Here is a 111998-nt window from a genome sequence, read left to right on the forward strand (position 1 = left end):
ATGAACATGCAGTTCGGCGGCGCCGGCGGCGACGCAGGTCGCACCGTCGCGCGCCATGGCTTCGGGATCAAGCGGCAGTCGCGGGTGGAAGTCGGCGCTGCGCGCGCCATTGATGCAGGTCTGGACGATCATGGAGGTGGCCCGGTTAAGGTTGCTGCCAGTCTAGCGCGGGGCGGCGGAGACTGGAATCGGCAGTGGCGAAGGCTCATGACGGATGCCCGGCCTGGATCAGTCGGGCAGGGTGCGTCTCTATCGCCTTGTTCGCCAACGATCTTCTCGGCAAAAGAGACGGTCGTTTGCAGAGTTATGGCGGCACGCCCAGATCGTGCAGCGCACTCATGGCGGCTCGGTATTCGACAAAATCCCTGGGACAATCGCTAGCGGCGAGCCGGTAAAGCCGTAAGGCTTCCTCGCTATGCCCCTGGAGCCGGCTAAGCTCGGCCGTGTAGAAATTCGTTTCGCAGACTTGTCCGGTTCTCTGGGCCAGGCCCACAGCACCAGCATCCGAAAGCGCTTCGGCGGGCGTCTTTTCACCCAGCAGCATGCTGACCAGCGGTGCCGGCCACTTCGTCATGTCGAGCTTGCTTTTCGCTTCCTTCAAATGGCTCGCCGCACCGTTGCGCCGCGCGGCAATATCAAGCCAGATGGCAAAATAGGCATTGTCGGGCGTGAGAGCGGCCGCCTGTTCGAAATCCGCCTGCGCGTCCGCCATCGCGCCGGAATAGAGATACAGGATGCCCCGGCCGGCATAGGTAGGGGCGTCTTTCGGATCGAGGTTGATTGCTTTGCCATAGTCGGCGATAGCGCGGTCGTATTGGTCCTTTGCCGTCCAGGCGATGCCTCGGTTTTGGTAGCTCTTGACAAGTCTCGGATCGAGGCTGACGGCGCGGTCGTAGTCGGCGATGGCAAGGTCGTATTCGCCTTTCCTGCTCCAGGCGAAACCTCGGTCGTTGTAGGCGATCGCCTTTGTCGGGTCGAGAGCGATGGTCTGGCTGTAATCGGCGATGGCACGATCGTCCTTGCCCTTTCGAAGCCAGGCGGTGCCCCGATCGTAGTAGGCGCTCGTCAGTTTTGGATCGAGGCTGATGGCTCGGCTCGAATCCTCAATGGCGTGATCGTCCTCCCCCTTCGTGTACCAGGCCTCGCTACGGTTGACGTAGATTTTCGGATTTGTCGGATCGAGCCTGATCGCCTGGGTGTAATCGGCAATGGCACTGTCCGCATCGCCCCTTGCAAGCGAGGCGATGCCTCTGTTGAAATAGGCATTGCCAAGGTTCGGGTCGAAGGTGATCGCCTGGCTGTAATCGGCGATGGCACGATCGATGTCGCCCTTGTTTGCTCGGGCCAGACCCCGGTTTGAATAAGAAATGGCGTGTTTCGGATCGAGGCTGATCGCTTAGTCGTAGTCGGCGATGGCACGGTCGAAATCGCCTTTCGCCGCCCATGCTATCCCCCGGTTGTTGTAGGCGTCGACATATTTCGGATCCAGCGCGATGGCCTGACCATAGTCAGCGATGCCGCCATCGGCGTCACCTGCGTCGGATCGGGCCGCACCTCGCGCGAAGTATGCGACGGCGAGTTTTGGATCGATGCCGATCGCCTTGCCATAGTCGGCGATGGCGCGGTCATGATCCCTCAGGTTGACCCAAGTGACGCCTCTGCTGTAATAGGCCGGTGCAAATGTCGGATCGAGGCTGATGGACATGTCGAAGTCCGCCAGCGCCCGGTGATGGTCGCCCTTGTTCGACCAGGCGAGGCCTCTGTTGTAGTAGACGCTAGCATCCTTCGGATCGATCGCGACGACCTGATTGTAGTCGGCGATAGCGCCGTCAAAATCGCCGCCCGTCAGCCGGGCATTGCCGCGCCGGTAGTAGGCATGCGCGTTTTTCGGATCGAGGCTGATCACCTTGTCATAGTCGGCCAGCGCGCGCTCCTCTTCGCCCTTGCTGGTCAACGCATCGGCGCGGCCATTCAGGGAACCGGCGTCGTTCGGATTGAGCCTGATGGCCTGATCGAAGTCGGCTATCGCGCGGTCGTGGTCGCCTTTGCTTGCCCAGATCAGCCCGCGATTGTGATAACTTCTGCCGTCTTCGGGATCGAGGCTGATTGCCTTGTCATAGTCGGCGATAGCGCGGTCGTATTGGTCCTTTGCCGTCCAGGCGATGCCTCGGTTGTAGTAGGCATCGCCATATTTCGGGTCCAGGCTGATCGCCTTGTCCAGATCGGCGATTCCCTTGTCGTAGTCCTCCTTGAAGACCCAGCTGATGCCCCGGTTGTAGTAGCCGCTGGCGACGGTCGGGGCGATGTCGATGAACGCGCTGTAGTCGGCGATGGCGCGGTCGTAGTCGCCTCGTTCCGTGAGGGCATTGCCGCGCCTGAAATAGGCAATGCCACGGTTTTCAACGGGCTCTGTCGCATCCTCGATCATGCGCGTGCAGGCGGCGATCCGCGTGCTTGCCTCGACCTCGTCGTCGCTGACGCAGTCGCTGCTGGCGGACAAGGCCGGGAGCGCCGAGACCAGCATGACGACGAGGCAAACGAGGAATTGCCGGACTGCCCCGTCCCGTTGTCGAACCCGTCCGATCAATTCGCCCCCCATCGCGGCAAGCCCCGCTGCATTGTATTCAACGAAATCCCCGAGACAATCGCTAACGAGCTCACCCGGCGAGAAACGGGTGGTCCGCGCGCGCCGTTTCACCCATCTCAATGACAGAGAAGCCACAGGAGGCGAAGCCATGACCATCCATTCGATAGGCGCGAAAGCGGCGGTGAAATCGGCGGAGGTGCGCGTTTCCGGATATGACTGGCGGAAGCTGGCCGAAGAGCTGAGCGGCTATGGCTGCGCGGTGATGGAAAAGCTGCTGACGCCGCAGGAGTGCCGGCAGATTGCCGGACTTTATTCGGACGAGAGCCAATTCCGCAGCCATGTGCACATGGCGCGGCACGGCTTCGGCAAGGGCGAGTACCGCTATTTCCGCTATCCCTTGCCCGATCTGATCGGCGGCTTGCGCACCGCGCTCTATCCGTGCCTCGCCGCGGTCGCCAACGATTGGAACGAACGCATGGGTATCGCGCAGCGCTATCCCGACGAACACGCCGCGTTCCTCAAACAATGCCACGAGCAGGGCCAGACGCGGCCGACGCCGCTCCTGCTGCAATACGTCCCTGGCGACTTCAACTGCCTGCACCAGGATCTCTACGGCGATCTGGCGTTCCCGCTGCAAGTGGCGATCCTGCTGTCCGAACCCGGCAAGGATTTCACCGGCGGCGAGTTCGTGTTGACCGAGCAGCGTCCGCGCATGCAAAGCCGCGCCGAGGTGGTGCCGCTGCGCCAGGGCGATGCGGTCGCCTTCGCGGTCCACAATCGTCCGGTCCAGGGCACACGAGGCAATTACCGGGTCAATCTCAGGCACGGCGTCAGCCGGCTTCGCTCCGGCATGCGCCACACCGTCGGCATCATCTTCCACGACGCCAAGTAACCGAGCCGCCCGGTCGAGGCCCGGCGGCGGTTACCTGGAAAAATCGCTGCGCACGATGCCGTGGCGCTGGAGCTTGTCGTAGAAAGTCTTGCGCGGAATCCCCAGCGCTTCGATCGTGCGCCTGACGTCGCCCTCGTTGCGGCCAAGCGTCTCGCGGATGATGTCGGCCTCGTAACGCTCCAGCCGCTCCGGCAGCTTCATGGCGGCGTTCGATTCGGTCGGGGCAGGGGGTTGTGCTTCGGCGCCTTCCTCCAATCCAAGCACGAACCGCTCGGCGAAATGCGCCAGCTCGCGCACATTGCCCGGCCAGTCATGGTCGCTCAGATGGCGATGCACCGTCGCCGGCACTGCCGGCACAGGGCGGTGGAAACGGGCGGCGGCGCGCTCGGCGAAATAGAAGAACAGCAGGGCGACATCTTCGCGGCGCTCGCGCAGCGGCGGGATCGAGATCGTCACCACGTTGAGCCGGTAGTAAAGGTCCTCACGGAAAGCGCCGCGCTGGCGCGGATCGCCGAGGTCGACCTTGGCGGCGGCGACGACGCGCAGATCCACCGGCCGCACCTCATTGGTGCCGAGCGGGGTGACCTCGCGCATCTCCAGCACACGCAGCATCTGCACCTGTGTCGAGACCGGCATGCTTTCGATCTCGTCGAGGAACAGCGTGCCGCCGCTGGCGTGCTCGATGCGGCCGATCCGTTTCTTCTGCGCGCCGGTGAAGGCGCCGGCCTCATGGCCGAACAACTCGCTCTCGATGACGGTCTCCGGCAGCGTGCCGCAATTCAGCGCGACGAAGTTGCCCTTGGCGCGGCGGCTCCAGCGATGCAGAAGACTTGCCACCACCTCCTTGCCGGAGCCGGTCTCGCCGGTCACCAGGACATCGACATCGGTGTCGGCGATCTGGCGTAGCGTGCGGCGCAGCCTGTCCATCGCCGGTGTCTGGCCGATCAGCGGCAGGCCGTCCTGCGCCTCTCCGGCCGCCTCGCGCAGGGCCCGGTTCTCCATCACCAGGCGGCGCTTTTCCGCCGCGCGACGCACGCTCTGTACCAGCCGGTCGGCGGCGAAGGGCTTTGTGATGAAGTCGTAGGCGCCGTCCTTGATCGCGTTGACGGCCATGGCGATGTCGCCGTGGCCGGTGACGAGGATGACGGGAATGTCCGCATCCAGCCGCAGGACACGGTTGAAAAGCTGCAAGCCGTCGATCTGAGGCATGCGGATATCGGACACCACGACGCCGGCAAAACCGGCGTCGAGCCCGGCCAGCGCCTCGGCGGCCACCGCAAAGGCGGAGACCGAGAAACCGGCAAGCTCCAGCGTCTGCGCAGTGGCCTTGAGGAGATCGCGGTCGTCGTCGATCAGGATCACCGGCGCGGCATTGTCGTTCGTCATGATGGCTTACGCTGCTGTCTGGAGATGAATAGTGAAGCGGGTGCCGCTGTCGTCGCTTGAAACCTCGATGCGGCCGCCATAATCGGCGACGATGTCCTTCGAGATGACGAGGCCAAGGCCAAGGCCTTTTTCCTTGGACGTGTTGAACGGCGTGAACAGTGATTTGAGGATCCCTGGCGGAATGCCCGGTCCGTTATCGGACACGGCGACCGTCACGCCGTCGGCGGTCTCTTCGACCGATACCTGCACATGAGCGTCGTCGCGGCCGTCGAGCGCCTCCAGCGCGTTCTGAAATAGATTGATCAGCACCTGTTCGAGCCGCACCCGATTGCCCATGACCTTGAGGCTCGGCGGCGGCAGGTCGATGGCCAATGCGTCGAGCCGACCGGCAAAGCGGCTTCTCAACAGCATGACGGCGCCCTCGATGACACCACGTAATTCGACAGGCTCGGCGGCGGTGCGGCCCTTGCGGGCAAATGCCTTCAACTCCTCGGTGATTGAGCCGATGCGTTCGGTCAAAGCGGCGATGGCGCCGAGGTTTTCCTCGGCCGGCCCGGTCTGCTTGCGGTCGAGGAAGGTGCGGGCATTGTCGGCATAGGCGCGTATGGTGGCGACCGGCTGGTTGATCTCATGGGCGACGCCGGCAGCGACCTGGCCGAGGATGGCGAGGCGGTTGGCCTGGACCAGATCCTGCTGCACGATTTGGAGCTTGGCTTCCGTGCTGCGGTGGCCTGATATCTCGGCCTGCAGCCGGTCGCGGGCACGGCTCAAATCCTCGGTCCGTTCGACGACGCGGCGTTCGAGTTCGGTGCGGGCCGCCTGTTCGGCGGCAATCCGCATCTGCGCCGACTGCCGGCGCCACAAGAGATAGGCTGCCAGGCCGAGCAGCGGGACGACGACGCCGAGCACAAGAAGCCGCATTTCGCGGACGGCAGCGGCGATCGGCGCTTCGACCGGGACAAGATAGTCGAGCCGCCAGGGGGTCGAAGGAACCGGCGTGGAAAGGCTGAGATACTCCGCGTCGCTGCCGCCGGGCGTCACCGCGTGGACGATCGACACATCCGGGCTGAGCGCCCGCGGGTGCATGATCGGCAACGGCACAAGCGGCGCGTCGCCGAACTGTTGGCTGTCGCGAATTGCGGCCTGCTTGGGTGCGGCCAGCGGTGCGGTTGTCATGAAGCGCCAGGACGGCACGCTGGTGATCAGGACGACGCCATTCTCGTCGCTGACATAGGCCGGGCGGTTCGCCTCGCGCCAGTCGGCTTCGAGCTGGTCGAACTCCATCTTGACGACGACGACGCCGAGCGGTGCGGCTGCATCGCCGACGCGGCGCGAAATGTAGAGGCCAGGACGCTTGCTGACATTGCCGAGCGCAAAATACTCGGCGGTTCCGGCCTGCATCGCGCCGGAGAAATAATCGCGAAAACGGTAGTCATTGCCGACGAAGCTGATCGGCTCGCGCCAGTTGCTGGAGGCGATCGCCAGTCCATCGGTGCCGATGACATAGAGTACCGACGCCTTGGTGCCGGAGACCAGCCCCTCGAGCTTGCGGTTCAGCACATCGATTGCTGCGGCATTTTTTTGGGACAGCGCATCACGCACTTGCTGGTCTGCGGACAAAAGCAGGGGCAGGGCGCGCGGGCTTTCGAGCACGGCGCGCAGCAGCGCGACCTTCAGATTGGCGTCGGTACGCCCCTGCGCCGCCAAGGTCCCGACCTCGGCGGTGCGGCCGTAGACGCCGGCGCCGTAGAGCGTTGCGGTTAGGATCAGCAGGGCGACGGCCGTGAACAGCACCCAGGCACGGCGCGCTCGCCTGGCGAGTTGCTCGGGCGTCGAAGACAAGGCACCGGCGGGGCGTTGCAGCATCGCCCATTTGTGCATGAATTCGCACAAAGCACAATTCGACCTATGCGGAGATTCGCACCGATCCATGCGTCCAGCAGTGCGGACGTTTGCGAATGCTCAACAAAATCAATGACGAACGACTCTTCTGCCTATCTGGCACGGCTGTTGCAAACACGAATTCAGCAGTCGCGAGGCTGCTGGTCAAAACAACTGCCCCGGGGAGTCGAGCTTTCGATCGGGGCGCATGGAGGACGTCATGCAGACAGCAATCGCTGCCGCCGAGCCGCGCGGCAAACTTCCCTTATACCGGCATCTTTATGTGCAGGTGCTAGCGGCGATCGCCGCCGGTGTGCTGCTCGGCCATTTCTATCCGGAAACCGGCGAGGCGATGAAGCCGTTCGGCGATGCCTTCATCAAGCTGGTGAAGATGGTGATCGCGCCGGTGATCTTCCTGACGGTGGCGACCGGCATCGCCGGCGTTTCCGACCTGCAGAAGGTCGGCCGCGTCGCCGGCAAGGCGATGATCTATTTCCTGGTGTTCTCGACGCTGGCGCTGGTCGTCGGCCTGGTCGTCTCCAATGTCGTCCAGCCCGGCGCCGGCATGCACATCAATCCGGCCACGCTCGATACCACCAAGGTGACGGCCTATGCCGAGAAGGCGCACGACACAACCATCGTCGGCTTCCTGATGAACATCATCCCCGACACCATCACCGGCGCCTTCGCGCAGGGCGACATCCTGCAGGTGCTGTTCTTTTCGGTGCTGTTCGGTGTCGCGCTGGCGCTGGTCGGCGATCGCGGCCGTCCGGTCGTCGATTTCCTGCAGGCGCTGACCACGCCGATCTTCCGCCTCGTCGCCATCCTGATGAAGGCCGCGCCGATCGGCGCGTTTGGCGCCATGGCCTTCACCATCGGCAAATACGGCATCGGCTCGATCGCCAATCTCGCCATGCTGATCGGCACGTTCTACCTGACCGCGCTGCTGTTCGTGCTGGTGGTGCTCGGCGCCGTCGCCCGCTACAACGGCTTCTCGATCCTGGCGCTGATCCGCTACATCAAGGAAGAGCTGCTGCTGGTGCTCGGCACCTCGTCCTCGGAAGCGGCACTGCCGGGCCTGATGGCCAAGATGGAGCGCGCCGGCTGCAACCGCTCGGTGGTCGGCCTGGTCATCCCGACCGGCTATTCCTTCAACCTCGACGGCACCAACATCTACATGACGCTGGCGGCGCTGTTCATCGCGCAGGCGACCGACACGCCACTCACCTACGGCGACCAGATCCTGCTGCTCGCCGTCGCTATGCTGAGCTCCAAGGGTGCCGCGGGCATCACCGGCGCCGGCTTCATCACCCTGGCGGCGACGCTCTCGGTCGTGCCTACCGTGCCGGTCGCCGGCATGGCGCTGATCCTCGGCGTCGACCGCTTCATGTCGGAATGCCGGGCGCTGACCAACTTCATCGGCAATGCGGTGGCGACGGTCGTGGTAGCGCGCTGGGAGGGAGAACTCGACCAGACGAAGTTTGCCGCTGCCATGGCCGGCGACTTGCCGGAGGAAGTCGACCTGTCGCTGCCGGGTTTGCAGGCCGCCTGACTGTTTAGACCACGTGACTATAGGCCCCGGAGGCGGTTCGCCGGCTCCGGGACAAGAGCACCGGCCGTCGCGGCATGCCGCCTGAAACGCAACCTGAAGTGGCCCTGTTTTCGACGCGGGGCTTGTTCCAGCCGCATTTGAAGGCCAGTATCCGCCGTGTCTTCAAGGCACCCGTCCGCTTCGCTCCCGACCTGATCGCGAGGCGAGACATTTCCGTCGGGCTCGGTTGCGACTCATCCTTGCCGAAATCGTCGGAGCTTTTGCTGCCGCCGACCCTGACCATGGCAGCAGTCTCGAAGGCAATGGCGGCCTCAACACGAAGTCGCAAAGCGAAGCGTGACTCGTCTCCTGTTGGAAAGCGCAAGCTTTTTCCCAGGGAACTCGTCGCGCGCCAAGAGGGGCGCTTGAAGAGGGATGGGCCCATGAGGGCTTTTGCCGAACCAAAGCAAGATGCGAGGTCAAACGCGATGCAGTCTGTCCAAAACAGGATTCCGGTATCCATCATCATCCCGAACTACAACTATGCGCGGTTCCTCAAACGCAGCATCGACAGCGCACTCGAGCAGGACTACGCGGATGTTGAAGTCATCGTCGTCGACGATGCATCGCAGGACAATTCCACGACAATCATGGAATCCTATCGCGACGAGATCCTCGCATGCCCGCGAGCGCAAAATGGCGGACACGCGGCGGCGTTCAACACCGGCTTTGCGGCGAGCTCGGGCAAGATCGTCCTGTTCCTCGACGCCGACGATTATCTCTATCCGACCGCCGTCTCAACCATTGTCGACACCTGGGACGAGGCAACCGCTCAGGTCCAGTCCAGACTGCATATTGTCGACGAGGGGCAACGTATCAAAGATGTCTTTCCGCCGCCCGAACTGCCTTTCGACAGCGGCGACGTGATGCCGAAATTGCTGCACAAAGGCCGCTATCAGACGACCGTGACCAGCGGGTTGGCCTTCGACCGCGCAACGCTGGAATCGATCATGCCCATCCCGGAGCCGGAGTTCCGCCAGGGCGCCGACGGCTATCTTGCAACGCTGGCGCCTATGTACGGGCACGTCCAATCGATCGACGAATGCCTCGGCGCCTACCGGATCCATGGCGCCAACCATTCGGTCTTCGGTGAAAAACTCGCCGAGCGGGCACGCTGGCGGGTAACCCACGATTTCCGCCGCATGCAGGCGCTGTCGGACCAGGCCTCCGGGATCGGCCTGACCATCGTGCCGTCGGATGCTGTCCGCCACGATCCGGTCCACCTGGAGGAGCGGCTGGCGTCGCTCTGCGCCGACAGAGACCGACATCCGGTGGCCGACGATTCCCGGCTGGCGCTCGGGGCGGCCGGCGCGGTCGCCAGCCTCGAAATGACCGCATCCCTGCGGCGGCGCGCCATCCTTGCCGCCTGGTTCCTGTCGGTCGGGGTGTTGCCGCGGAAAATGGCCACGGCCGTGCTGTCGTGGAAGCTTGACGCATCGTCGAGGCCGGCATTTTTGAGCCGCCTGTCCAAGAGAATCCGCCACGCGATGGGGTAGGTTACGAAGCGACTCCGCCAGGTATTCTGCCAGGTCTGCAACCCGGCTGGATTGCGAACAATGCCATTGTGGAACATGGTGATCCAAACCAAAGGACAACCAGCCCATGACCTCTTACGAGCCGATGCGTCCGATGGAGCGCTGCCCATCCCACCCTGGGGCGCTGCTCGACGACATTATCCCGGCAACCGGCAAGACCAAGGTGGAAATCGCCAATCTGCTCGGAATCTCGCGCCAGCAGCTTTACGACATCATCCGCGAAAAGAAGCCGGTGTCGCCGGCTGTCGCGGCGCGCCTTGGAAAGATGTTCGGCGACGGCGCCGCGATCTGGCTCAGGATGCAGGCCGCTTACGATGCGTGGCACGCGGAGCGCGAGGTCGACGTCAGCGCCATTCCAAGGCTCCATGCTGCCTGAGATGCGATAGATCGGCCGAACCACCGAGGCTCTCACAAATCGATCACGGCCCCTGCTGCCGGGATCGGCCCTCCGGTTCGACGGCTCGCTCGACCAGGACATGCGCCTCTCGCGCGGCCTCGACGAACGCATCCCTGGCGGCTTCGGTCCAGCGGTCGTCACTCATGGCGCGGCGGCATGTGCGCAGTGCCAAGCCGTGTTTGGCGCTGCCAGCGTCACGCCAGTGGGCTTCCAGCAATTCGACAGCCTGCCGTGCGTTGGAAATGTTGCGGATATCTCCCACGATGCCGACCGCAACCGCAACCGGCTTGGAAAACCATCCTTGATTCATGGCGGAGCCTTCGACGTGTTGAACTACCTATAACGAAAATCGTAGCGCAAGGTTTCATTTGCGCCAGTCACCGCGGCGTGAGGCGGCCCTCACTGCGCCGCGCGCAGCCTGACCACGACGCTGCGCGCCACAAGCACCAGCACGGTGATGACGATCAGGATCACCGAGAGTGCGGCGATCGCCGGGTCGATGTTGTCGCGCAGGCCCATCCACATCAAGCGCGGCAGCGTGATGGCGTTAACCGAGGTGATGAACAGGGTGACGCCGATCTCTTCCCAGGACAGCACGAAGGACAACAACGCCGCGGTGACGATGCCGAACTTGATGTTGGGCATGATGATGCGGGTGGCGCGCTCCCACACGGTCGCACCGAGGCCGCGTGCGGCAAGATCGATGCGGCGATCGAGCTGGCTAAGCGACACCAGGATCAGCACCGTGGCGAAGGGCACCGTCATCACCGCATGCGCCATGGCGACACCCAGCCAGGTGTCATAGCCGAAGAACGACGAGAAACCCGAGATCGAGGTCAGCAGGAAATAGAGCGTGATTGCCGAGACCACCGGCGGCACCACCATCGGCAGCAGCACGAAGCCGACCAATGCTGCCGTGAAGCGCGGCTGGAACATCCAGACGCCGAGGCTGAAGCACAGTGCCAGCACCGTGGAAAAGGCGCTGCTGACTATGCCGATCCTGATGGAGAGCAGGATCGAATTGATCCAGCGCGGATCCTCGATCAGCGCCCGGTAATGGCGCAGCGACAATTCGCCGGACGGCATCGCCAGCATGCGGCTCGGCGTCAGCGATACCGGGATGACGGCGAGCAACGGCAACAGCAGAAACAGCGCGACCAGGGCGGCGAGGACCAGCGAGACGGGACCGGGGCGATAGGTCGGCATAGCGCTACACCAATTGCTTTGGTCTGATATAGCGGAACAGAAGCGCCATCAGCGCGCCGACGAACAGCACCAGCACAACGCTGATCGCGGCGCCCAGGCCCCAGTCCGGGCTCTGGAAGATGCGGAGATAGATCAGCTCGGCGATCATCACGCTGCGGCCGCCGCCGAGGATCGCCGGCGTGACGAAGAAGCCGAGGGAAAAGACGAAGACGATCAGCGCCGAGCCGATGATGCCGGAGCGGGTCATCGGCACGAACACCGACCAGAAGGTGCGCATGCGGCTGGAGCCGAGGCCGCGCGCGGCAAGCAGCACGCGGTCGTCGAGGCTGCGCATCGAAGAGGCCAGCGGAAACACGGCGAAGGGGATGAGGAAATGCGTCATGCCGACGATAACGCCGAACTCGTTGCGCACCAGCGCCAGCGGCTCCGAGATGAAGCCGACCGCCTGCAGCCAGGTGTTGATCAGGCCGCGATTGGACAAAAGCGCCACCCAGCCGAAGGCGCGCGTCAGCACCGAGATCCAGAACGGCACCAGGATGCAGAACTCGGCCACGACGCGCTGCACCGGCGTGCCGCGCACCCAGACAACGGTGATGGCGTAGGCGGCGGCAACCGAAACGATCGTCACGATCGCGGCGATGCGCAGCGTGCGGATGAAGACCGACTGCACCAACTGATCCGTGAGCAGCGCATTGTACTGCCCCAGCCCCGGCGTGGGCAGCGTAAAACTCCATTTGACCACGCCGAGGAATGGCCAGGCGTAGGCCAGCACAAGAAAGAGGAGCAGCGGCGCCATCAACAGCGCCGCGCCCATCCTGTCGGAGAGGTATGCTCTCATCCGGTTATCCCGGCTTGTCAGGCGGAGATGATCTTCGTGTATTCGTCGAGTGCCGCCCCGTAGTTCTTGGCGTACCAATCCATGTCGAGCGGGATCTGCTTTTTCATGTTCTCGGGATCGACGGGGTTGATGCGCTTCTTGTCGGCGGGGATCAGCGCGTCGGCGGCCGGGTTGGCCGGACCCTGGCCGAGCTTTTCGAACATGATGAGTTCCTTCTCCGGGTCCTGGGTGCTGGCGATGAACTTCATCGCCGCGTCCTTGCCGCCGGGATTGCCCTTAAGCACGGCGAGCGCGCCGGGCGAGATCAGGCCCTGGTCCCAGATGAACTTGATCTTGCCGCCGGAATCCTGCTCGATCAGCGAAGCCCGAGTCGACCAGACGATCGCCATCGAGGCCTCGCCATTGAGCAGCACGCTCTGGCTTTCGGCGCCGCCACCCCAATAGGCGACGACGTTCTCCTTGAAGGCGGCGATCTTGTCATGCGCGCGCTTGAGGTCGAGCGGGTAGAGCGAGGCCGGCGCGATGCCGTCGGCAAGCAGTGCCGCTTCCCAGCTCGACACGCCCCATTTGTAGAGCGAGCGCTTGCCGGGGAATTTTGCCACGTCGAAGAAATCGGCCATGCCGGTCGGTGCCTGGCTGCCGTATTTCTCGGCATCGTAGGCGATGACGTAGGAGAAGAAATAGGTCGAGGCGGCGTATTCCCAGCCGAAGCCCTCGCGCATCTTCTTCTTGTCGACGATCGCATAATCGATCGGCTCGAGCATGCCTTGGGCGCCGAGCGTGATGGCCGAGAACGGATCGACGTCGACCAGGTCCCAGGTCGGCGCGCCGCTCTTGAACTGCGCTGCGATCGCACCTTCGGTCGGGCCGGAGCCGTCCATCTTGACGACAATGCCGGTCTCCTTGGTGAAGGCCTGGCCGTAAGCCGCATCATAGGCGGTGATGGCGTCGCCGCCCCAGTTGACCAGCACCAGTTCCTTTGCCGCGGCAAAGGCGCCGGTCGAGCGCAGCAGCATCGGCGTGCCGGCCAGCACCAGTGCGGCCAGCTGCGTGAACTGCCGGCGCGAAATCTCGCCGCGCACTGCCCTGGCGGACAGCGCCTCGATGGAATTTTTCTTGGTTTGGTTTGTCATGTCAGTTCCCCTTTTTTGTCGTTGGTATTTCCTGAAAGTCAGCTTGGCGAATTCGCCTCGCCGATCGTCATTGTCCTCCGTCCGGAAGGAGGAAACCCTTTTCCGCCGGCCAGGTCAGCCAGACGGAATTGCCCTTGCTGAGCGCAGAGGCGGCGACCTCGTTCGGCACCGACACCGTCACCTTGGCGCCTTGGCGCGTCGTCAGATCGAGCCGCGTCGCAGCACCGAGATAAGTCGAGGCGACGGCAGTTGCGGCAATGCCGTTCTCGCCTACTGCCGCTTCCGGCGCGATCGACATGTATTCGGGCCGGATAGCCAGGATGGCGTCGCCCCGGACCTTCTCGGCCTTGCAGCGCATGCTGATCGCGCGGTCTTCGCAGACCCCCGTCGAGCCATTGTCGGCCGGGCGCACGCCCTTCAGCGGCAGCATGTTGATCTCGCCCAGGAACTCGGCGACGAAGCGGTTGTCCGGCCGGTCGTAGACCTCGTCCGGCGCGCCGACCTGCAGCAATTTTCCATGATTGAAGATGGCGACGCGAGACGACAACGCCAGCGCCTCGCTCTGGTCATGGGTGACGAAGACGAAGGTGGTGCCGGTTTCCTGGTGCAGCCGCTTCATCTCGGCCTGCATCTGGCCGCGCAGGCCCTTGTCGAGTGCCGAAAACGGCTCGTCGAGCAAAAGCACGCCCGGCTCGAACACCAGCGCCCGCGCCAACGCCACGCGTTGCTGCTGGCCGCCGGACAATTGCGACGGCAGTTTCTTCTCGTGGCCCTTGAGCCCGACGCGCTCGATCATTTCGCCGACGCGGCGCTTGATCTCGGCCGACGATTTCTTGCGCACCTTGAGCGGGAAGGCGATGTTGGCCTCGACGCTCATATGCGGGAACAGCGCATAGCCCTGGAAAACCATGCCGGCGGCGCGCTGCTCGGCCGGCCGCTCGGTGATGTCGACGCCGTCGCTGTAAAGGCGACCGTCGGTCGGCTGAATGAAGCCGGCAAGGATCATCAGGAAGGTGGTCTTGCCGGAACCGGAGGGGCCGAGCAGGGTGAGGAACTCGCCACGGCCGATATCGAGCGTCAGATCGTCCAGCGCACGGAACGAGCCGAAGCTCTTGCCGATCCCGATTGCCTTGATCTCTGCGGCCCGGCCGGGTTGCTGCATCCTGCCCTTTCCTTAGCGTAGGCGAAATCGTAGGCAGGGCGGCGGCTCACCGCAACCGAATAGTTTTCGCCTGATCGGCAAATTTGATTCATCTGTTGTGGATGTTGGAGAGGTGAGCGGGACGCTTGAGCTGCCAATCTCCCCCCTCGTGGGGGAGATGCCCGGCAGGGCAGAGGGGGGCGCTGTCCCGCCAGCCTATCAACTATCTGGAGCTGCCCATCGCTGGTTTCAGAGTTGCTGCAAAAGTTAGCGTTCCTTCGCGCCCCCCTCTGCCCTGCCGGGCATCTCCCCCACGAGGGGGGAGATTGGCGGTTTTGGCGCCTCGCTCAATACGGCCCAACCCTGTTCTCCGACAGCTTCGACCTCAGCCACCGCCCAAACGCCTCCAGCACCGGATGCGCCGCCTTGGCGTGCTCGGAAACCAGAAAATACGAGCGCGGCGAATTGATCGCTATGTCGAAGGGGCGGACCAGCCGGCCTTCGCTCAGTGCCCGGCCGCTGGTCAGCTCGTCGCCCATGGCGATGCCCTGGCCGGCGATCGCCGCCGAAAAGACCAGGTTCATGTCGGAAAAGAAGATGCCGCCTTCCGGGTCGGGGTTCTCGACCTTGGACAGGGCCAGCCAGCGCGCCCAGTCCTCGGTGTCACCGAGATGCAGGAGATTGGCGCGCAGCACGTCTGCCGGCTTGGAGAAGCCGCCGATCTTGTTGAGCAGGGTGGGGCTGCACAGCGGCGTGAACGAGATTTCGCACAACAGCTCGACCGCGCGGTTCGGCCAATTGCCGACACCGAAGGCGATGAAGGCGTCGGCCTCGGCGTTGCTGACGTCATCGAGACGGCGCGGCGTCAGGATGCGGAGCGCGACATCGGGATACATCTGCCGGAATTCGCCAATGTGCGTGCACAGGAAAAGCGAGGCGAAGCCAGGGGTGCAACTGACACTAAACGAGCCGCCGACGCCGGTGCCGGCATGGCGCGTCACCGCGTCACCCAACACCGTCAGCGCCTTGCGCACATCGCTGGCATAGCGCTGGCCGCGCGGGGTGAGCGCTACGCCCTTGCCGATGCGCTCGAGCAGGTCGAAGCCGAGATCGCGTTCGAGCAGGCGAAGCTGATGGCTGACTGCGCTGCGGGTCAGATGCAGTTCGTCGGCGGCGCGCCAGACGCTGCCGTGGCGGGCAAAACTGTCGAGGGCGCGCAGCGCCTGCGTCGAGGGAATTCTCAAAAGGTGAACCGAATTTGCATGAGCCGGGAAAACATATCACTTTTTGGTGGGGCGCTTCACTGCTTTCTTTCCGCCATGGAGAAACCGGTGACCTCGGCGCAAGCGACCGCGCTTGCCTATCTGGACGACATCCAGCCGTCGCTGTCGGCGTGGACGCGGACCATCTTCGACTTCGGCGAGACCGCCTGGCGCGAATACCAGTCGGCGGCCTGGTATGTGGAGCAGTTGAAGCACGAAGGCTTTTCGGTCGAGGAAGGCTCGGGCGGCATGCCGACCGCCTTCTGCGCCCACTGGACCAATGGGACCGGCCCGACGATCGGCATGTATGCCGAGTACGACGCGGTGCCAGGCAATTGCCAGGATGCGGCGACGGTGAAGCGACCGCGTCCGGGCCTCGGCGAACAGGCCGGCGGCCACACCGATCCGCATTCCGGCCTCGGCATTGCCAGCCTCGGCGGGCTGCTGGCGACCAAGGCGGCAATGCAGCGCCACGGCATATCAGGCACGCTGCGCTTCACCGGCGAGCCGGCGGAGAAGGTGAGGGGATCGAAGCCGATCCATGCCGCGAAGGGCTATTACGATGGGCAGGCGGGCATGATCTCCTTCCATCCCTTCTACATGCTGCCGCTGTGCAACACGGCGCGCTGGGACACGCATTGCGGGGCGGCCTATGCGATGATCTACCGCTTCATCTGCGACGAGCCGGAACACTGGGCGAGGGCGGCAGGCAACGCAGCGCCCATCCCGCAGGCGCATTCGGCGGTCAGGGCGCCCGGCGCCAATGACGCGCTCATGATGATGTACATGGCGTCCAAGGCGCTGCGCGATTCCATGCTGCCGCATCAGGGCGGCTGGTCGATCAGCGAGGCGATCCTGACCGCCGGGCAGGCGACCGCCGACAATCTGCCGGCCGGGCTGGCCGAGATCCAGTATATGATCCGCGTGCCGACGGTTGCGATGGCCGAGCAGGTGACCGCCATGCTCGACCGCAATGCGGAGGCCGCCGCCAGGATGAGCGGCTGCCGCCATGAGCGGCACTGGGTGTCGAAGTCGCGGCCGGGGCTGGCCAATCATGTCATGGCCGGCATTGCCTTCGACGCGCTGGCGGCTGTCGGGCCGCCGCGCTGGGACGAGACGGCCAAGGCGATCGCCCGAGAAATCCAGGTCAATGCCGGCGGCGAGGCGACCGAGGAACCATTCATCGATGAACTGGAGCGGCTGATTGCGCCGCAGGCGGCCGAGGCGCTGCTGCGTCGCGACCTGCCGCCATCGCAGCTCAATTCGACTTCAGACGACTACACCGACATTTCGTGGCATACGCCGACGGCAAGGGTCTACGTCGCCCGGCCGGCGCTGCGCTCGGAGAATGGTCACGCCTATCCGGCCTGGGCGATGAACGCGCTGGGCGGCATTCCCGCGACCATCGACCCGATGGTCATCTGCGCCGCAAAGACGGTCGCGCTGGCAACACTTCGCCTGTTGGAAGACGAGGCTGCGCGCGAGGCGGCGATGGACGAATTCGTCGCCCGCACCGGCGGGGGGATCGGCGGCACGAGCTGGATTGCGCCGCTCTGCGACTACGAGCCGCCGATTGGATTTCGCTGGCCGGAATATGTCACCACCCCGCGCGGACGGGATTGGTGGATACCAAGCAACCAAGCCGCATGATCAACCAAGGCCGCCCCCTTCACGAGGAGAACCCCATGACCGTCCACGACCGCATCGTCGCCGAGCCGTTTTCGCTGCAGCGCCGCAACCCGGCCGGCGGCACTAAGCCGCTGACCTCCTGGGGCTTTGCCAACGAGACCGATGTGCTGACCGACGTGCTGCTCGGCTCGCCGAATTTCCTACGCCATCTTTCGACCAGCTCGCTGTCGCGAAAACATCTGCGCGAGGCGCCTTGCAACGTCCAGATCGCGCAGGCACAGCACAAGGACCTGGTTGCCGCCTATGAGCATTTCGGCGTCAACATCCACTGGCACGAGCCGACGCCGGAGCTGCCGATGCAGGTCTATTCGCGCGATTCCAGCGTCATGACGCCGTACGGCGCCATCATCACCGCCATGGCCCAGTGGTGGCGGCGCGGCGAGAACTACGCGGCGATCCGCACCTATGAGAAGCTCGGCATTCCGATCTACGACATGGTCACCGCCGGCACGTTCGAGGGCGGCGACTTCAATGTTATCGAGGACGGCGTGGTGCTGATCGGCTGCGGCGGCGCCCGCACGCAGGAGGAGGGCGCGCGCCAGGTGCAGGCCTGGTTCGACAAGGAGGGCTGGGAGACCCGCGTCGCCTTCATCGACGAGTATTACGTGCATATCGACCTGATGGTGGTGCCAATCGCTGAAAAACTGACCGCCGTCTGCCTTGCCTGCACGGAGCCGGGCATCGTCGACTGGCTGAAGGGCAAGGGCCATGAGATCATCGACGTGCCTTTCCAGGACACGATGGCACTGGGCTGCAACTTCATGTCGCTGGGCAAGGACAGGGTGATCGCGCCGACGTCCAGCCAGACGCTGATCGGTCAGCTCAAAGCGCGCGGCTTCGAGGTGGCGGCCATCGACATGAGCGAAATCTCGAAGACCGGGGGCGGCATCCACTGCATGGCGCAGGCATTGAAACGCGAGCCGGCCTGAGAGGCCGCCTTTAGCCCGGCCGCTTCCGCGAAGGGGCCATGTCAGGAAGGTCGATCCCGCCTGGCTCGCGGCACGCGCCTACAGCACGATGAGCTTTCCCTTGCGCAGGCGCTTGGCGCAACGATAGGCGAGATCGGCGGCGACCATATCTTCCATCGCAATGCCCATCGCCTTGTAGGTGGTGATTTGTTGATTGGAAACGCGACCCGGCGCGCGGTCGAGCAGCATGGCGCCAAGCTCGGTGCCGAAATCCGGGTCGAAGCCGGCAAGCTCGCAAGAACCGACCGGGGTCGGTTTGAACGCATCCTTGGTTTCGACAAAAAGACTGGATTTGCCGATGAGCTCGATCGGCATTTCTCCGCCGGGCGGCGCCACCCCGACCGACGAGACATGCGTGCCCGGCTGGACCCAGCCTGCGTCGATCACCGGCTGGTAGGAGTGGGTCGCCAGGCACACCACGTCGGAACTGCGCACCGCCGCCTCGAGGTCGGCGACCGCCACCACCGACGGATGCAGCCGGGCAAGTGCTGCCGCATCGTCGAAGCTCTTCGAAGCGACCCGGATTTCGGCAAAGTCGCGCACCAGCGGCAACAGATGCAGGTGTTGGTCGGCCTGCACGCCGGCGCCGATCACTGTCGCTATCCTGGCATCCCGGCGGGCAAGCGCGCGCACCGACAGCACGGCGGAGCCGGAGGTTCGCACCGCGGTTATGAAGGTGCCGTCCATGATGCAGACCGGCAGGCCGGACAGCGGATCGAACAGGCTGATGGTGGCGAGATGGCTGGGCAGGTTCTTGGCCAGGTTGCCTTCGAAGACATTGACGATCTTGACGGTCAGGTTCATGCCTTCCATCCAGGCCGGCATGGCGAGGCTGTAGCCGGCTCCGGGGATGTCGAGCTGTGGTCGGGGTGGATTGACGACCTTACCTTGTGACAGCGCCTTGAAGCCGTCTTCCAGCACATCGAGAAGCTGGCTGAGGTCGATGCACGCCATCACGTCGGCTTCGCTCAGCACCAGGATCTCGGTCGCTCCCTTGCTGATTTCCGCCGCACTCTTGCCGGCTGGGCTGAACGCTTCCTTGGTCATCCTGCACTCCTGTGTTCGTCGAAATCGGCTCACCACATCTGCTTTGAGTGGGTGCCGGAAACGCAGGCTATTGCGAGGTTTTATATGATGAAATACGTTAATTTTGGCATCTCTGCGTGAAATCAGCACATAAATCCCTGAGATAGAGTGGATTGTGAAATGGACGACCTCGACCAGATAGACCGCAGCCTGCTCCGGCTGCTGCAGGAGGATGGGCGCCGGACGACGCTTGATCTTGCCGGGCGTGTCGGGCTGTCGCCGACCGGAACCAGCCAGCGGGTGAAGCGCCTGTTCCGCGACGGGTTCATCACAGCGGTCAGGGCTATGCTCGATCCGCGCAAGGTCGGCAGGGGAACGCTGGTGTTCATCGAGGTCCGGCTTGACCACACGGCGCCGCATGTCTTTGACCGCTTCGCCGAAGCCGTGGCGAAAGCCCCGGAGGTTCTGGAGTGCCATATGGTGGTTGGCGGTTTCGATTATCTGGTCAAGGCGCGGATCGCTGAAATGGCGGTGTTCCAGGATTTCCTGCAGCGGGTTATTCTGCCTCTGCCCGGCGTGCGCGAAACACACACTTTCGCCTCCATCGCCGATGTCAAGCCGAATGCCCTCTTGCCGGTGTGATCAGATGGAGGAGGGGAATGCTGTTCAGGGCGACCTTGAACGCATCTTCGCCACTTTATCGCTCCCCTGGCGCGCCTTCCGGTGCAGAGATGCCGGAGACCGGCTCTAGCCTTGCGCAGTCAGCAGGTTCGCATCGCGGGCCAGCCGCCACTCACCGTCTGCCTCCTTGCGCAGGAGCGTCAGCGCATGTCCCGATCGATGGACCGGCTCGCCATTCGGCGGGGTCGCGGTCATGTCGATGCGGCTGCGGATAAAGGCCCAATTGCCGAGAAGCTGTAGTTCCACGATATCGCTCGTGCCGTCGATATGAACGCCGGCCGTCTCCTGCGCGGCTGCCGCGAAGATCTCCTTGTCGAAGGGTTCCCTGCCGGGAACCATGAAGATCGCGTCGTCCGTCATCAAGCTGAGGACGGTCGCAATGTCTCCACGCTTGCTCGCATCCATCCACGTCCCGACCAGCTTTCGGATTGCTTTTTCGTCGTCCGTCATCCGTTACCTCCCTGGCATTGTGCCGTCATCGATAGCGCACGGCGCTCCTCCCCCGCCGAAACATAGGGCTTGGATCGCTCTTGTCATCGATTGCAGTGCGTCGCGCGGCGTGGGGCATGCTCCGCGAGCCGGCAGGTCCGCGGCCTCCATGCCTATCGCCAGCCGCCCGAGGCAGTGATGCGCTCGCCGGTCAGCCATGACGCCTCGTCGGAAGCGAGGAACACCGCGACGCGGGCGACGTCGTCGGGCAGGCCGAAGCGGCCGAGCGGGGTCATGGCGACGATCTGCTTCTCGAATTCGCTACCGACGATGCCGATGCGCGCGAGACCTTCGGTATCGACGCCGCCGGGCGCGATGGCGTTGACGCGGATGTTGCGGGCGCCGAGCTCCCGCGACATCGACAGCGTGAGCGTGTCCACCGCACCCTTGGTGGCGGCATAGACGAGCGAGTTCGGCTGCGGATTGCGGCTGGCGACCGAGCTTATGTTGATGATGCTGCCGCCGCCCGGGCCAAAATGCTTCACTGCTTCTTGCGTGGTCAGAATGATGCCCAACACATTGGTGTCGAACTCACGGTGAAACTCGGCCTCGGTCACCGCTTCCAGCGGCTCGAACGCGAAGACGCCGGCATTGTTGACCAGTATGTCGAGCCCGCCGAACTCTGACTTCGCCGCCTCGAACATGCGGCGCACGTCGGCCGATTGCGACACGTCGCCCTGGGCGGCGACGGCGCGGCCGCCACGGTCCTCGATCTCGGCGACGACGCGGTCGGCGCCTTCCCGTGACGAGGCGTAGTTGACGATCACCGCGGCGCCGGCCGTGGCAAGACCCTTGGCGATGGCGGCGCCGATACCCTTGGATGCGCCGGTGACGATGGCGACCTTGCCGTTCAGCTTGCTCATCAATCTCTCCTTTGTCGACGATGAGCGGTATTTAATGATGATCAAAAAGCGTATTAGGATCATCATGATCCATTCTTTCGTGCCTGGAATTCCGGAATGACGACCATCCTCGAAAAGACTGCCGGTCTCGTCGCCTTTGTCCGAACCGTGGATGCCGGCTCATTCCATGCCGCCAGCCGGCTGATCGGCTCCAGCCCGTCGGCGGTGTCGAAAAGCGTGGCGCGGCTCGAGCGCCGGCTCGGCGTCAGGCTGATCCAGCGCTCCACGCGTCGGCTCGGGCTGACCAGCGAAGGCCTCGCCTATTACGAGCGGGTGGCGCCGCTGCTCAGGGCGCTGGACGATGCCGAAGACATCGTGCAGATGGCCGATACGGCGCGTGGGCTGCTGCGTGTCACAGCCCCGGTCGAACTCGGTCGCGGCCTGATCGCGGCATGGGCCCAAGCGTTCCTTGCGCAGCATGGCGAAGTGAAAGTCGAGCTCAGCGTCACCGATCGCCACGCCGATCTGATCCGCGAAGGCTATGACGTTGCTGTGCGCATGGGGCCGCTCTCAGACACCGGGCTCGTCGCGCGCAAAATCGCCAATCTGCCGATCGTGCTGGTGGCCTCGCCGGCCTATGTCGAGCGGCGCGGCCGTCCGGCATCGGTCGAGGGTCTGGCGAACCATGACTTCATCCGTTACCAGATGGCTGGCCGGCCCTATCCCATCGCCTTTGCCGACGGTACGGTGATCGTGCCGGTTGGGCGGTTAGATACCGACGACGGCGGTGCCATCCGCAATGCGGCACTTGCCGGCGCCGGCATCGCGCATCTGATGCGGTTTGCCGTGCAGGACGATCTCGACACGGGCCGCCTGGTCCGCATCCTGCCCGAGGTGGCGATGCCAACCATGCCGGTGCACATCGTCCATGCGTACGGGCTACAGCTACCGGTCCGCGCGCGGCTGTTCGTCGACTTCCTGGTGGGCCAAATGGCGGCACTGACGCGATAGGGCGGGGCGGAATGACCTCCGCAGCCGATCCGACGCCGTCGCAAGCAAGATTCTTGCCCCCATCGCCCGATCATCAGAACGTGATCTTCACTGACTCGGCGCTGCGGTTGGCCGGGCCGTGATGGACGGCCTCGATATTGTTGCCGTCGGGATCGAGCAGGAAGGCGGCATAGTAACCGGGGTGATAGTGCTGCCGCTCGCCCGGCGCACCATTGTCGGTGCCGCCGGCCTCAAGCCCGGCCCTGTAGAAGGTATCGACCATCGCACGGTCCTTTGCCTGGAAGGCAAGGTGATGGCGGCCGGTCAGCTTTCCCTGGGCTGCCGGGCTGTCGGGGCTGGAGATGAACAGCTCGTCGGCCCAGAAATAATCAGTGCCGGCGCCACCGATCGGTACGCCGAGCACGTTGAGAACCGCCTCGTAAAAGCGCCGGCTGGCCGCAAGATCCCTGACCACCAACTGGATGTGGTCGATGAGACGGCCGCGATGAAGTTCCATGCCCGATAGCTCCTGATCGCCAGGCTGGAAATCTAGCTCAGGACGATGCACGGTCAATGGAATGGACCAATTGAGCGGCGCAATTTCCTGACTGGATAAAAAATGCAACCGGATTGTCGGATTCAAAAGTTGTCCAACGTCCTTCGGACGCAAGCGGCTCGGCGAAGCTCGAAAAAGTCGTGCCGTATCAACGCTTCCGGCATGGGAGAAAATTGAAATGAGCCTTCCCTATCGTTGGGTTATCGTCGCGGCTGGCGCGCTGATGACCTGTGTCGCCCTCGGGGCGATGTTCTCGCTGGCGATCTTCCTCGAACCGATGGCGCTCGACACACAATGGTCGCGCGCCGGCATATCGAGTGCCATGACGCTGAACTTCCTTGTAATGGGTCTCGGCGGCTTCGCCTGGGGCGCCATTTACGACCGCTTCGGCGCCCGCATCGTCGTCATGACCGGCGCCGTGCTGCTCGGCCTGGCGCTGGTCCTGGCCAGTCGCACCGGTTCGCTGCTCGTTTTCCAGTTGGCCTACGGCGTGCTCGTCGGCCTCGCGGCAAGCGCCTTCTTCGCGCCAATGATCGCGCTGACCTCCGCCTGGTTCGACACGAACCGCAGCCTTGCGGTCTCGCTGGTCTCGGCCGGCATGGGCGTGGCGCCAATGACCATCTCGCCCTTCGCCCGCTGGCTGATTTCGGCCTATGACTGGCGCACCGCGATGTTCGACATCGGCATCACGGCGTGGGTGCTGCTTCTGCCGGCCGCGCTTCTGGTGCGCCAACCGCCCAAGCCCGCGGGCGACGGCGCTGCCCCAAGCGTTGCCGCCGAGGGTGCCGGCATGACGGTTCCGCAGGCGTTGCGCTCGCCTCAATTCATCGTGTTGGGACTGACCTTCTTTGCCTGCTGCGCGGCGCATTCGGGGCCGATCTTCCATATGGTGAGCTATGCCATGCTGTGCGGCATAGCGCCGATGGCGGCGGTCAGCATCTACAGCATAGAGGGCCTGGCAGGGCTGGGTGGCCGGCTGCTTTACGGCGTGCTTGCCGATCGGTTAGGCGTCAAACCGGTGCTGATCACCGGGCTGGCTATACAGGCCGTGGTCATCGCCGCCTATCTGGCGGTTAGCGAGCTTGGTCAATTCTACACGCTCGCTGTCATCTTCGGCGCCACCTATGGCGGCGTCATGCCGCTCTATGCGGTGCTGGCGCGCGAATATTTCGGCCAGCGCATCCTCGGCACGGTGTTCGGTGCCGTAACCATGCTGTCCAGCCTCGGCATGGCTTTCGGCCCGCTCGCCGGCGGCATGGTGTTCGATGCCTATGCCAGCTATTCTTGGCTGTTCATCGGCTCGGCTCTTGTCGGGCTTGGCGCGATGGCGATTGCGATCGCCTTCCCGCCGCTGCCGCGCCGGGAGTTGCAACCGGCTTAAAGCAGGATCGGTGGAAAAGGGCGGCCGCTTGAATGGCAAGCGGCCGCAATCCAAAATAGCTGGTGCGTCTCCAAGGAAGCGGGCTGGCCCGTGCTCGGTTCGATATTCTGAGAGAGAATTGCTATGCCCTCAGAGGCACCACTTCGGCGCCATCAAGCGTGTAGCGCGCATAGCGGAAATCGCGGATTCTCGCCAATCTGTCGTCCGCCCATTCCAGCAAGATAAAGTATCTTGGCCCTCCGGCTGAGTCGTCCGGATCGATCACCAGAATGGCTGGGTGCCGATCGACCAGGCCTGGAAGCAGCCGCCAATCGTGGATACTCGCGTAATTGTGGAAGTACCGGCCCACTTTCGTGCGACCACTCACCCGGAGCCGGTTGACAAGGTCAAGCCGCACGTCCTCGGCCAGCATGTCGCGGATCGCATCGAAGTCGCGGGCGTTGAACCGCTCTACATAGGCTGCCAGACGCGCCCGCTCGGGCTCGGCCAACAACGGCACGGGCCTATCGTCAGGCTCGCCGGCGACTTCGCGCAGGCGCAGACGGCCGCGATGAAGCGCGGCCTTCACCGCCGGAACGCTGCTGTCGATAATGTTGCCGATTTCTTCGAGCGTATAGCCGAGCACATCCATGAGGATGACGCTGCTACGCTGCGCGGCGGGCAGGCGCATGAAGGTCTGCAGGCTTGCGGCTGCAGTGTGCCGACCCTCGGCCGACATGCCGGGGTCAGGTATCGTGTCGATATCCTCGACGGCATGCGCGGCATCCACCCTGGCGCGACGGCGTAGGTGGTCGAGCGCTGCATTGTGCGCGATGCGGAACAGCCAGCCCTCGACATTGGCTATCGGCCCGGTCCCGGGGAACGCCTCGAGCGCCTTGACCGTAGCTTCCTGGACGACATCCTCGGCATCGATCACCGAACCGGTCATTCGGGCGCAATAACGGTGCAGTTTCGGCCGCAATTCGCCGAGCAGCCGGTCAAATGGCTCCCGTCCTTCTGGCGTGCCGGGTGTGGATCCGGTCATCGCACAAGGGTCAATTTCATGCGTATCTCCCAGGCAGAGGCGCCCGCCATCGGGCGCAGCGTCCTATAGACGCTCGACGATGGCAAAAGGATTCGGTCGAAAAAACTTTCCTTAGCTGGAATCCTTTGGGGGTGCCTCCCCGTCTCTGCATCGTGGGCCCTGCGAACCTGGCGGGCCCTCTGTTCAAGCCGGAGGCATCCATAGTCATGAGCAAGCAAAGTGCGGCATCAACGAAGGTCTGGGTTCTCGCCCTCACGTCGATAGGATCCTTAATGGTCGTTCTCGATGCGATGGTCGTGGCGACCGCATTGAGTACGATGAGGGTCGAACTCGATGCCTCGCTGGAGACGCTGCAATGGACGATGAACGCCTATAATTTGAGTTTTGCCGTCCTGCTCATGACCGGGGCTGCGCTCGGTGACCGATTCGGCCGACGCCGTATGCTCGTTGCCGGATTGGCGTTGTTCGTCGCAGCGTCGGTTGCCTGCGCGCTCGCCGGAAATGCCGGATTGCTGATTGCGGCCCGTGCGGTTCAGGGCGCGGGTGCTGCAATGGTCATGCCGCTGGCCATGGCGCTGCTGAGCGTCGCTTTCCCCCCGGAGGAACGAGGCAAGGCGCTGGGTATCTTCAGCAGCATCACTGGCCTAGCCCTGATCATCGGCCCGATGGCGGGCGGTGCGATCTCCGAAGGCCTCTCCTGGCACTGGATCTTCTGGCTCAATGTTCCGGTCGGCATCGTTCTCATCCCGCTGGTGATGCGTCGGATTCCGGAGAGTCACGGGCCGGGCACGTCAATCGATGTTCTCGGCGTCGTGCTGGTAACTGCGGCAGCATTTGGAGTGGTCTGGGGTCTGATGCGCGGCAACATCGTGGGCTGGAGCAACTCTGAAGTGCTGTCGGCGCTGACGGCCGGGCTGCTTCTCGCCATCGCATTCGTCCTTTGGCAGTTGCGTACCCGTGAGCCCATGCTGCCTTTGCGGTTCTTTCAGGCGCGCGCATTCTCCTCGGGCGTAGGAGCGAACTTCCTGCTCTGCGCCGCCATGTACGGGCTCGTATTCCTGTTGCCGCAGTTTCTGCAGTTTTCCCAGAGCCGTGGGCCGCTCGGCGCGGGCATGGGATTGCTGCCCTGGACCGCCACGCTTTTTGTTGTTGCACCGATCGCCGGCAGCCTGATCAACCGCGTCGGCGAGCGCTGGCTTGTCGTGGCCGGATTGATCCTGCAGGCAGCCGGAATGGCTTGGCTGGCGCAGATCGCAGCACCTGATCTGCCCTATATCCAGCTAGTCGCCCCGCTGATCATTACCGGTGCCGGCGTATCGATGGCCATGCCTGCCGCGCAGAATGCGGTTCTCAATGCGGTCGCGCGGCCGGAAGTCGGTAAGGCTGCCGGCACATTCAACACATTCCGCTTTCTGGGCGGTGTGTCGGGGATCGCGATCGCCGGTGCGGTGTTCGCCGGGACCGGAAGCTTCGCGTCTACACATGCCTTCAGCGATGGCTTCACCTCGGCAATCGACGTCTCCGCCCTGCTCTCGCTCGCCGGTGCACTCGTCGGAGTGGGGATCCCGGAGCGTCGCACAGTGGGGCTCGCGAATGCCAGCAAGGAGGCGTAACTCGGAGCGGGGCTGGAGGCTCGCGCGCTTGCTCCCGCTGTTGTCGCGCTAACAGCTGCTGCGCCAGCGCAGCAGAAAGGTCGCCGAGCATCGGTCGCCAGCCAGTCCTTGGGGGCAGTCTCTGCCCAACCCAAGATCGGTCCGTACGGGGGGCGAACATGCTGCATCGCAGCACCCTGCCGCCGATATCGGCGGGCAAGGCAGCGCGTGAAAATCGTCAAAAATGGACAATTCGGGCTGGTTTCCGCTGTTTTTTGTGCTCTATTAGCCGCGCCTCACGTTCCTGTTTCAAATGTGTCAACTTTTTGTGTTGCGTTGCACAATGGTGGCCCTATTCTGCGTGAGGGGGGCGCTTCCGATTGGAAATGCGCCGTGAACGACGCCGCCATGTTGACCGATTGGCAGTTTCGCCGTCCCGCCGGCGTACGCCGCTAATGGGAAATGCGCGCGACACCCAATTGGACGCGCTGAGGGCCATCGCCGTGACGATGGTGCTGTACGCCCACTTCTTCGCGGCCGGCGGGTCCTCGTTCTGGGGCCATATCGGCGTGCGGCTATTCTTCGTGCTGAGCGGCTTTCTGATCACGCGACTGCTGCTGGAAGCCAGAGCGGCCGCCGAATTCGAAGCCGGACCGGCGCTGAAATCCTTCTATATCAGGCGAGCGCTGCGGATATTCCCGCCCTATTTCGCCGTGCTGGGTTTTGTCTGGCTGGTGGACCTGGAGCAGTCCAGAGGATCGCTGGTTTGGCATGCGCTCTATCTGTCGAATTTCTGGTACGCAGCGCAGAATGAATGGACGCCTTGGCTGCTCTGCCATTTCTGGAGCCTGAGCATCGAGGAGCAGTTCTATATCGTCTGGCCGCTGATCGTCCTGCTGGCGCCGCGCCGGCGCCTGGAATCGATCTGCATCGGCGTCATCGTGCTGTCGCTGGCCTATCGCTTTTATTGGCCGATCGCTGGAACGCCCGGTTTGGCGCGCGACCTGCTGCCGCCGGCGTCGATGGACGCATTGGCGTCAGGCGCGCTGCTTGCCGCCTACCGGTCAAGAACAACTGGCTTGCCGCAATGGATTCGAGGTGGCTGGCCGGGGCTCGCGGTGGCGTTTTTCGTTCTGCAGTGGTTTGCGCCGGCGCCGGCAAATCCGGTGCAGGAATGGGGCCTCTGGTTGCTGTTGCAGATCCTGCCTCTCGTGCCGCTGGTGGTCATCGTTGCAAGCTGTTCGACAGGAGGTGGCGGCTATATCGGAAAAGGTCTCGAACTGCCGCCGCTGCTTGGCCTTGGCCGCATCAGCTACGGCGTCTATCTGTACCACCCGATAGTGCTGGCGTTGGTCGTCAAGTCGCAGCCCTGGATCCCGCTCAACGTCTCGGAACAAGGGCCGGGACGGTTCCTGGTCACGGGAACGGCGACGCTCATGCTGGCCTCGGTCTCGTGGCTGCTTTTCGAGAAGCCGCTCAACAGCCTCAAGCGCCACTTCCCCTATGTTGCTCGAAAGGGCCGCGGCGCCATCCCGGCAGGCATCGACGCCGGCAATGCCGGATGGGTCGCGGCGGGAGCATATCTGGGCAGGCCGCTCGGTGGCGCATCGCGCTTGCCTCGCAAGCTGCACCGAACCGATCGGAGCTGATCATGGCTGCTCCGTTAGTGTCCGTCGTGCTGCCGATCTACAATGCGGGACCTTACCTCGCCGCTGCGCTGGGCAGCATCCTGCACCAGGATTACGAGCGTGTGGAGGTCGTCGCCATCAATGACGGCTCGACGGACAACTCGCTGCAGATCCTGCAGAAATATCGCCAGGCCGACAGCCGCATCTCGATCATCTCACGCGAAAACCGTGGCCTGATCGCAACGCTCAATGAAGGCTTGGCCGTGGCCCGCGGCGATCTGGTTGCCAGGATGGATGCCGACGACATCGCCTATCCCCGACGCCTGTCGCGTCAGATCGCGCTGTTCAGCCAGCAGCCTGATCTTGCGCTGTGCGGTGCAGGCTTCGACACCTTGCTCGGCAACCGCGTCGTCAGGGGCTCGCCCGATCCGATATTCCAGGACAATAGCCTGCGGATATTGTCGATGTTCTTCACGATCTTCATGCATTCCACGGTGGTATACAACAGGAATGTCATAGAAGAAGACGTTCTATATTACGACACGAGCTACAAGCATGCCGAGGATTTCGACCTGTTCAGGCGGCTGACCGCCCGCTACCCGGCAGCCATGATCCCCGAAAGCCTGATCGCCTATCGTATCCATGACGACAGTGTGACCAACAGGCACAAGCGCGAAATGCGCGGGACGCATTTGAAGATCGTCGCCGAGAACCTCGAGCGCGAAGGGCTCGCACAAGAGACGCAAGACCTCCGCGACATCGGTGACGTCCTGTCGATGGACACGGTTCGCCGTGCCGCCGAATGGATCCTTGCGCTGGAAGAAAGGATTGCCGCGCTGCCGGCCGAGACGCGGCCGAGCTACCAGGCCGGCACGCTGAACCTGTTCTATTTCCTCTATCAGCTGATATCGGGAGAAAGACAGCCGCTGCTGATGCACGAATTCCTGACACGGACCGCGAAATGGAAGCTCATTCGGCGCCGCGAGCAATACGTGTTTCGCACCGGTGCCTTCGCGCCGCGCTTCAGTCTCGTCTCGATGTCGGTCACCCGGCAGGTGGATGCCCTGTCGCGTTATCTGCAATCCGTGCCGGCCGCGGCGGTTTTGCCTTCCCCTGAGTTGAGCTAGCAACGCATGTTCGTCAAATCGCACCAGCTCCAGCAGCGCGGCCGCTCGATGATGCCGGCGGCCATGTCGCCGCGGCCGCAGCAAGGACCGGCGCCGGCGGTCAGCTTCATCGTCTGCACACGCGACCGTGTCGCCGTACTCGAGCCCTGTATCAGCTCGATCCAGGCCGCGTGCCGCGCCCATGCCGACTTTGCCGCCGAGCTGGTGGTTGTCGACAACGGCTCGACCGACAGCACGGCCAAGCGGCTGGCCAGCATAGCCGAACTGTCGGACATCCCGTTCACCGCCATTTGCGAGCCGCGACCCGGATTGGCGGCCGCGCGCAACGCCGGGCTGGAGCGCGCGCGGGGCCGCGTGCTGGTCTTCGTCGATGATGATTGCGCGGTCCACAAGGATTATCTGCGCGATCTGCAGCGGCACTATGCGGCCGGCGAACGGGTCATCCGCGGCGGCCGCGTCGAGATCGGCGATCCCCGCGACCTGCCGTTCACGATCAAGCGGTCGCCGGTGCGCGCGCGGCTTACCCCTGATGTCCATCCCGGCGGCTTCGTGCTTGGCTGCAACATGACGATGCACCGCGATGTTGCCGCCCGCATCGGCCGTTTCGACGAACGGTTCGGCGCTGGCGGCCCGCTGCGCTCCGCCGAGGATACGGACTATCTCGTGCGGGCGGTGCTGCTTGGCATTCCGGTCGAATATGTGCCTGACATGACGATTTACCACCATCACGGCCGACGCGACCGCAAAGCCATCGAAAAGCTGCATCGCGACTACAGCATGGGCAATGGCGGGCTTTGCCTGAAACATATCCGCCACGCGCCGTGGCTGCTTCGCCATTTCTACTGGTCTATGAGGGCGGCCTTACGCGAACTGAGGAAAGGCCCGCTGTTCGACCGTGAACTCAAGCTGTCGCACTGGCCGATCATCGGCATGAATCTGCTCGGCGCGGCCAAGTTCGCGGTGCTTTTGCTGGCGAAATCGCCCAAGACAACGGAAATGCGACAGGAGCAACAGGCAAATGCCGAGGCGAGGTGATCCGCCATTATGCGACTGATGCCGCCCAGCCTGCCGATGCTGCGCCGCGCGCTCGGGCAAAAGCAGTTGCGCCTGCTTCCGGCCGTGGTGGTGCTCGGGCTGCTCAGCGCCGCGCTCGAAGGTTTTGGTATCGGCCTGATCATCCCGTTGCTGAACATAATCATGGGGCAGGGGCAGACCGGCATGGCTGGTTTTTCCGCCGTCTTCCAGCATGTCGGATCGAGCCTGAGCGAGCGCGACCGGCTGATCGTCATATCGGTCGCCATCCTCGGCTCGATCGTTCTGAAGAATCTGTTCGCCTACGCCAACACGCTGCTGACCACCTTCATCTATGGCAAGGCCAGCCATTCGATCCGCAGCGCGCTGTCGGAGCAGTTGCTTAGGGTAGGCTACCCGTTCTTCCTGCAGCAAAGCCCCGGACGGCTGCTCAACATCATCTCCAACGAATCCTGGCGGGCCTCGGATGCCATCCAGATCACGCTGGGGGCAATCGTCAACGCATCGGCCGCGATCATCCTGTTGGCTTTCCTGCTGCTTTTATCGTGGCAGATGACGTTGCTGGTCACGCTGGGGCTGGCGCTGGTGCAGGTCGCGCACGCCGTGCTGTCGGCCAATCTGAAGGCGCCGAGCCGCAGCGTCGCCTCCCGCAACAGCCAGCTCGCATCGCAGATGTTGCATCTGGTGCATGCCGGACGGCTGATCCGCATCTTCGGCCAGGAGCAACGCGAGAAGGCGGCATTCGACCAGGCGTCGGATGCGGTGCGCCGGGCGGCGTTCGTGCTTTTGACGCGCCAGGGAGCGTTGCCGCCGCTGACCGAGGTTCTGCACGCCATGCTCTTCCTGGCGGTGGTGATCGGCGCCTGGTTCGCCAATGTCTCCTTCCCGCTGATCGTCGCCTTCGTCATCCTGCTCTACCGGCTGCAGCCCTATATGCGGTCGCTGCAAATGGCCTGGAGCCAACTGCAGGGCCTGAGCGGATCGCTTGAAGAGGTGACGTGGATGCTGGATCCATCCGGCAAGCCCGAGCCGCCGCAAGGCGACGCGGCGTTCCCCGGGCTCAGCCAAGGCATCAAGTTCGAGGACGTCACCTTTACCTATTCTGGTTCGGAACAGCGCGCGGTGGTGCTGCATGCGGCGAGTTTCGACCTCCACAGCGGCCGCTCGACCGCGCTGATCGGCCGCTCGGGCGCCGGCAAGACGACGATCGTCAATCTCCTGTGCCGCTTCGTCGAACCGGATAGCGGCAGGATCCTCGTCGATGGATCGCCTCTGGACCGCATCGACCCCAGCCAATGGCGAAAGCATATCGCGCTCGCCAGCCAGGAGCTGGAACTGGTGGACGGCAGCATTTTCGACAACATCATCTACGGCCAGGACTCGGCTTCCGCCGACGACGCCGAGCGCGCGGCAAAACTGGCCGAAGCGCATGGCTTCATCGAGCAACTGCCGCAGGGCTACAGGACGGTCGTCGGCTACCGCGGCGTCAATCTCTCGGCGGGACAGCGGCAGCGGATCGCGCTGGCCAGGGCCCTGGTGCGCGATCCCGATATCCTCATCCTCGACGAAGCCACCAATGCAGTGGACGGGCTGTCGGAAGCGGCGATCGTCGAGACGCTCAAGTCGCGCGCCGGCCGTCGCACCACCATCGTCATCAGCCATCACCGCAGCACCATCTCGTTCTGCGACGACGTCGTGATCCTGAGCCACGGCCGCGTGAAAAAGCAGGCGCCCTTCGCCGCGCTTGCGACGCTCAGCATGGACGAGCTTTACCAGCACGAGGCGCTGGAAGGCTGAGGCTCCGAACCCGCTGCGTGCGCCCGCTGGACGGTCGTCTCGGATGTCAAGCCAGGTCAAGCATCGCAGGGGCGAGGAAGGCCCCGCCATGCTTCTCTGCAGGATTTCTGGGATGGTGAGTGATCCCGAGCTTACCCGCTTTCGATCTGGAGCGTACAGAACCAAGGGTCCGCCTGCCAAATCCAGCAATGGCAGGTGGACCCTAATCAGCGCATGAAGGGCCTGATTCTGCGCCGATGTCTCCTCAAGGAGGTGACGCCATCAACTGAAGACGGCCGCAGTTGTTCCCGACGCCGGCCGTACACAAGACCATTGCGCAGGCAGGTCAGACTTAGGTCCCTGTAAACGGGCATCGCTGGCTGGAGTGAACAGCGGATCGGCTCGGTGGTAGCGGAACTTCGGCCGGAGGTCGACGCAGTTATTGGTTCCGGCATGACCGGCTCGGCGCTGATCAGGGGCGGCGATCGATCCCCGCACGGCTGATGCGGAGGGGCGCTTGCATTCCTGCGGAGTGCCCCTCCAATCCGGCGCCAAGTGAAGTTGTCCAAGCCGGTCCGTGGCCCAGTGGTTGTCAAGGTGTTGCTAATATACAGCACAGACAGCGCTCTATGAACGGCGTCGCTTGGAACCGCTACCTCCGACCAACCGTTAGTGTCACAATGACGAAACCAAAAAGTGAGGCTGACGATGGACCCGCTGCAAAACAACACGTTGGAGATCTGGTGTCTTGCGGCCGTTCCGCTGTCACTGCTCCTTACGGTGTTATTAGCCGGATTTATTCTTTAGCTGAACCCAACGAGGCCGGCTTGGCGGACCAGGCCTGGAAGACGAAAACGACGGCCATTAGGCACGCTAGGCGTCGCGGATACCCCGTGGCGCCAGGCCGTGGCAGCCTTTTCCAACGTTGCCACAATAATCGGCTCTTTCGAGCGGTCCGGTCGCGGTGATTGCTCGCGGCCCGTTGCAAGGGCGAGCATCCGAGCTCGTACGTTTTTTACACAATCTCTGATTGGTGGACTCGCCCGCCGCCCTGGACGTTAATTTTGCGTTAGCGACAGGAGGGGGGAGATCGCTAAAGGGAGGAAGAAAATGAAAGAAAACTACGATCTGACGATCGATTTCGACTACGACGACGAACCTTACGACAGCAAGCCTTACGATCTAGCCACATTCGCAAGGAAGCACGGGCTCAACATTCGAGCCGCCGAGCTTCTTCTTTTCGCCAAAGGCCCGTCTCGAGCGGCCTGCGATGCCGCGGCGAGGGCTTTTCTGGCGGCAGTCGCCGCACAAGCCATGAGACAATCGGCGCGGTAGGTCTCACAACCATTGCTGACACGGCCTGCCGTGTCAGCAACCCAACGGACAGCGCTGGAAATTCCGGGCCGTTTCCAACAAGATGCCTGAGCATCCGGGAACGGCCTGAAATGTGCAATCTTTACAATATCACGACCAGCCAGCAGGCCATTCGCCAGTGGACACGCGCCTTGCGTGACATCCTCGGCAATCTCGAACCCTCCATCGACATCTATCCCAATCAGCCCGGCCCGGTGGTGCGCAACGCGCCGGATGGCGAACGCGAACTGGCCAATCTGCTGTGGGGCATGCCGACGCCACTGGAGCGGGTGAAGGGCAAGGCCGACTATGGCACCACCAACATCCGCAATCCGCAATACGGCCATTGGCAGCAATATCTCGGCATCGAGAACCGCTGCGTGGTGCCAGTCACCAGCTTCGCCGAGCCCAGTCCGACGCCCGGCAACAAGGACCCCGAGACCGGCATCCAGCGCAACTACTGGTTTGCACTCGGCGAGGACCGCCCGCTGTTCTTCTTTGCCGGCCTGTGGACGCATTGGCAGGGCATTCGCAAGGTCAAGGACGGCCCCGGCGATCACCAGGTCTATGGCTTCATGACGACCCAGCCCAACGCGCTGATCGCGCCGATCCACGACAAGGCGATGCCGGTGATCCTGACCACGCCGGAAGAAACCGAGGCCTGGCTGACGGCGCCATGGTCGGAGGCAAGGCACCTGCAGCGCACGGCGCCCGATGATGCGCTGGTGATCGTCGAAAAACCGGCGACGCAGATCAAGTTTCCGCCGCAGGCACCACCGGCGCAAGGCTCATTGTTTTAGCGCTTGAATTTCTGCAGCACCCAGATGTAGCCCTTGGGCGGATGATCCTGGTCGATGAACTGCGTCTTCACCGTCGTGTCCTTGCGGCTGCATCGCTTGCACCTGAACCTGATGGCTTCCAGCGGCTTGTTCCAGCCCACCACCTGGGCCACGTCATTCGCCCTGAAGCGCCCGACGTGGTAGCAGTGGCCGCATTCCACGATAAGCAGCATGTTGGCCTTGGCGGCACGCCCAACGCTGTCCATCGGCCCGGCCATGGCTCATTTCCGGGTCGAGTAATCCTCGGGGAGGGGAAGCAGGCCAAGCTCCGCCATCCGATAATCGGGCTCCTTCTCCGCGACGCTGGCCAGCACCTCGTGCAATTTCTCGACAAGCCCGCAAAGCTGCCAGAACAGCTCGCCATGCGCCTTCAGATGCAGCTGCGACGACAGCACCGTCCGGCGCAGGCTCAAAGCGTCCCTGATGATCGCCTCCGCATCCCTCGCCGACAGCCGGTCGAACCGGCTTTTTCGTCTGCCCATCGCGGCTCTCCTCGATTTGTGAGCAACCGCCCCGCCTACTGACAAATAGGAAGGCATTCCTCGCAGAGTCAATTCGCTCTTGACATTTTTGTTCCCGTTTTGTTCAATTTCAACAGGAACGCTGGAGGCATCATCATGGACCACATCGTGACACCGGACAGCCGCCAGGAGGCCGCCCTTCAGGCCGTCGCCGACCAGTTCATTGCCCAGCACAAGGGCGATGCGGTGAAGGCGCTGAAGGAGATGATCGTGCTGAATGGGCATCTGCAGGATCGGTTGGATGCGGTGGAGGGAGCGCGCAGGGCGAGAGGCTCATCCACCATCTCTAGCTCAACTTGCGAGGTCGTTGAATTTCCTTAAGAGCGCCTCTTGCAGAGTCTGATCGGTGGTCAACGCCAGACCGTAATCTTTCAAGTATATCACGATGACATCTGGAATGTGTTACGGAATACCTTCCTTTGCGTGAAGTCGACCGCAGGACTTCCTTTCGCCTACAGGAGCGGAACGGGCAGCCTTGGTCCATATGTGGAAGACGGCGCGCAGCCGGTATATACGAAGACGTGCTGGTGATTCGGCCTAGTAGAACTAGCCGAGCGATAGCATAGACCCGCAGCGATGAGCGTATGGTACAACAATGTCTGACGAAGCGAAAAAACACGCTGCTGAATCCGCTAGTCGCCTTTTTAGAGCTTACGAGCGCCACTGCTTTCAACCAGACCTGGATACGCTCTTTGCTACATTGACTGCGATACACAGCCTCAACGACCGTTTGAAAAAAGCTGTCGGCTATGATTTTCACAAGTTTGAGGAGTTTCTTGCCCTCAAAGCCCTGCGCAACCTAACGCATCATGCGGAGGAGGTGCGCGCAAATGTGCGTGTTGTCCCAGCGCCAGGGTTCAGCGACCTCATGCTCTGCATTGTTCGCCGAGATCAGGTGGAACGGGCGATCGCGGGGGTCGACGAGAGGTGGCGCGCCGGCACGAAGGCTGCCTGTGAGAGGACTTTCCACTGGTACGGGCCGGCTGTGAATATTAATCCCTGCATCTTTAATTTCATGGTTCATGCCTACGAGATGCTGGAAGACGCAGAGATGACGTCTGCGGACGAAGCTACTGAAACGTTTAGGGCGGCTTATCAATTCGAGGCTGATAACGGTCATTCGCACTTTGTCGACGGCCGAATCTCAGGGCGTGCCGGAGATATTGAATCTATCCTTTCGGCTGTCGCGGCAGAGTTGCCGAAGCCTTAATCACCCGAATACGCAAGGCAATCGGACGATTGCTCCCGCCCCCCTCGACTGGTTGATACAAGCGACAGTTATCACGAGTGCATCGCGACGCGCGCTAGACGCGACGTAGCGGCGCAGAGTGCTCGGCGGCCCGATGGGTTCAGAAGAATTCTCATTAACACCCGCCACGTCGATTGATATCACCCGCAGACGCGCTACTGTTCCTCCGATTTTGTGATCATACATCAAATGGGAGGGGCGAATGAATCCGGTAGTAAAGGCACAATTGAAGGCGTTCGAGAAGGCAAACCCTGGTGCTGGCTTATCTGAAAACGCATTATTTGAAGTCTTTTCAATATTTTCCACAGCAAACGGAATACTAACTGAGAATATTGACCCCTTCTCGGCTCATCTAGGCGGGGAAGAGTTCGGATTAGACGGCATTGCCATAATGGTGCAAGGTGAGTTGTGCGAAACCTCAGACGAGGTAAACGGAGCACTCAGCACGGGTAAAAACCATTCCGTTGAATTTAATCTTTTTCAATCCAAAACCAGCGAAAAACTTGATTACGGCGATCTGTCGAAGTTTTTTGATGGATCACACTCGTTCTTTGCAAACACGTTTGTGAACCCCACCGACAGAATAGCCGACCTTATGGCTGCTAAAGATGCGGTTTATAGTGCGGCTCTCAAGCGAAATCCGATACTCCGCTTATTCTTTATCACGACCGGGCCAGGTGAAGTTAGCAAACAAATAAGACAACTTATTGACACCAACAAGACTCGTCTACTCGATTTAAATCTTTTTGACGATGTTGAGATTGATGTACTTGGCGCCAAGGACATTCAAGCAGGATATCGCTCTGCAACGAATTCAATATCGGAAAAGATAGATATAATTAAGCCAATTACCTTGCCCGATCACCCCTCTGTCGAGCAAGCATTTCTTGGACTTGTGTCCGCCGAGCAGCTTGTGCAGCTGGCAACAATTTCCCCAAGCGACGAGAACGATCGTCGGATTAATCGGGCCGTTTTTTTCGACAATATCAGGGACTTCAATCCAAACTCCTCGATTAACAAGGGCATCCTTCAAGAGCTTAGGGATGGAAAGCAGGAGTCGTTTATTTTCAAAAATAACGGCGTTACCGTCGTCGCGAAGGAGATAAATAGAAAGGGCGACACATTTGAACTTGACGATTATCAAATAGTCAACGGGTGCCAAACGAGCAATATTTTGTTTCAGGCTGGCAGCGACGCACAGGGTGTGTTTGTCCCATTTAGGCTGATTGGAAGCAAGGATTCCAACTTCGTATCGAGCATAATAGTTGGAACAAATAAACAGAATGAGGTGAAAGACGATCAGTTTTGGGCCCTTACGCCATTTATGAAGGACCTAGAGGAATATTGCCGAGAACAACTTGGTGATATGCGCCTATTTATCGAGCGTCGCGAGAACCAATACAGGAGTGAAGCGATAGAGAGAACCCGGATTTGTCGGCCGAGCGATCTCGTTAAATCAATTTCAGCAATGTTTTTGTTTCAGCCTCATCGTTCAGCACGCGACTACAGGGGAATTAGGCGGGAGTTCTCAAGCAAAATTTTCCAAGATTCACACTCAGTCATCCCGTACCATGCGGCTGCATTTTCTGCCTATCGAACAGACTTTGCAATTAGAAATAAGAGGGTACCCAGCTCCTGGGGGATATATAAATACTATGTTCTTTCATCTTTGGGCAAAAAACTGACAGGAGGTCAGGAGATTTTTTCCATGAAAAGAGCAAAACAGGAATTGATATGCAGTGAAACAGTCCAGATTTTCTCTGACGAACAGAAAAATGATCGACCAATATGGGAAGGTTGCCGGCATATTGGATATAATGATCAATAATAGTTCCGCTAGTACGAGAGAAAAGATACGCGATTTTATTAGGACTGAATCCGTCTCTATTCAGTTTGATAATGAGTTTGGCAATATTCCAGCATAATCTTTTCCTCCGCTGTTTTCCCTGAGACCCGGTCCAGCTTGCAATCACAGCCTGGCGACCTCATCCTGGCAGGGGCAGCCCTTTCGCTACCCTGCCACCACCACGTTCCCTTCCCGCGCGGCCGCCCTGCCGTTGCGATAATCGTGCGGCCCTTCTGCACGGAGTGCACAGACACAGGTTGCGCATGGTCGCGAGAGCGCCAGGTCTGCCTGTCCCGCCTCGACATAAGACATAGAGCGGCACCTTGCCCGCGCCCTGGGGAAGATCCAGCACGTAGTTTGCAGATGCCCGACCGGCGCGCGCAAGGCGCTGAACCAGCGCCGGCCTACTCGCACTGCGGCGCGGGCCGACGGAATAGGGCTGAAGCAGTATTGCACGTGGTGGGACGGAAGCTGGGCGGCGCCGGTTTCATACGGCGGAACGTTGCCATCCATTGGCCACGTGTCGCTCGCTTCGACATAGCTGGCGCCACCGTCGGCAGGCTGAGCGGCGCAGTCGGCAGCGCCGGCATCGGAATAGGAATTCAGGTTCCGCCAGGCATCCGGCGCGGCTGCCTGGCAAGCGACGGCACGCCCCTCAATGCCTCTTGAAATACTGCACCTCGCGTTCGTGCTTCTCCGCAGCCTCGCGGGTGTCGAACGTCCCGAGATTGCGGCGCTTGCCGGTCTTTTCGTCCTTCTTGCGCGAATAGAGGCGGTACTTTCCGTCTTTGAGTTTTCTGATCATCTGTCACTCCTTGGCTAGGGCCGCTGCTTCCCCTTGAGGTTGCGCGCGGCTTGTTCGATCGCCGCCCGGTCGTTTCCCAGCCTGTCGATCAGCTCCTGCGCCTGTTCGCCCGATATGCCGGTGCGCACCGCCAGGGCCTCCACCGTCAAGATGTCCGAGCTCGCGACCTCGCGGGTTTCCGGCAGGGCATCGCCTGCCGTCAGCGGCAGGGCTGCCTCCCTGTCGATCTCGGCCTCGGCCCGGTGCCAGTGCCGCTCGGGATCGCCATGGATCCCACCTTCACGTTCCCAGATCTGGTATGCGCGCTCACGAATCTTGTCTTCCCGGTCGTCGCCCATGTTGATTTCTCCTTTGGGTATCGGATGAACGCCGCGCCAACCCGAACGATCCAAGAAATCTGCGTGATCGTGGGTGGGGTCGCACAAGGCGCCATGCACTGCGGTCGCCAGCCCACCCCCGCCCCCAACTACTCGCACTGCCGACGCGGTTCGCCGGAATATGGCTGATAGCTGTTGTCCTCCGGCCGATATGAGCGGTAGCGGCTGAAGCAGTATTGCACGTGGTCGGATGAGAGCTCGGCGGCCCCGGGTTCATCCGATGGCGCGTAGCCCTCCACCGACGACGTATCGCTCGCCTCGACGTAGCTGCCGTCATCAGTGATGTCGAGATAGGGCGAGATGCAGGGGCGCTGTTGGCCGCTGAGGTGTAGCGGTTGTCGTCCGGCCGGTAGGAGCGGTAGCGGCTTGCGCACCATTCTACGTGCGCGGCGGGCAGCGCTTGCTGCTCTTGCGCTGCCGGCTTGACGGAGCCGGTGACGGCAGTGTCGGGGGCCGGAACTGCGGCCGTGTCGGCGGGTTTCGCGGTGCGATCAACTTCCGAGGTGCGAACGGGGACCGGGCGGGCCGGGAGGCGCTCAAGGCGCTGGGAGGCCGGGTTTACCGGGCGCGGATCCTTGGCCCACAGTTCGGCGACGCTGGAGACCGGGGCGGCCGGCCGCACCGGCTTGGCTATCAGAAGCCAGGTGGCGAATGCGAGGCCGCTGCCGAATACGGCAAGCGTCAGGGCGAAGCCGCCAAAGATTGCGAACAAAGCTTTCATGCCGCGCTCCTTCGCCCCCGGTTAAGGAAAATGCAGGGCGGGGAATCCGGTTCCAGGAAAGAGCGCGGGGCAGGGGCTTTCAAAAAGGAAGACCCCTCTCCGTCTCGCTTCGCCGAGCCTCCCCGCTTTGCGGGCGAGGAACCCAAAAGCCATTTGGCAGCTTTCAGTGCAGGCCGAACTCGCGCAGCAATTCTTCGCGGTAGCGCACGAAGCGGCTTTCGCTGCGTTCGCGCGGGCGGGGCAGGTCGATGTCGATCAGCCGCGCCGTGCCGCCTTTCTCCTTGGGCAGGATCAGCACCCTGTCGGCGAGGTAGATCGCTTCTTCGAGGTCGTGCGTCACCATCGCCATGGTGACGTTCTCCTCGCTCCAGATGCGCGCCAGTTCCTCCTGCATGCCGATCTTGGTCATCGCGTCGAGCGCGCCCAGCGGCTCGTCGAGCAGCAGGATTTCGGGCTGCACGGTCAGCGCGCGGGCGATGCCGACGCGCTGCGCCATGCCGCCCGACAGCTGCCTCGGGAACGCATCGCCGAATTCGGCGAGGCCGACGAGCGCGATGTAGAAGCGCGCCCGTTCCTCGGCCTCGGCCTTCGGCACGCCGCGCACTTCGAGGCCGAAGGCGACATTGCCGAGCACCGTCAGCCAGGGCAGCAGGCGCGGTTCCTGGAAAATCACCGCGCGCTCGGCGCCGACGCCGTGCACCGGCTTGCCGTCGATGGCGACGCCGCCGCTGTCGGCGGCCTCCAGCCCGGCCAGGATGCGCAGCAGCGTGGTCTTGCCCGATCCGCTGGCGCCGACGATGACAAGGCATTCGCCCGAGCGGATGTCGAGGTTGAGGGTCCTCAGCACGGCGAGCGAGCGCCCGCCGATGCTGAACGATTTGGACAGGTCGCGAATGCTGACCTCACCGCCGCTTGTGCTGCTCATCGGGCTCGTCTCCCAGCTGCCGGTTGGCCCTGTCAGTTGGTCTTGGTTTCGCCGGGCCGGTAGAGGATATCCGCTGCCTTCAGCTTACCCTTTGGCAGGCGGCCGTCGCGCTCGAGCACGCTGACCCAGAAGTCGATGTCGCGATCCGTCGCCTTGGCCCCCTGGCGCAGCCCGAAGCCGGTCCAGTAGCGCGCCAGCTCGCCGTTTTCGCCGCGCTTGTCGAGGATTGTCGCGAGCACTTTGCGCGCTTCGTCGGGGTTCTGCAGCGACCAGTCGGAGGCACGCGCCGATTGTTCGACGAAATTGCGGGCGGCGTCCGGATGCGCGGCGATGAAGTCGCGCCTGAGCACGACGAAGCCGCCGGCCAGCTCGCCCAGCACGTCAGTATCGTTGAACACGCCGCGCACGCCGCCATTGTCGACCAGCGCGCCGGCAAACGTCGCCTGCCAGTAGCCCAGCGCCGCGATGTCGACCTGGCGGGAGCGCAAGGTCTGCTCGAGCTGCGGTCCGGGCACGACGACGAGATTGGCGGCGTCCGGCGACAGGCCGACGCTGTGCAGCGCCTCGCGCACGGTATAGTCGAGATGGGCGCCGAGCGTGTTGACGGCGATGGTCTTGCCGGCGATGTCGGCGATCGATTTGATCGGGCTGTCATCCAGCACGTAGAAGACGCTGCGCACCTTGCTGTTGATGCCGTTGCTCGGATAGACGGCGACGAAGTCGTTGCCGCCGGAGATCGAGTTGATCACGGCGGCGGTCGCGGCCGAGCCGATATCGACGCTGCCGGAGGCGAGCGCGAACAGCGATTCCGGGCCGCCGCCGGAATAGCCGACATTCTCGACCTCGATACCGAGGCCTTTGAAATAGCCGAGCTCGCCGGCCAGCTCATGCGGAGAGATGCTGCCGCGGCTGGCGAGGGAGCGGAACTTCACTGGTGCGGCTTCGGCAAAGGCGATGCGCGGCAGGCCGGCGGCGAGAAGGCCGGCGGCGAAGGGCGCGCCGGCAAGCAGGGAACGGCGGGTGATTTTCATGGTCCGGGTCTTTCCTGATTTGAGTTCTGGCCTGGTTGAGATTGGTAAGGGCGGGTGGTCAGTCGACGGCATTGCTCCAGCGGCAGAGCCGCCGCTGCAGGCTGACCAGTGCCTGGTTGGCGATCAGGCCGAGGCCGGCGAGGATGACGATTGCCGCAAACATCAGCGGGATCTGGAAGTTGTACTGCGCGTTCATCACCTGGAAGCCGATGCCCTTGTTGGCGCCGATCATTTCGGACGCGATCAACAGCAGCAGCGCTGTGGTGGCGCTGAGCCTCAGTCCCACGAAGATCGAGGGCACGGCGCCGGGCAGCACGACGCGGCGGAAGACGGTGAGCTGCCTGGCGCCATAGACGCGCGCCATTTCGAGCAGTTTCGGATCGACTTGCTTGACGCCGCCGATGGTGTTGAGCAGCAGCGGAAACAGCGTCGCCCAGAAGATGACGAACACCTTGGATGCCTCGCCGAGCCCAAGCAGCAGGATGAACACCGGGTAGAGCGCCAGCGCCGAGGTCTGGCGGAAAACCTGCAGGATCGGATCGAGGGCGGTTTCGACGGCGCGCACCTGGCCCATGAACAGACCAAGCGGGATGGCGACCAGCACGGCGGCCGCGAAGGCGAGACCGGCGCGCTGCAGGCTGATGGCGATGTCGCCGAGCAGAGTGCCGCCGGCCACCCCCTTCCAAAGTGCCGCGACAATCATGTCGATCGGCGGCAGCACGGCCGTGTTGACCCACCCTGCGCTGCTCGACACTTGCCAGATTGCGAGGAAAGCAATGAGGACGCCGTAGCGCGACAGGAAGCGAATGCCCGCCCGGCCGCCGAGGCGCAGGAAATCCGTGCCGAGGCTTGTCGTGCTGTCACGCGTGCCGAGGCTGGCGGTGTGCTGCAAGGTCATCGTCTTGCCTCCTGCTTGGAAGGTATTGGGCTTCTCGGGATTATTCGGCGGCCAGCACGGCCGAGCGGGCGGCGGTCCACGGGTTTTCCGGCCGCCTCAGGCCGAGGTTCTCGCGCAGTGTCCTGCCTTCATAGGCGGTGCGGAACAGGCCGCGGCGCTGCAGTTCGGGGATCACCAGTTCGACGAAGTCGTCGAGCCCGCCGGGCAGCCAGGGCGGCAGGATGTTGAAGCCGTCGGCGGCTTCGTTGCCGAACCACTCCTCCAACTGGTCGGCGACCTGCGTGGCGCTGCCGATGACGGTGTAATGGCCGCGGGCCGTTGCCACCCATTGATAGAGCTGGCGGATGGTGAAGTTGTGCTCGTCGGCAATCTGGCGGATCAGCGCCTGGCGGCTCTTCATGCCTTCGGTTTCCTTGCTCGGCGGTAGCGGTCCATCGAGCGGATAGCCCCTGATGTCGAGCGTCTGGCCGGCCAGCCCGTTGAGCAGGGCGACGCCGTCTTCGGGCAGGATGAGATCGTTCAGCTGCCGGTATTTGGCGCGCGCTTCTTCTTCGGTGCGCCCGACGAAGGGTGCTACGCCCGGCATGATCAGCACCTGTTCGGGATCGCGGCCGACGGCCGTCACGCGCGCCTTGATATCGCGATAGAATTCCTGCGCCGACGCCAGGTTCTGATGGGCGGTGAAGATGACTTCCGCCGAGTGGGCGGCGAGCTTGCGGCCGTCCTCCGATTGACCCGCCTGCACCACGACCGGGTGCCCCTGCACCGGGCGCGGCACGTTGAGCGGCCCTTTGACGCTGAAATGCGGGCCCTTGTGGTCGATGTCGTGGAGCTTGTCCTTGTCGTAGAAGCGCCCCGATTTCTTGTCGCGGATGAAGGCATCGTCCTCCCAGCTGTCCCACAGTGCCTTGACCGTCTCGACATGCTCATGCGCGCGGGCATAGCGCTCGGCGTGGGCAGGCTGCGTCTCTCGATTGAAATTGCGCGCGGTTTCGTCGCCGGCCGAGGTGACGACGTTCCAGCCGGCGCGGCCATTCGACAGAAGGTCGAGCGAGGCGAATTTGCGGGCGAGCGTGTAGGGCTCCTCATAGGTGGTCGAGGCGGTGGCGATGAAGCCGAGATGCGTAGTGAGCGGCGCCAGCGCGGCAAACAGCGTCACCGGCTCGAAACCGGCGATCTTGGCGTTGCCGCCCTCGCGGGCGCCGAGCCCGACCGTCAGATTGTCGGCGAGGAAATAGGCATCGAACAGGCCGCGCTCGGCGGTCAGGGCAAGCTGCTTGTGGAACTCGAAATTGGTGGCGCCGTCGGCCGGCGCCTCGGGGTGGCGCCAGGCGGCGATATGCTGTCCGCCGCCGGGCAGGAAGGCCCCAAGTTTGATTTGCCTGGATTTCTTGGATCTGGTCATCGCGGTGTGCTCCTGGATTTGGCCGGGGAGGGGATCTCGGGTCAGTGGTGCGTTCAGGCGGCAAGGCCGACGCGATAGGGCACTCCGGTTACCCGGCATGCCTCGCCGACCGCCTGCCGGGCGCGGGCGTGGATGGCTTCCGACACCAGCACGCCATTGGCAAAATCCTTGTCGGAGGCGTAGATCGCGGTCGGCACAGTCAGCGCCTCAAAGAAGCCGAACAACGGCCGCAACTGGTGCTCGACGATCAGCGAATGGCGCTCGCCGCCGCCGGTCGCGGCGAGGATGACCGGCTTGCCCCTCAGCGATGACGGATCGAGCAGGTCGAAGAAGTGCTTGAAAAGCCCGGTATAGCTGCCTTTGAAGGTCGGCGAGCCGGCCACCAGGATGTCGGCGCCCAGCAGCCGTTCGACGATGTTGCGCGCCGCCGGGTCGAGGTCGCCGAGGCGCCTTGCCTGCGGCAGGGACGCGCCAAGATCCTCGATGTCGAAGACGGCCGAGGCCGCGCCGATGCTTTCGGCGGCCTGCCCGACAATGTGGCTGACGAACGCCTTGGTCTTCGATGGCCGGGTCAAGTTGCCCGACAGCCCCACAACGAGCTTCTTCGACATTCCTGGCTCCCTCTCGCTCAATTTTTTAAGATCTTGGGTCTAGCGATCTATTTTAAGTCTAGAGAGTTTGTAGAATTAAAAGAGCGAGAATATTTCAAAAGCAGGGCGATGAGCGAACTGAGTTTGCGGCACATCGCCCGCAATTGGTTCATTCAACGCGGCGTGGCGCACCGGCGCGGCGCATCGACCAGCGATGCAAAGGCCTGCCAGCACCTTGTCCCGCGGGCTGCGGTGAGTCAGGTCAATTTGATTCAAATCCGGCTGTGGATATTTGCTTTTGGGTAAATCGAGGCGGTCATCTTGCCGGCCGGCGGGCAACAGGGAGAAGCCTATGACAAGCGACTTTGCCGCCGCACACCTCCACCTCGAACGAGCCTGCCATTATTTGAGCGGTGAGGATGAGACGAGCCGCACGGCTCGTGCGGCTCTGGATCTCCTGATCGATGCAATTGTCGCGGCGCAATACAAGCGGCCCACGGGCGACGTTGTGGAATTTCCAAGACCGGCAAAGCTGGGACAATCCGCAAGCGGGAACGGGTAATCCAACCGGCGGCGTCCCTTTGCTTCCGCCTGATCACATGAACCAGGTTGCCACCAGGCCGATCGTCGCCGAGAAGATGGCGGCGGTCGTTGCCCAACCGAGTATGTTGGTGCTTCGGCTGTTCACCTGGTCGCCCATGATCCTGCGGCTGTTGGTCATCAGCATGATGAGCAGCAGCAAGGGCGGCGTCGAGAAGCCCTGAACGATGCCGGACCACACCAGCGCCTTCATTGGATTGAAGCCGAGAAAGTTCAGGCCAGCGGCGATCGCCGTAAAAAATCCGATGGCGAGATAAAATTTGGGCGCCTCTCGAGCCCGGGCGTGCAGGCTGTTTTTCCAGCCGATGGCTTGTGCCACATCATAGGCAGCGCCGGTGGTCATGACAGGAACCGCGAGGAAACCGACGCCGATCACGCCTGCTGCGAACAGGACGCTTGCGGCCTGGCCGGCGAGCGGGCGCAGCGCCTCCGCGGCTTGCGCGGCCGTGTCGATATCGTGATGGCCCGCCTTGTAGAGCGTAGCACCCGTCGACAGGATGATGAAATACATGATGAGATTTGAAAACATCATGCCGATGAGGATGTCCCGGCGAGAGCGACGGAGTTCGCTGTCGGTGGCGCCCTTCCTTTCGCTGAGCGTCGTTCGCCCCTGGGCAATCTCCTCCTCGACCTCCTCATTGGACTGCCACGTGTAGAGATAGGCGGACAGCGTCGTGCCGATGATGGCGACCAGGATCGACAGGAACTCGCGATTGAATTCGATCCTGGGGAGCAGCGTCCCGCGCAGCACCGCCGCGGCGTCCGGCTTGGCCAGAATGGCGGCACCGACATAGGCGAGCAGCGCCAGCGCCAGCCAGCGAAAGATGTTGCGGATCAAAGTGTAGGAGCCGAAGACCTGGAGGGCGAAGATGAGTGCGGCGACGAACAGCACGATCAGCGGAATGGGAAGCGGTACGAACATGTTGATCGCGGCCGCCATTCCACCAAGATCCGCCGCTGCCTCGATGGTGTTTCCAATGAGCACCCCCAAAAGCACGCACCAAAGCAGCCACCGCGGATAGAAGTCCTTGATGACGTGGAACAATCCGCGCCCGGATACCTGGCCGAGCTTCGACGACAGGTAGACGACCACATACATCATCGGCAACGTCACCGGAGCCGTCCAAAGCAGGTCGGGTCCGAAGCGGGCGCCGGCGCTGGCGTAGGTGCCTATCGCGGAGCAATCGTCGTCGGCCGCCCCTGTTATCAGGCCGAGGCCGAGCGCTCGGCCTATGCCGCCTTTGCCCTCCTTCGGTGGGATGGAACGATCGGAACCGGCCTGCCTCATTGCGACCGGACCGGGTTGCGAACGAAAGGCGCGGCCCGCCATGCAACAATGCCAAGGATCGGTCGGGGCGCTTGTCTCATTTTGCTTCCTTCAACAACTTGCCAAACCCGGCGTGCCACGACTTGTTCCGCGACGACGGGGAAGGGGTTTGCCTCAGGCAAAAAAGTTCGGGTTGACCGCTTCCGAACGCGAAGCGACTATCCAGGCGAGACGAAGATCGCAGGAGGAAATGCAATGGACGAGCCCGGTCAGTGGCGCCACATGTCGAGCGCGCCAAGGGACGGCAGCAGAATTCTTGTCACGGTTCGGCCGTCCGAACAGGGGCCGGCCGAGGTCGACATGGCTTACTGGGCCCGCGCCGATCAGTTCGGCAGTGAAGGCTGGCGCGCTTCCGATTCGTCTCCAGGACGCATCGTCGAATATGCCGAACCCGAACTGAAGTGCTGGATGCCGCTGCCGTCGGCCAATCTCAGCAAGGGATCGATGCCGAGCCCCTGGGAAGGGGAAGATGTGCCGCTGGTGGATGGCTCGGGGATATGAAAGGACCGAATGCCCAGGACCTCCAAGAGCCGATATCCACAGCTACCCGTATTCGCCAAAAGTGCGCGCAAGCTGGCGGCGGCGGCCCGGAAATCGAACCCCTGGATCATTGACGCCCGGCAGGTCCGCTGGTTCTCAAGATAGCGCGCGAGCGCAATGTCGTGGCGCAGTGGCCCGCCGCGCGGCTGCGGGTCCTGCCTGGGATCATCATGCCAGATGGGCCATTCCGTCGGGGATAGCACAGCGTCCTCCTGAGATACTGGTCTACCGACACTTGTCGTCCTTGCGCCGTGAGAAACGCGGTGAGCCAGCGTGAAGGATTCGTGAAAAACACCAGGCCGGGCGAAATGACGGTTGAAATAGAGGCAAGTACAGGAAAGGATCGCAAAGAAGCTGTGGCTGTGGCGGATCCGATGGCGCACCCTCATCTCTGTCTGTTAGGCGGCTTTGACTTTGCCGGAGGAGCGGTGGCCCCGGTTTTCAGCCGCAAGGCGCGCGCCATGCTGGCTTATCTCGCCCTGCAATCCGGACACTCCCAATCGCGCGAGAAGCTCGCCGCGCTTTTGTGGGGCGGCAACAGCGAGACGCAGGCCCGGATGAACCTTCGACAGGCCCTATCCGCCATAAGGAAAGGAATGGGCGCATCCGATGGCGAAAGGTTTCTGAGCGACGGCGACAGCATTACGCTCAATCTCGACGATCTTGACTTCGACGTCGCGCGGTTCGAGTCGCTTGCCGCCGGCTCCGAACCGGAGCAACTCGAGCAGGCGCTCGTCGTCTATCGTGGCGACCTCCTCGACGGGTTCGGCCTGAAGGAGGAGCCGTTCGAAGATTGGCTCAGAGTGGAGCGCGAGCGATTGAGGGCAATCGCAACCATCGTGTTGGAGAAGCTCGTCGCGCACTATGCGGCAACGAATGATCTTGCATCATGCCTGCGGGCGGCGGTGCGCCTGCTGGCTTTGGAGCCCTTACGGGAGGATATCCACCGAGCCCTGATGCGGACCTATGCCGCCCAGGGCCGCTTTAACCTCGCGCTGAAACAGTATGAGCGCTGCCGTGATGTGCTGCAACTTCAGCTCCGCTTGCAGCCCGAGCCGGAGACCCGGCAACTCTTTGATGACCTGCGGACGCGCCGCGTGACGCCGCAAGCCGCTACCCGGATAGCCGCCTCGGTGTCGCCTTCCCAGACACCGCCAACGTCGGCACCCCGAACAGGTGAGCGGCCGGCGTCCCGGGCCGAGCCGATGCGCCCCGCGACCCACTATGTCAAGTCGGCCGGAATCAACATCGCCTATCAGGTAACCGGCGACGGGCCGGTCGACCTGATCTATGTGCCTGGGTGGGTCTCCAACCTCGACCTTGCCTGGTCATCGCCGCGGCTGGCGCATATGCTCCAGCGTCTCGGTTCCTTTGCCCGCCTGATCCGTATGGACAAGCGAGGCACCGGACTGTCCGATCGCAATGTTGGTTTACCAACGCTGGAAGAGCGGATGGAAGACATGCGAGCGGTGTTGGATGCGGTCGGGTCAAAGCGAACGGTTCTGTTCGGCAGCTCCGAAGGGGGGCCTATGTGCATGCTTTTCGCGGCGACCTATCCCGAACGAACAGCGGCTCTCGTGCTCAACGGAACCTATGCCAGCGGCCGATGGTCGCCGGATTATCCCTGGGCAAGGACAAGCGAGCAGGTAGAAGAAGATCTGACCGCCGTCGAGAGACAGTGGGGGGAGCCGGCGGACATGAGCAACGCCGCGCCCAGCCTGATGAACGACAGTTTCGAGAGAGAATGGTTCGCCGCGTATCTTAGGAATTCAGCCTCGCCTGCCGACGCGGTCGCGCTCTGGCGCTGGGGCACTGAAATCGATGTTCGCGCCCTTCTCCCAACCGTTCACGTCCCGACACTGATCGTGCAGACGGCGGGCGACCGCTGGGTAAAACCGGAAGAGGGGCGCTACCTGGCAACGCATATCGAAGGCGCCAGATACATTGAGCTTGCCGGCCGTGATCACGTAATCTGGGGGGAGAATTCCGATCGTTTGGTCGACGAGATCCAGGCTTTTGTCACCGGCTCGCTGCCGGCAACGTCGAGCGAGCGCGTGCTTGTGACGGTGCTGCACATGGAAATCGTCGGGTTGCCGCCGGCTCCCGTCAACGCTGGCGACCGGGCGCGGCGCGATCTGATGCAGCGACACGACGACGAGATACGCAACGAATTGCATCTTGCTAACGGTCAGGAAATCAGCCGCACCGGAAACGGGTTTCTCGCGGTATTTCTGCGACCAACGCGGGCGATCCAATGTGCAATCGCGGTCCGTCGTCGAATGAAGAGGTTAGACCTTCAGGTTCGCGCGGCAGTCCATATTGGCGAATGCGAAAGGCGCGGAGACGACTTCACCGGTGTTGCAATTCAGCTGGCATCGCATCTGCTCGACGATGCCGGACCGGGCGAGATCATCGCGTCGCGCACGGTTCGTGATCTCGTGGCCGGTTCCGGCCTGGCCTTTGAAGAGCATGGCGAGATGGAGCTTGCAGGTCTTCCCGGCAGCCTGCAGCTTTTTTCCGTCAGTGAACCGGCCGCCTGAGGTCCCGCTGGGTTGGGATATGAGCGGGAGAGTTCAATAGGCCGGCGGGACAGCGCCCCTCTCTGTCCTGCCGGACATCTCCCCCACCAGGGGGGAGATCGGCAGCTTCACTGTCGGCCCTCAGAACAGGAATGCGGCCGTAGCGGGGTTCGGGCCGGTGCGGCCGTCGGGCGAATCCATGCCCCGGATAAGCTCGAGGTCCTTCGCTTCCAACTCGAAATCGAAGACATCGAAATTGGCGGCGATGCGGTCCTGGTGGATCGACTTTGGAATGACGATCAGCCCTTCCTGAAGGTGCCACCTGACGATCGTCTGCGCCACCGACTTGCCGTGTTTCCTGGCGATGCTTTCAAGCGTCGGATCGCTCAACAGTCGGCCGCTGCCCAACGGGCTCCAGCTCTCGATTCGGATGTTGTGCCTGTCATGGAATTCGCGTTTGTCACGCTGCTGGAAGCGGGGGTGGAGCTCGATCTGGTTGACGGTCGGCGTGACGCCGGTCTCGCCGATGATCCGTTCGAGATGGTCCTGGTTGAAGTTCGAAACGCCGATCGACTTGATCCGGCCTGATTGCCTGAGCTCGACCAGCGTCTTCCAGGCCTCGACATATCTGTCCTGGCTGGGCACCGGCCAATGGATCAGGAACAGGTCGATCTGCTCGATGCCGAGCTTGCTCATCGTCTCGTCGAAGGCGCGCAAGGCGGCGTCGCGCTGATGCGCGCCGTTGCGCAGTTTCGAGGTGATGAACAACTCGCTTCTCGGCACGCCGGCCGAGCGGATTGCCTGCCCGACACCTTCTTCGTTCCGATAGCCTTCGGCGGTATCGATCAGTCTGTAGCCGGCTTCGATTCCCCAGCGCACCACCTTGGCGGTGATGGCTGGATCGACCTGCCACACGCCGAGGCCGATTTGCGGAATGGCGGAGCCGTCGTTCAATCTGATTTGTTCAGGTCTATTCAGGGTAATCTGTTCAGGCATGTTCAGGTCCTTCTGCATCGTTCCGCCCGGCGCAGGCTCTATCTAGTCTGGATGGCCGCGAAAGCCAGTCGATATCAGGAGAATGTGAGGAGACGGACGTGCAGCGCTGATCCTCCGCTTCGGGCCGACAGCTCTCTGTGACCCACGGACTCCAGGGAACTCTACACAGGACGACCCCCACTGTCGCGGATTCTGTGGTATTCTGTCGACTATCCGAGGAGGCGACTGCGTTGACCAACAGCTTGGAAGCCGAAGGGGCAAGAGACTGGTCTCCCCTGCTGGTCGCGGCAGAAAAAGGCGATGCGGAGGCGGTTCGATCGGAATTGGCGGCTGGCGCCGATATCAATCAGTCGGACGACGGCGGCTGGTCTGCACTTCACCTTTCAGCCCTCAACGACCGCACAGCTGTGGTGGAGGCGCTGATCGAAGACCCGGAAATCGACGTGAATTCCAGAAACAAGTGGAAGAGCACGCCCTTGAGCCTTGCGTCGGCCAAGGGACATTACGCGTGTATCTCAGTCCTCGTGAGACACCCCCAAATAGAGATCAACGCGCGAGCTGACTACTACGGCAGAACGGCTCTTATCGAGGCGGCGAAGAACGGGCATCTCGAAGTCGTCAAGTTGCTCGTGGAGAATGGCGCGGAAGTAAACCTGACCGACAAGACGGGGAGAAACAACGCGCTCATCGAGGCTATCAAGGGGCGGCACTACGAGATCGCGGAATACCTGCTGGATTCTGGGAAAGTGAGCTTTATCAACAAAGAGATGAGGCTAAACGCCCTGATCTGGGCTGGCAGCTGCCACAACCCTCAGCTTATCGAAAAGCTGGAAGCCGCGATCCACAGTTTCTTCGACAGCAAATAAGGGTCTCGCGTCCGGTTGCAGTTGCCATTTGTGGTTACCGGACGAAACAGATAATCCTCCAATCCGGAACGCTCGTCAGCCCTTCGCGATAGGCGCGCTGCTACTCACGAGGTCCGGGCAGGCCGCCGACCAGGCCGGCCTCATAAGCCGCAAGTGCTTTGGCGACGCCGGCAACGAGGTGTTCAACGTCGCTCGCATGTTCGAAGGCAATCCCGGTTTGCGCAAACTCCAGTGGCGAATAGTCAGGCGCTATCCGCTTGACCTCTGCCATGATGCGCTGAGCTTCCTCCAGGTCGCCGAGTTGCGCGTGGCACCCCGCCAGCCTTGTAAGTCGCCAGGGCGTCTTCGAGGGGACCTTGGACATGCTGACAATCGCGGCCTTGTAATCTCCGACTGAGTATAGCGCGATGGCGCGATCGTAGTGGTACCAGTCTGGATGGATCGGGTTGATCCGTATCGCATTGTCAACCGCCGCGAGTGCTTCAAGAGGCCTGCCTCTCATCGTCAGCAAGAACCCCATTTGCGCAATCGTATCGGCGTCATATGGATTGAGGTCGAGCGCGCGTTGAAGGTGATGTTCAGCCGCATCGAACTGACGGGCCGAGATGAAAGCCTGGGCGAGTACGCGATGGCAGCGTGGCTCTTCCGGCGCCAAGGTCGCCGCACACTCCGCGCGATGGATCACCGAACCAAGCAATGCCGGGGATGCCTCGGCATAGCCACCGATAATGAGATCGGCGAGCGCGACGTAGGAATGCGCCAGTGCATAGGCCGGGTCTTTGTCGACCGCAGCCTGGAAAAGACCGCGCGCAGCCTCGTTGTCATCATCATTATAACCGCGCAGACGGGCCAGTCCGCGCAGCAGAAGCTCGTATGCAGCCAAACTGTCGGGAGGCTTTGGGGTTGCCTGCTTGACACCTGCGTCGTCGAGCCGAGCGACCAGCCGGTTCACCACACGGCGAGCGATTTCTTCCTGCATGTCGAAGATCTGGCCGCCAGACGCAGAAAAGGTATCGCTCCACAAGACTCCACCCGTCGAGGCGGCAGTGAGACTGACAGTGACCCGCATCCCGTCTGCGCGAGTAGTCGCCCTGCCGCGGACCAGATAGGTTGCGCCAAGGCTGGCGCCAACGGCACGCCAATCGGAAGCCGAATCCGAGACGAATGCAAAGCCGGAATTGCGCGCCAGCACGACGACCGTTCCGAAGCGAGCCAACGCGTTGACGATGTCTTCGGCAAAGCCGTCCACCAGAGGGGTGTCTTCCGGCGCACCTTCATTGGTGAAACGCAGCACCGCAACGCTCGGCTGTCCAGCGCGCTCTTGCTTTGGCGCTTCGAGACGAGAGAGGATGTAGCCGCGTTTGGCGACCGTGCGGATAATTGTTTGGCTTTTGTCATTCAGCGCCTTTCGCAACTCCCTGACCGCCTGCGTCAGTGAGTCCTCGGTTACGAAGACATCGGGCCACACCGCGGACATCAGTTCCGACTTGGTCACGACACGCCCGACATTCCTGCTGAGATAGGTCAACAGATCAAACGCCTTGGAACGCAGTGCAACAGGTTTCCCGTCGCGCAGCAGCAGCCCGCGGGCAAGATCAAGCTCGCAACTGCCAAGTGCCAGTGGTACGTTCCCTGGGTTTTCTCGCGACATTGAATGCCGATCTGACCAGCTCGACCAAACGCAGCCTGATTGGGGTCTCAATCGGCGCGGACGTCAAGGGATCAGAAGAATTTGGTTCGCCTTTACTTTGGCTGGAAGTCATCCGCCTCTCCATGGCCATGATCTCCAGCATTTCGAACATTGTTCCAGGCATGGGCGCACAAGGCGACGCAGCCATGACGGTGGATGCAAATTCCAGGAGTTCTTGCCGGGCGGCTTGGCGCGTGTTCTCATTCAGTGACATGGTCGACCTCATCCGGTTCTTTCTTGAGAACAATGAAGCCAAAGAACGGGCGCGTACCGGAAGATTTCTGAAATTCTGCTGAATCTGCCATAGCAGGGTTTTCCCCCAATTATTCAACCGAACGGTTGACTATCTCAAAGCGTGCGTCTATATTCAACTAAATGGTTGAATTAGAGACACCCCAGATGGACGCGGTTTTTCACGCCCTTGGCGACGCCACCCGCCGGCACATGCTTCGCGATCTCGCCGATGGCGAGAAAACGGTAAGCCAGCTGGCGGAACCCTTCGCGATGTCGCTCGCGGCCGCCTCCAAGCACATCAAGGCGCTGGAGAACGCAGGTCTTATTCGTCGAGAGGTGAGGGGCCGCACGCATCTGTGCCGACTAGCCCCCGGACCGCTGGCCAGCGCCCATCAGTGGCTCAGCTTCTACGAGCGCTTCTGGACCGGTCGTCTCGATGTTCTCGAACGCCTCCTTCGCGAGGAGGACGCACGCAAAGCCCAGGATGAGCCCAGGAAATCGCCCAACTCAGAAGAAGGAGACGAGCAATGAACCAGATGAGAAGCATCGACGCCTATGGCGAGCTGAGCGAGCCCGCCACGTTCACCATCCAGCGCCTTTTGCCCGGACCCATCGAGCGCGTCTGGGCCTATCTCACCGAGAGTGACCTGCGCCGGCAATGGATGGCCGCGGGCCAGATGGAAATGAAGGCGGGCAGCTCGTTCGAGTTCGTCTGGCGTAACGACGAGCTGACCGACCCGCCTGGCCAACGCCCCGCGGGCTTTCCCGAAGAGCACCGGATGGAGGGCCGGATCACCGAACTCGATCCGCCGCGCACGCTTTCCATCACCTGGGGAAATACCGGCGGCGTCTCCTTCCTGCTGGAGGCGAAGGGGAGCGATGTGCTGCTCACCGTCGTCCATCGCCGCCTGCCGGAACGTGCAATCCAGCTCAACATCACTGCCGGCTGGCACATACACCTCGACCTGCTGGCCGCCCGCCTGGCGGGCAAGACGCCGACCTCGTTCTGGGACGGCTGGAGCCGCCTGCGGGAAGAATACGACCGCCGCCTGCCGGCCTGATGTAACTCGCGGCGGCCATCCCTGAGGTCGCCGCCAGCCACACGAAGCAACGATGAACCGATGAAACGTGCTTGCATCCCGCAAGCCTGATGGAGGAAGTCATGCGTAAATTGATCACTGGAATGAAAATTTCCGTCGACGGCAAGATGGAGGGCCCAGAGGGTTACGCCGATTGGGTTGACGCGTGGTCGGACGAATACGGCCTGACGCCGCAAATCGATGCCTGCCTGCTTGGCAGCGTCATGTATGCTGGCTACGAGCGCTACTGGAGCGCCATCCAGAACGAGCCCGACAAGCCGCTGCCGATGACCGGCAAATTGCCGAAGCCGGCCGAGCTCGAATGGGCCTGCTTCGCCGCGCAGACCCCACATTATGTGCTGTCGAACACAATGACTTCGGCGGCTTGGCCAAAGACGCGCTTCGTGCGGAATTTTGAGGACATCGCTGCCCTCAAGCAGCAGCCCGGCAAGGACATCTACCTTATGGGCGGCGCCCGAATTACCGCGAGCCTTATCGATGCCGGGCTGGTCGATGAACTCAGGCTGATCGTCTATCCGCTGCTCGCCGGTGAAGGAAAGCCGCTATTTGGGACGGCGGAAAATCGTCGTGGGCTCGAACTGCGCAAGGTCGAACAGCTGTCGGACGGCCGCGTCGGGCTGGTCTACGGGATCGGCTAAAGCGCGTCGCGTTCGATCGGCCTCATGCGATGCGCTTTAGGTTCTTTGTTATGCATGTCTTTATCGCAAAACCGCTGCCCACCCTCGGGTCAAGCCCGAGGGCATGCTTTTGCGCGACATGCATTAGCGCCAACGTCAGGCAACGGTACCGCGGCAGGCCCAGGCGACATTGGCAAAGGACCTCGGGCCGTCGGGCCGGCCGGCCTCATAGGCGTCGCGCATGGCGGCGTCGGTGCGCGACCGCTCTTCCGGGTCGAGCGTGGCCACATACTTGCCGAGCGGCCCTTCGCCGGCGGCAATCGGCGCCCAGTAATCGTCGAAGTTTTGATAGTCCATGCGGATCATCAGCTCGGTCTCCGTAACGTCGCGGAGACCCTGCTCGACAAAGGTCCGCTTCATTTCACCCGGCCGCATCATCGGCTGGGTGCAATAGCGGGCCCGCAGCTGGCGTCCGCCTTCGCTGAGCACCGCCACCGTGTCGATCATCATGCGCATCCCCGGCATGCCGCCGAGATGGTCCCATACCGTCGCCGCGACCACGCCGCCCGACCGCACGACGCGGCGCATCTCGGCGACTGCCTTGCCGGCTTCGGGCACGAAATGGAGCACGAGCAGCGCCAGGGCGCGGTCGAACGCGCCGTCCTCAAAAGGCAGGGCACAGGCATCCGCCTGGCGGATTTTTATCCGCGGATCGGTGTTGCGCCGGATTGCCTCCTCGACGAAAACGGCCGAAAAGTCGATCGCGGCGACCTCACTGAGGTCAGCGGCCTTGACGAGCGCGAAGGTCAGGCTGCCGGTGCCGCAACCGACGTCGAGGATCGTTTCGCCGTCCTTAAGGCCCGCGAAGCCGATGAACAGCGGCGCGAGCCTTTGGCTCCAGCGGCCCATGAGCTGCTCATAGCCGGCAGCATGGTGGACGTTGAAACTTGAAGTCATCGAAGCCTCCTCCCAAAGCCGTATGCTAGACTTCGGCGGCCGCTGGCGAAAGCCACTTTTGGCGCGTGTTGGTTCGGCAGCCCGGGGCGCGCGAAGACATCGCCGGCCGGATTTGATGGCGCCGGACAGCCAGCCTCCGTGGCCTCGACCACCTATTCGGCGGGCAACCCGCGGCGCTTCCATTCGCTGCGCGGCACCGGATTTCCAACACGAAAGGCAAACGACACGACTTTCGTCGCGTCCGGATCGACCTCGCAGCGAAAACTCAGATCGTACCACTGCCCGTTTGCAGGGAACGGCGCACTGGCGACGTTCATGACCGTGCCGGCCTTCAGTCGATACTCAAGCAAGCTGTCTGGGAAATAGGGGGGCGACGCGTGCACCAATTGCTGTGCGAGCTCCGTGTTGCAGAGCTGACCGATACGCACGGCGCGCGGCACATTTCTCATGGCGGTTGTCGCTACCGGATCACCGGTTGCTATTTGCGAGAACAATTTTTTCGCTTTTTCAAGCTTCAACGGCTTTTGCACTTTGGCGACATCCGCAGGCTTGGGCTTCGGCGGCTGGGCCGCGGCCGGCTGCGCAGCCTGGTCCTTCCCTTCGGCCGCTGTCACGGCAGTTGGCTGCGCAAGCTCCTGTTTATCCGGATCTTGCGGCGCCGCCGGTGACTGCGAACCATCCTCCGCGCTGTTGCCATCCAGAGATTTCCGGGGACCGGCGTCCTTGTCACCGAATTGGAAGACAGGTCTCTGCGCGGCGACCTCACGGCTCGCCGGCGTCTCGACCTTTGCTTCCGGCGGTTTTTCGGGCTTGGGCCCTTCCGCGGGAGGCGGAGGTTTTGCTTTCTCCGATGGCTTGGGTGGCGGCACCAGGTCCACCCCGATGGCCTGCTCCTTCTGCGGCTGCGGCGGCGACACCGGCAGTGCGGATAAAAGAAGCGCGGCGGCGAACAAATGCAGGACCACGGAGGCAGGCAAGGCCCACCTGAATACCCGGCGCTGATCCCGTATGTCGTCTCTCATCGTGACCGGTGTGTGGAATGAAATATTGGCGGCATCAAGCATCGATGCCGCCAGACGTCGAAATAACCGTTGCGAATCGAAAGTCGGCGGCTGCAATACGGCGCGTCATCCAATCGTGTGGCGTGGGAGTCCGCGCAGGGGACCCGGGCCAGCAGCAGATGCAGCAAGTCGTCATTTCAGGCGGCTAGCAGGCACACCCTGCCGGCACAGTGTCGCCGGTTGAAATCACAGGGAAACCGAAAGCCCGCCGTCAACCGCTAGCACGTGCCCGTTGACGTAAGCGGCAGCGTCGGAGGCGAGAAACACCACGGCTCCGCCGAGCTCCTCAGGCTGGGCCCAGCGGCCCGCGGGGGTTCGTGCCTCGACCCATTTGGTGAAGGCCTCGTCGCGCATAAGTGCGGTATTGAGCTCGGTGGCGAAATAGCCGGGGGCGATCGCGTTGACGGTGATGCCGTGGCGGCCCAGCTCAGCGGCAGTGGAGCGTGTCAGCCCGTGCAGGCCCGCCTTTGCCGCCACATAGGCGTGAATGGTGGGACGGCCAAGGATTGCTGCGACCGATCCGGTGTTTATTATGCGCCCGAACTTGTTCGGCAGCATCAGGCGCACCGCGTCGCGCATCATGCGGAAGCAAGCCGACAGATTGACGGCAACCACATGGTTGAAATCCTCGTCCTGCCATTCGACCAGCGGTTTACGATGCTGGATGCCGGCGTTGTTGACCAGAATATCGAGGCGGCCGTGGCGTTCGACGATTCCTTCGAGCGACGCCCTTGAGATCGCCGCGTCGGTGACATCGAACGGCAGGGCTTCTGCACCGATCCTTTCGGCGGCCGCGGAAAGGGCGGCCATGTCGCGGGCATTGACGATCACCGTCGCCCCGTTTTCCGCAAGTGCCTTGGCCATGGCAAAACCAAGACCACGCGAGGCACCCGTGACCAGTGCGACACGGCCCTTGAGCGAGAACAATTCCGGCATTGAGATCCCCTATGAAAGGGCGGGAGTTTCCTCCCGCCCAAAAGTACTATTTCGCGACGCAGGTGTCGGCTGTCTCCGGAGTGCAGACATCGAGGCCCGTGTAGGTCGGGTCGGCCGGCGGAGCCTTGCCGTCCTTCATCTCCTTCAGCGCCATCATCGTCTTGTACCCCATCTCGAACGGCCGCTGGCCGACCTGGCCAAGGGAGAAACCTTCCTTCATCTGGTCGATCTGTACCGGAAGCGTGTCGGCAACGACAAGGGCCAGGGCCTTCGAGGCGATCTTGTCCTTGTACGGTGCGACGGCGGCGCGGTTGGCATCGGGAATGAACTGCGGGAAGCCACCGGTTGGGACGAATGCGTCGAGGTTCGGGTTTTTCGCCATGATATCCTCGAACTGTTGCACCGAAAGCGGGAAATCATCGTTGGTGTAGAGCGGGCAGCCTTCGATTTCGGTCCAGCCGTTCTGGCCCGTCAGCCGATCCCCGGGCGAGGCTGCTGATTTGGTGCCCGAAAGCGTATCGCGAATGCCTTGCATGCGCTCGTTGTGGTTGGCCGCCGCGGCGCCGCCGGACTGGATGCAGATCGTGCCGCCTTTGGGCTTGATCTGCATGACAAGCTTGGCGAGGTTCTCGCCGATCTCGTAATTGTGCGTGCCGATATAGGCAACGCGCAGATCCTTGTTTTCGGGCAGGAGATCGGAGTCCCAGGTGAGGACCGGGATGCCGGCATCCTTGGCGGCCTGCAGCGCAACCGCCATCGCTGCGGCGTTCGATGGCGACACGGCGATGCCGTCCACCTTCTTGGCCACGAGATCCTGCACGATCTGCACCTGCTCGTCGCCGCCGCCATGTTCGCCGGGGCCGATATACATGCACTCCACCGCGCCTTTGGATTCGGCTTCGGCCTTCTTGCAGCCGTCGCGTGCCTGGTCGAAGAAAGGATTGTTCATGTTCTTCGGCACGAGGGCGAAGGTGTATTTCGCCTGGGCGCCGGAAACGGCGAGCACCATTGCGCCAAGCGCGACGGCGGCCGTGAGCAGATGTTTTTTCATGTGACGTTTTCCTCCTTGGTGTGATGTCCCGCGGGCCTCCCGCCGGCGGGTTTCTAGCGGCGTTTTTTGGGCATCAAGACTGCCAGCGACGCGGCGAGAATCGATTTGCCGCCGGTTTGCATGCCCAAGAGAACCGCAAGAACGATGAAGGCGCCGACGAAGGCACCCTGCCAGTTTGAATCGATGCCGGCCATCAGCAGCGCATTCCTGATCACCTCGAGAAAGGCCGAACCGATGATTGCACCGAAGGCCGTGCCGGCGCCGCCCATGAGGCTGGCGCCGCCAATGACTGTCGCAGCGATCACCCGTAGCTCATAGCCTTGGCCCATGGCATTGATGGCCGAGCCGTTATAGCCGAGCAGCAGGAGCGAGGCGAGCGCGGCGGTGAAAGCCGAGAAGACATAGGCCTGGAATTTAATCCAGTTGACCGGAACGCCGGTGAGCCGTGCCGCCTCCTCATTGCCGCCGATGGCGAAGAGATGCCGGGCCCAGGCAGTGAAATTGAACACGAAGCCGACAATCAGGGCCAAGATCACCATGGTCCAGAATTGCGACGACAGTTCTGGTATCCAATGCGGTGCCCAGTCGTTCGGACCATGCCGCGGCCATTTCCACTGACCGATTGCCTTCACGATCGGAGCATCGGGCCCGAACTGGTAGAGCATCTGGTTGGCCGAGAATACGACCGCCAGCGAGCGCGCGACGGACAGCATGCCGAGGGTGACCACAAAGGACGGCATCCCGACATAGGCGACAAAGAATCCGTTGACGGCGCCACAGGCCAGACCGGAGAAAAGGCCCATGGCGAAGGCGACGTACCAGGGATAATGCCAGGTGAGGAACAGGCCGGCGACGATGACCACGAGACCCATGACGGAGCCGACCGACAGATCGATACCGCCGGTGATGATTACGATCGTCATGCCGAGCGCCATGATACCGAAAGGTGCGAAATTGCGCGTCACATTGGCGACGTTTTCAGAGGTGCCGAAGCTCGGCTCCATCGCAGTCATCAACATGACGAGCGCGATGAGCGCGATCGTCACCCAGAAGGGCTGACTCGAAAGCACACGTTGGAGAACTGTTTTTTCCTTGGTCGCGACGAAATCCGACATGGCCGGCCGGCCATGTTCTTCGACTGAGCCCTGAACGCCAACTGACTCCTGAACACTATTCGCCACGGATGGCCCCCGTTATCAGTCCAGTGATTTCCTCGGGCGATGTTTTGTCGGCTGGCTTGTCGGCAACTTTCGAGCCCCGCCTGAGGACGATAATACGATCTGCCACGGCGAACACGTCAGGCATTCGGTGACTGATCAGCATGACGCCGACTCCTTGCGCTTTGAGGCGTCGGATCAGTTCAAGTACTTCCGCCACCTGGCGCACTGAGATGGCGGCCGTTGGTTCGTCCATCAGCACCAGCTTGGCATTTGAAAGCCGGGTCCGCGCGATGGCGACCGCCTGGCGCTGCCCACCCGACATCTTCCTGACGAGGTCGCGCGGGCGGGTTTCCGATTTGAGTTCCTTAAACAGCGCTGCCGAGCGATCGATCATTGCCTGCTTGTCAAGAATCCTGATCGGCCAGAAGCCTTTCTTGATCTCGCGCCCCAGAAAGACGTTCTGCGCGGCCGTCAAATTATCGGCGAGCGCCAGGTCCTGATAAACGACTTCGATCCCCTTGGCGCGGGCCTGCACGGGCTGGTGGAAGTGGCACACCTCGCCGTCTACTGCAATTTCGCCGTCGCTCGGAGGAAAATTCCCGGCCACGGTCTTGACTATCGTCGATTTGCCGGCGCCGTTGTCCCCCATCAGACCAACGACTTCGCCTCGCTCCACCTGGAAGCTGACGTCAGTCAGGGCCTGGATAGCCCCGAAATTCTTGGAGACGTGGCGAACCTCAAGCACCGGCATCGCGGTCCTCCCGGGACAACATTTATCGGTCTTGTCCCTGGTCAATGCACAGCAGCTAATCAGCGAAACGTATTCAACACAATCATTTATTAGGTCAGGCCTCCCGGCCGTAACGCGCCTCGTCCGAGTGTGACTTGTAGCTGCTGCAGAGCACCGAGGCGCTCGCCCGATCCTTACACAATCACCAGGCGATCCTCAGGCTTGCGCCGCTCCATATCCGTTTCGGGTGAAATGAGTGGCATTTTGCGAGCGGCGCCAACGGCTCGGGTATGGAGCGCGGCAGAACGCGTCATTCAAACACACGAGGACAGTGGCCAAGCCTGTCCCTAGCGTGCGTCGGCCAGAGCGCACGTCAGGAGATGAACCCGTATTCGGGGGAGGCGAGGGTCAAGTGTTGAAAGTCCGCTCCGTAACGGCGCTGCACGAGAGGGATATTCGGTCATGAATTTCAAAGGTTTGATCAAGCGTGCCGAGACTGTGGAGAGAGCGTTCAAGGAGCTCGAAACCGATTTGGCGGATGCGTTTAGCGAATGTCTCAACGTGGACGATCAGTCGCCGTTGAACGACGTCACTGTGCCGGATGAGACTGTGTCGGATGAGAATCTCGCGGCAACGGATGACAGCTCGCAGCTCGAGGCCAATGCGGACGCCTTCGAGACCGCACGACGGCTGACCCCCCATACGCAAACCCGGCTGGCTGCCTTAAGTGCGGTCGATGGGCTCTTTCACGACGCGCAGGAGTATCTGGGGGAAATCAACGCGAAACTGTCGGAGATCGCGACCTCGCATCATTTGACAGGCGAATTCCTAAGACTTCTCCACGGCGACATTCTTCGCGCCAACGAATTGGAGCTGGCAAATACCGGCCTGACCGCGCAACAAAGAGTGCTGTCCGAACAGCTCCACGACGCAACCAGAAAGCAGCGCGAGCGCGACAGCGCTATCGAGGCGCTGCAGCAGCACGAGGCGAGCCTGGTCGAGGACAAGGAAGCACTTCGCGGCGCGCTGGCTTCAGCAAGGCTGGAACTCGTCGTGGCAGGCAATGCGAGCGCAAAACGCGAGGCCGAGTTCGGCGAGCTTGTCAAAACGCTCTCGGCCAGAGCCGTCGAGGCCAACAGACGCTCGCGCGAGAACGAGATGCTGCGGGAGAAACATGTCAGCCTGTCAATCGACCTCGACAAGGCGCTGAAACGGGAGGCCGAGGCCCGGCACAGACTGGACGAACTCTCGACGGTCCATGCCAATGACGCCGCGCAGGTTTCGGAACTGCTGGCCGCGCTTGGCAAGAGCGAGAAAGAGGAGATGCGGCTGCAGAAATCGCTCGATATGGCGCAGGCGAAGCTATCGGAAATGACGGAAGCGGCCCGCATCAGGGACGGTGACAGGCAAGCCGAGCTTGCACGCGGTGTCGCGGAGATGACCGGCTTGCGCTCTGAAATCGAGGATCTCCGATCGCGACTGGAGGCCACCTCCAACCAGAACAGCGAAGCCGCCAGCGAAATCGCCAGGATCAAGGCTCAAGCGAGCGACGCGGTGGCGGAAAAGCAAATTGTCGAGCAAAAATTGTCTGCTCTCATGAAGGAGAGCGAAAACGACAAGATGAACCTTTCCGCGGTCAGCGCGAATTTTTCGCAGCTTTCCCTGCAGCAGGCATCCGAACAGATACAGTTCGACGTCCAGAGGCAGGAATGCGAGGATCTGCGAGCCGAAGTCGCGTCGCTTCAAGCCCGGGTCAAGGAACTGTTGCCCTATGAGCGGCTCCACAAGGTCACCAACGCCAGGCCGCGTGAAGAAGGCGTGGTCGAGATCACCGCCGCGGTGGCGGAGAAGGCCCGCGCCAGCAGGCGGCGCCTCCGCCTGCGCGCTGCGTCCTAGCTCAGGCGCGGCAGTCTGAATTTCGACTGGTGCGAAGCGGACATCCGCCAATGAATGGCGGGTCGAGCGTGAGGCTGGCCTTCCCTGCGTCGGCCTGCGATAGTGCACGCCGGTGAAGCGGAGGGGGCTGAGCATGCGGCTATTCACAAACCGGAACCACCTCCGTTGGAGGATGTTGGCCTTCATCGCAATCATGGTGCTTTTGCCGAAAGCGGCGTCGGCCGATACCATCCCGCCCGACAGGATCGCCGCGGCCCTTGCGAAGCTCGAGTTACTCGCGGAAGGCGTCGTCGCGGATGGTAGCGTGCCCGGTCTGGCCATCGGCGTCGTGCATGGCGACGAGGTGATCTTCCTCAAGGGGTTCGGGCATCGCGAAGCCGCAAAACCGGAGACCGTCGATGCGGACACGGTGTTCCAGATCGCTTCCCTCTCCAAGCCGGTCTCCGCCACCGTCGTGGCGGCGCTGGTCAGCGAAGGGATCGCTTCGTGGGATTCCAAGATCGCCGACCTCGATCCGGCTTTCCGACTCGCACAGCCCTATCCGACCAGCGAACTCTCGATCCGCGACCTGTTTGCGCACCGCAGCGGACTTCCCGGCACGGCGGGCGACGACCTCGAGGACATCGGTTATGACCGCGCGGAGATCCTGCGCCGCCTGCGGTTCGTGTCGCCGTCATCGAGCTTTCGTGCCGGCTATTCCTATAGTAATTTCGGACTGACCGAGGGTGCCGTCGCGGCCGCGAAGCCGACGGGCAAGCCGTGGGAAGAGGTCGCCGAAGAGAAGCTCTACCGCCCGCTTGGAATGGCCTCGACCAGTTCGCGTCATTCGGACTTCATCAAGCACGCCAACCGTGCCGAGCTCCACGCCAAGATCGATGGCGCCTGGGCAGCGAAGGTCCAGCGCTATCCGGATGCGCAGGCGCCAGCAGGCGGCGTCAGTTCTACGGCACGCGATCTCTCGCAATGGATGCGCCTTGTGCTTGGCAACGGGGCCTATGCCGGCAAGACGCTCATCAAGGCCGATGCGCTGGACCAGACACATATTCCCTTGATGGTTCGCGGCAAGAACCCCGTCTCCGGAGGCGAGGCCTTCTACGGCCTCGGCTGGAATGTCGAATTCGGCCGGCACGGGCCGATCTGGGGTCATGCGGGCGCCTTCAGCGCCGGCGCACGCAGCCTGGTGATGCTCTTCCCCGAGGAGAAGCTTGGCATCGTCGTCATCGCCAACGCCTTTCCGACAGGCGTGCCGGAGGGGCTGTCCGACAGCTTCGCCGATCTCGTCTTCGACGGAACGCTGGGGAAGGATAAGGTAAAGGCATGGAATGATATCTATGCAGGCATGTTCGGCCCTGTGATTGCGGCGGCCAAGGCCACCTATGCCGCGCCGCCCTCTCCGGCAAGTCCGGCGGCGCCGGCCAGCGCCTATGCGGGCCGTTACTTCAACGACTTCTTCGGCGATGCTATTGTGTCAGGCGAAGGAGACGCTCTTGTCCTCAAGGTCGGGCCCGCCGCTGCACGGTCCTATTCACTGAAGCATTTCGACCGCGATCTCTTCCTGACCTTCCCCGATGCCGAGATGCCGGACAGGCCCTCGGCCGTCAGCTTTGCCGTCGGCCCCGACGGCAAGGCGTCGGCCGTGACCATTGACTTTCTCAACGACAATCATCTCGGCACGCTGCAACGCGTGGGGGATTAGCCGCCGCGGGGCGGGCGAGCCTTTGCCGGTTCAGGATGCCGGGCCGAACTGGAGCAATTTGAAGCAATCACCGCTGCCCGATGTCGCCTGCGTCAGGAAGGGTTTCGACCGGTCGATCCATTCCTGGTGCGATCTGGCATCGGCTTCGATCTCATTGGCCGGTGCAAGCTTGACGAAACCGCGCCCCTTGCTGAAAAGCCAGCACGCGCGGCCGAGAAACCGCCTGCTGCGCTGGCGCAGGAGATCGGCATCATAAAAGACGTCGAGCACCTCCTGCCTGATCTTCCGCTCCTTTTCGGGATTGGCGATCGCAACCTCGATCGGCTCGCCGCCGATCGCATCCTGCAGGTCCTTGTAATCCAGGGCGATCTGGGTGGTGGCATATTTGATGTCGCTCTCGTCCCGGACGATGTTGAACCATAGCGTGGGGTCGAGCTCGTTGGCGACGAACGATGCTTCGAAGTCGCGTGACAGATTGAGAATATCGAATCCCTGAACATCGACGTCGCGCTCGACCAGAAGGATCTGGGAAACCTGCTTGGCGAGCGCCGTTCCGTGGGCGCTGACGGCGGCATTGTTGCCGCCGAGTTCCGGACTGACATAGGCGCCGCCATCATCCAGCAGCGCATCGAATTCGCCGAGGGCCTCCACGACAGCGCTGCCGCGGGCAATACGCGCCGCCAGTTTGGCGCGAACCTGCTGGAGCTCCGTTTCGCGTTTGCGCTGGTCCTGATAATTCTGCTGGAAAAAGAAGATGAAAAGGGACACGCCAATCCCGATCATGATCACGCCCAGCTGCGAAAAGATATTTCGATAATATTCCAGCAGCTTTTCACGATGGCGCACGTCGTCGCGCACACTGTGCGCCACACGAAGATTGACGATCAGCGAAACGATCAGGAGCCCGGCACCGACCAGGATCAGGCCGCCGATCAGCAGGTAGCCATAGCCCGAGTTCAAATCCATTCTTTTGCCGCGCTCCCCGAAACCCCAGACAGCGCAGACTAATACCATTCCGCTTCAACACATACCTTTTCATAGGAGCGCCGGCGAAGGATCCCCACCATTCGGCCACTGTTCTTACAGCCAGGTCTATGCTCGCCATCCGCCTCGTTTCGTAGCGGTCTTCTCGCAGCCGGATTCAGGCCGCGTGCTTGGAACCAATGACGGGCGAGACTGTTCAGCTATGACTTTGATCCGACGCTGGCGTGCCCGGCCGACTGGGCATGCGGCGATCTTGAGGAGTTCTCATCATGAAGATTTCGTCCAGGTTTCGTTCAGTCGTGGTTGCCGTCATCACTGCGGCGGCAGTTAGCTTTGCCGGCGTCGCACATGCCGACAGCGGTACGATCCGCTTCGCCGTCTACAAGGCGGCCTTTTTCATCGGCGGCTCCGGAGGCGAGGGCACACTGACCTTCCATGGTCGCCGATATCCCATCTCGGTCGGCGGCATCTCGGGCGGCCTCGCCTTCGGCGCCTCCAAGACCTATTTCAAAGGTACCGTGCGCCACATACGCCGCGCCCGGGATGTGACGGGGGTGTACGGTGCAGCGGGCGGTGGCGGCGCGCTCGGCAAAGGGGCCCAGGTGATCGTCATGACCAATGACAAGGGTGCCCAACTCGAACTCACGGGCAGGCAGGTAGGCCTGCAGGTCAATGCCGATCTCAGCGGTATGAGCATCTCGCTGAAATAACGACAGTCACTGCATTCCTCATTCCCTGGATGGGCCGGATTTGGCCGCTCCAAACCGCAGCCCATCCATCAAGAGCGACACCAATCGGCGCGAGCGGTCGCGCCAGTCCTTGGTGTCCGGGGCCGAATAGATGCCGCCCAGCGCATGCAGCACGTCGGAGGCATCGACGTCGCTGCGGATCGAGCCCTCGGCGACCGCCGCATCGATCAGCCGCCGCAAGGCGAGCGTCACCCTGCCCGAGACGTCGGAGAACAGGGTGGAGTTGGTCGTGAGCAGGATGCGCAGGCTTGTCGATAGCCCGCGCTTGGTGGCGATGTAGTCGACGAAGCGCTGCATCCATTGTTCGAGCGCCATGTCGGGCGGATGATCGCGAGCGAGCTCGTCGGCCGCCTGGCACAGTCCTTCCACTTCGCGCCGGTAGACCACCTCGACCAGATGTTCGCGGGTTGGGAAATGCCGGTAGAGCGTTCCGATGCCGACGCCGGCCTGGCGCGCAATCTCCTCCAGAGAGGCATCGACGCCATTCTCGGCAAAGGCTTTTGCCGCGACCTCGACCAGCGCGTCGCGGTTGCGCTGCGCGTCGGCGCGCAGCGGTTTTGCAACGGCGGCTTTGGCCTTGTCTCCAGATATGACGGGCGGCTCTGCGGCCAATTTTTCCTCCAGTGTTGATCCAAAGCATAAACCAAACAGGCAGGCCCCGTTTCAAGAACGCAGACGCTTCCACCTTCGTTACGTCTCCGACAAATATAATCGCAAGTAAATATAATCACAGGATCGAGTCTTGGCCGGCGTTCCGGCAGGCGAGGCATCTTGCCCGCCTCCGGTGCACGGCCGGTGGATGACGACGGAGGATATTTCCTCGCGGCCGGCGCTCCTCATCTGTTCGGCCGATGCCGTGGGGCAAAAATGAGCCCACCTTGAGCACGATCCCCTCAGGATCATTGGACTGTCCTGCCCCTACAGACAGTTCAGAGAGCACCACCGGCTTGGGCCGGTGGTGCTTTTTTGTCTCCAGGCATGACGGCTGGCTGCCCTGCCAATTTCTCCAATTTCGATCAATTTCGATCCGGGGCTTGAACAGGGCGGAGCAGGCCCTTAGATAATAAGCGGAGGCGCCTCCGATTGTGGAGCGCCTTTCTCATGTAATCACGGGATCGGGTATGTCACGTCTTTCGACCTCGCAAGCCGCGGCCCTCCCGGAGGTCGCACCAAGTCAAGCGGACCCCCTCTGCCCTGCCGGGCATCTCCCCCGCAAGGGGCGAGATTAGCCTTCACCTAGCCATAAGCTGACCTTGCCGCTCGCCGGCCGGGCGCCAGATCAATCCCTCCCGCGTCAAGCAACTGGAGCCAGACGCCCCATGACAAGCAAAACCCGAACTCCAATCCAACTTCAAATCAACGGACATCGACATGAGCTGGAGGTCGAACCGCGCGTTACGCTGCTCGACGCCTTGCGCGATCATCTCGGCCTGACCGGCACCAAGAAGGGCTGCGACCAGGGCCAGTGCGGCGCCTGCACGGTCCATATCGACGGCCAGCGCGTGCTGGCTTGCCTGACGCTTGCCACCCAGGCTGAAGGCAGGGACATCACCACCATCGAAGGGCTTGCCGGGGAGGATGGCACGCTGCATGCGGTGCAGGCCGCCTTCCTCGAACAGGATGCCTTCCAGTGCGGCTATTGCACGCCGGGCCAGATCATGTCGGCGGTCGCCTGCATTCGCGAAGGCCATGCCGGCTCCGACGAGGAGATCCGCGAATACATGGCCGGCAATCTCTGCCGCTGCGGCGCCTATCCGCATATCGTTGCCGCCGTGCGCCAGGCGGCCGTGGAGGCCGCATCATGAGGGACTTTTCGTATCTCCGCGCCGGCTCCGTCAATGCAGCCAGCGAGGCAGCAGCACTGCCGGGCGCCATGCTTTTGGCCGGCGGCACGACGCTTGTCGATCTCGCCAAATGCGGCGTTGCCGAACCCGAGACCGTGGTCGACATCACCCATCTCACCGGACTGGATACGATTGCCGTCGATGACCAGGGCGCCACGATCGGCGCGCTGGCCAGGATGAGCCAAGTCGCCGACTATGCCGGTATCAAGAGCCGGTTCCCTGCCGTCTCGGAAGCTTTGTGGCAGGCGGCGTCGGCGCAGCTGCGCAACATGGCGACGGTCGGGGGCAATCTGATGCAGCGTACACGCTGCCCCTATTTCCGCGATCCGGGGAATTTCCCCGCTTGCAACAAGCGCTCGCCCGGCAGCGGCTGCTCGGCGGTCGGCGGCGTCACCCGCGGCCATGCCGTGCTCGGCACCAGCGAGGCCTGCATCGCAACCTATCCCGGCGACCTGGCGGTTGCACTCATTGCCTTCGACGCGATCGTCCATCTCGGCGACCGTCAGGTCGCCGTCGATGATTTTTTCCTCCTGCCCGGCAGCACGCCCGAACGGGAACATGCGATCGCGCCCGGCGAGATGATCACCGCGATCGGCATTCCCGCTTCGGCCGCCGCCCGCCGCTCGACCTATCTCAAGGTCCGCGACCGCCAGTCCTATGAATTCGCCGCGGCAAGTGCCGCGGTCGGCATCGAATTCGAGGCCGACGGTAGGACGATCCGCGATCTGCGCGTCGCACTTGGCGGCGTCGCCACCAAGCCATGGCGCGCCCGCGCCGTGGAAGAGGCGCTGAAAGGCAAGGTGCTCGGGCCGGAGGTCGTCAGGCAAGCCAGCCTGCTCGCCGTCGAGGGCGCCGTCGACCATGGCGCCAACCACTACAAGATCGAACTGGCGCCGCGCGTCGTCGCCCGCGCCATCCTAAAAATGGGAGAAACGGCATGACCGTTCACGAGTTGAGAACAAGACCCGGCGATGCCAAACGCGGCGACGCTTCGGACGGTGCCGTCCTCGCGGATCAGGTCGGCGGCCGGCTGTCGCGCGTCGACGGCCCGGCCAAGATCACCGGTGCCGCCAAATACGCCGTCGAGCATCAGCTCGAGGGGCTCAGCCATGCGGTGCTGGTCGAGAGCACCATTGCCGCCGGCCGGGTGCGTTCGATCGACACGGCGGCGGCCGAGGCGTCGCCCGGCGTGCTGCTGGTGCTGACGCCCGACAATATCCTGCCGCTGAGAACCGCAACGGACTGGCTGGGCACGCCCCCGCCGGACGTTGCCTATTGCCCGCTGGCCCGCGATATCACCTTCAGCGGTCAGCATGTCGCGGCGGTCATTGCCGAGAGTTTCGAGCAGGCGGTCGCAGCTGCAGCACTGGTCAAGATCGCCTGTGACGAGGCGCCGGCGATCGTCGACCTCAGCGATCCAAAGGCCGGCGACGGCATCCCGGTCGATGCGATGACCAAGGAATGGGGCGAGGCGGAGACAGCGTTCGCCTCGGCTCCGGTCAGGATCTGCAACGCCTACAACACGCCGCGCGAATATCAGGCGCCGATGGAGCCGCACGGCCTGATCGCAAAGTGGCAGGGCGACCAGCTGACCGTCTGGGAGCCCAGCCAATGGCTCGACGGCATGGCGCGGACCTATGCCGAATGGTTCGGCGTGCCGTTCGAGAATGTGCGCCTTGTCTCGCCCTATATTGGCGGCGGCTTCGGCTCCAAGGCGTTCGCCTACGGCTACGGCGCGGTGGCGGCGGCGGCCGCGAAAATGCTGGGACGGCCGGTCAAGCTGGCGGTCACCAGGCCGCAGACCTTCACCGCCTATGGCGGACGGGCGGCGACGCGCCAGACGGTGGCGCTCGGCGCCAACGCAGAGGGTCAGATTCAGTCGATCGTGCATCGTGGCGTCAACGAGACCTCGGTCGACGGCATGTGGGTCGAGCCGCTCGGCTCGGTCACCTCGGTCATGTACGCGACGCCGAATTTCTCGTCGCGGCAGAACGTCGTGCGGGTCAACACGGTGGTGCCGGGGGCATTGCGCGCGCCGGGCGAGAACCCGAGCGCTTTCGGCATCGAAAGCGCGATCGACGAGCTCGCCTATGAGGTCGGTATCGATCCGCTGGAAATCCGGCTCAGGAACTATGCCGAGCAGGATCCGCATGCGAAGAAGCCGTGGTCGACACGGCAGCTGCGCGAGGCCTTCGCGGCCGGCGCCGAAGCCTTTGGCTGGTCGAAGCGGACGCCCCAGCCGCGTTCGATGCGCGACGGCAACCAGCTGATCGGCTGGGGTGTCGCCGCCGGCACCTACCCGGTGCGGCGCGCCTATGGTGAGGCGGTCGTGCGCATTCTCGCCGACGGCTCGGTCGAGGTCGAAAGCTCGTCGATCGACATGGGGCAGGGCACCTATACGATCCTTGCGCAGACGGCCGCCGAGGTGGTGGGCGTGCCGGCGGAGAACGTGGTGGTGAAGCTGGGTGACTCCCGCTATGCCCGCGCCGGCGTCACCGGCGGTTCACGGCTGGCCGGGGTGATGACGGGCGCCGTCCACAAGGCGGCGAGTGCCGCGCTCGACCAGTTGGTCGGGCTCGCCATCAGCGATCCGGCTTCGCCGTTCCATGCGCTGCAGGCCAACACGCTCGTCGTCGCCAGTGGCCGCATCGCCTCGCCGCGCGGCGACGGGCCTGAAGTTTCGATCGCCGAACTGCTCAGGAGCGTCGGGCGCGAGCATATCGAGGCGAAGGGCGACACCATGCCGGCCAATTCGACGGTCGAGGACCGCTACAAGAACTACACCACCATAGCCATGGCGCTGCCGCACACCGAGGGCGACTATTCCCGCCACAGCTGGTGCGCACATTTCATCGAAGTGCGCGTCGACGAGGACTTTGGCACGGTTCGTGTGTCGCGCGTGGTATCGGCGCTGGATTCGGGCCGGCTCTACAACCCCAAGCTCGCCGAAAGCCAGTGGAAGGGCGGCATCATCATGGGCATCGGCCAGGCGCTGCTCGAGGAGGGCATCGTTGACCGCCGGCATGGGCGCATCGTCAACAACAATCTCGCCGACTATCTCATCGCCACCAATGCCGACATTCCAGACATCGAGGTGATCTCGGTCGGTATTCCCGATCCGCATTCCTCGGTGCTCGGCGGCAAGGGGGTCGGCGAGCTGGGCATCGTCGGCGTGGCGCCGGCGATCGCCAACGCGGTGTTCCACGCCACGGGGAAAAGGGTGCGGGATTTGCCGATCACGCTGGAGAAGCTGATTTAGGCGGCGGCGGTAGAACTGCCGATCTCCTCTCAAGACCTGGGTTCCTCGCCCACCGCGAAGCGGGGGAGAGGTGGCCGCGAAGCGGCCGGAGAGGGGGCCTTCGTAGGGCGCGGTCCCCTCTCCGTCTCGGCTTCGCCGAGCCACCTCTCCCCACTTCGTGGGGCGAGGAACCCAAGCTGGAAAAAAGCCGCGCTCCTTTCCAGGCTCACCACGACAGACTGAACGCGAGCTTGCCGAAATGCCGGCCGCCTGCCGCCATGTGGGCGTAGGCCTCGGTCGCCTGGTGCTGGCTGTAGATTGTGTCGATGACCGGATCGATACGGGCGGCGCCGATGGCGCGTGCCGCGTCGCGCAGGTCGGATACTGAACCGGTGTTGTTGCCCACTACCTTGAGCGCCTTGATGATGATCGGCAGCAGGTTCGTGGTGGCCTCGGCGCCGGTGACGAAGCCGATCGTGAACACCGTGCCGCCGGGCGCCGCGGCATTGATCGAGCGGGCGAAGGTGGCCGAGCCGCCGGTTTCGACGATCAGGTCGGCGCCGAGGCCGTCGGTCAGTTCGAGCACCTTGGCGTCCCAGTCCGGTGTCTCGCGATAATTGATGAGATGATCCGCACCCAAGGCCTTGGCGCGTGCCAGCTTTTCGTCCGACGACGAGGTGATGATGACCGTGGCGCCGGCGGCCTTGGCCAGCTGCAGGGTCAAGATCGAGACACCACCGGTACCGAGCAGGACGACGACCGACCCCGGCCCGGCATCGGCGGCGCGGACCGCGTTCCAGGCGGTGGTGCCAGCGATCGGCAGCGTCGCCGCCGCTTCGAAGGACAGATGCGCCGGCATCGGCACGACGGCATTGGCCGGCAGCGCGACATATTCGGCGAGCGAGCCGGGCAGTGTCAGCCCGCGCATCTCTCTGGTCTCATAAGGCCGCGGACGGCCGCCGATCCAGCGCGGTTTTGCATGGGCGATGACGCGGTCGTTGATGGCGAGCCTCGACACGCCCTCGCCGATGCCGACGATCTCGCCGGCGCCGTCGACGACGGGAATGAGCGGAAAGCTTGGACCTGGATAGTTGCCGCTCGCGATCGCGACATCGACAAAATTGAGGCTTGCGGCGCGCAGGCGGATCAGCACTTCGCCGCGCTGCGGTTCAGGCGTGGGAACGGTGGCCGCGCGAAACGCGTCCAATCTCGGGGCAGTCAGTTCAATCGCTTTCATGTCTCACTCCGGTTGATGGCCGATTGACGGGGCCGGGATTGAGTGAAACTAGCTGCTGCGCTATTGGTATATAATCCTTGGCTTTTACATTTGAGCTCTGCGCCTGATGCAGCAATCGCACGAACCGGTAGCATTGGCCGAAATGGCCGCCTTCGCGGCAATCGCCGAAGCACGTTCCTTCACCAAGGCGGCGGCTCGCATCGGCCGCGACGCGACGATCCTGTCGCGGCGCCTTGCTTCGCTGGAAGAGCGGTTGGGCGTGCGCCTGCTGCACCGGACGACGCGAAGCGTGTCGCTGACCGAGGCGGGTTCGGAACTTCTCGTCCGCGTCCGCGCCATCCTGGCCGCGGTCGACGAGGCCGAAGCTGCCGCGTCGGCGCATGCCGGCGGCGGGCCGCGCGGCGTGCTGCGGCTGGCGCTGCCCGGCTCGTTCGGGCGCATGTGGATCGGCCCGTTGCTGCCACAGTTTCTCGCCGAATTTCCCGATGTCCGTATCGAGGCCGAGTTCTCCAACCGCTTCGTCGATCTCGTCGCCGAGAATTTCGATGTCGCCGTGCGTCTCGGTGCGCTGGAGGATTCGCGGCTGGTGGCGCGCAAGGTCGCGACACGGCGGCGGCTGCTGTGCGCCGCGCCGTCCTACCTCGCCCGCCGGGGCACGCCGACTGCGCCGGAGGCGCTTCTGGAACACAGCTGTCTCGGCTTCTCGGGCTTCCAGACCTTTCCGGCCTGGGAGATGACCGACAGCACGGGCCGGCACGTCAGTATCGAGGTTTCCGGCCCGCTGGTCACGGACGATGCCGAGGTGCTGGTCGAAGCCGCCGTGCAGGGCGTCGGGCTGATGATGAGCACGGATTGGCTGGTCGGACGCGAACTCGCCGACGGCCGGCTGGTGCCAGTGCTGGAAGACTGGACACTCGCCGACGAGGGCGCGGTCTATGTCGTCATGCCTTCGGCCAAGGGGCAAGCGGCCAAGACTCGCGCCTTCGCCGACTGGATCGGTGAACGTTTTGCGCCGGTCCCGCCGTGGCGGAGGTGAGGTGCTGATCTCCCGCCTTGAGGGGGAGATGTCGCCGAAGGCGACAGAGGGGGCGCGGCTTTCATTCCAGCTTGGGTTCCTCGCCCCCACGATAGTGGGGGAGAGGTGGCTCGGCGAAGCCGAGACGGAGAGGGGGACGCCCTGCCGTCAATGAATTCAAAGGGAGGAGCGCGGCAGGCCCCCTCTCCGACCGTTTCGCGGCCACCTCTCCCCCGCTCTGCGGGGGCGAGGAACCCAAGCCTTGTTAGGTCGCGCCGCCTGCGCCTCCGCCTCCACCGCCCTGCAGTTTCAGGAACTGGCTGAGCAAATCCACCGGCAGCGGGAACACGACCGTCGACGAGCGTTCGCCGGCGATGTCGTGCAGGGCCTCGAAATAGCGCAGCTGCATGGCTTGCGGCTCCTCGGCCAGCATCTTGCCGGCCTCGACGAGTTTTGCCGCCGCCTGCTGTTCGCCGTCGGCGTTGATCACCTTGGCGCGCCGCAGCCGTTCGGCCTCTGCCTGCTTGGCGATGGCACGGATCATGTTCTCGTTGAGGTCGACATGCTTGATCTCGACATTGGAGACCTTGATGCCCCAGGCATCGGTGCGCTGATCGAGGATCTCCTGGACATCGCTGTTGAGCTTGTCTCGCTCGGCCAGCATTTCATCGAGCTCGTGCTTGCCGAGCACCGAGCGCAGCGTGGTCTGCGCCAGCTGGTTGGTCGCGGCCATGAAGTCCTCGACCTGGATGACCGCCCGCTCGGCGTCGACGATACGAAAATACAGAACGGCGTTGACCTTTACCGAGACGTTGTCGCGCGAAATCACGTCCTGCGGCGGCACGTCCTGGACCACCACTCGCAGGTCGACCTTCACCATCTGCTGCACGAAGGGGATGAGAATGATAAGGCCGGGGCCCTTGACCCCGGTGAAGCGGCCGAGCGTGAAGACCACGCCGCGCTGATATTCCCGCAGGATGCGAATGGCCGCGGATAGGAACATGACCACGACGAGCGCTGCTGCCAGATAGGCCACATAACCGATGATCATTGCCTTGCTCCATCGCTTCTCACATTGCGGCGCCGCATCGTCAGCACAAGACCCCTGACATCAGCCACCTCGACGCTGTCGCCCACTGCAAGCGGTTCATCGGCTCTTGCCCGCCAGCGCTCGCCCTGGGCGAGCACGTGGCCCTCGCTGCCCTGCCAGTCGAGGACCTCCGCCGGCAGCCCCTGCATGGCCTGTGCGCCAACACGCGGAAGGTTCTTGCGGGCCGCCCACAGATAGCTGCCGGTCAACAGCGCCAGGCCGAGCGTCAGGACGGCGGCGGTGCCGATAACGGCCCACGACATCTCGAAGCCCGGCCCCTCGATCTTGAGCAGCATGGCAGCGCCCAGCAGAAACGCAGCCACGCCTCCCAGCCCAAGGACCACTGTCGGGTTCAAGGCTTCGACGACGAGAAAGATGATGCCAAGCAGCATCAAGGCAAGGCCGGCATAACTGATCGGCAGGAGATTGAGCGCATAGAGCCCGAGCAGAAGGCAAATCGTGCCGATCACGCCGGGCGCGACCGCGCCCGGGCTCGTGAACTCGAAGACGAGGCCATAGACGCCGACCAGCATCAGGATGACGGCGATGTTCGGGTCCGTGATGACGGCGAGAAGCCGGATGAGCCAGCCTGGCTCAAGCGTTTCAACCGGCAGCCCTTTCGTCGCCAATGCCTCTTTTTTGCCTGCGATCTCGACGGTCCGGCCGTCGGCCAGTTGAAGCAGTTCGGTGGTGTCGCGGGCGACGAAGTCGATGACATGCTCCTGCAGCGCCGCGCCGGCCGACAGGCTGGCCGCCTCGCGCACGGCCTTTTCACCCCATTCGGCATTGCGCCCGCGCAATTCAGCCAGGCTGCGGATCAGGGCAACGGCATCGTTCGTCGCCTTGGCGATCATCGCGTCGCCCGCCGGTGCGTTCTTCTTGTCCTTGTCCGCCTCCGGGCCATCGTTCTTGCCGCCGCCGGGAAACGATGGCAGCGGCCCGCCCATCTCGATCGGCGTTGCCGCGCCCAGATTGGTGCCGGGCGCCATCGCCGCCAGATGGGTGGCGTAGAGGATGTAGGTTCCAGCGCTCGCCGCGTGCCCGCCGGCGGGCGCGACATAGCCGATGACGGGAACCGGCGAGGCTAGGATGCCGGCGATCATCTCGCGCATGCTGGTAACCAGCCCGCCGGGCGTGTCCATCTGCAGGATGACAGCCTGGGCGTTCCGGTCCGCGGCCACCGCCAGCGCTTCCTCGAGCTGCCTGGCACTCGCCGGACCGATGGCGCCGTCTATCTCGACGCGCAACACAATTTTCTCCCGCCCGTTCGCCTCTCCGGTTGCCGAAGAAGGACAAACGGCCGCAACAGCCACGAAAGCCGCGGCAAGCAGGACCGCACGCGCGAGTTTCACGCTCAAAGCTCCACACCTAGGAATATGGGCTGGATTTCGCCGAAATCCATGACGCTTCGCGGCGGGTGACGTTCCGCGGCTGTGCAGACCCGACGACTGTCGCGCCATATAGACGAGGTCGGCGGCCATACCTGACGGCGGCGGGCCCGCCGCTAAGTCCAGTCGATTTCCCCGTGATCGGTTCTTGTCGTTATCGCCCCAGCCGGCAGCCGATCACAAAACGCGACGACGTTCAGGCAGTCATACCGCGCGCTGGGCACGATCAGACCGTCATAATCGAGGAAATATGCGGCCTCGCCGATGTCTTGCGACCTCGGATATTCGGCGTGCTTTTCCTGGTATGAAAGCTGCCCGTAGCGCGAGGTATCGAGGCCAAGGGTCTGCAAGGCGGCCAGGTCGAGCAGTCTGAGCGTCCGGTCCAAAGCAAGATCGATCTCGAAGAGATTGTATCTGACACGCGAAGGGACCACTGGCTGCCCCCGCGTCAGGTGGAATCTCATCTCGCTCAGGGCACCTTCGCGCTCTTGCGAGGTGTAGAGCACATCGAATGTTCCGTCGTCCCAACGGCCACCGGAGTTCGAGCACTGGATCGGGCTGCGGCCCTGGCGCACCACACGCCAAACCGTTCCGGCGTATTCGACAGGAACTATTGCTTCGATAACGTCGATGAGCCGGCTATCGCGTCGTTTCCGCCCGGCGATCGCCAACTAGAGAAAGACCTCGTTCTCAAGTCGATCGATGACTTTGAGCACGTCGAGAGCACGGTCGTCGTGAATGAGATCTATCGCCCTTTCACCGTTCAATTGCGGGTGTCGAGCGTAAAGCCAGGTGCGGATATCGCTTGGCTCGTAGAATTCCTGAAGTCGGCCGACGATATAGTGCAGGTCCGATAGAATGAGCTCGCTGCGCGGCTGGGGCTTGATATCGCCGGCCTTCCACCTCGAAACGGTGGCCTTGGACACGTCGGTGATGTTTGCAATATCGGTCCCCTTGAGACCGCCAAACGTGCCCAATTCCTCCAGGAATCTGGGAACGGCCCGCAACGCCGTAGCCATGTTTTCTCTCCGGCTTCCAAGCCAGCTTCGCCTATGCGTGTCAGCCTGACACTTTGACTGCATCGGCGCATTTCGGTTTCACAAATGGAAAATATGAAACAGAGATGCAAATGTCAATTGCCGCTTCGATTCGAGGGCGTCCAGTGTGGTCGCTCAGGCCCGAAGCAGCGCCAGCTCTTCGGCGGTCAGATGGCGGGCCTTGCCTTTGGCAAGCTCGCCGAGTTGCAATGGGCCGATCGCGATCCGGACCAGGCGCAGCACCTCGACATCACTGGTAATGCCACGGGACAATTTGTTCTGTATGGTCCTTGATGCCACGTGGCTGACGATGGTTCGATGGCTTGGGAGGGGAAGATCATGCGAAGCGGATTGGCGAAATTCATCGTGGCGGGTTGCGTCGCCGCTCAGACCGCGCTGCAACCGGCGCAGCCGGCATCTGCCGCGCCGTGCGGCTGGACCGCGAAACTGGAGGAAGACGAGGGCGGCAAAGTTCTGATGGCGTCGGTCTGCGGCGGATCGAATGGCGGCGCCCAGCTGACGCTGGCCTGTTTCGGCAAGCCGACGCTGAGCTATGATCTGGGCGACACCGGTCCGCAACTGGAGCCCGGCAGCGCTTCGTTCACGTTCAAGGCCGGGGGCAAGACGGTGACCAAGACGCTTCAACTCGAAGAGATGTACAACAACTTCACCGTGGAATTGGGCAGCGCCGACCCGATGCTGGCCCTGCTGCGTTCTAAGGGCGAGGTCACGGTCGTCTCGGGCAAATATGGAGAGAACAGCTTTCCGCTTGTTGGCTCATCCGCCGCCATCGGCAAGGTGCTGGCCCAGTGCGGCAAAGCCAAAGCTCCTTCCGACAATGAAGATTGATGAACCCCTCAGCAGCGCCGGATTGAAGGCAAATTGCCGAATCTTAAAGATCCAACGGACCGGGATCTACTGCACAAGATTTGGGACGGCGAGGCTTTGGTAGGTTCGCCGCCGTACGATGAGAGCGACCTGGAAGCACTGTCTTTCGTAACGGACAGAAGTGGGTCGCTGCTCGCGCTCTATGGTCAGGCTAGCCCGCCGCTTTTGCACGATGAAGCCACGCAGTCGTTTGCACTTGTATTTCGGGCTGCTGCCGCTTCCCAGCTAGCTTTTAATGATTTCCTAGCGCACCAACCCAACGCCGCCGAAATGTTGCGGGCCAACGGAGCGAAAGCTCGAGGAGGCATAGAGAAAATGTTTCGCGGCGCCTCAATTTTTCTGGCTGACCCGGCGCTGAAGGAGGGGAACAAGATAGTTCTTGTTGAATCGCTGAGAGCAGATGGTGCCGATCTCGCGCAGAGCATCTCTCCAGACCATCGCCAGGCTTTGATCGATTTGTTTGTCCCGTCGGTTGGCCAGCTTCCCATGCCTGCCCAAGAATCGCTCAAGATCTTTATGCAGAAAATCAAAGCCGCCGGCTGCGATCTGTGGTGTGCTGACGGAATGTGATACCGGCAGAGATCGATATCGGTCGAACCGATGTGAGCGATCAGTTAGGAATATCCGCCAGGAGTCGAAAGCGACCCTTGTCCGCCGCGGTGCTTGCTGCGTCACTTGGGCTTCGACTGGCAGCTGGCTGACTATCGAGTCGCCGCCAGCCGCTCAGGCCCGAAGCAGCGCCAGCTCTTCCGCCGTGAGATGGCGTGCCTTGCCCTTGGCAAGCTCGCCAAGTTGCAGGGATCCGATCGCGATCCGCACCAGGCGCAGCACCTCGATATCGTGGGCGGCGAGCAGACGGCGGATATGGCGGTTACGGCCCTCGTCGAGCACGATCTCCAGCCAGGCGGTGCTGGTGCCACCGCGCAGCAGCTCGATGGAGCGGGCCGTCAGCCATTCGCCGTCGACCGGGGCGCCGGCGCGCAGCCGCTCCAGCATGGCCTCGTCGGGCAGCGCGCCGATCTGCACGTGATAGGTCTTGGCGACATGCGAGGCGGGGTCGAGCAGGCGCTGCGCAAAGCGCGTGTCGTTGGTCATCAACAGCAGGCCTTCGCTGGCCTTGTCGAGGCGGCCGACCGGCGAGACGAAGGGCAGGTCGAGGCCTGCCAGGCAATCATAGACGGTGCCGCGATCCTGCGGGTCGTCGCGGGTGGTGACCAGCCCACGCGGCTTGTTGAGCATCAGATAGACCTTGCGCTCGGCAGCGACGCGGCGGCCGTCGACCTCGATGCGGTCGCGGCCAGGATCGACGCGCATCGAGCCGTTGCGCACGATTTTACCGGCGACCCGCACGCGCCCCTCGGCAACCAGATGCCCGGCCTGCTTGCGCGAGCAAAGGCCAAGCTTCGAAAGGGCGCGGCAGAGGCTGACGCCGGGAGGCTGGGTCCCGGGGGCAGGGCGTTGCCGGGCAATGTTCGGTCGCAGCGACATGGCGTTGCCTGTGGATTCTTGTATACGAGCATCCCACTATAGCCGGCCGCCGGCTATGTCCACGGAAGGGAACTGCATGTCGTTTGCATCGTGCGCAGCGGCTGCGAGGACTTGCATGAAGACAGCCATTCGACTTTGCCTGCTGCTCGCCTTCCTGCCGACGTCGCCGGCGCATGCCGGCTGGCAGGCGGTCGAGAAGGTCGAGACCTATGCCATCTCAGGGCAATCCGGGCCGGAGCTCTATGCGTCGATCGGCGGGCGCGGGCCGCTGCTCGGCGAGCGCCGCGTCATCGCGCATACCAATTTCAAGCTGACCTGGGTGAGGGACTACCAGCCGCAAGGCGATGTCTGCGTGCTGGTGTCTGCGCGGCCGAAGCTGATCATCACCTACACCTTGCCAAAGCCGGCCGCGCGGCTGCCGGGCGCAATCCAGAAGAACTGGCAGGTTTTCGCAGCTGGCCTCGCCGCCCACGAGAAGGTGCACGGCGCCAGCATCGTCGACATGGTGCACAAGATCGAGGCGGCCACCATTGGCCTGACCGTCGCCGATGACCGCGCCTGCAGCAAGATCAGGACCGAAGTGACGAGACGGCTCGCCGGAATTTCGCAGGCACAGCGGCAGGCGAGCCGCGATTTCGACCGGGTCGAATTCGGCCCGGGCGGCAAGTTGCGGCAGCTTGTGTTCGCGCTGATGACCGGGGGATAGTCGAAGCAGGGCAAGGTTGGCGGGACAGCACCCCCCTCTGTCCTGCCGGACATCTCCCCCTCAGGTGGGGAGATTGGATGTCACCCCTGACTTCGCCAATCGCGAACGTTGCAAAGAGAGTGCTGCCGACGAAGCTGCCGATCTCCCCCTTGAGGGGGAGATGTCCGGCAGGACAGAGGGGGGTGGCGCAGCGCATCGACGTCTGCAGGCTGACCTCACGCCTGTTCGGTCGGATAAAGCGTCAGGATGTTGACGTTGACCCGTGGCGGCTGCGTTACCGCGTACAGGATGGCGGCGGCGATGTCCTCGCTTTCCAGCTGCTCCATGTCGCCCAGCCTTTGCTCGACCGCCTGGCGCACATCGGCGCGCATATTCTGGGTGAACTCGGTCTTGACGGCGCCAGGCTCGATGCAGGTGACGCGGATGCCGTCCTTGCCGATCTCGCGGCGCAGCGATTCCGCCATCGCGCTCACCGCGTGCTTGGTGCCGGAATAGACCACCGAAGGGTGGATATAACGGCCGGTGCCGGACGAGACGACGACGATGTGGCCGGCACCTTGCCGCTGCATCGACGGCAGTGCCGCATGGATCGGATAAAGCAGGCCCAGGATGTTGACGTCGACCATCCGGCGGTACTCTTCCGGCGTCGTGTTGCGGAACGGCGCGGCGACGCCGACGCCGGCAACCGCAAGCAGCATGTCGAGCCGGCCGTACTCCTGCTGGACCCGCTCGACCATCGCCGTGGCTTGCGTTTCGTCGGTGACGTCGACGGCAATCGGCAGTGCCGCGCTGCCGGTCTCACGGATCCGCCTCGCCAAGTCGTCCAGGCGCTCGGTGCGCCGGGCAGCAATCACCAGCGTGGCGCCCTCGGCCGCCAGCGCCAAGGCGGTGGCCTCGCCGATGCCTGAGGAGGCACCCGCTACCAAGGCGATTTTGCCGCTCAGTTTTCCTGTCTGCATCTTTTTCTCCTGACGCTTTGGACACGCCGTGAAGCTAGGGCGCAGACATTCCGGGAACAATGCTGGGAGTTCTTGGGCATCGGCAGCGCCCCCGTCCCGCGGAGTACGGCAAGCCATGCAAATGTCCGCGCAATTTTCTTTTGAGCGAACGAGCGGCCTTGACGTGACTGGAGCTGTTGCGTCTTGATATGGAGGCTGCGGGGCTTCGCATGAAAACAGCTGATCGACTATGTCTGCGGGTGGCTTGTTTGCATGCGACGCGCTTGCATGCACTCTCGCGATCCTCTCGCTACCGACCGGGCTGAGCGCAAGATGAAGGTCCTCGTCGTCTATTGCCATCCCTGCACCGACAGCTTCAATGGTGCCGTGCGCGATACGGTGCTGGAGACGCTTGCCGAAAGCGGCCATCAGGTCCACCTGCTCGACCTCTATGCGACTGGCTTCGATCCAGTCATGCGCACGCAGGAATGGCGCGGTTACCACGACAAGGCGGCGAACCTGCAACCGGTGCACGAACACGCGCAGGAGCTGCTCTGGGCGGAGGCGGTCGTCTTCATCTATCCGACCTGGTGGTATGGCCTGCCGGCGATGCTGAAAGGCTGGCTGGAGCGTGTGCTGGTGCCGGGCTTCGCTTTCGAGATGCCGACCACACGACGCGGTCCGCGGCCCAAATTGCGGCACATACGCCGGGTGATGGCAATGACCACATGCGGCGCCACGCCGCTGATGTCGTGGATGATGGGACAGCCCGGCCGGCGGACCCTGCTGCGCGGCTTCCGCTCCGTCTGCCATCCGCTGTGCCGGACCAAATTCCTGGCGCTCTACCGGATGGACAGTGTTTCGCAAGCCGGGCGCCAGGCGCATCTGCGGCGGGTCAGGAAAGCGGTTGCCGGTCTTGGCCGCGCTGATGCGGTCGCCGCCACAGTGCCTGGCTGATTTGGCTCGAGCGGCCGCCGCTGTCTCCGCCGAATGTCACGGGCGCGTGTCGGTTTGGCAAAGGTCAAAAAAATCAAGTCTCACCTTGACCCAAGAATGGTTGCAGTGTTGGGTTGCAAAGATCAAGGCCCTCTTGATCAAGCGCACTGCGATGCAAATAAACGACATGATCCGTGAGCCGATGATTCGAAAATGGCAAAGGTCTTTTTGTCGGTCGCTGCTACGTGGTCTCGTGGTCTTGTTTGCCCTGAGCGGCCCAGCTTTGGCTGCCAGCAGCGATTGTGTCAGCGACGACGAGGTCGATACGGCTCGGCGAATTGCCGCTTGTACACGCATGATAGAGGATGTGACGGAGCCTGCCAGCAGCCGTTTGACGGCCTATTTCAAGCGCGGCGTCGCCTGGGCGATGCAGAATGACCATGATCGCGCCATCGCCGATTTCGATAAGGCGATCAGCCTCGATCCTGAAGATGCCAGTGCTTATTACTACCGAGGCATCTCCTGGGTACTAAAGGGCGACGCTGATCGCGCTATCGCCGATTTCGACCAGGCGATCAACCTCGACCCGAAGAGCGATGCATACCGCATCCGAGGCTCTGCCTGGCTCGACAAAGGCGACAACGACCGGGCTATTGCCGACTACGATCAGGCCATCAGCCTCGAGCCCCTGAATGCTGGAGCTTATGGCGACCGGGGCCTGGCCTGGGCACGCAAAGGCGACAACGACCGCGCCATCGCCGACTACGACCAGGCAATCAGCCTCGATCCTCACGATGCCGTACCCTATAACAACCGAGGTCTCGTGTGGAAAAGGAAGCGTGACTACGACCGCGCCATTGCCGATTATGACCAGGCGATCAGCCTCGATCCGAAGGAAGCCAGCGCCTACGACAATCGGGGTTTAGCCTGGCTACTCAAGCTCGACTATGACCGTGCCATTTCCGATTTCGGACAGGTGATCCGCCTCGATCCGAATGCCGCCGGAGCCCATCATCATCGAGGCATGGCCTGGTCGCTCAGAGGCGATTCTGATAAAGCCATTGCCGACTACGATCAGGAAATCAGCCTCAATCCGAAGGACGCCCGTGCCTACCTCGATAGAGGCCTGACTTGGGCAGTCAAAGGCGACTACGACCGTGCAATCGTCGACTACGACCAAGCAATAAGCCTCAACCCGAAAGACGCCAGTGCCTATGGCAATCGAAGCCGGGCCTGGAGATATAAGGGCGACTACGACCGCGCAATCGCCGACGCCGACCAGGCGATCAGTCTCGATCCGAAGAACGCCAATGCATTCTACAACAGAGGCGATGTTTGGGCTGTCAAGGGCGACTATGACAACGCCATCGCCGACTATGGCCAAGTGATCAGCCTCGACCCCAAAGACCCCAATGCTTACGACAATCGAGGTACGGCCTGGGCGCACAAGGGCGATGACGACCGTGCCATTGCCGACTTCGGTCAGGCAATCATGCTCGACCCGAAACACGCCAGAGCCTACGGGAAACGCGGCCGGATATGGAACAAGAAGGGCGAATACGAACTCGCCCTCGAGGACTACGGCCAAGCAATTGTGCTCGATCCGAAAGATGCCCATGCTTATCTCAGCAGAGGCCTCGTCTGGTCAGTAAAAGGCGAATACGCACGCGCAACGGCAGATTACGACCAGGCAATCAGACTCGATCCGACGATCGTCTACGCCCATTTGGGTCGGGGTATCGTCCATTTCTACTCCGACGCGATGGAGAAAGCCCAAGCCGATTTTGCGCAGGCAGCCACACTCAAACCAGACAATGCCTATGTTGCGATCTGGCTCGATTTTGCCGAGCGTCGCAATGGCGCAGCAGGCCATTTGCAGGAAGCGACCAAAAAGCTCGACATGACGCGATGGCCGGCGCCGGCTGTTCGAATGCTGCTTGGGGGGCAGACCCTCGCCGCGACAATTGCAGAAGCCGACGACCCGGATGCGATAAAGAAACGCGGGAACCTGTGCGAGGCAAATATGTTCAGCGCCGAGCTTAGTCGACTGCAGGGGCACAGCGAGGAAGCTTTGCGGCTTTACAGGCTCGCCGCCAGCGATTGCCCCAAAAACTTCTACGAATTCGTTGCCGCCAATGCGGCCCTGCGCGAGCTGTCGCCGTAGCCTCCGCCGCTACGGATTTCCCCGTCTTCGGTGAGATTTCGTTGCTCAACACGATCATCGCGTGTTGACACTCTTCGTCATTTCTGGAAATCTGGAGGTATGGATAAGATGCTCGCCCTTTCTGCGCTTGCCGCGCTCGGCCAGGAAACCCGGCTCGACGTTTTTCGCCTGCTCGTGCGGGCCGGTGCCGACGGTGTGCCGGCCGGCGAGATCGCCTCGCGGCTCGCCGCGTTGCCGAATACGATGTCAGCCCATCTCAAGATCCTGTCGCATGCCGGCCTGGTGCGGACTGAACGCGAGGGCCGCAGCGTGCGCTACTTTGCCGATATGACCGGCTTTCGCGATCTGCTGGCCTACCTTATGGAGGATTGCTGCAATGGCGCGCCGGAACTTTGCCAGCCTGTCATCCAGGCTGTGACCTGCAACTGCTAGAGGGAGGTTCGTCTTGGTCAATCTTTCCCGGCGCCTTGTTGCCGAGGCCCTCGGCACGGCTCTGCTGGTCGCCACCGTGGTCGGTTCCGGCATCATGGCTGACAGGCTGAGCAGCGATGTCGCCGTCTCCCTGCTCGGCAACACCTTGCCGACCGGGGCGATCCTGGTCGTGCTCATCACCATATTCGGGCCGATCTCCGGAGCGCACTTCAACCCGGCGGTGACGCTGGTATTTGCGCTTCGACGTGAGATCGAAACGAACGCGGCGCTGGCTTACGTCGCCGCCCAGATTGCCGGCGGCATCGCCGGAACGTTGCTCGCGCATGCGATGTTCGAACTGCCGATCCTGCAACTGTCGGCGACGGTGCGGACCGGAAGCGGGCAATGGATTGCGGAGCTGGTTGCCGCCTTCGGGCTGGTCTTCACCATCCTCGCCGGCCTGCGCTCCCGTCCGGATTCTATCCCCTGGCTGGTCGGGCTCTATATCACCGCCGCCTACTGGTTCACCGCATCGACATCCTTTGCCAATCCGGCCGTCGCCATCGCACGAGCGTTCTCCAACACTTTTGCCGGCATCCGCCCCGCCGATCTGCCGGGCTTCATCGGCGCCGAACTTCTGGGCGCGTTGCTCGCCATGGCATTGGCAGGGTGGCTGCTTGCCCAACCGAAACCAGCCGGACAGATGAAAGCTGCGCAATGACCATCACCATCTACCACAACCCCGATTGCGGCACCTCGCGCAACACGCTGGCCATGATCAGGCAGTCCGGCGAGGAGCCGAAGGTGATCGAATATCTGAAAAACCCGCCGTCGCGCGAAAAGCTCGTCGAACTGATCGCAGCGATGGGCATGACGCCGCGCCAATTGCTGCGCAAAAAGGGCACGCCCTATGCCGAACTTGGCCTGGGCGACCCGAAGTGGAGCGACGACGAGATCCTCGATTTCATGCTGGCGCATCCGATCCTGATCAACCGGCCGATCGTGGTGACGCCGCTCGGCACCATGCTCGCCCGACCCTCCGAAGCGGTGCTCGATATCCTGCCCAATCCGGACATCGGCCCGTTCACCAAAGAGGACGGCGAGGTTGTCATCGACGCCAGCGGCAAGCGCGTCGTCTAGATATCGTCCTATTTCGATCTTTGTCGAAATTCTCTTGACGTGCAGCGATTCTGGAAATAGCTTATTTCCATGAAACTCGAAAAAGCAGCCTCGCAACTCGAAGCCCTCGGCAGCCCGACGCGGTTGCAACTCTATCGGACGCTGGTGCGGGCGGGCGATGAGGGGCTGCCGGTCGGGCGCATCCAGGACAGATTGGGCATCGCTGCCTCGACGCTGTCGCATCACCTCAAGCGGCTGGTCGACACCGGCCTGGTGTCACAGGAGCGCCAGGCGACCACGCTGATCTGCCGGGCCAACTATCCCGCCATGAACGGGCTCATCGGATACCTCGCAGACGAATGCTGCGCCGATGCCACCTGTGCGCCGGCATCGGCGGAAGTGACGGCCAAGACGCCGGCGTGATTTTTTTGGCAGTATAATTCGAAATTACCGGAAGGATGGAAGGTATGGAGATGATCGAAAAACTCCCCGTCGCGGTGATCGGCTCCGGGCCGGTCGGCCTGGCGGCAGCGGTCCACCTCATCGCGCAGGGTATTCCTGTCAAAGTCTACGAAGCCGGCAATACGGTTGCATCCAACCTCAGGGATTGGGGCCATGTCCGGGTGTTCACTCCTTGGCGCTATTGCGTCGATCAGGCGGCTAGAAACCTGCTCGAGGCGCATGACTGGCGGATGCCGGAGCCCGAGGCATTCCCGACCGCGAACGACCTCGTCGCGGATTATCTCGAGCCGCTTGCAAAGCTTCCGCAATTGTCACCGTCGATCGAAACCGGCACCCGGGTCGTCGGCATCTCGCGCTGGGGCGCCGACAAAGTGCTGAGCAAGGAACGCGAAAACCGGCCGTTCATGCTGGCTGTCGAGACTGCCGATGGTACAAGACGCGACAGCGCCCGTGCCGTCATCGATGCTTCGGGAACCTGGCAAATGCCGAACCCGCTCGGCGCCGGCGGAATTCCTGCAGAAGGCGAAGCCGAGTTTGCCGACCGCATCGCCTACGGCATACCCGATATTCTCGGCCGCGATCGCAGCCTTTATGCGGGGAAGACGACGCTGGTTGCCGGCTCCGGCCATTCGGCCGCCAATGCCTTGCTGGATCTCGCCAGCCTGGCAAATGTGGAGCCCGGCACGGCTTTCATCTGGACAACGCGTGGCACCGACCTGGTGCGCATTTATGGCGGCGGCGATGCCGACCAATTGCCGGCACGCGGCGAACTCGGCGCCGAAGTGCGCGAACTCGCCGAGAGCGGCGGCGTCAGGCTGGTGACGGGCTTTGCGGCTGTTTCGATCCGCGATGCCGACGGCCGGCTGGTCGTCGAAGGCCAGACCAAGGACGGTTTGCAGGCGCTTGGCCCGGTCGACCGTATCATCGCCGCGACCGGACAGCGCCCCGATCTGTCGCTGACCCGCGAGCTTCGGCTCGAGCTCGATCCGTGGCTGGAAAGCGTCAAGGCACTGGGGCCGTTGATCGATCCCAACGAGCATTCCTGCGGCGACGTGCCGCCGCACGGCCATCGCGAGCTCAGCCATCCCGAGCACGGGTTCTATACGGTCGGCATCAAGAGCTATGGCCGCGCGCCGACCTTCCTGCTGCTGACCGGATATGAGCAGGTGCGCTCCGTCGCCGCGGCGATCGCCGGCGACATGGTTGCGGCCGACAATGTCCAGCTTGTGCTGCCCGAGACCGGCGTCTGCACCGTGCCGCGGATCGGCGTGGCCGACAAGGGATGCTGCGGCGGTCCGGCGCCGGTAGCGGTGGATGCCTGCTGTGTCGCCGACGCCGAGGCGAAGGCGGTCGGCAAAGGCGGCTGCGGCTGCAGCGTCGCGGCATGAGCCTTTCGCCGCCTTCGCCGGCCATCTTGCGCAGCCGCGGCGCGGTCATCACCGCGCTTGGCCTGACGCAGATCATGGCGTGGGGATCCTCCTACTATCTTCCCGCGGTCATTGCGCCGGCGGTCTCTTCCGATACCGGCTGGCCGCTGGCATGGGTTGTCGGCGGCCTGTCTCTTGGCTTGCTTGTGGCGGGATTGATCTCTCCGCGCGTCGGGTCATCGATCGAGCGGCATGGCGGCCGCAACGTCCTGGCGTTCAGCGCCGGATGCATCGGGGTCGGCCAAATCGGGCTGGCCGTTGCCCCCAACCTTGCGGCCTATATCGCTGCCTGGCTGATCGTCGGCCTGGGCATGGGGGCGGGACTCTACGATGCCGCTTTCGCAACGCTTGGCCGCCACTACGGCCATGGTGCGCGCTCCGCCATCACCACGCTGACGCTGTTCGGCGGTTTTGCCAGCACAATCTGCTGGCCGATCTCGGCCTTTCTGCTGGAGGAAGTCGGCTGGCGCGGCACCTGCCTGGTGTACGCGGCTGTTCAGTTGGTGATTGCGCTTCCGCTCTATCTGGTGATCCTGCCCCGCGAGGCGCCGAAACCGCCAGTCGGGCCAGGATTGCCAGTCGGGCCAGGATTGAACCAGGCGACGCCGGCCCGCGAAGGCAATCCCGATCCGTCGATCATGATCGTTCTGGCCGCCACACTTACGCTCGCGGCGGTGATCTCCTCGACGCTGTCGGTGCATCTGCTCACCATCCTGCAAGGCAGCGGCATGGCGCTGGCCGCGGCCGTCGGGCTCGGCGCACTGGTCGGCCCGTCCCAGGTGGCGGCGCGTGCGATCGAGATGACCATCGCGCGCTACCACCATCCGATCCTGACCAAGTTTGCCTCGGTTACCTTCGTCGCGATCGGCGTTTCGGCGCTCTGGGCCGGCATGCCAGTCATCCCGTTGGCGCTCGGCTTCTACGGCGCGGGCATCGGCCTCGAATCCATCGCGCGGGGGACGTTGCCGCTCGCGCTGTTCGGCTCGAATGGCTATGCGAGACTAATGGGTCGCCTCGCCATGCCGAGCCTGATTGCCCAGGCGGCGGCACCCTCGGCCGGCGCATTGCTGCTGGAGCGCTTCGGCCCGCACGGGACGTTGGCCGCGCTTTCCGGTCTGGCGCTGGCCAACGTCATCCTCGCATGCGGCTTGGGCTGGCGGATGCTGCGCCGCCAGCAATCGCAGGTTCAAACCCGATAGGATTTCGACCTGCGGTCAGTGCTTTCAACTGGAGAGCGGGAGATCTTCCAAGGGATCGACAAGGAAGGACGCGGCAATCAGATCGTCCGCGTCGAGGCGCAGTGAGCCTTCGGCGCCGCCCATGATGGCGGCAACCTTTTGAAACGTCTTAATCTCGTGCTCGGTAATCTGGGCAGTTTGCATTCTGGATTTGAGGTCAGCAACGCGCAGCCCCAAACTGTGGGATATTCCGATTTTACGGTTCGACATGGTAAGATGCTCCTCCCCGGCCCATGTTTGTTTTGCCACCCGCCCTTATTCGCATTTCCTCCGCCTGCCTAAATATGAGGCATCGCGAATACAGCGCCCGAACGCCCGATGTAAGGGAAGGTTCCGGCGCGCAGAGGTCACGAAATAATAACACGAAGAAGCAGGGCCAATGGTCCGGCCGGAGGTAGGACTTAGGTACGACGCCCCGCCGGACAGAGGGCTCCGGTGGCTTATCGGCTGGCGAGGACCATGCGGTTGCCTTCGCTGTCGCGAAACTCCGCCACCGTGCGCCCCGGCTGCCACGTCGCCTCATGCGGTTCGGTGACGATCTCGACGCCGCCCGCCTTCAACGCCGCGATCATTGCTCCGACATTTTCGTCGACCAGCACCAATACGGGCTCCGCGCCGGGGGCGTCGTCGGCGCGCCTGGTGAAATGCAGGTTCGTCACGGCATGCGGAAATGCCAGCTCGATCCAGCGCCAGCCGCCATCGCCCATCTTCTGGTCGGCCAGCACCTGACAGGCGAGATGCCTGGTGTAGAACGCCTTGGCGCGATCCTGGTCGAATACCGGAAGCTCGGCAAACTGGATATGCATGATCGTCTCTCCTGCTTGATGGCTGCCGCGCAGCCGCCCACGCGGGAAAGACGATGCGGGCAACCGAAAAGATTCTTCGGCAAGGAGAATCTTTTCAGCGCAGCCGGTCGTCCTTCGTTCATACCAACCAATCAGGAGACGACAATGGACTACGCGCTCATTCGATACGGTGTGAACCAAGCCGACCTGGCAGATAACCGCGCGCTGGTCGAACTAGTGTTCGAAGCTCTGGGCGAGGCGGCACCGCCGACGGTGCGCTATCTCGTGCTCGAGCTTGACGATGGCTCGTTCGTCCACATCGTCGGCCAGGACGGCGATTCGTCGGCGCTGACCGGGCTTGCCGCCTTCAAGGCATTTACGGAAAACCACGCCGAACGCCGTTCGACCCCGGCAATGCGATCGCCTGTCAAAGTCATCGGCAATTACCGTATGCTGGCGGATCAGAAGGCGGGATAGCGCCTGCCATGCCGCTCGCGCAGATACGGGATGCTACGCCGAAATGAACAGGGCGACTTTGGAGGCGATGCTCGTCGAGTTGCGGCCAAGGCTGCATCGCTACTGCGCGCGCATGGCCGGCTCGGTGATTGACGGCGAGGACATCGTCCAGGAGGTGCTGATCAAGGCGCTGCAGGCGATCGACGGGGGCGCCATGGTCGAACGGCCGGAGCAATGGCTGTTTCGTATCGCCCACAATGCCGCGCAGGATCATCTGCGGCGGCGCAATCGGGAAAGGTCGCGCATGACCGAGGCCGACATGAGCGTGATCGAGGATCCCTCCGGCAGCGCCGATAGCCGGCTCGCCGCCCAGACCGGCCTGCGCTCCTTCATGCAGCTTTCGGTGCCGCAGCGCAGCGCCGTGATCCTGGTCGACGTGCTCGGGCTCAGCCTGCATGAGACCTGCGAAGTGACCGGCGCGACGCTCGCCGCCACCAAGGCGGCACTGCATCGCGGGCGGGCGCAGCTCAAGCTGCTGGCGCTGCAGCCCGAGCAGGCGCTCGCCCCGAGGCTCGACGCCGACGACGAGCGCCGGCTGCGGCGCTATGTCGACCTGTTCAACGCGCGCGACTTCGACGCGGTCAGGGCACTGATCGCCGAGGACGTCCGGCTCGATGTCGTCAACCGCGTCCGCCTGCGCGGCAAGGCCGAGGCGTCGACCTATTTCGGCAATTACGACCGTATCAGCGACTGGACATTGTCGCTCGGCTTCGTCGACGGCAGGCCGGCGATCCTCATCCGCGACCCACAAGCGGCCGACGGCGCCGTGCGCGGCTTCATGCTGGTCGAATGGGCGGGCGAGGAGGTCATCCAGATCCGCGACTTCCGCTATGCGCCCTGGTGCCTGGTCGACGCGGAGATCAGGGCCGTCGAGAGGTGAGGAGGGGCTGGAAATGGTGCCGAGATGGCGCGCGGAGGCGACGTGGCCAAGGTTGCGCCACCGGACAAGTCTGCCATCGCCTCGATCACCAAGCTGAAGGGCTCCGCTTCCGATTTCGGGAGCGGTATCGTCGCGAAGAGGATCTACGGCCTACACCCGTCATGCTCGATAAAGAGCGGTGCCAGCCTTCGGATCAGGCAGCCTCCTCCTGGGTGACCCAAACGCAATTGCCACATGCCAGCAAGTTCTTAGAGCGGATCCGGTTCTCCTGGAACCGGTAACCCGCTCTAACTATCTGTTTTGCCGCATTTATGCGGACGCCAAATGCTTCCATTTGGCTCAAAATGCTCTAGCCGATACGCACGCGGCGCGTCACCTGGCCATTGCTTTCCCAGTATGTGTGTTTCTTGGCAATCAAGGGATCGTCCATCGCCGGTTGAATTTGTCCCGTGGTGCTGACCGCGCGTGAGGTCACCGTGTGTTCTCCAGGAGAAGGATTTGCCCAAGCCAGGGACCAGATTTTCCAGGCGTGTTCTGCCTCCTCACTGTGGTCAATGGTCGCTGGTGCCCAAGGCCCTTGATCGATTTGCACTTCGACCCGTTCGATCGGCGCCCCCCAGGCTGCTCCAATGATGGAGTAATCTGAGTCTTTCCGGGTAACCTTCGCAGGCGCGGACTTTATCAGCGCTCGCCCGACTGAAGTCTCGGCCCATACGGTCTCGCCGTGGTGGTCTTCTTCCCGGATGGTGACATAGTCACGGGCCATCAGAAGGCTCATGAACCGCGTATCGCGAACCTCGATGCGCTTTAGCCACTTGACGTTGGCGATCCCGTACCAGCCTGGAGCAATGAGCCGTACCGGGAAGCCATTGGCCGCCGGCAAGGCGGCTCCATTCATTTCATAGCAGAGGAGGTTGTCGGGGTTCATCGCGTCGACGAGCGACATGCTACGAGCGAAGTTCTGCTTCATTTTTACGTCGCGTATCGGGATCTCGCCTGTGTCGGTACCGAAAAAGACGACCTCGATGCCCTTCTCCAGAACACCGGCTTCCTCAAGGATCGGGGCGAGCGGCGTCCCTGCCCAACGGGCATTGCCGATGCCGCCGGTGAAAAAGGGAAATCCGTGGTTGCCCGAGCATTCCACTGTGAAAACGACCTCCTGCCGCGGTCGCGCCTTGATGTCGGCGAGCGTTAACTCCAAGGGCTTCTTGACCAGGCCTCCGATCTCCATCGACCATGTCTTCTCGTCGATCGTTGGTCGGTTGAAATGCGAGATGCTGAAGAACTTGTCGTTTGGCGTTATCCAGCTGTCCAAATCCTCCCAGACAAGCTGCTTCTGGATACCCACCGGATCGGGATTTTTGGTCGGCTGATCCAGCCACGGAATAACTTCCTCGCTCGGCCGTGTTGGAAAAGCGTAAGCCCGACGCGAGGTATAGAGAGCAGCAATTGCGGCAAGAGCCGCGCTTCCTTGAACAAGAAGTTCTCTGCGCTGAAAATCAGGCATGTTGTTTACCTCCCAGTTGATCCGGAACAGACTGCAACGTGCCTTAGGCCGTAGCCTGATCACGGATAGGCGACACAATGTGAGGTCTGCCCATCCGGAAGTATCCGGATAGGTCAGACAATCACCGACGCAAGTCAAGCATGTGAAGCATTGCACGAAACGCTAGCTGGCGTTTCGCACGCTAAGAGTGCGCCTTTGAGAAGGAACTGTCCACAACTTGGACGGGACATGATGATGATTGCGGCATTCCATGCCGATTTCCGGTCCTGCCAAATCGTTGCTGCTCGGATCGCTGCCGAACGCCCGCTTCTGGGGTCATTTCCGGACCTTCGCGGGTGCTGGTCGAAAAGGTGTTTTCTGCCGGCCCGCGGGTTGGCCGGGCGGCCGGCATCGCCCTGATCTCCTGGGGCAGCGCTACGCTTTTGGCCTGACGACCAGGGCCGCCTCGAATGTCGCATTTGCAGGAAACGATCCCTCCTGAGCAAAGTGCATCGCACCGCCCTAGCCAGGCCGGCTCACAACGCGTCGGGGCGGACCCGTGGGTGACGTCAAGCTTACGCAGGCATTCAGGCGTCGAGGAACTTTGAATCCTGGCGTCCGTTTATCCGAATGTCGGGTATGAAGGGCTCCGCCAATGAATGTCAGCGATGAAAGGACTGTACCGCTTTGGGCGACAACCGAAGTCGCGCCCGAGGCGGTTCCGCTCGAGCGGAGTGAACAGGTCGAGGTCGTGGTCGTCGGATCTGGCATTGCCGGACTGTCGGTCGCGTACGAGTTGGCCATCGCCGGGCAAAAGGTGGCGGTGCTCGACCGCGGCCGGATCGGAAGCGGCATGACGGCACGCACCACCGCGCATCTGTCATCGATCTGCGACGACTGTTTTTCGGAACTGATCAAATTGCGCGGCGAGGAACTGGCGCGGATTTACTACCAAAGCCAGTCGGCCGCTATCGACCGTGTCCAATCGATCCAGGAGGCGGAGGGTATCGCGTGTGATTTCCGCCGCCTCGGCGGCTTTCTGTTTCCGGCGTCAGGCAGAAAGGAATCCGTCATCGAGCGCGAACTGGACGCCGCTCTGAAGATCGGAGTCGACGTCGAGAAAATCGTGGGCGTGCCGCTTGCAGGCTTTTCGAATGCGCCCGTCCTTCGCTACGCCAATCAGGCGACATTCCACCCGCTCAAATATCTCCGCGGGCTGGCTGCCGGCATTCGCGCGCGCGGCGGCGCGCTTTATGCGGAGACCATCGTCGACAAGGTCGAGGAGACCGACGGCGGCGTCCGCGTAAGCACGGTCTCGGGCTTTGCCGTGTCTGCCAAATCGGCCGTTGTCGCCACCAACTCGCCAATCAACGATCGGGTCGCGCTCCATACCAAGCAAGCGCCCTATCGGACCTACGCGATGGCGTTCGAGATCGCGCGCGACGTTTTGCCGGATGCACTCTATTGGGACACGCTGGATTCCTATCACTACGTTCGCCTGCAGCCTGGCGAAGGCAAGACCGACTTTTTGATCGTCGGTGGTGAGGACCATAAGACAGGGCAGGCCGACGACGCCGACGACCGCTTCGCGGCCCTGGCGGCCTGGATCAAAAGGTTGGTGCCCGATATCGGCACCGAAGCCAATCGATGGTCCGGGCAGGTAATGGAGACCGTCGACTATGCCGGGTTCATCGGCCGCAATCCCGGCGACCGGCATGTCTTCGTGGCTACCGGCGATTCCGGCCAGGGCATCACCCATGGGGTCGTCGCCGGCCAATTGATTTCCGACCTGATCCTGAAGGGGGAAAGCCCCTGGCGGGAACTTTACGAGCCCTCCCGCAAGACGGTACGCGCGATCGGCGACTATCTGGCGGAGAATGCGACAGCGATCAGGAGTTTTGCCGAGTATGTCGCGCCTGGCGAAATCGATTCCACCGATAAGCTGCGGCCGGGAGAGGGCGCTATCGTCCGCGAGGGGCTTACCAAAGTGGCGGCTTTCCGCGATGAGGACGGCACGCTCCACAAGCGCTCGGCCGCATGCACCCATGTCGGCTGCCATGTCCATTGGAACTCGTTGGAACGCTGCTGGGACTGCCCCTGCCATGGCTCGCATTTTGCCGTCGACGGCACGGCCTTGAACGGGCCGGCCGTATCGCCCCTGGGTCCTGTCGGATAGTCTTTTCGAGATCGTATCGCCAGACTTTCGCCCCAGCCAGGCCGGCTCACAATTCCTTTTCGGCCAGTTCGCGAAAGGCGTCGGGAACCGACCGCTGTAGTCCGAGCGCGACCGAGGCGTAGCCGACCGCCTCCCAGCCGAAGCGGTCGCGGATCTTGTCGACGGCGCGATCTGCCGTCCAGCGCGCCGCGCCCTTCCTGGTGCCGGGGCGGCGGCGGTCGTCGTCGAGCCCGAGCGGCAGTTCCAGTTGCAGGCCGGCATGCTGCTCCAGATGCGATACGGCGATCGCCAGCAGCGAGATGGTCTTTTCGTGCGGATGATCGATAAGCACCTTGCGCACCAGCGCCTCGGCGATCTCGGCCAGCATGGCGGTTGCCGATATCGGCTGGTCGAGCGTGATCGAGCGCGTCACCGATCGCAAATCGGCAAAGCGGACGCGAACCGTGACGGTGCGGCCGGGCCGGGATTTCGCCCGCAACCTCGTGGCGACCCTGTCGGCCAGATGCAGCAAAGCGGGTACGAAGACGTCCTCGTCGGCCGGTTTTCGGCCAAGCGCCGATTGCGCGCCGGCCGATCGCGCGCGGCGCTGCGTCTCGAGCTTGCGCGGATCGCGGTTCCACGCCAGCGCGTTGAGTTTTTCTCCGGCCGCCGGCCCGAGCAGGCGCTCCAGCGCGCCACTGTTGGTCTTCGCCAGCTCGCCGATGGTGTTGACGCCGATGCCGGCCAGCCGCTCCCTGGTGACCGGGCCGACGCCCCACATCAGCTCGACCGGCAGGTGGTGCAGGAACTCCAGCTCGTGGCGCGGATCGACCACCACCAGCCCGTCGGGCTTTGCGACCTGTGAGGCGATCTTGGCCAGATGCTTGGTGCGGGCTACGCCGACCGAGATCGGCAAGCCGAGCTCGGCCCGCACGCGGCGGCGGATCTTGCTGGCGATCTCGGCCGGCGAGCCGAACAGATGGGTGCAGCCGGCGACGTCGGCAAAGGCCTCGTCAATGGAAATCCGCTCGACCACCGGCGTGAAATCGCCGAGCACCTTGATGGCCGCATCGCCCAGCCGCTGATAGTCCTTGAAATGGCCGCCGACGAAAATGAGTTGCGGGCAGAGTTCCCGCGCTCGCCGTCCCGGCATGCCGCCGCGCACGCCGAACGCCTTGGCTTCATAGGATGCGGCAAGCACTACCCCGCCGCCGACGGCAATCGGCTTGCCGCGCAAGGCCGGGTCGAGCAATTGTTCGACCGAGGCATAGAAGGCATCCAGATCCGCGTGGAGGATGTTGGCTTCCATCCGGCCCGTTCGCCCGCGGCGGTTCGAACGCCGCATTGTCTCGAGTTGTGATGAGAACATAAAGAGAACTTTGCCGGCGGATTGTCAAGCAGCGCGGAGGCTGCCGCAGATGACGAGAGGGCGGCAATGTTCAGCCGCGCAGCCGATCGCGGGCCTGCATCAGCGCGAATCCCAACAGGTTCTCGCCGCGCCACAGCAGCGGGTTCACCGCCCTCTCGTCATCCGCCGCAAGGCCGATGCCCCACACCCGGTCGACGGGGCTCGCCTCGACCAGCACCCGGTCATGCGTCGACAGCAGATATTCGCGCAGCGCCGCGTTCTGGCGGAACTTCTGAAAGCTCCCTTCGGTGACGATGCGATATTTGTCGGCATCCCATTTGGTGCCATCGAAGCCGCTCACCTGGCGGCCAAGTTGCTTTGCCTGCTTGGGGCTCGCCGCCTCGAGGATTTGTGTTGCCGTCTGAGCATCACCGAACAGGCGTGCCTTCTCGGCCATCATCCAGTGTTCGGCAGTCGGATAGCTCAGACCATCGACGGTAAAGGGCGCATGCCACCACTGGCTGAAGCACGACGTGGTTATGCGGCCGTCCTTGGACGGCTGATGGCCCCAGAAGAACAGGAACTTCTGCCGGGGCTTTGCGCGAAAGGTTTTTTCAAGCCAGGTTCGGTCGTAAATCATCGAGCGGATGGAGCAGGGCGAAAGGTCGGCTTGTCAATGCTCCATCCAGAGTGGGGTAGCGAAGATGAGCGGTCGGCGCTGAATGCGATGAAATGCTGATCTACAGCGCCATCTTGTAGCCGAGATGACTGGCGGTGAAACCGAGGCGCTCGTAAAAAGCGTGCGCCTCCCGTCGACCTTTGTCCGTGGTGAGCTGGACGAAGCTGCAATTGCGCGAACGGCACGTTTCAATCGCCCATTCGATCATCAGCTTGCCGACCCCGCGGGACCGCCATTGCCGGGCGATGCGAACGCCTTCGATCTGGCCGCGCCAGGTGCCTTTCCTCGAAATGCCTGGAAGGAAGCTGAGCTGCAGCGTTCCGACCACTTGCCCGGCGTCGACGGCGACGGCCAGCAACTGGTTGGGATCGGCATCGATTGCGCTGAAAGCATCGAGATAGGATGGCGCAAGCGGCGTGGACGGGTCTTCCCGGTCTGCGCCGAGCACATCGTCGGCAAGCATTGCAACGATCGCCGGCAGGTCAGGCGCCTGGGCACGACGGAATTCGATCTCGCTCATCGCGCGGAGACATACGGCGCAGTGTTGGCGATCGCAATATCCGTTTTGCCTTGCAAGGGAGGCGCGCGTCTTCAGGCGGCCTCGAGCGCCCAGAGACGATGGCCGTAGCGGCGGAAGAAGCGGGCGAAGAGGTGTTGTTGCCTGGCGCGGGCGAGGTCGGCGGCGCGCCTTTCCTGCCGCCAGCGCGGCATGTTGCGGAACATCGACAGGAAGCGGGCGGCGTCATCGAGTGCTTCCTCGGCTGACTGTGCCGGGCGGATCGCCGCCAGGAACAGAGCGCGGCTCGGCTTCATCTGATCAATCGCCGCCTTGCGCTGGCGATGACCCTGGCGTGCCTTGCGGATGCCGTGCTGGCGGATGGCCGCGAAAGCGGCAAGCATAGCCGGGCTGTCGCCGCTATAGCCGCAGGCATGGGCGAACTGGGCTGGATCCATCGTCATTCCCTTGCTGCCGGCCGGCTGCGGTTCTGTTGCTCGCGCCGATTCCAGTCCGCACCAGATATAAGCATAACTCAAATAATCGAACAAGCGAAACTTTCATGTTGGTGTAAGCGGAACCGACTCGACTCCGCTTGGAAAACCGATAATGATGCGAAACAAAGCAGGAACAACGATGGGGATTGGCCATGGCATTGGCAGGCAAGGAAGCGACGATCGCCGATGTTGTCTCGATTGCCGTCGAGTGCATCGACTGCGGACGCAACAGGTGGTGGAAGCCGGCCGAGCTCAAGCGGCATGGGGTGATGCCGGAGACACCGCTGGCCGCACTTTCGGGGCGCCTGATCTGCAAGGCCTGCCGGGCCGACGGCCTGCCGGGCGCCGCGGTCTCGATCCAGGCCGCCTTCATCGACGACCGGCAACGGACCCGCGCCGAGGCGCGCCTGCTCAACGGTCGAGAGCTGGAGCAGTCGAGGCGGGCTTGAGGGGGCGGGCGTGGTGCTCTTCCCTTCTCCCGCAAGGGGAGAAGGCAACAAGCCTCAATACCCCAGCAATTCCTTGAGCGGGATGACGCGGAAGACGTTCTTGATGGCGTAGCGGTTGAAGGTCAGCGTCTTGGGCGGGTTGTACTGTTCGACGATCAGCTCGGCGGCGGTGCGCTTGACCAGCTTCTTGATGAAAGCCTTGCCGTTTTGCTCGTTCTGCTCGGGCAGCGTCTCGATCACCACATGGTCGCCGGGCAACGCTTCGCGGCCGCCGCAATAGATCATCTCGCCGGGCTCGTAGCGCGGCACCATCGAATCGCTCAGCACGTGCAGCGCAAACACATTGCGCAGATGCCGGATCCCCGGCGGCCGCTGGACGTAGCCGGCCGGCTGGCCGTTGAAGGTGAAGTCGCCATCGTCGCCGCCGACGGCGGTGCCGAGAAGCTGGATGTCCATCGGCCCGGCGGGCAGGGGGCCGGGATCGGTGACGATCTCGGCATCGGCGACCGGTCCGGCATCTTCGAGGAAGACGACCTCGCCCTTGCCGAGCGCCACCGGGTCGACGCGCAGGAAAGCGGCGGTCTTCAAAAGGTTCTCGGTCTTGGGCAGGTTGCGCCCGGTCTCCCAATTGCCGACGGCAGCGACGTCGGTGTCGTTGTGCTCGGCAATGTGGCGCATCACCAGGCCGCGCTGCTTGCGTGCCCGGCGGATCGCCGTTCCGACCTTGATCGACAGTGCAGTTTTCGCCATGGCTCCATCTGAGGCATAAGATTCGATTTCGTCTATGCAAGAATCGCTTGCATTACGGTTTGAGTTATGCTCTTATGTGGGCATGCACAAGTCGCTTCACCAGCAATCGGTCATCGAATCCGCTCTTCAGCGCGCCGGCAGCGCTCGCCTGGAGGCGGTACCGCAAACGATCGCCAAGGCCATGCATGTGCCAACCCTTTCCCCTTCGTCGCGGCTGTCCTCCTCCCCAGCCGGGACGATGCCCGAGGCTCGCGCCTCGGATCCGGCAGCGCAAGCGGCCGGAACGGCCGGAGCGTTCCCCTCACGGCTCCGGCCACGAATTACCTGCCGGCCGGCAATGCGGATGCCGCGGTTTCCTGCATCCGCACCGAAGACGGCACGGTCATCGCCTTCGACAAGCGGACGGGCAAGACAGTGTCCGGCGCAACAAGGCAGGCGGCCGAGATGAAGCTCGATCGCAGCAGACCACGCGAAGGCTGACCGGCTTTCGGGCCTGAGGCCGGCGAAGCCGGCGCCGCACACAACCATCTTTGCAGGGAATGAAACATCATGGCCGCCCGCTATTCCGCCTCGGAACTGGAACAAATCGAGAACTGGCTGATGAGCGGACTGTCGGCCGCGAAGATCGCCACCAGGCTCGGTGCGCAGCGTGGTAGCCCGGTCTCACGCGCGGCCATCATCGGCATCGTCCATCGCACCGCCCGTCTGCGCGCCATCGGTCTTGCCAGATCCAAGGGCTGGTGTGGCGGACGGTCGGGCGGCTGGCTCGGAAATTCGGCGCCTGAGCCATCAAGCACCGCAGGTCAAGCGGAGGCGGCTCCGAAAGCCGAGCCACGCTGCCGCCTGGCAAGGCTGTCGGCCAGGCTGGCGCCGCCGGCCTGGCAGCCGGGTCCGGCTCGGATCACCGGGACCGATGGCGCGCCGCTCGAAATGCCGGCGCCGCGCCCGATCGCCGCCGGCGGCCGCCAACCGCATTTCGTTGCCATGCGCTTCATCGATTGCCTGTTCGAGCGCTGTCGCGCGCCGCTCGACACGACGCTGCAGGAGGATGCGGAAAACGACGCCCCTGGCTGCCGGCCCGGTTTGGACATGCTGTGCTGCGGACTGCGCACGAAGCCATCGAAAAGCTACTGCGCCTATCACGCTGCGCGCTTCCTGCGCACGCTGCCGGCCGAAGCGATTTGAGCCCGCTTCCATGAGGCTGGAAGTTCGCCACAGCCCGACGACCAAAACCCAGGAGGACTGACCCGATGAGCACCAAAACCGCCCAGAAGGCCAAAGCCAGGCCACCGAGATTGCCGAAAGGCGAGGCCGAGCAGGTGCGCATCCGCAAGGAGATCGGTCATGATTTCGCGCTGAAGGACGACCGGTTCGGCCGCAAGCGGTTGGCCAAGGGGACGCAGGAGGGCGCGCGCCTCTACGAGGTTTCCAATGATGGCCACACCGCGACCGGCGGTATCGTTCGGGTGCGCAATGTCGACCCGCTGAGTGGCCTCACCTCGCTGTCGCGCCAGCAGCGCGAGGCGGGCATGCGCTACCGCCAGGATTTTCGCGACTCGTCCGAGGCAACCGCCAGGCCGATGGCCTGGGCCGAGCGCGTCGACGGCGGCCGCACCGGCAACGGCGTCGCAGAACACATCCTGTCTGCCGGCCGCGACCATGCCGAGGCCACCAGGGCGCTTGTCCATTGGGAGATCGCCGGCATCGTGCAAAAGGTCTGCTGTGCCGACACAACGGTGAAAAGCTTGGCCGAACAGGCCGGCGAGCCGCGCGACGTGGTGGTGAAACTACTCAAGATCGGGCTCGACATATTGGCTGTGCATTACGGCATGATGCTGATGCGCAAGCCGAGGTGAGGAGCCCCGCCGATCCGGCCGGCACTGCCGGCCGGATCGATCCGTCAACGACGGCAGACACGGATTCTTTCGATGATCCGGTGGTGATGACGCCAGTGCCTGATGACTTCGGTGTGGCAGCGCCGGTGGTGGTACCGGTAGCGCGGCCTGTAGTCCTCGTCGTAGACATCATAGCGGTAACGGGGGACGTACTCATCGTCGTAATCGGAATACCGATGGTGGCGATAATAATAGTCGTCGTCATAGCCGTTGCCGATGCCGATCGTGACGCTGCCGCCGGCATTCGCCGGGCCAATCACGGAAGCCGCCGAGGCGATGGCGATCACCGAGGCAAGCAGGAGCTTCTTCATAGCTACCTCCTTCTTTAACGTCCCTCTAATAGAAAAACCCCCGAGGGGCAGCCTCGTTCCATAGATTGGCAAGATGTAACGAACGGACGACCCCGAAGTTTAGCGCCTGCTGGCGCGAAAATGCCGCTGGCTGCGGCGGGGTGGATCGCAGACGCAGCGTGGCTGCTCCTCTCATCAAACAGCGGCAATCGCGCGTCAGTTCCGTCTTTTGCCGACGTCTGCCTACAGAACATGGCCCAATTCCAGCAAAACGAACGCGGTCGCACCCAGCACAGCGAGGGCGTAGGCCGCATAAAGAACAAGCAGCATTACCTCAAAGTCCCGGACGAAACTTGCGGCAACCCTGGTCTCCTTGGGCTCCGCTTTCTCGATGCGGTCGGTTTCCAGCTGCTCCGTTGCCACGACGAGGCAGACAATCCTGTCGTTGTCGGCCGCCTGTAATATCCGTTCGGCCAGATCGACGGCAATCACTGGATCATCGGCCAACTGATCCCGCGATAGCCGGCCTTCAGTGACGGTCTGGATTTCACGCTTTCTCACGCACGCATAATTGCGCCGCCTAAATTAGGTTCCACTAAATTATATAGATTGCGTCGGCCCGATCGCGATGGGTAAGGCGTGAGCCCAGCTGGGCGGGGAACCCCCGCCCGGGGCCCGCATTTGTCGGCTGTGGAGGCTAATCTCGATCCGCATCATCCGATCAAAGGGCGCGGGCTTCTTCATAGGCTGCTACGATGCGCCAGTGCTGGTAGGTCGCAATGCTAAAGCCGCCAAACCTTCATATCGCGAACGCAGCGCCGACGTCTTCGGTGCTGACCGGTTATGACGAAGATCGCATGCTTACTTATATCCGGCTGCTCAACGCTTCGGCGGAAGGGACCGATTGGCGCGAGGTCGCCCGGATCGTTCTGCACATTGATCCGGAGCAGGAGCCGGAGAGGGCTTTCCGGGCATGGGCGACACATCTGGCGCGTGCGCGATGGATGACCAGGAAGCGGAACGAGCTGCGCCAATTGCATGATGAGTGGTGGGGATGAGCACCATCTAAGCGGAACTGCCGTCCCGGTCTGGCCGTTGAGGGAGGAGGCCAACATGGAAAAGCGACCAATGACTTCTTGGCGAGCCAATACTTTCGAGCTGTGCTGCCTTCTTGCAGTTCCGCTGTCGCTTATCCTTACGGTTTTCCTGGCGGGTCTCATCCTCAGCTGACGCCCGTATGGTTGCTTGCCGAGGGGCTGGGTCGGATCCGACAAGATCCGGAACCGTTACTTCACGGCCGCCGCCATCACATCCGAAAACAGCGCCCGCTCCACCGCCGGTTCCAGCGTCTCCGCAAAGGGCGTTGCCAGGTGGTGGCGGTCGCGGAAGGCTAGTTTGCCGTCGATAAAGACATGGCAGGTGGTCTGGTCGCAAAAGCGGTCGGTCATGTCGATGTAAGTGGCGTTCGGTGTCGAGCGCACGATATCGCGCTCGACTGTGGCGATGTCGTCGTTTGCCGCCATGATCCTCGGCGTGTCGCATGTCGCGGGCGTCTGGCCCCGCCACAGCGCCCGCGCCACGCATTTGTCGGCGTAGCTTGCATTGTAGGGAACGTCCCTGATGACCGCGACCTTGATGCCGGCCTGGCTGAAGGCTTGAAGCGTCCAGGTGAGGCCCGTCCGCCACTGCGCTTGCCAATCGGCGTGCTTCAACTCCTCGGGCGATTCCTTCATCACATTGCCGATCGAGAATTCCGAGATCACCACCAGTTGCGGGTGGAGCGCGATGATGTCCTTGACCGACTGCTCGCGCCATTGATCGCATTCGGTGTAGTCGCGCTTCAGCCGCCAGTTCCAGGTCGTCACCCGCGAAGCCCGGCAGGAGGATTTGAGAAAGGTGACGACGCGAAAGTTGTTCTTCTCGGCCGCCTTGATCATCGGCGTCGACCAATGGTCGGCATGCGAGTCGCCGAACAGCACGACCGAGCGCTGGGCATCCTTGCGGCCGAACATGCAGGGTTTTGGCTTGACGGTTTCGAAATCGAGCACGCAGCCGCCATTGGTCGCGCGCACGGTGGAGAGCTGGGCGGCACTGTCGGCGATGACGTGCTGTTCGGGGCTGAGATTGTGCTCGGCAAAGCGCGCATTGCCATAGGCGGCGACCACGCCGGCGCCGGTCAGCGCGACGGCGGGCACCAGCGCCCGCGCTGCTCCTGCCATCAGCCAGCCGTTGCGGCGGATCGGGTTCTCGATGAAATGATAGGTGAACATCGACAGAGCCAGCGTCAGCGCCGCGCAGGCAAAGCGGTCGAGGATGGACAGGTTGGGCGCCACCATCGCCGCATAGACGATGACCGGCCAGTGCCAGAGATAGAGCGAATAGGAGAGCCGGCCCAACCATTGCATGGGGGCCAGCGCCAGTACGGCGCTTGGCAGGTTGCGGCCGCCGCTGCCGCTGAGCAGCAACAGCACGGTGCCGGCGACAGGCGCCAGCGCATTCACCCCGGGAAAGGGCGAGTCTTCGTCCAGCATCAGATAGGCCCAGGCGATCAGTGCCAGACCGAGGCATGCCTGGAGAGTGGCCAGCAACGGCCGGTCGCGCCAGATCTTTGCCGGCGCCATGGTCGCGAGGCCGCCGGCGGCGAATTCCCAGGCCCTGAGCGGCGAGAAATAGAAGGCCCAGGGCTGCGACACTTCCGTCAGCCAGGCGCAGGCGGCGAAGGAGGCCACACCGGCGACGCCGATGACGATTATAGCGGTGCGCTTGCCGGGACGCAGCCATGCGGCGGCAAGAAGCAGCGCCGGCCATGCCAAATAGAACTGTTCCTCGACCGAGAGCGACCAGAAGTGGATGAAAGGGTTGTTGGTGGCGTCGGCGGCGAAATAGTCGAACGACCAGCGGATCAGCCAAAGGTTGATCATGTAGGCGGAGGCGAACATGGCGCCTTTCGAATAGAGCGCCTGTTCCTCCGGCGACAGGATGAAGTAACCCGCAAACAGCGTGGCGAGGATGACGAACAGTGCCGCCGGCAACAGGCGCCGGGCGCGCCGGGCATAGAAGCGCCAGAGGTTCAGCCGCCCGGTCTCGGTGATTTCCGTAATCAGGTGTCGGGTGATCAGATAGCCCGAGATGACGAAGAAGATGTCGACGCCGGCAAAGCCGCCGGGCAGGCCGGATAGACCAAAATGGAAGGCGATGACACCCGCCACCGCCAGTGCGCGCAGCCCTTCGATGTCAGGCCGAAATGATGCCGACACAATCACCTCATGCAAGGAATGCCCACCTCGCAGAGGCTCGACCCGATGCGCCGATATTGCAATGCAACAAATCTAACGCAGTGCAACATAGAGGGAGGGCGCCGCTCCTCCAGCTCCTGGCGCGGGCGATTCACTCACATGAGCGGTTCAGTCATGAGGGCGATTGATATGGAAGCGAAGGTGCCGAGGCGATCACGCCTTTTTCAAAAACTCGGTCTTCAGCACCAGGCCTTTCACCTGCCTGGTGCTGCATTCGATCTCGCCGGGATTGCCGGTGAGGCGAATATTCTTCACCAGCGTGCCGCGCTTGATCGTCTCCGAGGTGCCTTTGACCTTGAGATCCTTGATCAGGGTCACGGAGTCGCCCTCGTGCAGCGCCGTGCCATTGCTGTCTCTTACGATCGCGTCGGTCATGGCAGGTCTTTCGCGGGGCTCCGATGCGGAGGCGGTGGGTCATTACCCGGCCTATCTCACGGTTGGTGGCGAGGTCAAGCGTGCTGGGGTCGAGCCCACCGGGTCAAGCGTGCCGGCAGCCAAACGTGCCGGCTGGCAATGCTATGTGGACGGCCAACCGGAAAACCGGTTGCGAGCAGAATCCCCCGGGCGGTAGTGGCATTGCCGCCCCGCGACGTGCGCTCGAACCAGGCGGTCATTCCATGTCGATGGCGCCACGGCAATCGAACAAAAGCCGTGGCCTTCGTTACGTGGATATTCCGGCACGAGTTCAAATAGCTGAGCGCTCGCCGGTGCGGACAGGAAGGTCGCACAATGGCGGAGCTGCCCGCCCTTTCGCTTGGTCCGTTATTGCAATCGGCAAGAAGCCGGCGGTCACTTGTTCCCGAGTTGGTTGGCCATCTTGCAGAAGTCAGCATGCATCTTGGCAATGCCTGCGTCGCTGCATTCCTTCAACATCATGGCCCGCTCGCTCGTGGACATGGCCATCCATGCCGCCTTGAATTCGGCTTCCGACTTCATGCTCTTCATGCCGGCGTCGGTGAAGAAGGGCGTCATTTTCTGCGGATCGTCGAGCGCCGAAGTGCCAGTGGCACCGGCGGCAAGCGCTGCGCCGGTCATCATTGAAAGCGCTATCGCGCCCATGCAAGGCATCTTGATGTTCATGATCATTCCTCCTGAGCTGCTGCTTTGAGGTTGTCCATCAGCGATCTACGAAGGAACGGTGTTTTGACCCGAAAGTTCCACGTTCTGGCGCAGGCATGGAACAGGATTGCCCGTGACGCCATTAATGCAGAAAATTCTACCATGACTGAATTTGCGGCGCTGCCGACGAGGGCAATCGGCGTCCAGCTGGGTGAGACGCTACGAAGTTGCACGCCGGCTCAATATGCCCGATCATGGCGACGGCGGGGCGGAGGTATCAAGTGGCGGCAAATCGTCGAAACGGCGCGCACCTGTCGGAGCCCCGGCGGGCGGGCATTGTTTCCGCGGCTAGGGCGCTTCCGCGCACATCCTTGCCCAGCGTAGCGTCGGTCGTGACGGCCGTCGCGGCGCTCTATTTCGGGCGCGAGGTCTTTCTGCCGATCGCAATCGCGCTGCTGCTTACCTTTGCGCTCGTACCCATGGTTTCGACACTCAAGCGAGCCGGCATTCCGCGTCTTCCTGCCGTGATCGCCAGCGTGCTCGGCGCATTCACGGTGTTGGCGCTGTTCTCCTTCATCGTCGCCACGCAGGTCAGTGAACTGGCGCAGAACATTCCGCTTTACCAGGCGAATATCCTGACCAAGGTCCGGTCGCTCAAGGAAACCGGCGTCGGCGGAGGCATCGTTTCCAGATTAAGCCGGGTGATCGAACGCGTCGGCCAGGAGCTCGACAGACCCGAACCCGCTCAACCCGCCGCCGATCAGCCTCCGCGGGAGCCGATCCCGGTCGAAATCGTCGCGCGCGAACGACCGCTCGAGGTTCTCCAGAATCTGATCGGCCCGCTGCTGAGCCCGCTGGCATCGGCCGGGCTGATCGTCGTGGTCGTCATATTCATGCTGCTCGAGCGGGAGGATCTGCGCGATCGCTTCATACGCCTCGTCGGCTACGGCGATCTGCATCGAACTACCGAGGCGCTGCAGGATGCCGGCAAGCGCGTCGGCCGCTATCTGCTGATGCAATTGGTCGTGAACATCGTCTATGCCGTCCCGATTGCAATCGGACTTTGGCTGCTGGGCATACCCAATCCATTGCTGTGGGGCTTGCTGGCGCTGGCGCTGCGCTTCGTCCCCTATATCGGCCCGGTCATAGCGACGCTGTTGCCTCTGTTCCTGGCGCTTGCCGTGGCGCCCGGCTGGTCGCTCGTGCTATGGACCGCCGGGCTTTTCGTCGTGGTGGAACTGATCACCGGCAACGTGATCGAACCCTGGCTCTACGGCTCGCGCACCGGGCTGTCGCCATTGGCTATCATCGTTGCGGCGATCTTCTGGACCTGGCTCTGGGGGCCATTGGGCCTCGTTCTGTCGACGCCGCTCACGGTCTGCCTCGTCGTGCTCGGCCGCCATGTGCCGCAGTTCGAATTCCTCGACGTTCTTTTCGGCAACGAACCCGTGCTCGAACCGCACGCCCGGCTTTACCAGCGGCTGCTGGCCGGCGATCCCGAGGAAGCGACGGACCATGCCGAGGAGATGCTGGAGGAAAAATATCTGGTCGAGTTCTACGACGAGGTTGCGATTCCCGCACTTCTGCTCGGCGAGCAGGACCGGGTGCGTGGTGTGTTGAGCGATGAGCAAAGACAGCAGGTCGCGGGCAGCGCGCTGACGATGGTGGCGAACCTCGACGACAGCGCGCAGGAGGAGGCGGAAGAGGACGATACGGCCGCGGCCGAGGACAACGGCTCACGCGAGGACAAGCAGGTTCAGGGGGAGGTTCAGGGCGAGGACGACACTGAACTGCCGGATGGCACGGGCATGTCGGTGCTGTGCGGCGGAGGGCGCGGCGAACTCGACGATGCCGCTGCCGCCATGCTGGCGCAGGTACTCGAAATCCAGGGCGCCACGGTGTTGAGAGCGAGCTTCGCCGATATGGAACCGGGGAGCATTCGCCGTCTTGAGCTCGACGCTGTCGATACCGTCGTCGTCGGATTTTTAAACCGGGATTCCGTCAAGCACGGCCGGTTCCTGGTCCGTCGGCTGAAACGCGCCAAACCAAGGTTGCGGGTGGGCATCGTATTGTGGTCGGAAGCCGACAGCGACAACCAGGAGGCAGACGCCAGATTGGCCAATGAGATCAACGCCGATTTCGTCGCACACGGCATGGTCGGTGCGGTGCTCGGTGCGTTGTCCAGCGCTCCGCCGGTGGCGCTGAAGACCACCGCCAAACGCCGCGTGCGCCGCCTGGCGCCGGCGCGCAAGAAAGAGTCGCTCGCCGCGGCAAAATGAGCGCGGCGAAGACCGCGGCAGGTCGGGTTATTACCGCTTTCGCGAAAACGGCAATAACGAAACGGATCAGGTGTCTTCGCAAGCGTCGCGCTGAACCGTTCGGATGCTACCGCGACGAACGGCGCCAGTCTTCACACAGTCCAGAAATAGCGCACCGTATGGAAGAAGACCGGGGCGGCAAAGACCAGGCTGTCGGCACGGTCCATCATGCCGCCATGGCCTTCGATCAGATGGCCCCAGTCCTTGACGCCTTGATCGCGCTTGATGGCGGAGGCGACCAGCCCGCCGAGGAAGCCCATCAGGCAGGCGATGAAGGCGACGCCGGCTGCCTGCAGCGGCGAAAACGGCGTCAGGAACGACAGCAGCGCGCCGAGCAGGCTCGATGCCGCCAGCCCGCCGACCAGCCCCTCCCACGTCTTCGACGGCGAGACCGTCGGCGCCAGGAGATGCCGGCCGAACAGCTTGCCGAAGATATATTGCAGCACGTCGCTGCCTTGCACGGTGATGATCAGGAAAGCGATCAGCAACAGGTTGCGGCCTTCGAAGCCTGGCACCTCGAGCGTCAGCAGCGCCGGCACGTGGCTGACGCAGTAGACCGAAATCATGACAGCCCATTGCTGCGCCGAGACGCGCTCGAGAAAGCGCTCGGTGTCGCCGTGCAGCGCGGTGATCGCCGGCATCAGCAGGAAGCAGTAGACCGGGATGAAGATGGTGAAGAGCCCGTACCAGGCGGTCCACACCAGCCAGTACTGGAACGGGATAACGATGCCGAACATGCCGAGCAGCACCCAGTGGTCGCTGCGGCGGCTGTGGGTCAGCGTCACGAATTCGCGCAGCGCGGCGAAGGAAATCAGCGCGAACAGGATGGTCATGCCGGGGCGGCCGAAGAAGAAGGCGACGGTGATCGCCACCACCATCACCCACCAGGCATTGATGCGCTGGGTGAGGTTGACCAGCGTCGGCGACAACGGCTTTGGCGCGCGCCATGACAAGACGCCGGCGACGACGCTGGCGCTGATCAGCACCGCCAGCAGGCCGACAATCAGAATGAGGGTTTCGTGCATCATCGGCAGCATTTTGCCTTGGTCCTCAATCGTCTCGCTGCGGCCGGGGGTTCAGCGCCAGCAGCGTTTCGCGGGCGCGGTCGAGAAAGGCGCGGCGTTCCTCACCCGGTTGAATGGCGATCGGCGCGCCGAAGACGACGCGGCAAAGCAGCGGCACCGGCACGAATTGCCCCTTGGGCAGCACCCGCGACATGTTCTCGATCCAGCACGGGATGAGCTCGACATCGGGCCGCGCCATCGACAGATTGTAGAGGCCTGAGCGGAACGGCAGCACCGGTTCGTCGGTCATGTTGCGCGTGCCTTCGGGAAACAGGATCAGCGAATGGCCTTGGTCGAGCACCGACAGCATGATCGAGATCGGGTGCTGCGTTTCGTCCGTCCATTGCCGGTGGATCAGCACGGAAGACAGCATGTCCTCGGCAATGAAACGGCGCAGCCGCGTCTTGCCCCAATAATCGGCGGCCGCCACCGCATGGGTACGGGCGCGTTCCTTCTCGCTGAGGCAGGCCGACAGCAGGATGAAATCGCCGTGGCTGGCATGGTTGGCGAAGTAGATACGCTGCCGGTCCGATGGCTGGCTGCCGTTCCAGATCGGCCGCACGCCGGTGACCACCCAGGCCAGCGCCGACAGGCCGACCGAGGTCACCGTCTGCAGCAGGGTAAAGGTGCTGACGCGAAGCTTTGTCATGGACAGGCTCAAAAGAATGCCGCGACGACCGAGGCCGCCGCGAACAGGCCAAACGCGATACGCTGCTTGACGAGCAGACGGCGCGTGCCGGCTATCCGCTGGTCGAGCGAGCGGCCGCCGGAAGCTGTGGGTTTCAGCCGCATGCGCGCCAGCACGTCGTCGATCGCCGCACCGCCGCCTGCCTCGCTGGCATGGCTGGCCATCAGCCGGAACAGCAGCGCGTCGAACAAAAGCAGGGCCGAGAGAATAATTGTGGCTATGGCGCCCGCGGCGGCGATCAGCCAGGCCGCCGCGGATAGCGACGATGTTTGCGGCGCAGCCGCCAGGCCGATAACCGGCGCCGCCAGCAAGGCAGCAGCAATCAACAGCAGCGGCCACGCCACCTGCACCATCAGCCCGGCGGCGAACGTCTCGGCCCTGTCTCGAAAGGCGGTCATCCCGGCTGGTCCACGCCAAGATGCACCGGCCGGCCGGCGGCGGCGAGCTTGCCTCGCGCCTGATCCGGCGTGGCGGCCCGGCCGCTGGCGACCAGCCATTCGGCGACGACGGCGGCGCTGCGTTGGAAGCCGAGCGCACAGCAGACCAGCACCGTGCCCTGGCTCTGCGCCGTCTCGATCGCCGCCACCGCTTGCGCACGCGCCTCGCGAGACGGCGGCAAAAGGTCGACCATGGGCAGGCTCACCCAGCGGATCGAGGCGCCACGCGGCCTCTCCAATTCGCCGGCAAGGTCGATCACCGTGCCGAAGGGGTCGGCCTCGGCGGCGGTCGGAAAACGGCCAAGGGAAACGCCGTCGGCGATGACGATCTGCGCCGGAAACTTTCGCGTCCATGCCCACACATTGGCCTTGGCGCCAAGGCGGTAGGGCCAAAGCAGAAGACGGCTGGCCAGCGACACGCGGCCATCGGCTATTTTCTGGAACACCTTGGCGCCGGCGCCGGCATAGGCGAAAGCGACTATGGCCAGCGCCAGTGCCGGCCACAACAGGATGAGCCGCAGCGCCGAGACCAACGCGCCGGCAGCCGCGGGGGCCAGCGCAAGGGTTGCGCCTAGCGCATAGAACAGCGCCAGCCGTCGCGCCTTCGGGTCAGCGCTCAGGCGGAAGCCGGCGAACGGCAGCTCGCCGTTGTGCGGAAACAGCCACAGGGCGAAAAGGCCGAGCAGCGCGCCAGTCGGAATGTCGATGAAATGGTGCTGCCACGTCGTCAGCACCGAGGCGCCGATCAGGAAACACCAGACATGCCAGGCGACGCCGGCCATGCCGGTCAATCTGTGACGCCAATGGTCCCAGATGATGACCAGCAACGCGATATGCAGCGACGGCGCCTGGTTGAAGGGCTTGTCGAAGCCGCCGAGTACGGCAAACATGAAGCCGGGCAGGCCGTTCGTCTGCGGGCGCACGAAGGTCGCCGTCAGCGGGAACAGGATGAAGCAGGCGACGGCGACGAGCTGCGCCGTCAGATAGCGGCCGGCAAGGCGGTCGACGCCGTTCTTCGAATTGTTCAACAGCAGCGACAGACCATAGAACAGGTTGATCGACCAGTAGGGCACGATCGTCCAGGCAAGGAACGGGACGCCATGCTCCCAGCCGAACACGATGCTGCCAACATCGTCGCGCCGCGACGCCAGCCAATTGGCGAAGCCGTAGGTGGCGTAGAAGAACGGCGCAAGAAATGACAGCCACAATGTGGCGCGCAGGACTATCCCGGGATACGGCTCGCGCGGCAAGGCCGGAAGGGCAGGGGCATCGCGAGGCAAGGCAGAAGCAGGCAAGTCCATGTTCAGACGCGCCGCGCGACCGAAACGGTGAAGATGCCCCACTGGTCGATGCGCTGCTCGAGCT

114 protein-coding genes and 3 pseudogenes (2 of these 117 cut by a window edge) are annotated in these 111998 nt (G+C 63.0%); 53 read left to right on the plus strand and 64 right to left on the minus strand.

All coding sequences use genetic code 11. The features are described 5' to 3' along the window. The 4 genes and pseudogenes from RQ479_RS00300 to RQ479_RS00315 form a co-directional block, all read right to left on the minus strand. Positions 1-132 carry the start of a 3-keto-5-aminohexanoate cleavage protein gene (locus tag RQ479_RS00300; protein ID WP_376703697.1) on the minus strand. Its footprint begins 594 nt before the window's first position, so only the first 132 of its 726 coding nucleotides appear in the window; its start codon is at positions 130-132; the stop codon falls past the left edge of the window. Between the two features lie 172 nt (positions 133-304). After that, positions 305-601, minus strand: coding sequence for a hypothetical protein (locus RQ479_RS00305; RefSeq protein ID WP_376703698.1), 297 nt, complete (start codon positions 599-601; stop codon positions 305-307). Between the two features lie 171 nt (positions 602-772). Beyond that, positions 773-1393, minus strand: a pseudogene (locus tag RQ479_RS00310) (tetratricopeptide repeat protein); the annotation flags it as partial. Between the two features lie 3 nt (positions 1394-1396). After that, positions 1397-2500, minus strand: a complete 1104-nt coding sequence (locus RQ479_RS00315) for a tetratricopeptide repeat protein (protein ID WP_376703699.1) — start codon at positions 2498-2500, stop codon at positions 1397-1399. A 235-nt stretch (positions 2501-2735) separates the two neighbouring features. Between RQ479_RS00315 and RQ479_RS00320 the strand changes: the two genes are divergently transcribed. Further along, positions 2736-3479, plus strand: a complete 744-nt coding sequence (locus RQ479_RS00320) for a 2OG-Fe(II) oxygenase (RefSeq protein WP_376703700.1) — start codon at positions 2736-2738, stop codon at positions 3477-3479. 30 nt (positions 3480-3509) lie between these two features. Here RQ479_RS00320 and RQ479_RS00325 read toward each other — a convergent pair whose 3' ends face one another. After that, positions 3510-4865 carry a sigma-54-dependent transcriptional regulator gene (locus RQ479_RS00325; RefSeq protein WP_376703701.1) on the minus strand — a complete coding sequence of 452 codons (1356 nt, stop codon included), beginning with the start codon at positions 4863-4865 and terminating at the stop codon, positions 3510-3512. A gap of 6 nt (positions 4866-4871) precedes the next feature. Next, the gene (locus RQ479_RS00330) at positions 4872-6731 is read right to left on the minus strand and encodes an ATP-binding protein (protein WP_376703702.1); all 1860 of its coding nucleotides are present in this window, start codon (positions 6729-6731) and stop codon (positions 4872-4874) included. 235 nt (positions 6732-6966) lie between these two features. Here RQ479_RS00330 and RQ479_RS00335 point away from each other — a divergent pair, with 235 nt between their 5' ends. The 3 genes from RQ479_RS00335 (at position 6967) to RQ479_RS00345 (ending at position 10248) form a co-directional block, all read left to right on the plus strand. Further along, complete coding sequence (locus RQ479_RS00335; RefSeq protein ID WP_292659748.1) at positions 6967-8298, plus strand: dicarboxylate/amino acid:cation symporter; 1332 nt, start codon at positions 6967-6969, stop codon at positions 8296-8298. A gap of 467 nt (positions 8299-8765) precedes the next feature. Further along, entirely contained in the window at positions 8766-9833 is a 1068-nt protein-coding gene (locus RQ479_RS00340; protein ID WP_292659750.1) for a glycosyltransferase, read from the plus strand. A gap of 106 nt (positions 9834-9939) precedes the next feature. After that, a complete protein-coding gene (locus RQ479_RS00345; protein WP_352451482.1) occupies positions 9940-10248 on the plus strand; it encodes a HigA family addiction module antitoxin in 309 nt (102 codons plus the stop codon). Between the two features lie 43 nt (positions 10249-10291). Here the strand turns inward: RQ479_RS00345 and RQ479_RS00350 are convergent, their stop codons facing one another. The 6 genes from RQ479_RS00350 to RQ479_RS00375 form a co-directional block, all read right to left on the minus strand. Then, entirely contained in the window at positions 10292-10579 is a 288-nt protein-coding gene (locus RQ479_RS00350) for a DUF982 domain-containing protein (RefSeq protein ID WP_352718200.1), read from the minus strand. Between the two features lie 89 nt (positions 10580-10668). Next, positions 10669-11475, minus strand: a complete 807-nt coding sequence (locus RQ479_RS00355; RefSeq protein ID WP_376703703.1) for an ABC transporter permease — start codon at positions 11473-11475, stop codon at positions 10669-10671. 4 nt (positions 11476-11479) lie between these two features. Beyond that, the gene (locus RQ479_RS00360) at positions 11480-12313 is read right to left on the minus strand and encodes an ABC transporter permease (protein ID WP_031194462.1); all 834 of its coding nucleotides are present in this window, start codon (positions 12311-12313) and stop codon (positions 11480-11482) included. A 17-nt stretch (positions 12314-12330) separates the two neighbouring features. Further along, complete coding sequence (locus RQ479_RS00365) at positions 12331-13446, minus strand: ABC transporter substrate-binding protein (protein WP_292659759.1); 1116 nt, start codon at positions 13444-13446, stop codon at positions 12331-12333. Positions 13447-13513: 67 nt separating this feature from the next. Continuing rightward, complete coding sequence (locus tag RQ479_RS00370; RefSeq protein WP_292659760.1) at positions 13514-14608, minus strand: ABC transporter ATP-binding protein; 1095 nt, start codon at positions 14606-14608, stop codon at positions 13514-13516. 326 nt (positions 14609-14934) lie between these two features. Further along, positions 14935-15831, minus strand: a complete 897-nt coding sequence (locus tag RQ479_RS00375) for a LysR substrate-binding domain-containing protein (RefSeq protein WP_376703704.1) — start codon at positions 15829-15831, stop codon at positions 14935-14937. Positions 15832-15906: 75 nt separating this feature from the next. Here RQ479_RS00375 and RQ479_RS00380 point away from each other — a divergent pair, with 75 nt between their 5' ends. Together RQ479_RS00380 and RQ479_RS00385 are read left to right on the plus strand one after the other, a co-directional pair. Further along, complete coding sequence (locus tag RQ479_RS00380) at positions 15907-17499, plus strand: amidohydrolase (protein WP_376706066.1); 1593 nt, start codon at positions 15907-15909, stop codon at positions 17497-17499. A 35-nt stretch (positions 17500-17534) separates the two neighbouring features. After that, positions 17535-18467, plus strand: a complete 933-nt coding sequence (locus tag RQ479_RS00385) for a dimethylarginine dimethylaminohydrolase family protein (protein ID WP_376703705.1) — start codon at positions 17535-17537, stop codon at positions 18465-18467. A 78-nt stretch (positions 18468-18545) separates the two neighbouring features. Here the strand turns inward: RQ479_RS00385 and RQ479_RS00390 are convergent, their stop codons facing one another. Then, on the minus strand, positions 18546-19553 hold the full coding sequence (locus tag RQ479_RS00390) for an ornithine cyclodeaminase family protein (protein WP_376703706.1): 1008 nt from the start codon (positions 19551-19553) through the stop codon (positions 18546-18548). Between the two features lie 159 nt (positions 19554-19712). On the opposite strand from RQ479_RS00390, the gene RQ479_RS00395 reads away from it, so the two are divergent. Then, complete coding sequence (locus tag RQ479_RS00395) at positions 19713-20174, plus strand: Lrp/AsnC family transcriptional regulator (protein ID WP_023720584.1); 462 nt, start codon at positions 19713-19715, stop codon at positions 20172-20174. 105 nt (positions 20175-20279) lie between these two features. Here RQ479_RS00395 and RQ479_RS00400 read toward each other — a convergent pair whose 3' ends face one another. Together RQ479_RS00400 and RQ479_RS00405 are read right to left on the minus strand one after the other, a co-directional pair. Continuing rightward, positions 20280-20663: a YybH family protein gene (locus RQ479_RS00400; RefSeq protein ID WP_376703707.1), complete on the minus strand. Its 384-nt coding sequence runs from the start codon at positions 20661-20663 to the stop codon at positions 20280-20282. 152 nt (positions 20664-20815) lie between these two features. Then, entirely contained in the window at positions 20816-21565 is a 750-nt protein-coding gene (locus tag RQ479_RS00405) for an SDR family NAD(P)-dependent oxidoreductase (RefSeq protein ID WP_376703708.1), read from the minus strand. 96 nt (positions 21566-21661) lie between these two features. Between RQ479_RS00405 and RQ479_RS00410 the strand changes: the two genes are divergently transcribed. Beyond that, positions 21662-22555, plus strand: a complete 894-nt coding sequence (locus RQ479_RS00410) for a LysR family transcriptional regulator (RefSeq protein ID WP_376703709.1) — start codon at positions 21662-21664, stop codon at positions 22553-22555. 73 nt (positions 22556-22628) lie between these two features. On the opposite strand, the gene RQ479_RS00415 is transcribed toward RQ479_RS00410, so the two are convergent. Further along, a complete protein-coding gene (locus RQ479_RS00415; protein ID WP_376703710.1) occupies positions 22629-23051 on the minus strand; it encodes a VOC family protein in 423 nt (140 codons plus the stop codon). Between the two features lie 217 nt (positions 23052-23268). On the opposite strand from RQ479_RS00415, the gene RQ479_RS00420 reads away from it, so the two are divergent. Then, positions 23269-24471, plus strand: a complete 1203-nt coding sequence (locus RQ479_RS00420) for an MFS transporter (protein WP_376703711.1) — start codon at positions 23269-23271, stop codon at positions 24469-24471. Between the two features lie 121 nt (positions 24472-24592). Here RQ479_RS00420 and RQ479_RS00425 read toward each other — a convergent pair whose 3' ends face one another. Then, entirely contained in the window at positions 24593-25495 is a 903-nt protein-coding gene (locus RQ479_RS00425) for a sigma-70 family RNA polymerase sigma factor (RefSeq protein ID WP_376703712.1), read from the minus strand. 206 nt (positions 25496-25701) lie between these two features. On the opposite strand from RQ479_RS00425, the gene RQ479_RS00430 reads away from it, so the two are divergent. The 7 genes from RQ479_RS00430 (at position 25702) to RQ479_RS00460 (ending at position 34803) form a co-directional block, all read left to right on the plus strand. Next, the gene (locus tag RQ479_RS00430) at positions 25702-27108 is read left to right on the plus strand and encodes a DHA2 family efflux MFS transporter permease subunit (protein ID WP_376703713.1); all 1407 of its coding nucleotides are present in this window, start codon (positions 25702-25704) and stop codon (positions 27106-27108) included. 434 nt (positions 27109-27542) lie between these two features. Next, entirely contained in the window at positions 27543-28736 is a 1194-nt protein-coding gene (locus RQ479_RS00435; RefSeq protein ID WP_376703714.1) for an acyltransferase family protein, read from the plus strand. Positions 28737-28738: 2 nt separating this feature from the next. Further along, complete coding sequence (locus tag RQ479_RS00440) at positions 28739-29842, plus strand: glycosyltransferase family 2 protein (protein WP_376703715.1); 1104 nt, start codon at positions 28739-28741, stop codon at positions 29840-29842. Positions 29843-29890: 48 nt separating this feature from the next. Next, positions 29891-30877, plus strand: coding sequence for a glycosyltransferase family 2 protein (locus tag RQ479_RS00445; RefSeq protein ID WP_376706067.1), 987 nt, complete (start codon positions 29891-29893; stop codon positions 30875-30877). Between the two features lie 9 nt (positions 30878-30886). Further along, positions 30887-32671, plus strand: a complete 1785-nt coding sequence (locus tag RQ479_RS00450; protein ID WP_376703716.1) for an ABC transporter ATP-binding protein — start codon at positions 30887-30889, stop codon at positions 32669-32671. 1089 nt (positions 32672-33760) lie between these two features. Further along, positions 33761-33985: a hypothetical protein gene (locus tag RQ479_RS00455; RefSeq protein WP_376703717.1), complete on the plus strand. Its 225-nt coding sequence runs from the start codon at positions 33761-33763 to the stop codon at positions 33983-33985. Positions 33986-34095: 110 nt separating this feature from the next. Beyond that, positions 34096-34803: an SOS response-associated peptidase gene (locus tag RQ479_RS00460; RefSeq protein WP_376703718.1), complete on the plus strand. Its 708-nt coding sequence runs from the start codon at positions 34096-34098 to the stop codon at positions 34801-34803. Here RQ479_RS00460 and RQ479_RS00465 read toward each other — a convergent pair. Continuing rightward, positions 34800-35060, minus strand: coding sequence for a hypothetical protein (locus RQ479_RS00465; protein ID WP_023677293.1), 261 nt, complete (start codon positions 35058-35060; stop codon positions 34800-34802). The genes RQ479_RS00460 and RQ479_RS00465 overlap by 4 nt on opposite strands. A gap of 3 nt (positions 35061-35063) precedes the next feature. Beyond that, positions 35064-35324, minus strand: a complete 261-nt coding sequence (locus RQ479_RS00470) for a hypothetical protein (protein WP_254819421.1) — start codon at positions 35322-35324, stop codon at positions 35064-35066. A 135-nt stretch (positions 35325-35459) separates the two neighbouring features. Here RQ479_RS00470 and RQ479_RS00475 point away from each other — a divergent pair, with 135 nt between their 5' ends. The 3 genes from RQ479_RS00475 to RQ479_RS00485 all read left to right on the plus strand — a co-directional run bounded on the left by RQ479_RS00475 (position 35460) and on the right by RQ479_RS00485 (position 38440). After that, positions 35460-35684: a hypothetical protein gene (locus RQ479_RS00475; protein WP_376703719.1), complete on the plus strand. Its 225-nt coding sequence runs from the start codon at positions 35460-35462 to the stop codon at positions 35682-35684. 274 nt (positions 35685-35958) lie between these two features. Beyond that, positions 35959-36573: a hypothetical protein gene (locus tag RQ479_RS00480; RefSeq protein WP_376703720.1), complete on the plus strand. Its 615-nt coding sequence runs from the start codon at positions 35959-35961 to the stop codon at positions 36571-36573. A gap of 241 nt (positions 36574-36814) precedes the next feature. Next, on the plus strand, positions 36815-38440 hold the full coding sequence (locus RQ479_RS00485) for an AIPR family protein (protein WP_376703721.1): 1626 nt from the start codon (positions 36815-36817) through the stop codon (positions 38438-38440). A gap of 673 nt (positions 38441-39113) precedes the next feature. Here RQ479_RS00485 and RQ479_RS00490 read toward each other — a convergent pair. The 8 genes and pseudogenes from RQ479_RS00490 to msuE all read right to left on the minus strand — a co-directional run bounded on the left by RQ479_RS00490 (position 39114) and on the right by msuE (position 45231). Continuing rightward, on the minus strand, positions 39114-39263 hold the full coding sequence (locus tag RQ479_RS00490) for a hypothetical protein (RefSeq protein ID WP_023677295.1): 150 nt from the start codon (positions 39261-39263) through the stop codon (positions 39114-39116). A 14-nt stretch (positions 39264-39277) separates the two neighbouring features. Continuing rightward, on the minus strand, positions 39278-39601 hold the full coding sequence (locus tag RQ479_RS00495; protein WP_376703722.1) for a DUF2934 domain-containing protein: 324 nt from the start codon (positions 39599-39601) through the stop codon (positions 39278-39280). Between the two features lie 128 nt (positions 39602-39729). Further along, positions 39730-40361: pseudogene (locus RQ479_RS00500) on the minus strand (BA14K family protein). 163 nt (positions 40362-40524) lie between these two features. Next, the gene (locus RQ479_RS00505) at positions 40525-41286 is read right to left on the minus strand and encodes an ABC transporter ATP-binding protein (RefSeq protein WP_376703723.1); all 762 of its coding nucleotides are present in this window, start codon (positions 41284-41286) and stop codon (positions 40525-40527) included. Between the two features lie 32 nt (positions 41287-41318). Further along, complete coding sequence (locus tag RQ479_RS00510) at positions 41319-42317, minus strand: ABC transporter substrate-binding protein (protein ID WP_376703724.1); 999 nt, start codon at positions 42315-42317, stop codon at positions 41319-41321. Positions 42318-42375: 58 nt separating this feature from the next. Further along, positions 42376-43215, minus strand: coding sequence for an ABC transporter permease (locus RQ479_RS00515; protein ID WP_376703725.1), 840 nt, complete (start codon positions 43213-43215; stop codon positions 42376-42378). A 40-nt stretch (positions 43216-43255) separates the two neighbouring features. After that, positions 43256-44620 carry an LLM class flavin-dependent oxidoreductase gene (locus RQ479_RS00520; protein ID WP_376703726.1) on the minus strand — a complete coding sequence of 455 codons (1365 nt, stop codon included), beginning with the start codon at positions 44618-44620 and terminating at the stop codon, positions 43256-43258. A 53-nt stretch (positions 44621-44673) separates the two neighbouring features. Then, positions 44674-45231 carry an FMN reductase gene (gene msuE, locus RQ479_RS00525; RefSeq protein WP_352468624.1) on the minus strand — a complete coding sequence of 186 codons (558 nt, stop codon included), beginning with the start codon at positions 45229-45231 and terminating at the stop codon, positions 44674-44676. Between the two features lie 108 nt (positions 45232-45339). Here msuE and RQ479_RS00530 point away from each other — a divergent pair, with 108 nt between their 5' ends. After that, positions 45340-45516, plus strand: a complete 177-nt coding sequence (locus RQ479_RS00530; protein ID WP_376703727.1) for a hypothetical protein — start codon at positions 45340-45342, stop codon at positions 45514-45516. Between the two features lie 289 nt (positions 45517-45805). On the opposite strand, the gene RQ479_RS00535 is transcribed toward RQ479_RS00530, so the two are convergent. Next, entirely contained in the window at positions 45806-47098 is a 1293-nt protein-coding gene (locus RQ479_RS00535; protein ID WP_376703728.1) for an Nramp family divalent metal transporter, read from the minus strand. 234 nt (positions 47099-47332) lie between these two features. Between RQ479_RS00535 and RQ479_RS00540 the strand changes: the two genes are divergently transcribed. Then, the gene (locus tag RQ479_RS00540) at positions 47333-47638 is read left to right on the plus strand and encodes a hypothetical protein (protein WP_023677305.1); all 306 of its coding nucleotides are present in this window, start codon (positions 47333-47335) and stop codon (positions 47636-47638) included. 302 nt (positions 47639-47940) lie between these two features. After that, the gene (locus RQ479_RS00545; protein WP_376703729.1) at positions 47941-50217 is read left to right on the plus strand and encodes an alpha/beta fold hydrolase; all 2277 of its coding nucleotides are present in this window, start codon (positions 47941-47943) and stop codon (positions 50215-50217) included. 120 nt (positions 50218-50337) lie between these two features. Here the strand turns inward: RQ479_RS00545 and RQ479_RS00550 are convergent, their stop codons facing one another. After that, the gene (locus RQ479_RS00550; RefSeq protein ID WP_376703730.1) at positions 50338-51192 is read right to left on the minus strand and encodes an aldo/keto reductase; all 855 of its coding nucleotides are present in this window, start codon (positions 51190-51192) and stop codon (positions 50338-50340) included. Positions 51193-51422: 230 nt separating this feature from the next. Here RQ479_RS00550 and RQ479_RS00555 point away from each other — a divergent pair, with 230 nt between their 5' ends. Beyond that, on the plus strand, positions 51423-52058 hold the full coding sequence (locus tag RQ479_RS00555) for an ankyrin repeat domain-containing protein (protein ID WP_376703731.1): 636 nt from the start codon (positions 51423-51425) through the stop codon (positions 52056-52058). 100 nt (positions 52059-52158) lie between these two features. On the opposite strand, the gene RQ479_RS00560 is transcribed toward RQ479_RS00555, so the two are convergent. Beyond that, on the minus strand, positions 52159-53586 hold the full coding sequence (locus RQ479_RS00560; protein ID WP_376703732.1) for a winged helix-turn-helix domain-containing tetratricopeptide repeat protein: 1428 nt from the start codon (positions 53584-53586) through the stop codon (positions 52159-52161). Positions 53587-53609: 23 nt separating this feature from the next. Here RQ479_RS00560 and RQ479_RS00565 point away from each other — a divergent pair, with 23 nt between their 5' ends. The 4 genes from RQ479_RS00565 to RQ479_RS00580 all read left to right on the plus strand — a co-directional run bounded on the left by RQ479_RS00565 (position 53610) and on the right by RQ479_RS00580 (position 55720). After that, a complete protein-coding gene (locus tag RQ479_RS00565; protein WP_352977351.1) occupies positions 53610-54044 on the plus strand; it encodes a hypothetical protein in 435 nt (144 codons plus the stop codon). 79 nt (positions 54045-54123) lie between these two features. Beyond that, positions 54124-54513, plus strand: a complete 390-nt coding sequence (locus tag RQ479_RS00570; RefSeq protein ID WP_376703733.1) for an ArsR/SmtB family transcription factor — start codon at positions 54124-54126, stop codon at positions 54511-54513. After that, positions 54510-55043, plus strand: a complete 534-nt coding sequence (locus tag RQ479_RS00575) for an SRPBCC family protein (RefSeq protein ID WP_376703734.1) — start codon at positions 54510-54512, stop codon at positions 55041-55043. The genes RQ479_RS00570 and RQ479_RS00575 overlap by 4 nt, the downstream gene beginning before the upstream one ends. 101 nt (positions 55044-55144) lie before the next feature. Beyond that, on the plus strand, positions 55145-55720 hold the full coding sequence (locus RQ479_RS00580; protein ID WP_376703735.1) for a dihydrofolate reductase family protein: 576 nt from the start codon (positions 55145-55147) through the stop codon (positions 55718-55720). A 135-nt stretch (positions 55721-55855) separates the two neighbouring features. Here the strand turns inward: RQ479_RS00580 and RQ479_RS00585 are convergent, their stop codons facing one another. From RQ479_RS00585 to RQ479_RS00610, 6 genes are all read right to left on the minus strand, one after another. Next, the gene (locus RQ479_RS00585) at positions 55856-56656 is read right to left on the minus strand and encodes a class I SAM-dependent methyltransferase (protein ID WP_376703736.1); all 801 of its coding nucleotides are present in this window, start codon (positions 56654-56656) and stop codon (positions 55856-55858) included. 152 nt (positions 56657-56808) lie between these two features. Then, the gene (locus tag RQ479_RS00590; protein WP_376703737.1) at positions 56809-57720 is read right to left on the minus strand and encodes a DUF930 domain-containing protein; all 912 of its coding nucleotides are present in this window, start codon (positions 57718-57720) and stop codon (positions 56809-56811) included. A 183-nt stretch (positions 57721-57903) separates the two neighbouring features. Then, complete coding sequence (locus RQ479_RS00595; RefSeq protein ID WP_352451446.1) at positions 57904-58653, minus strand: glucose 1-dehydrogenase; 750 nt, start codon at positions 58651-58653, stop codon at positions 57904-57906. A 46-nt stretch (positions 58654-58699) separates the two neighbouring features. Further along, entirely contained in the window at positions 58700-59704 is a 1005-nt protein-coding gene (locus tag RQ479_RS00600) for a sugar-binding protein (protein WP_376703738.1), read from the minus strand. A gap of 53 nt (positions 59705-59757) precedes the next feature. After that, on the minus strand, positions 59758-60819 hold the full coding sequence (locus RQ479_RS00605) for an ABC transporter permease (protein ID WP_376703739.1): 1062 nt from the start codon (positions 60817-60819) through the stop codon (positions 59758-59760). A 55-nt stretch (positions 60820-60874) separates the two neighbouring features. Next, complete coding sequence (locus RQ479_RS00610; protein WP_292662091.1) at positions 60875-61615, minus strand: ATP-binding cassette domain-containing protein; 741 nt, start codon at positions 61613-61615, stop codon at positions 60875-60877. Between the two features lie 441 nt (positions 61616-62056). Between RQ479_RS00610 and RQ479_RS00615 the strand changes: the two genes are divergently transcribed. Beyond that, positions 62057-63490 carry a hypothetical protein gene (locus RQ479_RS00615; RefSeq protein WP_376703740.1) on the plus strand — a complete coding sequence of 478 codons (1434 nt, stop codon included), beginning with the start codon at positions 62057-62059 and terminating at the stop codon, positions 63488-63490. A gap of 133 nt (positions 63491-63623) precedes the next feature. After that, positions 63624-65186 carry a serine hydrolase gene (locus tag RQ479_RS00620; RefSeq protein ID WP_376703741.1) on the plus strand — a complete coding sequence of 521 codons (1563 nt, stop codon included), beginning with the start codon at positions 63624-63626 and terminating at the stop codon, positions 65184-65186. A 30-nt stretch (positions 65187-65216) separates the two neighbouring features. Here the strand turns inward: RQ479_RS00620 and RQ479_RS00625 are convergent, their stop codons facing one another. Further along, a complete protein-coding gene (locus tag RQ479_RS00625; RefSeq protein WP_376703742.1) occupies positions 65217-66152 on the minus strand; it encodes a hypothetical protein in 936 nt (311 codons plus the stop codon). Between the two features lie 287 nt (positions 66153-66439). On the opposite strand from RQ479_RS00625, the gene RQ479_RS00630 reads away from it, so the two are divergent. Then, positions 66440-66880: a hypothetical protein gene (locus RQ479_RS00630; RefSeq protein ID WP_376703743.1), complete on the plus strand. Its 441-nt coding sequence runs from the start codon at positions 66440-66442 to the stop codon at positions 66878-66880. Between the two features lie 18 nt (positions 66881-66898). Here RQ479_RS00630 and RQ479_RS00635 read toward each other — a convergent pair whose 3' ends face one another. After that, entirely contained in the window at positions 66899-67531 is a 633-nt protein-coding gene (locus RQ479_RS00635; protein ID WP_376703744.1) for a TetR/AcrR family transcriptional regulator, read from the minus strand. Between the two features lie 707 nt (positions 67532-68238). On the opposite strand from RQ479_RS00635, the gene RQ479_RS00640 reads away from it, so the two are divergent. The 3 genes from RQ479_RS00640 to RQ479_RS00650 are packed head-to-tail and all read left to right on the plus strand — an operon-like array spanning position 68239 to position 72022. Next, positions 68239-68724 (plus strand): (2Fe-2S)-binding protein, encoded by a 486-nt coding sequence (locus tag RQ479_RS00640; protein ID WP_376703745.1) that lies wholly within the window; start codon positions 68239-68241, stop codon positions 68722-68724. After that, positions 68721-69704 (plus strand): FAD binding domain-containing protein, encoded by a 984-nt coding sequence (locus tag RQ479_RS00645; RefSeq protein WP_376703746.1) that lies wholly within the window; start codon positions 68721-68723, stop codon positions 69702-69704. The genes RQ479_RS00640 and RQ479_RS00645 overlap by 4 nt, the downstream gene beginning before the upstream one ends. After that, entirely contained in the window at positions 69701-72022 is a 2322-nt protein-coding gene (locus RQ479_RS00650; protein ID WP_376703747.1) for a xanthine dehydrogenase family protein molybdopterin-binding subunit, read from the plus strand. The genes RQ479_RS00645 and RQ479_RS00650 overlap by 4 nt, the downstream gene beginning before the upstream one ends. Positions 72023-72227: 205 nt before the next feature. Here the strand turns inward: RQ479_RS00650 and RQ479_RS00655 are convergent, their stop codons facing one another. Further along, positions 72228-73238 carry an NAD(P)-dependent alcohol dehydrogenase gene (locus RQ479_RS00655; RefSeq protein WP_376703748.1) on the minus strand — a complete coding sequence of 337 codons (1011 nt, stop codon included), beginning with the start codon at positions 73236-73238 and terminating at the stop codon, positions 72228-72230. A 106-nt stretch (positions 73239-73344) separates the two neighbouring features. On the opposite strand from RQ479_RS00655, the gene RQ479_RS00660 reads away from it, so the two are divergent. Then, the gene (locus RQ479_RS00660) at positions 73345-74274 is read left to right on the plus strand and encodes a LysR family transcriptional regulator (RefSeq protein ID WP_376703749.1); all 930 of its coding nucleotides are present in this window, start codon (positions 73345-73347) and stop codon (positions 74272-74274) included. Positions 74275-74518: 244 nt separating this feature from the next. Here the strand turns inward: RQ479_RS00660 and RQ479_RS00665 are convergent, their stop codons facing one another. From RQ479_RS00665 to RQ479_RS00685, 5 genes and pseudogenes are all read right to left on the minus strand, one after another. Next, entirely contained in the window at positions 74519-75304 is a 786-nt protein-coding gene (locus tag RQ479_RS00665) for a slipin family protein (RefSeq protein WP_376703750.1), read from the minus strand. After that, on the minus strand, positions 75301-76695 hold the full coding sequence (locus RQ479_RS00670) for a nodulation protein NfeD (protein ID WP_376703751.1): 1395 nt from the start codon (positions 76693-76695) through the stop codon (positions 75301-75303). Before RQ479_RS00670 ends, RQ479_RS00665 begins: the two co-directional genes overlap by 4 nt. Before the next feature lie 152 nt (positions 76696-76847). Continuing rightward, positions 76848-77402, minus strand: a complete 555-nt coding sequence (locus RQ479_RS00675) for an RES family NAD+ phosphorylase (RefSeq protein ID WP_376703752.1) — start codon at positions 77400-77402, stop codon at positions 76848-76850. Next, positions 77403-77750, minus strand: coding sequence for a hypothetical protein (locus tag RQ479_RS00680; RefSeq protein WP_376703753.1), 348 nt, complete (start codon positions 77748-77750; stop codon positions 77403-77405). It abuts the gene before it with no gap. Positions 77751-77903: 153 nt separating this feature from the next. Beyond that, a pseudogene (locus RQ479_RS00685) lies at positions 77904-78017 on the minus strand (pseudouridine synthase); the annotation flags it as partial. Positions 78018-78107: 90 nt separating this feature from the next. On the opposite strand from RQ479_RS00685, the gene RQ479_RS00690 reads away from it, so the two are divergent. Together RQ479_RS00690 and RQ479_RS00695 are read left to right on the plus strand one after the other, a co-directional pair. Then, the gene (locus RQ479_RS00690; protein ID WP_376703754.1) at positions 78108-78617 is read left to right on the plus strand and encodes a hypothetical protein; all 510 of its coding nucleotides are present in this window, start codon (positions 78108-78110) and stop codon (positions 78615-78617) included. 33 nt (positions 78618-78650) lie between these two features. Beyond that, a complete protein-coding gene (locus RQ479_RS00695; RefSeq protein ID WP_376703755.1) occupies positions 78651-79226 on the plus strand; it encodes a hypothetical protein in 576 nt (191 codons plus the stop codon). 153 nt (positions 79227-79379) lie between these two features. Here the strand turns inward: RQ479_RS00695 and RQ479_RS00700 are convergent, their stop codons facing one another. Beyond that, positions 79380-80144 carry a pseudouridine synthase gene (locus RQ479_RS00700; RefSeq protein ID WP_376703756.1) on the minus strand — a complete coding sequence of 255 codons (765 nt, stop codon included), beginning with the start codon at positions 80142-80144 and terminating at the stop codon, positions 79380-79382. A 115-nt stretch (positions 80145-80259) separates the two neighbouring features. Here RQ479_RS00700 and RQ479_RS00705 point away from each other — a divergent pair, with 115 nt between their 5' ends. Then, positions 80260-80850, plus strand: a complete 591-nt coding sequence (locus RQ479_RS00705; RefSeq protein ID WP_376703757.1) for a DUF922 domain-containing Zn-dependent protease — start codon at positions 80260-80262, stop codon at positions 80848-80850. A gap of 215 nt (positions 80851-81065) precedes the next feature. On the opposite strand, the gene RQ479_RS00710 is transcribed toward RQ479_RS00705, so the two are convergent. Then, on the minus strand, positions 81066-81809 hold the full coding sequence (locus RQ479_RS00710; protein WP_376703758.1) for an SDR family oxidoreductase: 744 nt from the start codon (positions 81807-81809) through the stop codon (positions 81066-81068). Positions 81810-82121: 312 nt separating this feature from the next. Between RQ479_RS00710 and RQ479_RS00715 the strand changes: the two genes are divergently transcribed. From RQ479_RS00715 to RQ479_RS00750, 8 genes are all read left to right on the plus strand, one after another. Beyond that, positions 82122-82745, plus strand: a complete 624-nt coding sequence (locus RQ479_RS00715) for an NAD(P)H-dependent oxidoreductase (RefSeq protein ID WP_376703759.1) — start codon at positions 82122-82124, stop codon at positions 82743-82745. Then, the gene (locus tag RQ479_RS00720) at positions 82705-84888 is read left to right on the plus strand and encodes a tetratricopeptide repeat protein (RefSeq protein WP_376703760.1); all 2184 of its coding nucleotides are present in this window, start codon (positions 82705-82707) and stop codon (positions 84886-84888) included. The genes RQ479_RS00715 and RQ479_RS00720 overlap by 41 nt, the downstream gene beginning before the upstream one ends. Positions 84889-84987: 99 nt before the next feature. Next, positions 84988-85320 (plus strand): ArsR/SmtB family transcription factor, encoded by a 333-nt coding sequence (locus RQ479_RS00725; protein ID WP_376703761.1) that lies wholly within the window; start codon positions 84988-84990, stop codon positions 85318-85320. 13 nt (positions 85321-85333) lie between these two features. After that, the gene (locus RQ479_RS00730) at positions 85334-86020 is read left to right on the plus strand and encodes an aquaporin (RefSeq protein ID WP_376703762.1); all 687 of its coding nucleotides are present in this window, start codon (positions 85334-85336) and stop codon (positions 86018-86020) included. Then, positions 86017-86439 (plus strand): arsenate reductase (glutaredoxin), encoded by a 423-nt coding sequence (gene arsC / locus RQ479_RS00735; RefSeq protein ID WP_376703763.1) that lies wholly within the window; start codon positions 86017-86019, stop codon positions 86437-86439. The genes RQ479_RS00730 and arsC overlap by 4 nt, the downstream gene beginning before the upstream one ends. Before the next feature lie 69 nt (positions 86440-86508). After that, a complete protein-coding gene (locus RQ479_RS00740; RefSeq protein WP_376703764.1) occupies positions 86509-86841 on the plus strand; it encodes an ArsR/SmtB family transcription factor in 333 nt (110 codons plus the stop codon). 50 nt (positions 86842-86891) lie between these two features. Further along, a complete protein-coding gene (locus tag RQ479_RS00745; protein ID WP_376703765.1) occupies positions 86892-88268 on the plus strand; it encodes an FAD-dependent oxidoreductase in 1377 nt (458 codons plus the stop codon). Then, entirely contained in the window at positions 88265-89506 is a 1242-nt protein-coding gene (locus tag RQ479_RS00750; RefSeq protein WP_376703766.1) for an MFS transporter, read from the plus strand. Before RQ479_RS00745 ends, RQ479_RS00750 begins: the two co-directional genes overlap by 4 nt. A gap of 24 nt (positions 89507-89530) precedes the next feature. Here RQ479_RS00750 and RQ479_RS00755 read toward each other — a convergent pair whose 3' ends face one another. Together RQ479_RS00755 and RQ479_RS00760 are read right to left on the minus strand one after the other, a co-directional pair. Next, positions 89531-89755, minus strand: coding sequence for a hypothetical protein (locus tag RQ479_RS00755; RefSeq protein WP_352467949.1), 225 nt, complete (start codon positions 89753-89755; stop codon positions 89531-89533). Positions 89756-89985: 230 nt separating this feature from the next. After that, on the minus strand, positions 89986-90351 hold the full coding sequence (locus tag RQ479_RS00760; protein ID WP_376703767.1) for a VOC family protein: 366 nt from the start codon (positions 90349-90351) through the stop codon (positions 89986-89988). Here RQ479_RS00760 and RQ479_RS00765 point away from each other — a divergent pair. Both RQ479_RS00765 and RQ479_RS00770 read left to right on the plus strand, forming a co-directional pair. After that, complete coding sequence (locus RQ479_RS00765; RefSeq protein WP_352467947.1) at positions 90346-90807, plus strand: hypothetical protein; 462 nt, start codon at positions 90346-90348, stop codon at positions 90805-90807. The two genes, RQ479_RS00760 and RQ479_RS00765, sit on opposite strands and share 6 nt — an antisense overlap. Positions 90808-90850: 43 nt before the next feature. Then, entirely contained in the window at positions 90851-91726 is an 876-nt protein-coding gene (locus RQ479_RS00770) for a sigma-70 family RNA polymerase sigma factor (protein WP_352467946.1), read from the plus strand. Positions 91727-92075: 349 nt separating this feature from the next. Here RQ479_RS00770 and RQ479_RS00775 read toward each other — a convergent pair whose 3' ends face one another. After that, entirely contained in the window at positions 92076-93233 is a 1158-nt protein-coding gene (locus RQ479_RS00775) for a sulfite oxidase (protein ID WP_376703768.1), read from the minus strand. 634 nt (positions 93234-93867) lie between these two features. Between RQ479_RS00775 and RQ479_RS00780 the strand changes: the two genes are divergently transcribed. Beyond that, the gene (locus tag RQ479_RS00780; protein ID WP_376703769.1) at positions 93868-95388 is read left to right on the plus strand and encodes an FAD-dependent oxidoreductase; all 1521 of its coding nucleotides are present in this window, start codon (positions 93868-93870) and stop codon (positions 95386-95388) included. Between the two features lie 46 nt (positions 95389-95434). On the opposite strand, the gene dinB is transcribed toward RQ479_RS00780, so the two are convergent. The 4 genes from dinB to RQ479_RS00800 form a co-directional block, all read right to left on the minus strand. Beyond that, complete coding sequence (dinB, locus tag RQ479_RS00785) at positions 95435-96676, minus strand: DNA polymerase IV (RefSeq protein WP_376703770.1); 1242 nt, start codon at positions 96674-96676, stop codon at positions 95435-95437. Positions 96677-96806: 130 nt separating this feature from the next. Beyond that, a complete protein-coding gene (locus RQ479_RS00790) occupies positions 96807-97355 on the minus strand; it encodes an NADAR family protein (protein ID WP_352915649.1) in 549 nt (182 codons plus the stop codon). Positions 97356-97455: 100 nt separating this feature from the next. Further along, on the minus strand, positions 97456-97914 hold the full coding sequence (locus RQ479_RS00795) for a GNAT family N-acetyltransferase (protein ID WP_352467940.1): 459 nt from the start codon (positions 97912-97914) through the stop codon (positions 97456-97458). Positions 97915-97985: 71 nt separating this feature from the next. Next, a complete protein-coding gene (locus RQ479_RS00800) occupies positions 97986-98354 on the minus strand; it encodes a hypothetical protein (protein ID WP_376703771.1) in 369 nt (122 codons plus the stop codon). Between the two features lie 185 nt (positions 98355-98539). On the opposite strand from RQ479_RS00800, the gene RQ479_RS00805 reads away from it, so the two are divergent. After that, complete coding sequence (locus RQ479_RS00805; protein ID WP_292663304.1) at positions 98540-98836, plus strand: hypothetical protein; 297 nt, start codon at positions 98540-98542, stop codon at positions 98834-98836. Positions 98837-98890: 54 nt separating this feature from the next. Here RQ479_RS00805 and RQ479_RS00810 read toward each other — a convergent pair whose 3' ends face one another. Then, positions 98891-99586 (minus strand): XRE family transcriptional regulator, encoded by a 696-nt coding sequence (locus RQ479_RS00810; protein ID WP_376703772.1) that lies wholly within the window; start codon positions 99584-99586, stop codon positions 98891-98893. 549 nt (positions 99587-100135) lie between these two features. Here RQ479_RS00810 and RQ479_RS00815 point away from each other — a divergent pair. Both RQ479_RS00815 and RQ479_RS00820 read left to right on the plus strand, forming a co-directional pair. Further along, entirely contained in the window at positions 100136-100771 is a 636-nt protein-coding gene (locus RQ479_RS00815; RefSeq protein ID WP_376703773.1) for a GcrA cell cycle regulator, read from the plus strand. 65 nt (positions 100772-100836) lie between these two features. Further along, the gene (locus RQ479_RS00820) at positions 100837-101442 is read left to right on the plus strand and encodes a DUF6456 domain-containing protein (protein ID WP_376703774.1); all 606 of its coding nucleotides are present in this window, start codon (positions 100837-100839) and stop codon (positions 101440-101442) included. 44 nt (positions 101443-101486) lie between these two features. Here RQ479_RS00820 and RQ479_RS00825 read toward each other — a convergent pair whose 3' ends face one another. Both RQ479_RS00825 and RQ479_RS00830 read right to left on the minus strand, forming a co-directional pair. Next, positions 101487-101792 (minus strand): hypothetical protein, encoded by a 306-nt coding sequence (locus tag RQ479_RS00825; protein WP_352453503.1) that lies wholly within the window; start codon positions 101790-101792, stop codon positions 101487-101489. A gap of 222 nt (positions 101793-102014) precedes the next feature. Beyond that, on the minus strand, positions 102015-102332 hold the full coding sequence (locus RQ479_RS00830; protein WP_376703775.1) for a hypothetical protein: 318 nt from the start codon (positions 102330-102332) through the stop codon (positions 102015-102017). Between the two features lie 218 nt (positions 102333-102550). Between RQ479_RS00830 and RQ479_RS00835 the strand changes: the two genes are divergently transcribed. After that, a complete protein-coding gene (locus tag RQ479_RS00835; protein WP_376703776.1) occupies positions 102551-102829 on the plus strand; it encodes a DUF2285 domain-containing protein in 279 nt (92 codons plus the stop codon). 228 nt (positions 102830-103057) lie between these two features. Here RQ479_RS00835 and RQ479_RS00840 read toward each other — a convergent pair whose 3' ends face one another. The 3 genes from RQ479_RS00840 to RQ479_RS00850 all read right to left on the minus strand — a co-directional run bounded on the left by RQ479_RS00840 (position 103058) and on the right by RQ479_RS00850 (position 106147). Then, positions 103058-105028 carry an acyltransferase family protein gene (locus RQ479_RS00840; RefSeq protein ID WP_376703777.1) on the minus strand — a complete coding sequence of 657 codons (1971 nt, stop codon included), beginning with the start codon at positions 105026-105028 and terminating at the stop codon, positions 103058-103060. A 192-nt stretch (positions 105029-105220) separates the two neighbouring features. After that, complete coding sequence (locus tag RQ479_RS00845) at positions 105221-105442, minus strand: alkylphosphonate utilization protein (RefSeq protein ID WP_352481647.1); 222 nt, start codon at positions 105440-105442, stop codon at positions 105221-105223. A gap of 414 nt (positions 105443-105856) precedes the next feature. Beyond that, entirely contained in the window at positions 105857-106147 is a 291-nt protein-coding gene (locus RQ479_RS00850) for a hypothetical protein (RefSeq protein WP_376703778.1), read from the minus strand. A 260-nt stretch (positions 106148-106407) separates the two neighbouring features. Here RQ479_RS00850 and RQ479_RS00855 point away from each other — a divergent pair, with 260 nt between their 5' ends. After that, the gene (locus tag RQ479_RS00855; protein WP_376703779.1) at positions 106408-108405 is read left to right on the plus strand and encodes an AI-2E family transporter; all 1998 of its coding nucleotides are present in this window, start codon (positions 106408-106410) and stop codon (positions 108403-108405) included. A 131-nt stretch (positions 108406-108536) separates the two neighbouring features. Here the strand turns inward: RQ479_RS00855 and RQ479_RS00860 are convergent, their stop codons facing one another. The 5 genes in view from RQ479_RS00860 to RQ479_RS00880 are tightly spaced (at most 22 nt apart) and all read right to left on the minus strand, a layout consistent with a single transcriptional unit that may run on beyond the window. Continuing rightward, positions 108537-109472: a phosphatidate cytidylyltransferase gene (locus RQ479_RS00860; protein ID WP_023675663.1), complete on the minus strand. Its 936-nt coding sequence runs from the start codon at positions 109470-109472 to the stop codon at positions 108537-108539. 22 nt (positions 109473-109494) lie between these two features. Next, positions 109495-110157 (minus strand): lysophospholipid acyltransferase family protein, encoded by a 663-nt coding sequence (locus RQ479_RS00865; protein ID WP_376703780.1) that lies wholly within the window; start codon positions 110155-110157, stop codon positions 109495-109497. 8 nt (positions 110158-110165) lie between these two features. Continuing rightward, entirely contained in the window at positions 110166-110594 is a 429-nt protein-coding gene (locus RQ479_RS00870; protein ID WP_376703781.1) for a hypothetical protein, read from the minus strand. Next, entirely contained in the window at positions 110591-111934 is a 1344-nt protein-coding gene (locus RQ479_RS00875; RefSeq protein ID WP_376703782.1) for a phosphatase PAP2/dual specificity phosphatase family protein, read from the minus strand. Before RQ479_RS00875 ends, RQ479_RS00870 begins: the two co-directional genes overlap by 4 nt. Before the next feature lie 2 nt (positions 111935-111936). Further along, positions 111937-111998: the 3' portion of a bifunctional alpha/beta hydrolase/class I SAM-dependent methyltransferase gene (locus RQ479_RS00880; protein WP_376703783.1), read on the minus strand. The gene runs 1726 nt beyond the window's last position; 62 of the gene's 1788 nt are visible here — the last part of the coding sequence; its start codon lies off the right edge, out of view; the stop codon is at positions 111937-111939.

Source organism: Mesorhizobium sp. ISC25 (assembly GCF_042295465.1).
In the GTDB taxonomy this organism is placed as follows: Bacteria; Pseudomonadota; Alphaproteobacteria; order Rhizobiales; family Rhizobiaceae; genus Mesorhizobium.

Excerpts from the sequence above, each read along its gene's own strand:
- RQ479_RS00320 (WP_376703700.1), top strand. The coding sequence starts at position 2,736 with ATGACCATCCATTCGATAGGCGCGAAAGCGGCGGTGAAATCGGCGGAG.
- RQ479_RS00325 (WP_376703701.1), bottom strand. The coding sequence starts at position 4,865 with ATGACGAACGACAATGCCGCGCCGGTGATCCTGATCGACGACGACCGC.
- RQ479_RS00330 (WP_376703702.1), bottom strand. The coding sequence starts at position 6,731 with ATGCTGCAACGCCCCGCCGGTGCCTTGTCTTCGACGCCCGAGCAACTC.
- RQ479_RS00335 (WP_292659748.1), top strand. The coding sequence starts at position 6,967 with ATGCAGACAGCAATCGCTGCCGCCGAGCCGCGCGGCAAACTTCCCTTA.
- RQ479_RS00340 (WP_292659750.1), top strand. The coding sequence starts at position 8,766 with ATGCAGTCTGTCCAAAACAGGATTCCGGTATCCATCATCATCCCGAAC.
- RQ479_RS00345 (WP_352451482.1), top strand. The coding sequence starts at position 9,940 with ATGACCTCTTACGAGCCGATGCGTCCGATGGAGCGCTGCCCATCCCAC.
- RQ479_RS00350 (WP_352718200.1), bottom strand. The coding sequence starts at position 10,579 with ATGAATCAAGGATGGTTTTCCAAGCCGGTTGCGGTTGCGGTCGGCATC.
- RQ479_RS00355 (WP_376703703.1), bottom strand. The coding sequence starts at position 11,475 with ATGCCGACCTATCGCCCCGGTCCCGTCTCGCTGGTCCTCGCCGCCCTG.
- RQ479_RS00360 (WP_031194462.1), bottom strand. The coding sequence starts at position 12,313 with ATGAGAGCATACCTCTCCGACAGGATGGGCGCGGCGCTGTTGATGGCG.
- RQ479_RS00365 (WP_292659759.1), bottom strand. The coding sequence starts at position 13,446 with ATGACAAACCAAACCAAGAAAAATTCCATCGAGGCGCTGTCCGCCAGG.
- RQ479_RS00370 (WP_292659760.1), bottom strand. The coding sequence starts at position 14,608 with ATGCAGCAACCCGGCCGGGCCGCAGAGATCAAGGCAATCGGGATCGGC.
- RQ479_RS00380 (WP_376706066.1), top strand. The coding sequence starts at position 15,907 with ATGGAGAAACCGGTGACCTCGGCGCAAGCGACCGCGCTTGCCTATCTG.
- RQ479_RS00385 (WP_376703705.1), top strand. The coding sequence starts at position 17,535 with ATGACCGTCCACGACCGCATCGTCGCCGAGCCGTTTTCGCTGCAGCGC.
- RQ479_RS00390 (WP_376703706.1), bottom strand. The coding sequence starts at position 19,553 with ATGACCAAGGAAGCGTTCAGCCCAGCCGGCAAGAGTGCGGCGGAAATC.
- RQ479_RS00395 (WP_023720584.1), top strand. The coding sequence starts at position 19,713 with ATGGACGACCTCGACCAGATAGACCGCAGCCTGCTCCGGCTGCTGCAG.
- RQ479_RS00400 (WP_376703707.1), bottom strand. The coding sequence starts at position 20,663 with ATGACGGACGACGAAAAAGCAATCCGAAAGCTGGTCGGGACGTGGATG.
- RQ479_RS00405 (WP_376703708.1), bottom strand. The coding sequence starts at position 21,565 with ATGAGCAAGCTGAACGGCAAGGTCGCCATCGTCACCGGCGCATCCAAG.
- RQ479_RS00410 (WP_376703709.1), top strand. The coding sequence starts at position 21,662 with ATGACGACCATCCTCGAAAAGACTGCCGGTCTCGTCGCCTTTGTCCGA.
- RQ479_RS00415 (WP_376703710.1), bottom strand. The coding sequence starts at position 23,051 with ATGGAACTTCATCGCGGCCGTCTCATCGACCACATCCAGTTGGTGGTC.
- RQ479_RS00420 (WP_376703711.1), top strand. The coding sequence starts at position 23,269 with ATGAGCCTTCCCTATCGTTGGGTTATCGTCGCGGCTGGCGCGCTGATG.
- RQ479_RS00425 (WP_376703712.1), bottom strand. The coding sequence starts at position 25,495 with ATGACCGGATCCACACCCGGCACGCCAGAAGGACGGGAGCCATTTGAC.
- RQ479_RS00430 (WP_376703713.1), top strand. The coding sequence starts at position 25,702 with ATGAGCAAGCAAAGTGCGGCATCAACGAAGGTCTGGGTTCTCGCCCTC.
- RQ479_RS00435 (WP_376703714.1), top strand. The coding sequence starts at position 27,543 with ATGGGAAATGCGCGCGACACCCAATTGGACGCGCTGAGGGCCATCGCC.
- RQ479_RS00440 (WP_376703715.1), top strand. The coding sequence starts at position 28,739 with ATGGCTGCTCCGTTAGTGTCCGTCGTGCTGCCGATCTACAATGCGGGA.
- RQ479_RS00445 (WP_376706067.1), top strand. The coding sequence starts at position 29,891 with ATGATGCCGGCGGCCATGTCGCCGCGGCCGCAGCAAGGACCGGCGCCG.
- RQ479_RS00450 (WP_376703716.1), top strand. The coding sequence starts at position 30,887 with ATGCGACTGATGCCGCCCAGCCTGCCGATGCTGCGCCGCGCGCTCGGG.
- RQ479_RS00455 (WP_376703717.1), top strand. The coding sequence starts at position 33,761 with ATGAAAGAAAACTACGATCTGACGATCGATTTCGACTACGACGACGAA.
- RQ479_RS00460 (WP_376703718.1), top strand. The coding sequence starts at position 34,096 with ATGTGCAATCTTTACAATATCACGACCAGCCAGCAGGCCATTCGCCAG.
- RQ479_RS00465 (WP_023677293.1), bottom strand. The coding sequence starts at position 35,060 with ATGGCCGGGCCGATGGACAGCGTTGGGCGTGCCGCCAAGGCCAACATG.
- RQ479_RS00470 (WP_254819421.1), bottom strand. The coding sequence starts at position 35,324 with ATGGGCAGACGAAAAAGCCGGTTCGACCGGCTGTCGGCGAGGGATGCG.
- RQ479_RS00475 (WP_376703719.1), top strand. The coding sequence starts at position 35,460 with ATGGACCACATCGTGACACCGGACAGCCGCCAGGAGGCCGCCCTTCAG.
- RQ479_RS00480 (WP_376703720.1), top strand. The coding sequence starts at position 35,959 with ATGTCTGACGAAGCGAAAAAACACGCTGCTGAATCCGCTAGTCGCCTT.
- RQ479_RS00485 (WP_376703721.1), top strand. The coding sequence starts at position 36,815 with ATGAATCCGGTAGTAAAGGCACAATTGAAGGCGTTCGAGAAGGCAAAC.
- RQ479_RS00490 (WP_023677295.1), bottom strand. The coding sequence starts at position 39,263 with ATGATCAGAAAACTCAAAGACGGAAAGTACCGCCTCTATTCGCGCAAG.
- RQ479_RS00495 (WP_376703722.1), bottom strand. The coding sequence starts at position 39,601 with ATGGGCGACGACCGGGAAGACAAGATTCGTGAGCGCGCATACCAGATC.
- RQ479_RS00505 (WP_376703723.1), bottom strand. The coding sequence starts at position 41,286 with ATGAGCAGCACAAGCGGCGGTGAGGTCAGCATTCGCGACCTGTCCAAA.
- RQ479_RS00510 (WP_376703724.1), bottom strand. The coding sequence starts at position 42,317 with ATGAAAATCACCCGCCGTTCCCTGCTTGCCGGCGCGCCCTTCGCCGCC.
- RQ479_RS00515 (WP_376703725.1), bottom strand. The coding sequence starts at position 43,215 with ATGACCTTGCAGCACACCGCCAGCCTCGGCACGCGTGACAGCACGACA.
- RQ479_RS00520 (WP_376703726.1), bottom strand. The coding sequence starts at position 44,620 with ATGACCAGATCCAAGAAATCCAGGCAAATCAAACTTGGGGCCTTCCTG.
- msuE (WP_352468624.1), bottom strand. The coding sequence starts at position 45,231 with ATGTCGAAGAAGCTCGTTGTGGGGCTGTCGGGCAACTTGACCCGGCCA.
- RQ479_RS00530 (WP_376703727.1), top strand. The coding sequence starts at position 45,340 with ATGAGCGAACTGAGTTTGCGGCACATCGCCCGCAATTGGTTCATTCAA.
- RQ479_RS00535 (WP_376703728.1), bottom strand. The coding sequence starts at position 47,098 with ATGAGGCAGGCCGGTTCCGATCGTTCCATCCCACCGAAGGAGGGCAAA.
- RQ479_RS00540 (WP_023677305.1), top strand. The coding sequence starts at position 47,333 with ATGGACGAGCCCGGTCAGTGGCGCCACATGTCGAGCGCGCCAAGGGAC.
- RQ479_RS00550 (WP_376703730.1), bottom strand. The coding sequence starts at position 51,192 with ATGCCTGAACAGATTACCCTGAATAGACCTGAACAAATCAGATTGAAC.
- RQ479_RS00570 (WP_376703733.1), top strand. The coding sequence starts at position 54,124 with ATGGTTGAATTAGAGACACCCCAGATGGACGCGGTTTTTCACGCCCTT.
- RQ479_RS00575 (WP_376703734.1), top strand. The coding sequence starts at position 54,510 with ATGAACCAGATGAGAAGCATCGACGCCTATGGCGAGCTGAGCGAGCCC.
- RQ479_RS00580 (WP_376703735.1), top strand. The coding sequence starts at position 55,145 with ATGCGTAAATTGATCACTGGAATGAAAATTTCCGTCGACGGCAAGATG.
- RQ479_RS00585 (WP_376703736.1), bottom strand. The coding sequence starts at position 56,656 with ATGACTTCAAGTTTCAACGTCCACCATGCTGCCGGCTATGAGCAGCTC.
- RQ479_RS00590 (WP_376703737.1), bottom strand. The coding sequence starts at position 57,720 with ATGCTTGATGCCGCCAATATTTCATTCCACACACCGGTCACGATGAGA.
- RQ479_RS00595 (WP_352451446.1), bottom strand. The coding sequence starts at position 58,653 with ATGCCGGAATTGTTCTCGCTCAAGGGCCGTGTCGCACTGGTCACGGGT.
- RQ479_RS00600 (WP_376703738.1), bottom strand. The coding sequence starts at position 59,704 with ATGAAAAAACATCTGCTCACGGCCGCCGTCGCGCTTGGCGCAATGGTG.
- RQ479_RS00605 (WP_376703739.1), bottom strand. The coding sequence starts at position 60,819 with ATGTCGGATTTCGTCGCGACCAAGGAAAAAACAGTTCTCCAACGTGTG.
- RQ479_RS00610 (WP_292662091.1), bottom strand. The coding sequence starts at position 61,615 with ATGCCGGTGCTTGAGGTTCGCCACGTCTCCAAGAATTTCGGGGCTATC.
- RQ479_RS00615 (WP_376703740.1), top strand. The coding sequence starts at position 62,057 with ATGAATTTCAAAGGTTTGATCAAGCGTGCCGAGACTGTGGAGAGAGCG.
- RQ479_RS00620 (WP_376703741.1), top strand. The coding sequence starts at position 63,624 with ATGCGGCTATTCACAAACCGGAACCACCTCCGTTGGAGGATGTTGGCC.
- RQ479_RS00625 (WP_376703742.1), bottom strand. The coding sequence starts at position 66,152 with ATGGATTTGAACTCGGGCTATGGCTACCTGCTGATCGGCGGCCTGATC.
- RQ479_RS00630 (WP_376703743.1), top strand. The coding sequence starts at position 66,440 with ATGAAGATTTCGTCCAGGTTTCGTTCAGTCGTGGTTGCCGTCATCACT.
- RQ479_RS00640 (WP_376703745.1), top strand. The coding sequence starts at position 68,239 with ATGACAAGCAAAACCCGAACTCCAATCCAACTTCAAATCAACGGACAT.
- RQ479_RS00645 (WP_376703746.1), top strand. The coding sequence starts at position 68,721 with ATGAGGGACTTTTCGTATCTCCGCGCCGGCTCCGTCAATGCAGCCAGC.
- RQ479_RS00650 (WP_376703747.1), top strand. The coding sequence starts at position 69,701 with ATGACCGTTCACGAGTTGAGAACAAGACCCGGCGATGCCAAACGCGGC.
- RQ479_RS00655 (WP_376703748.1), bottom strand. The coding sequence starts at position 73,238 with ATGAAAGCGATTGAACTGACTGCCCCGAGATTGGACGCGTTTCGCGCG.
- RQ479_RS00660 (WP_376703749.1), top strand. The coding sequence starts at position 73,345 with ATGCAGCAATCGCACGAACCGGTAGCATTGGCCGAAATGGCCGCCTTC.
- RQ479_RS00665 (WP_376703750.1), bottom strand. The coding sequence starts at position 75,304 with ATGATCATCGGTTATGTGGCCTATCTGGCAGCAGCGCTCGTCGTGGTC.
- RQ479_RS00680 (WP_376703753.1), bottom strand. The coding sequence starts at position 77,750 with ATGGCTACGGCGTTGCGGGCCGTTCCCAGATTCCTGGAGGAATTGGGC.
- RQ479_RS00690 (WP_376703754.1), top strand. The coding sequence starts at position 78,108 with ATGCGAAGCGGATTGGCGAAATTCATCGTGGCGGGTTGCGTCGCCGCT.
- RQ479_RS00700 (WP_376703756.1), bottom strand. The coding sequence starts at position 80,144 with ATGTCGCTGCGACCGAACATTGCCCGGCAACGCCCTGCCCCCGGGACC.
- RQ479_RS00705 (WP_376703757.1), top strand. The coding sequence starts at position 80,260 with ATGAAGACAGCCATTCGACTTTGCCTGCTGCTCGCCTTCCTGCCGACG.
- RQ479_RS00710 (WP_376703758.1), bottom strand. The coding sequence starts at position 81,809 with ATGCAGACAGGAAAACTGAGCGGCAAAATCGCCTTGGTAGCGGGTGCC.
- RQ479_RS00715 (WP_376703759.1), top strand. The coding sequence starts at position 82,122 with ATGAAGGTCCTCGTCGTCTATTGCCATCCCTGCACCGACAGCTTCAAT.
- RQ479_RS00725 (WP_376703761.1), top strand. The coding sequence starts at position 84,988 with ATGGATAAGATGCTCGCCCTTTCTGCGCTTGCCGCGCTCGGCCAGGAA.
- arsC (WP_376703763.1), top strand. The coding sequence starts at position 86,017 with ATGACCATCACCATCTACCACAACCCCGATTGCGGCACCTCGCGCAAC.
- RQ479_RS00740 (WP_376703764.1), top strand. The coding sequence starts at position 86,509 with ATGAAACTCGAAAAAGCAGCCTCGCAACTCGAAGCCCTCGGCAGCCCG.
- RQ479_RS00745 (WP_376703765.1), top strand. The coding sequence starts at position 86,892 with ATGATCGAAAAACTCCCCGTCGCGGTGATCGGCTCCGGGCCGGTCGGC.
- RQ479_RS00750 (WP_376703766.1), top strand. The coding sequence starts at position 88,265 with ATGAGCCTTTCGCCGCCTTCGCCGGCCATCTTGCGCAGCCGCGGCGCG.
- RQ479_RS00755 (WP_352467949.1), bottom strand. The coding sequence starts at position 89,755 with ATGTCGAACCGTAAAATCGGAATATCCCACAGTTTGGGGCTGCGCGTT.
- RQ479_RS00765 (WP_352467947.1), top strand. The coding sequence starts at position 90,346 with ATGCATGATCGTCTCTCCTGCTTGATGGCTGCCGCGCAGCCGCCCACG.
- RQ479_RS00760 (WP_376703767.1), bottom strand. The coding sequence starts at position 90,351 with ATGCATATCCAGTTTGCCGAGCTTCCGGTATTCGACCAGGATCGCGCC.
- RQ479_RS00770 (WP_352467946.1), top strand. The coding sequence starts at position 90,851 with ATGAACAGGGCGACTTTGGAGGCGATGCTCGTCGAGTTGCGGCCAAGG.
- RQ479_RS00775 (WP_376703768.1), bottom strand. The coding sequence starts at position 93,233 with ATGCCTGATTTTCAGCGCAGAGAACTTCTTGTTCAAGGAAGCGCGGCT.
- RQ479_RS00780 (WP_376703769.1), top strand. The coding sequence starts at position 93,868 with ATGAATGTCAGCGATGAAAGGACTGTACCGCTTTGGGCGACAACCGAA.
- dinB (WP_376703770.1), bottom strand. The coding sequence starts at position 96,676 with ATGGAAGCCAACATCCTCCACGCGGATCTGGATGCCTTCTATGCCTCG.
- RQ479_RS00790 (WP_352915649.1), bottom strand. The coding sequence starts at position 97,355 with ATGATTTACGACCGAACCTGGCTTGAAAAAACCTTTCGCGCAAAGCCC.
- RQ479_RS00795 (WP_352467940.1), bottom strand. The coding sequence starts at position 97,914 with ATGAGCGAGATCGAATTCCGTCGTGCCCAGGCGCCTGACCTGCCGGCG.
- RQ479_RS00800 (WP_376703771.1), bottom strand. The coding sequence starts at position 98,354 with ATGACGATGGATCCAGCCCAGTTCGCCCATGCCTGCGGCTATAGCGGC.
- RQ479_RS00805 (WP_292663304.1), top strand. The coding sequence starts at position 98,540 with ATGGCATTGGCAGGCAAGGAAGCGACGATCGCCGATGTTGTCTCGATT.
- RQ479_RS00810 (WP_376703772.1), bottom strand. The coding sequence starts at position 99,586 with ATGGCGAAAACTGCACTGTCGATCAAGGTCGGAACGGCGATCCGCCGG.
- RQ479_RS00815 (WP_376703773.1), top strand. The coding sequence starts at position 100,136 with ATGGCCGCCCGCTATTCCGCCTCGGAACTGGAACAAATCGAGAACTGG.
- RQ479_RS00820 (WP_376703774.1), top strand. The coding sequence starts at position 100,837 with ATGAGCACCAAAACCGCCCAGAAGGCCAAAGCCAGGCCACCGAGATTG.
- RQ479_RS00825 (WP_352453503.1), bottom strand. The coding sequence starts at position 101,792 with ATGAAGAAGCTCCTGCTTGCCTCGGTGATCGCCATCGCCTCGGCGGCT.
- RQ479_RS00835 (WP_376703776.1), top strand. The coding sequence starts at position 102,551 with ATGCTAAAGCCGCCAAACCTTCATATCGCGAACGCAGCGCCGACGTCT.
- RQ479_RS00845 (WP_352481647.1), bottom strand. The coding sequence starts at position 105,442 with ATGACCGACGCGATCGTAAGAGACAGCAATGGCACGGCGCTGCACGAG.
- RQ479_RS00850 (WP_376703778.1), bottom strand. The coding sequence starts at position 106,147 with ATGAACATCAAGATGCCTTGCATGGGCGCGATAGCGCTTTCAATGATG.
- RQ479_RS00860 (WP_023675663.1), bottom strand. The coding sequence starts at position 109,472 with ATGATGCACGAAACCCTCATTCTGATTGTCGGCCTGCTGGCGGTGCTG.
- RQ479_RS00865 (WP_376703780.1), bottom strand. The coding sequence starts at position 110,157 with ATGACAAAGCTTCGCGTCAGCACCTTTACCCTGCTGCAGACGGTGACC.
- RQ479_RS00870 (WP_376703781.1), bottom strand. The coding sequence starts at position 110,594 with ATGACCGCCTTTCGAGACAGGGCCGAGACGTTCGCCGCCGGGCTGATG.
- RQ479_RS00875 (WP_376703782.1), bottom strand. The coding sequence starts at position 111,934 with ATGGACTTGCCTGCTTCTGCCTTGCCTCGCGATGCCCCTGCCCTTCCG.